Source organism: Paracoccus sp. SMMA_5_TC (assembly GCF_009696685.2).
Classification (GTDB): Bacteria; Pseudomonadota; Alphaproteobacteria; order Rhodobacterales; family Rhodobacteraceae; genus Paracoccus.
Map to the genome: position 1 here is coordinate 1,057,960 of NZ_CP102355.1, position 108,744 is coordinate 1,166,703.

Sequence of the window (108,744 nt, forward strand, 5' to 3'; positions counted from 1 at the left end):
GCCCACCAGCACCACGGCGAGGCCGGGAGTGATGCCGTGATCGGTGCGCAGCCGCGCCACCTGTTCGGCCACCCGCTGCCGCACCCCGGCCGCAAAGGCCTTGCCGTCCATGATCGCTGCGCCCATCGCCCAATCTCCCTTGGCTGTCCGCGTCGTAATGCCAGCGGCGTGCCGGCCGTCCGCCTGCGGATAGCGCAGGCGCCGGCGGGTGCAAAGCCCCCTGGCGCTGTCTGCGCTCGGGGCGTGCCCTGACCCCGGTGACTGCCTTTTTCCAATCAGAGCGACCGCCAGGCGGGGCATTTTGCGACAGCGGGGCGTCGTTTTCCGATGCTGCGCGTTTATCCAATGGCGGCGTCGCAGCCCTTGGCCTAGCCGGCCTCGGCCATGGCCCGGCACAGCAGCGCGACGGGGGGCGCAAACGGATTGCCCTTCATCGAGGAACTGGACAAGGCCGCCTCTGCCACCGCCTCGTGCCGCGATGGATCAAGCCCCAGGGCCGTGAGCCCGGGCAGCCCCGCCTGTCGTGCCCAGGCCGACAGTGCCTCGGGCGCCTCGGCCTCGGTCGTGCCCAGGGCCTCGGCGATCTGGCGGCAGACATGGCTCAGCCGCTCGGGATCGGGGGCATGGTCGCGGTTCATCCGCAGCACCGGACCCAGCAACGCGCCGCAGATTGCGCCATGCGCGGCGGGGGTTACCCCACCGATCACCCCGGCCAGCCCGTGCACCGCGCCCAGCCCGCCATTGGCCAGCGCGATCCCGCCCGACAGGCTGACCCAGGCCATGGTGTCGCGCGCGCCCGCGTCCTCGGCCTGCATCAACCGGGTGAGCGCCCGCAGCCCGGCCGGGATCGCCGGCATCGTCAGCGCGTCGGTGAAGGGGTTGGCCCGGATCGAGACATAGGGCTCGACCACCTGGGCCAGCGCATCAAGACCCGACGCCAGCGTGACAGCGCGCGGGCAATGATCGGTCAGCGCCGGATCGACGATCGCCAGCCGGGGCAGCATGCGCTCGTCGCGGATCGAGACCTTGCGGCCGTGATCGGGCAGGCCGATGACGGCGTTGCGCGTCGCCTCGGCCCCGGTGCCTGCCGTGGTCGGCAGCGCGATGAAGGGCAGGGGCGGCACCGCCAGCGGCAGGCCGCGGCCCACCACCTCAAGATGGTCCATGATCCCGCCCGGCGCCGGGATCAGCGCCGCCAGCGCCTTGCCCAGATCCAAGGCCGCGCCCCCGCCCAGGGCCGCGACCCAGTCGGCGACCCAGGGCTTTGCCTTGGCCAGGGCGGCCTGCAGCATCGGCAGGCTGGGTTCGGCCGCGCAGGGCAGGGCCAGCACCTGCGCGCCTTGCGCCCGCAACCCGTCGACCAGCCAGGCCGCGCGCCCGGCATCGGCGCCATGCACCAGCACGCCACGCCCGCCGAAGGCCACGATCTGCTGCGCTGCCGTCTGCGCCTGGCCGCGGCCAAAGACGACCCGCCCCGGCAGGGCAAAGGAAAAGCCGCTCATGCCACGGCCATGGTCGCGGCCACGGCCTGCTGCCAGCGAGCATAGCGGGCGTCGCGTTCGGCAGGCGGCATCTGCGGCTGGAAACGCCGCTCAAGCGCCCAGTCACGGGCGAAATCGGCCGGGGGCGGGCAGATGCCGGCCCGCAGCCCGGCCAGATAGCCTGCGCCCAGGGCGGTGGTTTCCGTGACCTGCGGCCGATCCACGGGGGCGCCAAGGATGTCGGACAGGAACTGCATCGACCAGTCGCTGGCCGCCATGCCGCCATCGACCCGCAGCACGCTGTCGGCTGCCATGGTCAGGTCCGCCTGCATCGCCTGCAACAGGTCGCGGGTCTGGAAACCCACGCTTTCCAGCGCCGCGCGCGCCAGTTCCGCCGGACCGGAATTGCGGGTCAGCCCATAGATCGCGCCCCGGCATTCCGGCCGCCAATAGGGCGCGCCCAGGCCGGTAAAGGCCGGCACCAGGATGACATTCTGGGCCGGGTCGGCGGCCTCGGCCAGGCCCTGGGTCTCGGCGGCGTGGCGGATGATCTTCAGCCCGTCGCGCAGCCATTGCACCACCGCGCCGGCGATGAAGATCGAACCTTCGAGCGCATAGGTCGTCTTACCGTCCAGCCGATAGGCGATGGTGCTGAGCAATCGGTGGGTCGAGGGCACCATCCGCGCCCCGGTGTTCATCAGCGCGAAGCAGCCGGTGCCATAGGTGGCCTTCATCATCCCGGGCTGGAAACAGGCCTGGCCCACGGTCGCCGCCTGCTGATCGCCCGCTACCCCCAGGATCGGGATCGGCCGGCCGAACAGGTCGGGACGGGTCATGCCGTAATCATCGGCGCAGTCGCGCACCTGCGGCAGCAGTTGCATCGGAATGTCCAGCAGCGCGCAGATATCCTCGTCCCAGCGGTTTTCGACGATGTTGAACAGCAGCGTCCGCGCGGCATTGGTGGCGTCGGTGGCATGGATCTGGCCCCCGGTCAGGTTCCAGATCAGCCAGCTGTCCACCGTGCCAAAGGCCAGCTCGCCCCGGCGGGCGCGGTCGCGAGCGCCCTCGACATTGTCCAGCAGCCATTTCAGCTTGGTGCCCGAGAAATAGGGATCCAGCAGCAGCCCGGTGCGCGCGGCGATCAGATCCGCATGGCCCGCGTCGCGCAGGCGCTGGCACAGGTCGGCGGTGCGGCGATCCTGCCAGACGATGGCGTTGTGCAGCGGCTGACCGGTCGCGCGATCCCACAGCAGGGTGGTTTCCCGCTGGTTGGTGATGCCGATGGCGGCGATCTGGTCCGGGCCGATCCCCGCCTTTTCGATCACCGCGCGCGCCGTGCCCGCCACCGTCACCCACAGATCGGAAGGGTCGTGTTCCACCCAGCCCGGGGTCGGAAAATGCTGGGGAAATTCGTGCTGGGCGCTGGCTATGACGCGCAAGCCCTGGTCGAACAGGATGGCGCGTGACGATGTGGTGCCCTGGTCGATGGCAAGAAGATGGGTCATGGCAACCTGCTGTGATCGGATGGCTTAGGCTGCATGCTGGCTTGGCACCGGTCAAGAGATTTTCGATTCTGCGCCAATTTCTGCGCATGCGAATATTTTCGCGCAGATGTTGGGCCACAAGGAACGCTTGCGCGCCGGGGTGATTTGCATAGACTGATGCGATCAGCGACAGGAGGTGCAGAGTGGCTCTCAGCATCCGGCAGAACGAAATCCTGGAACTGGCCCGCGCGGATGGGCGCGTGCTGGTCGAGGATCTGGCGCAGCGCTTCGATGTGACCCTGCAGACCATTCGCCGCGATCTGGGCGAAATGGCCGAGGCAGGGCTGCTCGAACGCGTGCATGGCGGTGCCGTGCCCCGCGCCGGCACCGTGAATCTGGGATACGAGGCCCGCCGCCGCATGAATGCCGAGGCCAAGGCCGCCATCGCTGCCGCCTGCGCCGCCGCCATTCCCGACAATTGCAGCCTGATCCTGAACCTTGGCACCACGACCGAGGCCGTGGCCCAGGCGCTGTTGAACCATTCCAACATCACCGTCGTCACCAACAACATGAACGTGGCCAATATCCTGTTGGCCAATCCGGGCTGCGAGATCATGGTGGCGGGTGGGGCGCTGCGCCGGTCCGATGGCGGCCTGGTGGGCGAGCTGACCACCCAGTTCTTCGAACAGTTCAAGGTCGATTATGCGGTCATCGGCACCTCGGCCCTGGATCATGACGGCGACCTGCTGGATTTCGACCTGGCCGAGGTCCGCGTCAGCCGCGCCATCCTGCGCCAGTCGCGCCAGGCCTTTCTGGTCACCGATCATTCCAAGCTGGATCGGCCGGCGCCCGCCCGCATCGCCAGCCTGTCCGAACTGGACGCCATTTTCATCGACCGGCCGCTGCCCGACGAACTGACCCGTCGCTGTGCGGAATGGGGCACGGCGGTGCACCTTTGTCCGGTGGCAGGCGACTGACCCGTCAGGTCACCGCCGCCTTGACCGCGTGGCGCGGATCGCGCCAGCTTTCACTGCGCAGAACCTCCTCGAGGATGCGGGCGGCGTGCCAGATGTCGGCATGGCGCAGATACAGCGGTGCAAAACCGAAGCGCAGCGTTGCCGGCGCCCGGAAATCGCCGATCACGCCGCGTTCGATCAATGCCTGCATGACCTCATAGGCATGATCGTGCAGGAAAGAAACCTGGCTGCCGCGGCGGGCGTGATCGCGCGGGGTCTGCAAGGTCAGGTCCAGCCCGGCGCAGCGGCCCTCGACCTGTTCGATGAACAGATCGGTCAACGCCAGGCTTTTCGCGCGCAGCTGCGCCATGTCGACCCCATCCCAGACCGACAGCGCCCCCTTCAAGGCCCGCAGCGACAGGATAGGCTGGGTGCCGCACTGAAAGCGGCGGATGCCGGCGCTGCCCTCGTATCGGGTTTCAAAGGCAAAGGGCCGGGCGTGGCCCCACCAGCCGCTCAATGGCTGGCTGGCCTGGGCCTGATGACGGTGGGCGACATAGACAAAGGCGGGCGCCCCCGGTCCGCCGTTCAGGTATTTGTAGCTGCATCCCACCGCCATGTCGGCGCCGCAAGCGTCCAGCTCCACCGGCAGCGCACCGGCCGAGTGGCACAGATCCCAGATGGCGATGGCCCCGGCATCCTGGATGCGGCGCGTCACCGCCGCCATGTCGCGCAGCTCGCCGGTCTTGTAATTGACCTGATTGACCAGCACCGCGGCGACGTCCCCATCCAGCAGATCCTCGATCTGCGGCGCGTCGATGCCTTCCAGGCGCAGACGCAGGCCCGGCACCGTCGCCAGCACGCCTTCGGCAATATAGATGTCGGTGGGGAAACTTTCCGATTCCGCCACGATGGTCCGCCTATCCGGCCGCAGGCCGACCGCCGCGTGCAGGGCCTTGTAGATGTTGACCGAAGTGGTGTCCGAGACCACGATCTGCCCGGCCGCGGCGCCGGTCAGCCGCCCGATGCGATCGCCCAGTTCGACGGGCAGGTCGAACCAGCCTGCGGTATTCCAGCTGCGGATCAGATCGCGCGACCATTCCTGTTCGGCGGCCTGGCGCAATTCGTCCAGTGCAGCGCGGGGCGCGGCCCCCAGCGAGTTGCCGTCCAGATAGATGAGATCGTCGGTCAGGACGAAGGCTTCGCGCAACTGCGCCAATGGATCGGCTCGATCCATCGCCTCGGCGGCGGCAAGATCGCGAATCGTGGTCATGATGTCCCCCCTGCCGACGCTGCGGCCCTGACCTTGTCTGAGAGGCAGTATAATTGGCACCGGCCTGCGGGAAAGGGGCAAGGCGCCCCATCACTGGCAATGCGGGACCGCTTCCTGCCTTGGCGATCCGGGCGAAATTTGCGTGCAAGTCCTTTGGAGTGCGTTTTGCGCTTGTTTTCCCCGGCCTTCGCCTGATAGACCGCGCGACGGAGACGTGGCCGAGTGGTCGAAGGCACACCCCTGCTAAGGGTGCAGACGGGAAACCGTCTCGAGGGTTCGAATCCCTTCGTCTCCGCCACTTGCCCTCGCGAAAGCGTTCTCCCGATTCGGTTGCGGCCGGATTTTTCGTTGTTTTCGGGGGTTGCGCGGGCGGGGCTGTTCACCGCTGTTCGCCCGGAAGGCCGAGTTCGGGCTCTCCGGCCCCGAACGCTCTGAACTGTTGACTTGACTGCAGGCGGTGCAGTGCTTGCGACCCATTTAAATCATGAGGCTGCAAGCGGCACAAAGCTGCTGACTCCGACGACAGGGCAGCCGGTCGAGATGGAATGGAAATCGAATTTTCGCCACTGCGGCGAGGTATTGCGGCTATCAGGCGGGGGCCCTTGCGACGTCCCGCCGTCATCGCGTGGCCGAATGAATGGGCCGGAGGGGCGTGCGCCTCTCCGGCATCAGGCCAGGCCTCGGTGGCCTCTGCTGCGACGTTCACCACCGTTTCGGCCAGCAAGGTCAGGATCGCGTCGGTGGCCCCTATTCCTGCAGCATCTGGTCCAGCAGACGTGCGGCATATGGCAGGCCCAGCTGCGCCGTCCAGGATTCGAGCGTGCCATAGCGGGCGATCTCGCAATGCTCGACCGTCTGCGCATTGGCCAGCAGGCCCGCATCAAGGGCGGGGCTACACTTGAACTCGACAATGAAATCCTGCCGCTCGGGGATGATGCTCTGATGGTATCGCAGGTCTTGCCTATCGCCTCGAATACCTCGGTCTGGCGCTTTGATTGGGCCTGCGTCTCCTGCTCGTGGGTCTCGAAGGCGGCCTTGAGATCGAGGTTCTGCGCGGCCCGGGCCCTCTTGCTAAGCGCGGTCGCGATCTTGCGCTCGGGGTAGCAGATGTCCTTGCGGGTCTTGTGAAACAGCTTGTCGAGAGTTCGGTCGGCCATCTGGGCTCCTCCTTGAGGTGAGTGCCGATGAGCGGGCGCGGCGGCACTTTGTTCCCGCGCGCCGCGCATGGCCGTCGTCAGGTCGAGCCGCGCGCCACGAAAAGTCCGGGCAGATGCACGTCGCTGGACAACCTGCCCTCCAGAACGTCAAGCAGGCGTTGCGTCATGGCCGTGATCGGCTGACGATAAGTGGTCAGCCCGTAGGCGGGCGATCCGGCCAGCGGGATGTCGTCGAACCCCGTGACCGCCACGTCCTGCGGCACGCGCAGCCCGAGGCGATAGCGCAGCGCGTCCATCGCGCCGATGGCGATGATGTCGTTCTCGCAAACCAGCACATCGGGGCGCGGCCCGCCCTCGGCGAAGAGGGCGGTCACGCGGTCGATTGCGGCGCCGAAATCATAGGCATCGGCATGGATCGACCGGACGCCGAAACCGGTCCGGGCTTGCCAGTATTCGGTGAATGTCGTCTTGCGGTGCAGCTTGGCCGATTGCGTGTCGGGACCGGCCAGATAGACCGGGTGCCGATAGGCGCGCGACAGCAGGTGGTCTGCGATCTCGCGCATGGCGATCACGTCGTCGCAGGCGATGGTCAGCGTGTTGGGGTTCTGGCTGTAGCGGGCGAAGATCACCAGTTTCTTCACGCGCCGCGCACCAAGGGCGGTGCCCAGGATGCGGTCGTCGAAGCGGGTGCCGATCACGACCGCCGCATCGACCCGTCGCTGGCTGGCGGCCAGCAGCGCGTCCGAGGCATCCTCGCTGTCGGACATATGCACGAGCAGCGTCCCCCAGCCGTGTGTCCACAGGATGCGGGTCAGCCGCTCCAGCACGACCAGCTTGTGGGGATTGCTGAAATCGTTGTTGATGATGGCGACAAGGTTCGACCGGTCCGAGGCCAGGGACGAGGCCAGCAGATCGGGCGCGTAGCCAAGCGCCTCGGCGGCGGCCAGCACCTTTTCGCGGCTCTTGCGCGAGATCGATGCGTCCTTTTTGAAAGCCCGCGCGACCGTCCAGCGCGACACCCCTGCCGCATTCGCCACATCGTCGGCCGTGACCGCGCCCTTGTCATGAATGTCGTCCATGCGCCCAGACTACCCCAGGCAGCCCCCTGTCGAAAGGCGTTTGCACGCGTGTGCAGATTTTTCTTGCTCGCGCGTGCAAGGCGCGGCAGATTTGCGCTAACGGATCACCGGAGGGAGTGATTCGACGGAGGAAAGACGAATGCTGAATGTGGCGCTGCTGGGCGCTGGCCGTATCGGCCAGGTCCATGCCGAATCCATGACGTCGACGCGCGACAGCCGTGTCGTGGCCGTGGCCGATGTGAACCGCGAAGCGGCCGAGGCTCTGGCCGCGCGGATCGGCGCCGCCGCGCGCAGCGTCGATCAGATCATCGCCGATCCCGCCATCGACGCGGTGCTGATTGCCACCTCGACCGACACCCATTCCGACCTGATCATCCGCGCCACGCAGGCCGGCAAGGCGGTCCTGTGCGAAAAGCCGGTGGACCTGTCGCTTGAACGCGCCCTGACCACGTTGGCCGCCGCCGAGGCCACGGGCCGCCCGGTGATGATCGGCTTCAACCGCCGCTTCGATCCGAATTTCGCGGCGCTCAAGGCCGGGTTCGATCAGGGGCGCATCGGCAAGGGCGAGCTGCTGTCGATCACCTCGTTCGATCCCGCTCCGCCTCCGGTCGAATACGTCAAGGTCTCGGGCGGGTTGTTCCGCGACATGATGATTCACGATTTCGACATGGCCTGCTGGCTGTTTGGCGGCCCGCCCGCGCGGCTGACGGCGCATGGTGCGGCGCTGGTCGATCCGGCGATAGGCGAGGCGGGCGATGTCGATACTGCCGCCGTCACGATGGTCTGGGGCGATGGCCGCATCGCCGTCATCAAGAATTCGCGCCGCGCCGCCTATGGCTATGACCAGCGGGTCGAGATCTTGGGCGAAAAGGGCCTGCTTTCGGCGCGCAACGTGCTGGAAAACACCGTCGAGGCCCTGACCGCCGACGGCGCTGTGGCCGCCAAGCCACTGCATTTCTTCCTCGAACGCTACATGCGGGCCTATCAGATCGAATGGCAGGCCTTTCTTGATGCGGTGACGCAGGGCCGGCCCATGCCGGTCACGCTGCGCGAGGGGGTGGCCGCGCTGGCCTGCGCAGAGGCCGCGACCCGGTCGCTGGCGACCGGCACCACGATTTCCCTGACGCCCGACATGCTGGGCTGAGGGGTCAGCCCGCCCCGGCATGGGCGGGCCGACCGATCCGCGCGCAATGCCGCGCAGGATGGCTGCCCACGGGAGAGGGCGGCCAGTGACAACCTGGGAGGACATACATGACCAAGCTCAAGACCGCCGTCGCCGCCGCAGCCGCCGCGCTGATGGCCTTTGCCGCGCCCGCTATGGCGCAGAACATCATCGTCGTGGCCCATGGCCAGGCGAACGACCCCTTCTGGTCGGTCGTCAAGAACGGCGCGGCGCTTGCGGGCGAACATACCGGCGCAAGCGTCGATTTCCGCGCCCCCGAGGTCTTTGACATGGTGGCGATGAGCCAGCTGATCGACGCCGCCGTGAACCAGAAGCCCGACGGGCTGGTCGTGTCGATCCCCGATGCCGATGCGCTTGGGCCGTCGATCCGTCGCGCGGTCGAGGCGGGGATACCCGTGATCTCGATGAATTCGGGCGGCGATGTGGCCGGCGAAATGGGCGTTCTGCTGCATGTCGGCCAGTCGGAACATGACGCGGGCGTGGCCGCAGGCCGGCGTCTGGCCGAGCTCGGTGGCACCAAGGGGATCTGCGTCAACCACGAGGTCGGCAACGTCTCGCTGGATCAGCGCTGCGCGGGCTTTGCCGAGGGCTTCGGCCATCCTGTGCAGGTGGTCCCGACCCAAAACGACCCGACCGAGGTGCAGTCGCGTGTCCGTGCTGCGCTGGAGGCGGACCCCGAGATTGATACGATCCTTGCCCTTGGCGCCAGCCTTGCCGGCGAGCCGACCGTCGCCGCTGTCGAGGCGCTTGGCCGCGACGACGTGCATATCGCCAGCTTCGATCTGTCGGCGGGCTTCCTTCAGGCGGTGGCCGACGGCAAGGCGACCTTTGCCATCGACCAGCAGCAATATCTGCAAGGCTACCTGCCCGTCGTCTTCCTCGCGCTGAAAGCCCGCTATGGGCTGATGCCGGCCGGCGATGTGCCCTCGGGTCCGAATCTTGTGGGCAAGGACAGCGCCGCGCAGGTGATCGAACTGTCCGCGAAGGGAATCCGCTGATCCGGCGGGGCGGGCAAGGCGCCCGCCCCCCTTACCAGATAGCAGGGGGAACAGACCCATGGCCGACAGCGCCAACCTCTCCGCCGACGAGCGGATCAAGACCGAATCCTTCGTTACGCGCCTGATGAAACGCCCCGAACTGGGCGCGGTTGGCGGCGTGATCCTTGTCACAATCTTCTTCATGGTTACGGCCAGTCCCGCCATGTTCACGCTGGCCGGGGTCATGAACTTCATGACGCCTGCCGCCCAGCTTGGCATCCTGGGGATCGCTGCCGCCATGCTGATGATCGGCGGAGAATTCGACCTGTCCATCGGCTCGATGGTGGCCTTTGCAGGCATGATCTTCGGCGTGCTTGTCGTGAGCATGGGCCTGCCGCTGATCGTCGCGATCCCGGTGACCTTCGGCTTTGCAGCGCTGGTGGGGGCTCTCAACGGGATGATCGTGCTGCGCACCGGGCTGCCCAGCTTCATCGTTACGCTGGCCTTCCTGCTCATCCTTCGCGGCGCCTCACTGGTTGGGCTCAAGGTTTTCACCGGCGGCGCGACCCAGCTGCGCGGCGTGCGCGACGCGGTGGCGGGCGATTGGCTGGCGCCGATCTTTTCGGGCCATGCCTTTGGCGGGCTGTTCCGCTGGATGGCCGAACAGGGCTGGATCGCCAAACTGGCCTCGGGGGCGCCTGCCGTGCCGGGGGTGCCGGTCTCGATCTTGTGGTTCGTGGGCTTTGCGCTTGTGGCAACCTTCGTCTTGCTGCGGACGCCTGCGGGGAACTGGATCTTCGCGACCGGAGGCGACCGCCACGCCGCCAGCAATTCCGGCGTGCCGGTGCGGCGGGTCAAGCTGTCGCTCTTCATGCTGACCGCCTGCGCGGCGGCGCTGGTCGCGATCATCACCGTGATCGACACCGGATCGACCGATGCGCGCCGTGGCTTCATGAAGGAATTCGAGGCGATCATCGCCGCCGTCATCGGGGGCTGCCTGCTGACCGGGGGTTACGGGTCCGCCATCGGGGCCTTCTTCGGGGCGATCATCTTCGGCATGGTCACGATCGGGCTGACCTATACCGGGTTCGACCAGGACTGGTTCCAGGTATTCCTGGGGGCGATGCTGCTGCTGGCCGTGGTCTTCAACAACGCCATCCGCAAGCGTGTGACGGGGGAGCGCTGAAATGTCCGAACCGATCATCCGGATGGAGAACATCAAGAAGCATTTCGGCAATGTGATCGCCCTGAACGGCGTCACCTTCGACGTGCGTCCCGGCGAGTGCCATTGCCTTCTGGGCGATAATGGCGCGGGGAAATCGACCTTCATCAAGACCATGTCGGGCGTGCACAAGCCGACCGAGGGAACGATCACCTTCGAGGGCCGCCCGATGGCCTTCAACAGCCCGCGCGAAGCGATGGAGGCGGGCATCGCCACGGTATTCCAGGACCTGGCAATGATCCCGCTGATGAGCGTCACGCGCAATTTCTTCATGGGCCGCGAGCCGACGAAAGGCCGCTTCATCAAGCGCTTCGATTTGGAGACCGCGAACCGCATCACGATGGAGAAGATGCGCCAGATGGGTATCAACCTGCGCGCCCCCGATCAGGCGGTGGGCACGCTGTCGGGCGGGGAACGCCAGACGGTGGCCATCGCGCGGGCCGTGCATTTCGGCGCCAAGGTGCTGATCCTGGACGAGCCGACCAGCGCGCTTGGCGTGCGCCAGACCGCGAACGTGCTGGCTACCATTGCGCGGGTGCGGGCGCAGGGGGTGGGGGTCGTGTTCATCAGCCACAATGTGCGCCACGCGCTGGCCGTGGGCGACCGCTTCACGGTGCTGAACCGCGGCCAGACCCTGGGCACCGCCGAGAGGGGCCAGATCGACGCCGCCGAGCTGCAGGACCTGATGGCCGGCGGGCAGGAACTGGCCGCGCTGGAAAGCAGCCTGGGGGGGACGATCTGATGTCCCTGGGCGTGGCTCTGATCGGCACAGGCTTCATGGGAAAATGCCATGCCATGGCCTGGCGCAACGTGGCGACGGCCTTCGGTGGCACGCCGCCGCGCCTGGAGATACTGGCCGATGCGGTGGCGCCGGGCGATGTGGCGCGGGCCTGGGGCTTTGCCCGGGCCACGGGCGACTGGCAGGCGGCGGTCTCTGATCCGGCCGTGGATGTGGTCAGCATCACCACGCCCAACGGTCTGCACCGCCCCATGGCCGAGGCGGCCCTGCGCGCGGGCAAGCATGTATGGCTGGAAAAGCCCATGGCGCTGACGCTGGAGGATGCGCGGGCCATGGCGGATCTGGCCGCCGCGCATCCCGGTCAGGTGACGCTGCTGGGCTATAACTATCTGCGCAGCCCTGCCTTTCAGGCGGCCCGCGCGATGGTGGCGGATGGGGTGATCGGGCGGCCCCTGGCCTTTCGCGGCGTCTATGACGAGGATTATTCGGCCGATCCATCCCTGCCCTGGTCTTGGCGCATGACGCATCAGGGGGGCGGTCTGGGCGCGCTTGGCGATCTGGGCTGCCATCTGGTCAGCGTCATGGTTGCGCTGATGGGCCCGGTGGCCGAACTGACCGCCATGACCCAGATCGCCGTCCCCACGCGCCCGTCCCCCGAAGGCCCCCGCGCGGTCGAGAATGAAGACAGCGCCCTGGCCCTGATCCGCTTTGTCAGCGGCGCGCAGGGATCGTTCGCCACGTCACGCGTAGCGCGAGGCCGCAAATGCCGCTTGCAGTGGGAGATCCATGGGTCAAACGGGACACTGGTCTTTGACCAGGAGCATATGAACGAGTTGTGGGTCCACCGGGCGGGCGATGCGGGATTCACGCGCCATGTCACCGGACCGGACCAGCCGGATTTCGCGGCCTTCTGCCCCGCGCCGGGGCATGGCTTCGGCTTCAACGAACAGAAGGTGGTGGAGTGCCGCGACCTGATCCGCGCGATTCAGGGCACAGCCCCCTGCGAACCCGATTTCGCCGCCGGTCTGCAGATCGAACGGATCATCCACGCCATGGCGACCAGCGCCGGTCGCCCCGTTTCCCTGGAGGGCGCATGAAAAGGCTTGACGTGATCACCATCGGCCGCAGCAGCGTCGATCTTTATGGCCAGCAGGTCGGCGGGCGACTGGAGGATATGGGCTCCTTCGCCAAGTATATCGGCGGCTCGCCCACCAATATCGCCTGCGGGACAGCGCGGTTGGGGTTGCGGTCGGCGGTCATCACCCGGGTGGGGGATGAGCATATGGGCCGCTTCATCCGCGAGCAGCTGATCCGCGAGGGCGTCGACGTGCGCGGCGTGACAACCGACCCCGAGCGGCTGACCGCGCTGGTGATCCTGGGCATCCGCGATCAGGACAGCTTTCCGCTGATCTTCTATCGCGAGAATTGCGCCGACATGGCCCTGTCCGAGGCCGATATCGACGAGGGGCTGATCGCGGATACGCGCTGCGTTCTGGCGACCGGCACGCATCTGAGCCATCCCCGGACCGAGGCCGCGGTGATGCGCGCGCTGACCCTGGCGCGGGCGCATGGGGCGCGGACGGCGCTGGACATCGACTATCGCCCGAACCTCTGGGGCGTGGCTGGCCATGGCGCGGGCGAGAGCCGCTTTGTCGAAAGCGCCACTGTCACCGCGCGGTTGCAGGCGACGCTGCCGCTGTTTGACCTGATCGTGGGCACCGAGGAGGAGTTTCACATCGCCGGCGGCACTACCGACACGCTGGCGGCGCTGCGCGCCGTGCGCGCGATCAGCGACGCCGTGCTGGTCTGCAAGCGGGGGGCTGCGGGGGCGGTGGCCTTCGAAGGCGCGATCGAGGGGTGGGAGAGCGGCCAGCAGGGGCCGGGCTTTCCCATCGAGGTCTTCAACGTGCTGGGCGCGGGGGACGGGTTCTTCTCGGGCCTCTTGAAGGGCTGGCTGGAGGACGCGCCATGGCCCCGCGCGCTGGAATATGCCAATGCCTGCGGCGCCTTGGCGGTCAGCCGCCATGGCTGCACGCCCGCCTATCCGTCGTTGGAGGAACTGCGCTTTTTCCTGGAGCGCGGCGTTGTGCGGGCCGATCTGCGCAACGACGCGGCGCTGGAGCAGGTGCATTGGGCCACCAACCGGCAGGGAAGGATGGGCGGCGACTGGACCACGATGCGGGTCTTTGCCTTTGACCACCGGATGCAGCTGGAGGAGATGGAGGGATATACGCCCGAGAGGGGCGGGGCCTTCAAGCGGCTGTGCCTGGAGGCGGCGCTGGCCGTGCAGGACGGGCAGGGGGGGTATGGGATCCTCTGTGACGATCGTATCGGGCGGGCGGCGCTGCATGCGGCCAGCGGGACGGGGCTGTGGATCGGGCGGCCCGCCGAATGGCCCGGATCGCGGCCCCTGGCGCTGGAGCCGCAGCTGGGCCCCGATTGCGGGGGTTTGGGCGAGTGGGCGCGTGAGAACGTGGTCAAGGTGCTGTGTTTTGCTCACCCCGACGATGATCCCGCGCTGCGCGCCGAGCAGGAGGCGACGGTGCTGCGGCTTTACACCGCCGCGCGTCGCAACGGGCTGGATTTCCTGCTGGAGATCATCCCCTCCAAGGCCGGGCCGGTCGATGAGGATACGACCGCGGTGCTGATCGCGCAGTTCTATGCGGCTGGAATTTATCCCGATTGGTGGAAGCTGGAGCCGCTGACCAGCGCGACGGCCTGGGCCAAGGCGATCGCGGCCATCGAGGCGCATGACTCCAACACACGCGGCATTGTCGTTCTGGGGCTGGACGCGCCCGAGGCCGAACTGGCGGCCAGTTTCGCGGTGGCGGCGCGGTTTCCGCTGGTGCGGGGCTTTGCGGTCGGTCGGACGATCTTTGGCGCGGTGGCGCGGGAATGGCTAGCCGGGCGGATGGATGACGCGGCGGCCGTGGCAGAGATGGCGGCGCGCTATCGTCGGCTATGCGACATCTGGGACACGGCCCGCGCGGCGGCACAGGTGGCGGCATGAGCGCGCACGATCTGGCCGGGGCAGGGGGCGCTGCCCCCCTCTCCTGCGGCGTCCCCCCGAGGGGATATCTGGACAACGAAGCAGCGGCGGAGGCGCGGATGACGGGCATGGTGCGGATGACGGCGGCGCAGGCAATGGTGCGCTGGCTCTCGGTGCAGATGACGGAAGGGGGCGAGCGCTTCATCGACGGGGTCTGGGCGATCTTTGGTCATGGCAATGTGGCGGGGCTTGGCGAGGCGCTGCACGGAATCGGCGATGCCCTGCCGACCTGGCGGGGCCAGAACGAGCAAACCATGGCCCATGCCGCCATCGCCTTTGCCAAAGGCAAGGCGCGGCGGCGGGCTCAGGCGGTGACGGCCTCGATCGGGCCGGGGTCCACGAACATGGTGACGGCGGCGGCCCTGGCGCATGTGAACCGGCTGCCGGTGCTGTTCATCGCCGGTGACGTCTTTGCCAACCGCCGCCCTGATCCGGTATTGCAGCAGGTGGAGTCCTTTGGCGATGGCACGGTCAGCGCGAATGACTGCTTTCGCCCCGTGGTGCGTTACTTCGACCGGATCACCCGGCCCGAGCATCTGCTGACCGCGCTGCCGCGCGCCATGCGGGTGATGACCGACCCTGCGGAATGCGGGCCGGTCTGCCTGGCCTTCTGTCAGGACGTGCAGGCCGAGGCCTACGATTGGCCCGAGGCGTTCTTTGCGCCGCGCGTCTGGCGCATCCGCCGGCCTGTGCCAGATGCGGCGGAACTGGCCGAGGCGGTCGCGATGATCCGGGCGGCCAGGGCGCCGATCATCGTCTGCGGCGGGGGGGTGATCTATTCCGGCGCCGAGGACGTGTTGGGCGAGTTCGCCAGCAGCCTTAACATCCCGGTAATCGAGACGCAGGCGGGCAAATCGGCCCTGGCGCAGTCGCACCCGATGAACTTCGGGGCGGCGGGGGTCGATGGTTCGGCGGCGGCGAACGCGGCGGCGCAGGCGGCCGATCTGGTGATCGCTGTGGGCACCCGGCTGCAGGACTTCACCACCGGCTCGCGGACGCTGTTTCCGAAGGCGAAGATCCTTGGCATCAATGTGGCGGCCTATGACGCGGGCAAGCACGGGGCGGTGAGCCTTGTCGCCGATGCACGCGTGGCGCTGGAGGCGCTTGGCGGCGCGCTGCAGGGCCTGCGGTTCGACGCGGCCGACCCTAAGGCGCGGACGGCCTGGCTGGCGGCGGTCGATGCTCATTGTGCCGCTGCGTCCGACGGCCTGCCGACGGATGCGCAGGTAATCGGCGCCGTGCAGCGCGCGGCCCCGGAGGGCATCGCCATGTGCGCGGCGGGCACGATGCCCGGCGCGTTGAAGCTGCTCTGGCAGGCCAGCCAGCACGGCTATCACATGGAATACGGCTATTCCTGCATGGGCTATGAGATCGCGGGTGCGATGGGGCTGAAGCTCGCCCGGCCCGACCGCGAGGTTCTGTGCTTTGTGGGCGATGGCAGCTACATGATGGCCAACAGCGAGCTGGCGACGGCGGTTATGCGGCGCATCCCCTTTACCGTGATCCTGACAGACAATCGCGGCTACGGCTGTATCAACCGCCTGCAGGCCCATTCCGGTGGGGCGCCCTTCAACAACATGTATGTAGACTGCCGCATCGAGGCGCAGCCGCAGATCGACTATGTCGCCCATGCCGCCAGCATGGGGGCGCATGCCGTGAAGGCTGCCGATCTGGCTGCGCTGCAGGCAGAGGTTGCCGCCGCGCGGGGCCGCGACATTCCCACCGTCATCGTCATCGAGACCACCGCCCGTCCCGGCCCCGGCGACGGGTTGGAGGGGGCGGGCCATTGGTGGGACGTGGCCGTTCCCGCGACCGGCGGCTCGCCGCAGGCCTATGCCCGCTATCTGGACCACGTCGCCCGGCAAATCCTGATCAACTGAAGGCACGACCATGATTCTTTACGGCACCAACCCGATTGCCTGGGCCAATGACGACGACCAGAGCATCGGCGCCCATATCCCGACCGAGCAGATCCTGCGCCAGGCCGGACGCGAGATCGGCTTTGACGGGATCGAGAACGGCCACCGCTGGCCGGATGATCCGCAGGCGCTGAAGGCGCTTCTGGCGGAATACGGGCTGCGCTTCATCTCGGGCTGGTATTCGACGCATCTGCTCGTGCGCTCGGTCGAGGACGAGATCGCGGCCGTACAGCCGCATCTGGCCAAGCTCAAGGCGAATGATTGTCGCGTCTGCATCGTCTGCGAATGCTCGAACACGGTGCATGGCGATCCGGCAAAGGCGGTCAACGACCGGCCGCGGCTGAGCGCGGACGAGATGGCCGCCTTTGGTGCGAAGATGGAGGCCTTCGCGGCCTGGCTGGCCGGACAGGGCATCACGCTAGCCTATCACCACCACATGGGCACCGTGGTCGAGAGCCCAGACGAGATCGACGCCTTCATGGCCGCGACCGGTCCTGCCACGCATCTGCTGTTCGATGCGGGGCATTGCGCCTTTGGCGGTGGCGACCCCGAGGCGGTGTTGCGCCGCCATGCGGGTCGGGTGGCGCATTTCCACGCCAAGAACATCCGCCGCCCGGTGACCGAGCGGGTGCGGGCCGAGGGGCTGTCCTTTCTGCAGGGCGTGCTGGCGGGCGCCTTTACCGTGCCGGGCGATCCGGAGGGGGCAATCGACTTCGTGCCGCTGCTGGGGATCCTGGCCGAGGTGGGCTATCAGGGCTGGCTGGTCATCGAGGCCGAGCAGGACCCAGTCCTGCGCGACCCCCTTTACTACCAGGCGATGGGGCTGAAGGCGCTGAAGGAGGCCGCGCGGGCGGCGGGGCTGGACAGGTCCGTCACCGCCTAGGCGGCCGTGCCGCCCCAGCCGGGGCAATGAGGCCGTTCCGGGGGCATCGGGTTCCCTGGATGAAGAAGAAGCCCGGATCCTGTGCGCTGCGGTTCGGGCTGGGGATGGAGGGGCATTGCCCCGACCGGCGCGCCGGCCCCTCGATGGGGCCGTCGCGACGGTTTGGTCGGAAGGAGGCAGGTATGCCGGAACTGTTGAGGCGGCCTTTCGGGGCGCATGGCGAGATGCATCGGATCACGCCCGAAAGCGCGGGCTGGCGATATGTGGGCTTTGCGCTGCACCGGTTGCGCGCGGGCGAGCGCGTCAGTGCCGCGACGGGCGCACGCGAGGTGATCCTGGTCATGGTCGAGGGCAAGGCCGCGTTCCGCGCGGCAGGGCGCGACTGGGGCGTGCTTGGCGAGCGGATGGATGTATTCGAGAAGACGCCGCCGCATTGTCTCTATGTGCCGGACGGTCAGGACTGGGCCGCCGAGGCAGTGACCGACTGCACCATCGCGGTCTGTTCCGCGCCCGGCCATGGCCGGCATGAGGCGCGGCGGATCGGCCCCGAGGGCATCACCCTGACGCAGCGCGGCGAGGGCACGAACACCCGCTGGATCAACAACATCGCCATGGAGGCCGAGGATTTCTGCGACAGCCTGCTGGTCACCGAAGTATTCACCCCGGCGGGGCATTGGTCCTCCTATCCCAGTCACCGCCATGACGAGGACGACTTCCCCCGCATCACCTATCTAGAAGAGACCTATTACCACCGCCTGAACCCCGCCGATGGCTGGGCGATCCAGCGTGTCTATACTGACGACGGCAGCCTCGACGAGGTCATGGCGGTCCGAAATCACGACGTCGTCCTGGTGCCCCGCGGCCACCACCCCTGCGGCGCACCCCACGGGATCGAACTCTACTACCTCAATGTCATGGCCGGACCCAAACGAGCATGGCGCTTTCTCAAGGCGCTGGAAATGGAGCGGATCGGCTGAAGCAGAAGCCCCGGTGATCTGTCGTTGGCCAGCCGGGCAAATGCAGGTATTCCGCTTCATGCGCGATCTCGACATCAAGGCCGTCGAATAGTTCGAGACCGTCGCCCGGACCCGCACTGTCGGCGCGGCTGCGTCTGATCGGGGGGCAGTTCGGCGTGCGCCTGTTCCGGCGCGAGCGTCGCAAGCTGGTCCTGCAGCAGGAAGGCGAGACCCAGTTCCAGACCGCCACCCAAGGCATTTTGCGCGATCCGCAATGCGCGGGGCGCGTTCACAAGTCAGCGTGATCTGCGAAATCTGATCCTCCGCGTCAGCCCCAGTTTCGGCGTGCGCTGGCTGGGGCCACGGGTCGGCGGCTTTCCTGTCTGCCAATCCCGGCTGGGCGATCCGGGGCGATGCAACGCAGGATTTCACCGCCTTTGACACCAAGGACGTGGATTTCGGCTTGCGCTATGGTCATGGCGAATGGGCTGGCTTGTCGGTCACGCGGGTCATGCATGATCTGATCATGCCGATGTGCAGCCCCGATTATCTGGCGCGCTTGCGGGCGATTTAGGACGATCCGGTCTCGCAGCTGCGTCATGCCGCGCTGATCGCCAGCGTCAAGGCGCAGTTCCGGTGGGATCTTTGGCGGTCATGACGCGGATCGACCTGCCGGCCCCGACCTATGCGATGGCCTTCGACCAATCCTCGATGTGCTGGAACTGCCGCGGCAGGGGATGGGCGTCGCGCTGCACAGCGTCAATCTGCATTTGGCCGATATCCTGCGGGGGATGTGGTGCCGCTGTCTACGGAATTCCAGGTGATCGATTTCTCTGTCTATTGGATGGTTTGCCCGCCGCGCTACATGAATTGGCGAATCGTCGCGCGCATTGCCGACTGGATCGCTGCCCGCGCCCGCCAACATGAGGCCGAGGCGCGGGCCTGTCTGACGGGGCTGGGCTGCTGCATTGGGGTGTAAAGCCCGATGAGCAGGTTCACGACCATCATCAGCCCCAGCTGCGCCGGGTCCAGCCCGATCGCCTGACCGATGCCCATGAAAAGCGGACCCAGCAGCAGGATCGCGGCCAGAGGATCCAGAAAAGCACCCATGACCAGAATCACCAGGTTCAGCGCCATGATGATCGTCCAGGGCCCGCTGATCGTCGCCGTGACCCGGATGGCCAGGTTCTGCGGCACGCGCTCGGCCGTCAGCAGCCATTGGAACGCGGACGAGGTCATGGTGATCGGCATCACCGCGCCGGTCATCACCGCCGTCTCGATCAAGGCACTCCAGATCGCCCGCAGGGTGAGGTCGCGATAGATCAGACCGCCGATCACCAATGCGTAGGCGTCCGCCATGACGCTGAACTCGGTCGGGATGGCCATGCCGAGGCACAGCGTGCCGATCACGAAGACGAGGATCAGCAGGGTCGGAATGGCCATCAGAATCTGACGGCGGAAGGCGTCAAAGCCGCTTACCAGCGGCGCGCGGGGCAGGTCGCGGCGCCGGGCCGCCCGCCAGACGCAGCCGAACAGGCCAAGCCCCGGCGGCACGCCCGGCAGGATGCCCGCCGCGACCAGTCAATGATCGAGACATTCGCCACAAGACCCTAGAGGCTCAGCGGAATGGATGGCGGGATCAGCACCGAGATGGTCGAGCACTACGGGTTCACCGCCGCCGCGAAGCCTGCCGTATAGTCCACGCCGGTGATAATCGCTGTCTTTCCGTCAAGAAGCTCCATGGGCTTTTCTGCTGTCATTGGGGTTTAGAGCCGCCCCGGATCGTCGCGACCACCCGATCCACCGAGAGGCCATGGATGTCGTGAAGCGTCGGCAGCGCGCCGGCTTCGAGGAATTCGCCGGGCAGCCCGATCCTGCGGAAGCGCGGCTTGACGCCGGCCTGTATCAGCGTGGCGGCGACCGCCTCGCCCCGACCGCCGATCATGGTGTGGTTCTCGACCGCGACCAGCAGGCGGCCCTTGGCTGCCGTGGTCAGGATCGTGTCGCGGTCCAGCGGCTTGCTCGTGGGCACGTGCAGGACCGCCACGCCGATCCCGTCCGCAGCCAGCCGCTCGGCCGCGTCCCGCGCCCGTATCGCCATGATCCCGGTCGAGACGACCGGCACGTCGCCGCCTTAGCGGATCATCTGTGCCCGGCCAACTGGAAGCGGTAATCGGGTTTGTGGCGGCGGATCACGTCGGGAGCCTTGCCGCGCAGCAGGCGCGTATGGTCGGGGCCGGTATGCACCGTCAAGGCCCGGAACATGCCCTGAATGTCCGTGGCATCGCAGGGGTCGACGATCGTCATGTTGGGCAGGCCGCGAATGATCGAGAGATCCTCGAGCGCCTGATGGCTGGGGCCGTAGCCCGTCGTCAGGCCCGCCAGGGGCAGCAGATACAGACGGGCAGGTTTTCTGCGGCGATGGCGATGAAGTCACAGGCGCGGCGGCTGGCAAAGACCGCATAGGTCGTGGCAAAGGGCATGAAGCCCCTGCATGCCAGACCGGCAGCGGCGGACATCAGAAGCTGATCGGCCATGCCCATCTTGTGAAACCGCTCGGGCATCGCCCGCGCCGATATGTGCATGTCGGTGTATTTCGCCAGATCCGCCGAAAGGCCCTGGATGCGCGGATCGCGGTGGGCCAGATCGACAAGCGCGTGTCCGCAGGGGGCCGCCACCGTATCGTAACCCTCGGCCGAAATCGAGGCGACCAAGGCCGAGGTCGCCGCGCGTGGCCCCATGCATTAGGCTCGACGCGGATGAAATGTGTGATCTCGCGCGTCTCCAGAAAGGGCAGGCCCTTGCACATCATCGTGTAGCAGATGATCGCGCTGGGCTGGGGGCCCGGATGGTCGCGGGCGGTGTCAAAGGCCGTGCGGATGGCTGCGATGTCGTTGCCGTCGATGCGCAGGACGTGCCGGCCGAAAGCTGCCCATTTGTCGGCCACCCGCTCGGCCGTCAGCATCTGGGTCGAGGGGCCATCGGCCTGTTAATCGTTGAAATCGACCAGGCAGACCAGGTTCGACAACTCCTGCGCCGAGACCGACATCGCGGCCCCCCACGTCGAACCCTTGCCCGGTTCGCCATCGGAACTGGCCCGGCGGATCGATGATCCGAAGCAGGGTGGCAGCCAGGCGGACGTCTACCAGATCAGAACAGTTTGCTCGTTCCCTCGTCGCGGATGCGCACAGGCGATCAGATCGGGCGCAGGTGGTTGCGCCCCTGGCAGCCGAGCATGTGGTGAAATCAGCATGGGGAGATGATTTACCTTCGCCAGTCTGCAGCCAGAATACGGCTCAACGATGTGGATACCGTTGTGAGGGGACGCCGGGCATCGGCAATCTGGTCAGCGGTCCGGGTCGCGTCGCGGCTGGTTGTGGCTCAAAACAATGCCTGCGCGTCAGAGCAATCGCCCGGTCCCATAACCTCGGCGCGAGCAGCCTTTCCGGCGCCGCACATGATCGCCATCGAAACCTATCGCCTTGTGCATTGCGTGAGCCAACCGCTCGGCGGTGCTGGACATGCCAAGAGATCGACGCAAAGATAAGCCGCCTGATCGCCGGTGCTGCCTGGCGCTTTCGCGCGGCAAGTTCACAGCGGCAATGGCGACCGAGGCAAGTCGTTTGTTCCACAGGCGTCGCGAGGTCCGAATGTATGGCTTTGTGCAAACTGCGGTCGCCATGGCTGCGACGGTCATCATGGCCGCGGCCCCAGTGGCCCAAGCCTGCACCCGGGCCGTCTATCTTGGCCCCGAGGGGCGCATCCTGACCGGGCGCAGCATGGACTGGAAAATGCCGATGGTCAGCAATCTCTGGGCTTTTCCGCGGGGCATGGCGCGCGATGGCGCGGCGGGCGAGCGTTCGGCAGAATGGACGGCAAAATACGGCAGCCTGGTGGTATCTGGCTATGACATCGCGACCGCCGACGGCATGAATGAAGCGGGCCTGGTCGTGAACCTGCTGTGGGAAGTCGAGGCGACCTATCCCGAGGATGATGGCGTGACGCCACGCATCTCGCTTTCGGTCTTTCCGCAGTATCTGCTTGACCGCTACGGCACCGTGGCCGAGGCGGTGGCCGACCTGCGCGCCAACCCGGTTCTGGTCCAGGGCGGCGAGGTTCCGGTCGGGCCGCCGGGCAAGGCCGCAACCGTCCATGTCTCGATGTCGGATGCGACCGGGGACAGCGCGATCATCGAATTCGTCGATGGCGAAATGGTGATCTGGCATGACCGCAGCTATCAGGTGATGACCAACGAGCCGACATATGAGCGACAGCTTGCAATCCGCGAATACTGGCAGGGGGTGAACCCGCGCGAGTTCATGCCTGGCACCGTCCGCGCCACCGACCGCTTTGTGCGTGCCAGCTTCTACATAAATGCTGTGGAGCAAAGTGCAGATCCTCGCGTGGCGGCGGCTTCGGTGTTCAGCGTGATCAGGCAGGTCTCCGTCCCCTGGGGCATCAGCATTGCCGATCAGCCGAACCTGTCTACCACCCGTTGGCGCGTCGTGGCGGACCAGCGTGATCGGCGCTATTATGTCGAGTCAGTGACATCGCCCAGCGTCTTCTGGGTCGATCTGGCAAAGCTGGACCTGTCGGAAGGCGCGCCGGTAGTGAAGCTGGATCTGGGGACCGACATGCAGCGCATCCTTGCAGGCGAATCCTCGGCCAGTTTCGAGGCTGCCTCGCCCTTTGTCTTTCAGCCCTCGGACTGATCGTCTTTCTTTGCCCGCCTGCGAGCTGCCGGGTTCCTGGTGGTCTTGAGCCCTTGTCTGGCGGGGCACAAGGCTTGGCGGGGGGCGGTCCCTGACGCCTCGGCCCAGGCGGTCCTTCCACGGGGCGCCAGGGCAAGCCATACAGGAGCATGGTGACCGGCCATGACCGGGCGGATCAGCGATTCATTGCCAGAACGCGGACCCCGCGCCGGACTATCCGAGAGAAGGCGCGCCCCAACCCTACGCCAGAACCTGCCGAGACAGAGCCGAAGCATGCTTCGGATCAGCGCAGGATCGACATGACAGCTGCACATTCTGCCAGCGGCCGGAACGGTGAAGGGCAGGGGGCAAGGTGCCGCAGGCGCGATTTCTCATGCCCGGCGCGTGTTGCGGTCATCGGTTCGGGCACCGATCAGTCGCGCGACATCGGCCAGGGTCAGCAGGGGCGGCGCGGCCGAGGGTGCGGCCAGATAGCGTGGGCGCCAGTCGGGCTGGAACTTGTCCTTGAAGGCGCGCAAACCCTGAAAATTGTAGAAATTCCCGCCGTGTCGATAGATGAGGGCGCCAAACCGATCCCACAGCCGGCGGCTGCGTTCGGGCACAAGCCCCGACAACGGCGCCATCCCCAGCGAAAACGCCCGATAACCCTGCGCCTTCAGCCGCAGCATCAGCTCGGTGAACAGGAACTCCATCGTGGGGGGCGGCGCGGTCGTCAAATGGCGCATCAGGTCGATCGAGGCCATGGCGCGGCTGTCGGTGATCAGCACGTTGGCAAAGGCAACGATGCGACCGTTCTGGCGCACCAGCGCCAATGGCCAACGCCCCAGCCATGCGGCATCGAACCGGCCGACCGAAAATCCCTTCTCGCGTGTCTGCCTGGTTTGCAGCCAGTCATCGGAAATGCTGCGCAATTGCAGGATCAGCGCAGGATCGTGGGGTGGCGCGACGATGTCCAGCGTCAGGCCGTCCCGCAACGCACGGGCATGGGCGGCGCGCAGTCGCTTGCGCCCGGGCCCGTTCAGCGAAAAATCGGCCAGATCAACAACCGCCTCTTCGCCCATCTTGTGCAGGACCATGCCAAGTTCCAGCATCAGGGGCAGGTGTTCGGCCCCGACCTCGTAAAAGACCGGACGCGCGCCGGCGCGCCAGGCCGCGTCGGTAAAGGCTTGGGCGGCCTCGCCCGCGGCATCGGCCGGCCCGACCGGGCCACCATAGGCGATCCAGGATCGACCTGCGACGCCGAACATGACAAACCCGCGACCGTCGTCCGAAAAGATCAGCGCCTTGTCGCCAGTCAGTGCAAGACCCGCGTCCGGATGATCGGTTGCGGCAATGATGTTGCCGGCCTGTGCCAGTTCGGCGGGTTGGGGCAGGCCAAGCCGGTAGCCGGGCGCACGCAGCAGCAGCCACAATGCGGCCAGGCCCACGATCAGGCTTGCCACCAGGCCGGCGCGCAATGCCCGCGGTGCGCGCTCATCCGTGGCGAACTGCCACCACAATTCGTAGGAATAGGGTGTGCCTTTGTAGGCAAAGAACAGCAGAAAGCCGAAGGCGGCGATGGTGGTGGCAACCAGCACGATCCAGCCGGGGCCCAATGCGGCGTGGGTCAGTGTGGTGCGTCGCTGGAACGCCCGCCGGAACGGCATCAGAATCGATGCGGCCAGCGCCAGCGCCCCGGCGCGTTCCCAGTCGGGGCCCTGCACCAGCGACACCGCCATGCCGCCGGCCATCGCCGCGATGCTGAGCCAGAAGGCGCCGTGGCTGCGCCGCACGATGCCGGCGGCGAGCACGATCAGCGCCGCCCCAAGGGCCGAGGACAGCAGCGCCGAACCCTCGACGAAGGCCAGCGGGAACAGGTTCTCGGCGATCTCGGCGGCTTCGGTCATCGGCGGGATCAGCGCCGAAAAGCTCATCCACAAGCCCGAGCCGAACACCATCACCGCCAGCACCAGGGGTGCCAGCGGCGCCACCGCCCCCAGCGCCGGGTCCATGGCCGTCAGGATGCGGCCGAAGCCGCTGGCGGGGCTGCTGAGGCCGACGGCGCGCCAGGCCTCGTAAAGTGCCAGAACGATCAGCGCCAGGACAAAGGGCAGCAGGTAATAGACCAGCCGGAACATCAGCAGCGCCGCCGCGACCTTGTCCACCGGCGTGCCCGCCGGCATGGCGGCGATCACCACCGTCTCGAACACGCCGATGCCGCCTGGCACATGGCTGACGATGCCGGCCATGGTCGCCGCGGCAAAGACGGCCAGGAACGTCAGAAAATCCATGCCGGACGCGGGCAGCAGCAGATAAAGCGTCAGCGATGAAAAGCCGATGTCGCCCAGGCTGAACAGGATCTGCCCGCCCAGCACCGAAAGGCTGGGCGCCTGCAGCGTGAACCGGCCCAGGGTCAGGCTGCGTCCGGAAACGGCGGCCCAGACCAGCGGCAGCGCGATGGCCAGGACGATGGCGATGGCCGCAAGGCGGATGGTCGCGGGCGCAAAGGGCAGCACTGCCGCCAGCGCGCCCGGATGCAGGGCCAATGCCCCCAGCCCCACCACGGTCGCCGCGATCCCGAAGGAAATCGCCGCGAATGTCGAGACCGCCGCGACATCATAGCCGTCGAGCCCCAGCCCGGAATAGATCCGCCAGCGCACCGCCCCGCCCGAAATCGCGGTCAGGCCGATGGTATTGCCAAAGGCATAGGCCATCAGCCCACCGGTCAGCACCACCGGCACCGGCAAGGGCTTGCCGATATGGCGCAGTGCCGACCAGTCATAGCCCGCCAGCGCCAGATAGCCCCCCAGCGTGGCCAGAAAGGCCAGCGCCAGCGTCGTCCAGGGCGTGGCGCGCACCTGCGCCGCGACATCGGCCAGATTCACCGGTGCCAGCAGCCGATAGAGCGCCCACAGCCCCAGCGCAAACAGACCGGCTGCCAGCATATAGGGCAGAACTGCCCGCAGCCGCGGCCATTGCCGGTCCCTGCTGTCCGGCAGCGCATCCTGGGCTTGGTCATGCATCGGGCGCAGTTCCTTGCAGCTGGCACTTGCCTGCTCTTATGCGGTCCAAGGGTGATCGGCAACTGCGCCGATCCGGTCGTGCAACCTGAACGGGCATGTGCCGCAGGCTGGGCGAAAGGGGCCGCGGTCTCGAAATGACCCTTTCATTCTGAAATGGAATCGCCATATAATTTCACATGAAAGGATGATCGCCATGAGTCTTGCGCCTCAAATCCCTCCGAACCCACAGGCCGGCGCGGTGCTGACCAAGGCGGCGTTGCGTGCCGCCCAGCGGCTTGGCCTGTCTGGCCGGCAGCTGGCCGAGATCATCGGCGTGTCCGAGGCCACCGTCTCGCGCTGGAGGCGCGGTGACAGCCTGCTCGAACCGGGCAGCAAGAGCTTTGAAATGGCGGCGCTGCTGGTGCGCTGCTTTCGGTCGCTGGATGCCATTACCGGCGGCGACGAGTTCGTGGCGCGCCGCTGGCTGGTCGAGCCCAATACCGCGCTGGGCGCCCGCCCGGTCGAACGGATGATGCAGGTGCAGGGGCTGGTCGATGTCACCACCTACCTGGACGCCAGACGCGCTGCGGTCTGAGGCGCGGCCCTATGCGGGCCGGGCCTGGCGCATGGTCGAGGCGCAGCACCGGGTCTCGACCCTGAAGCTGGTGGACAGCCTGGCCGAGCAACAGCTGCTCGAGGATATTCTGGAAGCGACCAAGCCGCCGCTGCCGGCCGAATGCCGGGGCCTCGATTACCTGCTGGCGACGCCCTTTCGCTATCGGCCCTATCCGGCGGGGTCGCGGTTTCGCCGCGCCGGTCTGACGCCCGGGGTCTGGTATGGGGCCGAGGCGCCCGAGACGGCGGCGGCCGAGATGGTGTTCTATCGCTTCCTGTTCCATGCCGAAAGTCCGGGCACCCCGTTTCCCGACGATGCGGCGGAATATACCGGCTTTGCGGCGGAACTGTCGGTGCCGCTGGCGCTGGACCTGACGTCGGGGGGGTTGGCGGCGGATCGAGCGGTCTGGATGCATCCGACCGAATACGCCGCCTGCCAGGATCTGGCCGAGACCGCGCGCGGGATCGGGGCAGGGCTGATCCGCTATGCCTCGGTCCGCGATCCGGCGGGGGGCGCGAATCTTGCGGTCCTGACCTGCCGCGCCTTTGCCGCGCCGCAGCCGGTCGAGCGTCAGACCTGGCGCATCCGCATCGGCCCGACCGGCGCGCAGGCGCTGCGCGAGCATCCGCCGCTGGGGCTGGAATATCCCGTCGCCCTTTTTGCCGGCGACCCGCGCCTTGCCGCGCTGACCGGGGAGCAACCCGGCCCGCGCTAGGGCGCGGGCACGCGCGATGGGCAGGTCAGGCGGCCGCCGCCACCGCCTGACGGTCCTGGCGCAGCGCCGCCTGCAGCGCTGCAAAGATGCCAAAGCGGTGGTCGTGGATGCGGCCGGCGGCGGCGTCGGGCGCATAGGTCGCACCCGGATGCGACATGCCGGCCATGGCCGCGCCCATGTCGGCGAAATGGCCCGCCGCCACCGCGCCCAGGATGGCCGCGCCCAGCAGCACCGGCTCATCGGCGCTGCTGGCCAGAACCGGCTTGCCGGTGCCGTCCGCCAGCAATTGCCGCACCAGGTCCATCTGGCCTGCCCCGCCGGAAATCACGATACGCGCGATCGAGGCGCCGGCCCGATCCTGTGCCTCGATGATCTGGCGCAGGCCATAGGCGATGCCGCACAGCCCCGCCACATACAGCGCCACCAGACTGTCCGCATCGCGCTGCATCCCCAGCCCGGCGACGATGGCGCGGGCGTGGGGATCGGCAAAGGGCGCACGATTGCCCAGAAATTCGGGCACCACATGCAGCCCGTCGGCCAGCGCCACGGTATCGGACAGGCGCGGCACCGCCGCAGCCGCCCGTGCCGCCAGCCAGGCCGGCAGCGACTGCCCGGCCGCGCGGGCGGCGGCCGCTGCCTCGGCCGCGGCGGGGTGAAAGGCCAGCAGCTGTTCGATGGCGGCGCCGGCAGCGGACTGCCCGCCCTCGTTCAGCCACATGCCCGGCACCATGGCCTGAAAATAGGGGCCCCAGACCCCGGGAACAAAGACCGGATCGCGGGTCGTGGTCATCGTGCAGGAGGATGTGCCGAAAACATAGGCCATGTTGCGTTCCGCGCTCCCGGCCATGCCCACGGTGCCGATGCCGCCGGCATGGGCGTCGATCAGCCCCGCCCCCACCGGGATGCCGGCTTGCAGACCCAGATCGGCCGCGGCCCCGGCCGACAGTCCGGCCCCCAGCGCCGTCCCCGGCGCGACGATGCGCTGGCCGATGCGGGCAAAGCCCTGATCGGCCAGGTCGCCCAGGCCGATGCTGCGGAAATAGTCGGGATCCCAGCGATCTTCATGCGCCAGATAGGTCCACTTGCAGGTCACGGTGCAGCTTGACCGCGCCAGATCGCCGGTCGCGCGCCAGCCGAGGTAATCGGCCAGGTCCATGAATTGCCAGGCCCGGTCATAGCTCTGGGGCAGGTTCTCGCGCAGCCACAGCAGCTTGGGTGTTTCCATTTCCGGCGAAATGACATTGCCGACATAGCGCAGCACACCATGGCCCTGGGCGTTGATGCGTTCGGCCTGGGCGACGGCGCGGTGATCCATCCAGACGATGATGTTGCGCGCAGGATCGCCCGAGCGGCTGACGCTGAGCGGCTGGCCGTCCGGACCCAGCACCACCAGCGAACAGGTGGCGTCAAAGCCGATGCCCGCGACATCGGTCGCGGCGACACCGGCGCAGTCCAGCGCCTCGCGCGTGGCGGCGCAGACGGCCGACCAGATGTCGTCGCTGGACTGTTCGGCGATGTCGGGCCCCTCGCGCCACATCCTGATGTCGCGCCGGGCCGCGGCCAGCATCCGGCCCGCGGCATCGAACAGGCCCGCGCGGGCGCTGCCGGTGCCCACGTCGATGCCCAGAAAGATCGGATCGCTCATTCCCGCCCCCTGCTAGAGATCGACGCTGTTGGGCAGGATCACCAGATCGCGGATCACCACGCCGCGCGGCCGCGTCAGCATGAACATCACCGCCTCGGCCACCTCGGTGGGCTGCATCAGCGACCCGTTGGCCAGGGCTTCCTCCATCTTGGCCTTGGGCCAATCGTCCAGCAGGGCGGTGACCACCGGTCCGGGCAGGACCGCGCCCATGCGGATGCCATGCGGCGCCACCTGCCGCCGGGTCGCGTGCAGGAACGCCTGTACCGCGAATTTCGAGGCGGTATAGACCGGCTCCCACACCACGGGCACAACGCCCGCCACCGACGAGGTGAAGATCACGTCGCCGGTCTTGCGTTCGATCATGCCGGGCAGCACCGCCCGGACGCTGCGAAAGGCGGCGTTGACGTTCAGGTTCAGCATGCGGTCCCAGGCATCCGGGTCGCCCTCGGCCGCCGGGCCGCCGACATAGGCGCCGGCATTGGCGTGCAGAATGTCGATCGGCCCGACCATCTCGGCGACGCGCGCGGCGATCGCATCGACCTGCGGCCCGTCCAGCAGATCGACCACCAGCGGATGCGCGTTCGGGCCGATCTCGGCGCACAGTTCCTCAAGCCGCCCTGCGGCGCGGTCGATCAGCACCACCTGCGCCCCGGCCCGGGCCATCGCCCGCGCGCATTCCAGCCCGATGCCCGATGCCGCGCCGGTGACCGCCGCGACCTTGCCGGTCAGTTCCATTGCCATGTCCTTGTCCTTTCTATGCGCGGCCGTGGCTTGCCCCGACTGGCGCGCCAGCGAATCCACGATCACCGCCACCGCCAGCACCGCGCCCGTGATCATGTAGCGCAGCGACGAGCTGAGGTTCAGCAGCGTCAGCCCGTTCGAGATTGCCTGGATCACGATCACCCCCAGCAGCGCCGACCAGGCCGAGCCGCGCCCCCCGAAGAGCGAGGTTCCCCCGATCACCGCCGCCGCGATCGCGTTCAGGTTCACATCCCCCGTGCCCGCCTGCTGGCTCGAGGAAGCCAGCCGCGATGCCGCCAGCATGCCGCCAAAGGCCGCCAGCGTCGAACACAGCATGAAGGCCGAAATGCGGATGCGATGCACATTGATGCCCGAACGACGCGCCGCCTCGCGGTTGCCGCCGACGGCAAACATCGCCCGGCCCCATTTCGTGCGCGTCAGCGCATAGTTCATCGCCACCACCAGCGCCACGAACAGCCCGAACATCCACGGAATCCCGCGGCCCTGGTTCAGGTAATGGGCCGCCGCCAGCAGCAGCAGCGTCAGGAGGCCCGCCTTGGCCAGCAGCACCGACATGCCGCCGGGGTTGGACAGGTTGACCGCGGCGCGCCGCCGCATCCGGTCGATGCCCAGCCACAACATCACCGCCCCGGGCGCAACTGCCAGCAGATAGCTGAGCCAGGCGGGCATGACGTGGATCTGGCCGAAACGGACCAGGAACGACGAATAGGGCAGGTTGATCGACCCGGTCGAGCCCAGCAGATACAGCTGCAACCCCAGCATCGCCAACAGCCCCGCCAGCGTAGAGACAAAGCTGGGCATGCCGAAACGGTTCAGCAGCGTCGCATAGACCAGCCCCATGAAGGCGCCGGTGCCCAGAGCCACCAGGATCGCCACGGGCGCGGGCAGGCCCATCTTGACCCACATCACCCCCAGGATGGCCGAGGCCAGCCCGCTCATCGAGCCGACGGACAGGTCGATCTCGCCCAGGATCAGCACGCAGACGATGCCCAGCGAGATGCAGCCCACGGCGGCGGCATCGAACAGCAGGTTGGCCAGGTTGTTCGGGGCGACAAACACCGGGTTCAGCGACCAGAACACGGTCGCGATCAGCACTAGGCCGACGATCACCGGCAACATGCCCAGATCGCCCGAGCGCACGCGGTCGACAAAGGCCCGGATCGCGCCGGGAATACCTTCGTCATGGCGGACGCGGCTGTCGGATCGGTCCAGCGCGGTGGGTTGGTTCGGATCGCTCATGTCCGGTCTCCTGCAGGTTCCAGCTTGCGGGCCTGGCGGCGCGACACCGCGTTCTCGGTCGCCCCGGTGATGGCGGCGATCAGGTCGGAATTGGAATCTTCGGCGGTAAAGACGCCATTGTTGCGCCCCAGGCGCAGCACCACGATGCGGTCGGCGACGGCGCGCACGTCCTCCATGTTGTGCGAAATCAGGATCACCCCCAGGCCGCGGTCGCGCAGCCGCTCGATCAGGTTCAGCACCTCGGCGGTCTGGGCGACCCCCAGGGCGGCGGTGGGTTCGTCAAGCATCACGATGCGCGGATCGGTCAGCAGCGAACGGGCGATGGCGACGGTCTGGCGTTGCCCACCCGACAGCGAGGCGATGGGTTCGCGCACCGAGGGGATGCGGGCCGACAGTTCGCGCAGCAGCGTCCAGGCCTTGACCTCCATCTGCACCTCGTCAAGCGCCCAGGGCGACAGTTCCTGACCAAGGAACAGGTTGGCTACCACATCGAGATTCTCGCACAGCGCCAGATCCTGGAATACGGTCGCAATGCCCAGTTCGATGGCGCGGCCGGGACTGTCCATCGTCACCGGCTGGCCCATGAATTCGATGCTGCCGCTGGTGGGCTGATGCACCCCCGCCAGCACCTTGATCAGCGTGGACTTGCCGGCGCCGTTGTCGCCGACCAGGGCCACAACCTCGCCCGCGTGCACGTCCAGTTCGATGTCCTGCAGCGCCTGCACCGCCCCGAACTGCTTGGATACCCCGCGCAGCCGCAGGATCGGCTGGGCGGCATTCTGGCTATCGACCATCGCTTGCCTCCGTCGCAAGGAACCGCACGCGCCTTGCGGCGCGTGCGGCGGGGGGGTTACTGGATGATGCCCAGCTCGCGGCAGGCGTCGGCATAATCGGCGGTGCAGACTTCTTCCGCAGTCTGGATGCCCTTGTCGAAAATCTCGGCCTTGATGTTCTCGCGGGTGACGACGGCAGGCACGAACAGCTCGGACGGGGTGTTGTAAAGCGTGGTCTTGGCCTCGGGCGTCTCGCCCTTGAGGAATTTCACCGTGACATCGGCCGCGGCGCGGGCCACGATTTCCGACGGCTTCGAGATCGTATTGTATTGATCGCCCGCAATGATCAGTTGCAGCGCGGCGATGGTGGCGTCGTTGCCGGTCACCGGCGGCAGCGGGTTCACGCCCGCGGCCTTCAGCGCCGCGATCGCGCCGCCGGCGGTGCCGTCATTGGCGGCGACGATGCCCTTGATCTCGGCGCCGAAGCGGTTGATCTGGCCGGCGGTGAATTCCTGCGCCTTGGGCGGCGCCCAGTCGGGCGTGTCGTATTCGGCCAGGGTCTTGTATTCCGAGGCATCCAGCGCCGCATCGACGCCGTCCCGGATCAGACCCGCCGCCGCATCCGTGGGCGAACCGTTGATCTGCAGCACGCCCGAACCCGCCGGCACGCCTTGCGCCTTGAGGTGATCGATCAGCGATTGCGCGATCGCCTGGCCGATGCCCTTGTTGTCGAAGGACACGTAATAATCCGCCGGCACATCCGGGATCGGGCGGTCATAGGCGATGACCTTGACCCCTTGCGACTGCGCGATCTGCACCAGCCCGGCTGCGGCCGAGGAATCGACCGGGTCCAGCACCACGATCTTGGCGCCCTGGGCGATCACCGAATTGAACTGTTGCTGTTGCAGCGACACATCCGCATTGGCGTTCTGATAGATCACCGTGCAATCGGCACAAAGCTCGGCCATCGCCGCCTTGAAGCCGGGGAAGTCGTGCTGTTCGTAGCGCGTCGATGCCTGGTCGGGCATCAGGAAGGCCACGGTCGCGGCCTCTTGCGCCATGGCCGCGCCTGCCAGCAGCGTGGTCAGGGCCAGGGGTGCCGCTGCCAGCGGGAATCTGGATGTCATCTGTGTTCTCCTCCATCGCCGGGCACAGCTGGGCCCGGGCCACTGCGCCGGGGCCGTGGCCGGCAAGCCGGACCCCGATCATGACTGCCAAGGCGCGTTCCTCCCGGATAGCGCCATCGATGCAGCATCAATGCTCAATCGATGTAGCAATGTTGTTGCAGCTTTGCTTCCATGTCAAGATACTGTCATGGCCGGTCAGGCTGCGTCCTCATCACTTGCCGGAGTCCCATGGCCGAGATCAGCGAAAACCCGGGCAGGCGCCCAACCATCTACGATATCGCGCAAATCGCCGGGGCCAGCCCCAGCGCCGTCAGCGCGATCCTGAACGGCACCTGGAAAAAGCGTCGGATCAGCGCCGCCCTGGCCGAGCGTGTCGGCCGAATCGCCCGGGAGCAGGGCTATGCCGTCAACCTGCAGGCCAGCCTGCTGCGCCGCGACCGCTCGCGCATCATCGGCATGATCATTCCGAAATACGACAACCGCTATTTCGGCGCCATTGCCGAAGGCTTCGAGATTCGCGCGCGGCAGCGCGGATTGTTTCCTGTCATCACCTGCACCCAGCGCGACCCGGCGCTGGAAGTCGAGGCGGCACGCGAGATGATGTCCTATCAGGCGGAATGCCTGATCGCCACCGGCGCCACCGACCCTGACCGAATCGCCGAGGTCTGCGCGCAATCGGGGGTGCGCACCATCAATCTGGACCTGCCCGGGCAGATGATGCCTTCGGTGGTTTCCGACAATTTCGGCGGGGCGCGCGATCTGGCGGCGCGGATCCTGGACCGGGTGCAGCAGGATTTCGGGCGGGCGGCGCCGCTGCATTTCATCGGCGGACGGGCGCAGGATCACAACACCCGCGAACGTTTGCGCGGGTTTCTGGCGGCGCATGCCGAACGCGGGCTGGCGGTGCCCGAGTCGCAGCGCATCATGCACGGCTATTCCGCCACCAGGACCGAGGCAGCGCTTGCCGGCCTGGCTCTTGCCGATGGCAGCGGGGTATTCGTCAATTCCACCATCGCGCTCGAAGGCTTCATCCGCTGGCTTTACGGGCCGGGGGGACGGCCTGATCTGCGTTTCGGCTGCTTCGACTGGGATCCCTTTGCCGGTTTCCTGCCGCAGAATGTCGGCATGATGCGGCAGGATGTCGAAACCATGCTGGCACGGGTATTCGAGCTGGTGGACCGTCCGCCCGATGTGGTCAGGCGCATGGACATTCCCTGCATCTTCACGCCCGCGCTGCCCGCGCAGGATTGCTGAGGCCACGCGCCGCGCAAGGTCCGGCCAAGGTGCGGTCTTTCTGTGGCAATCCGTTTTGCCAGGCCAGCGCGGCGACAAATTATCAGGCCGCCGCGAGGTTGCGGCGACCCGGAATGACCGGATCTGGTCCCGTTCAGGCCGGAACCGGTTCGGGGGCAGGCGCGCGGATCCCCGCCTTGGCCAGGATCGGCAGGACGTTGTCGCGGAAATAGGGGAACTCTTCGGCATAATCGACAAACGACAGCGTCGTGCCGTTGAACCCGGCCGCGTGCAGCGCCAGCAGGCCTTCGGCCACCTGTTCGGGCGTGCCGACCAGCGGATATCCGCCATGTCCCGCCGCCATGCGGTCGCGGATCAATGCCAGCAGATCATGCGGAAAGGAATGCGCATGGGCAAATTGCAGCCGGACAAGGTTGTCGACCGCTTCCCAGTCGGCGTTGGTCTTGCCGGTATGTTCCAGATAATCGCGCGCTTCTTTTTCCGTTGGCCGGCAGACCACATGCGAAAAGGTCATCACCCCGACCTTGCGCCCGACGTTGCTGCCCATCGCCTTCAGCTCGGCGATTTCATCCCTGGACCTGCCCAGATCTATGGCGGGCGTGAACAGGAAGTTGGCGTTCTGCACCGCGAAACCGCGGCCCTGAGCAGAGCCGGCCGCATTCAGGATGGGAATTTCCGCAGCAGGCCGCGGGTCGCCCAGCACGTTGCGCAGCTTGAAATATTTCCCGTCCCAATCGAAGGCCTCGGTTCGGGTCCAGAGCGCCTTGACGATGTCGAACCATTCCTGCGCGTAACCGTAGCGGGTCTCATGATCGTCCGGCAGGGTCAGTCCAAGGGCGTCGTATTCGGGCTTGTTCCAGCCTGCGACGATGTTCAGGCCGGCGCGACCATTCCCGATCTGGTCCAGCGTGGCGAGTTGCTTGGCCACCACGACCGGATGATTGGCCACCGTGTGGATGGTCGAGAACACGGTCAGGTTGCGTGTCTGGGCCAGAAGCCCGGCGGCCCAGGTCATGGTTTCCAGGACGCTGCCATGAAAATTGGTTTCGCCACCATAGCCGATCCAGCGGGCAATCGGCAGCATGAAGTCGATACCGGCGGCATCCAGCATCTTTGCCAGTCGCAGGTTGTTCGCGAAGGAGTTGTTCCAGCGTTCCGGAACCTTGGTCACGGTCATGCCGCCCGAGCAGTTGGTGGCAAAAGTTCCCAGCAGGAAAGTGTCACGGTCCAGCAGTCGTTCTGCAGCGTTCATCGGGGTTCCCTGTCGAATTTGTAATTGAAGTTATAATAAATAATCTATCATAAAATCGACATGGACGCAAGCGCAGCATCCGGGCATATTCCTGTGCAAGGACAAGATGATGAGCGATCCCGACCAGAGCGAAAAAAGGAATCAGCCGCAGGCGCTTGATCGCAGCTGGCATCTGGCTGCCAGCCGGTCCGAGCAGAAAGTGGCCGATCTGGAATATGCGCTGATGCGCTGTCATGAGGCCTTTGGCCGCTGGCAGACGGAATGTCTGGCCGCTGTGGGCGATTTCAACCACAGCGGGCCTGAAAACGCGCTGCTGCACATCATCCGCATGAATGATCGCCCAAAGACCATTCATGATCTGGCCCATATGGCAAATCGCAACGACATTCCCAATATCCAGTACAGCCTGCGCAAGCTGATCGCCGCCGGGCTGGTCGCGCGCAGCGGCTCGGGCCGCGCGGGGGTCATCTATCAGGTGACCGAGCTGGGGCGTTCCGTCACCGACCGCTATGCGAGGATTCGCGCCGAGCTTCTGGTGGCGGGGGTCGATGGCGTGCCTGGGCTGATGGATCGTCTTGCCGATGCTGCCCGCTGTCTGGAATTGCTGACCGGCATCTATGAACAGGCGGCACGCAATGCTGCCAGCCTGCGGCGCAGGCCCGGCCATGTCGCGCCCGGCGGTGACGGGGGGTCATGAAACTTTCCTTTGCCTTATGCGTCCGCAGGGCGCATAAGGGGGCCGCGACGTTGATTCCTTCTGCATCCTGTCTCCTTCCCGGCTTCAGTCTGCTTCCGAACTGACCGAGCCGGGTCGCTGCATTCCGCGAGCGACATTCCATCCAGGAGACATCACATGGCCAATGGCACCGTGAAATGGTTCAACGCCACCAAAGGCTTCGGCTTCATCGCCCCGGAAAACGGCGGCAAGGACGTGTTCGTCCACATCTCGGCTCTCGAGCGTGCCGGCATCCGTCAACTGAATGACGGCCAGCCCGTGACCTTTGAAATCGAAACCGGCCGCGATGGCCGTCAGTCGGCGCGCGACCTGGCTCTGGCCTGATCGCCTGTTGGCGGCGCGGCCAGCCGTTCGCGCGGCCGCGCGCATGAACATCCGCGGCAACCCGGCCTGACGGTCGGGCTGCCCGATAGACGCAGGGGTCAGCCCCAGCGCATTTCCCCGGTGGCGACCTTGCTGCCAATGTCCAGCGCCACCCCCATCTCAAGCTGCGGATAGCGCGCCAGCATCGCTGCCCGCAGCGCCGCGGCGTCACTGGCGCGGGCAAGTTCTTCCTCGAATGCGCGCAGATAGTTCCGGGTATGATCGATCGCGGCCAGACCGGTGGCGGCATCGCGCGTCATGTGCCCGGGAATCACCACCTGCGGTTGGCGCGCCGCGATCCGGTCCAGATTGTCGATCCAGGCCGCCCGGCTTTCGGCACTGGGTGTATCGGCGGTCCAGACATGCACTCCCGAAAAGATCATCACCCCGCCCAGCACCGCCTGCAGATCCGGCGACCAGATATAGCGCCGGTTTGGCAGACCGGTGGCGGCGACGATTTCCAGTGGCCGGCCGTCGACCAGCAGCGCCGGCCCGTCGAACGGCTGCGGCATCACGATGTCGTCCAGGGTCTGTGGGCCATTGTCCTGCAGTTGCGGACCCCAGGTTTCCAGCTTCTTGACCACATTGGCCTGGATCGCGGCGATGGTCTCGCTGGCGGCCAGGACCTGGGCCTCGGGGAAGGTCTGCTGAATCGGCTTCAGGCTGAAATAATAGTCGGGGTCGGACTGGCTGACATAGATGGTGGTCAGCTTCCGGCCGCTGGCCCGGATCGCATCGGCCAGCGCCCGGCCATCGCCATAGGTGAAGCCGGCATCGATCAACACCGCCTCGGTCGGGCCGCTGACCAGAACCGGCGCGCGGAAGAAACCATTGGCGCCGGCGGGAAAATGGGTCCAGTTCAGCTCTGGCGTGCTTGCACGGGCGGCGGCACCTAGTGCGGTTGCGGCCCCCAGCGCCAGCGAGGCGCCCATCAGATCGCGGCGGGTCATCATCATCTTCTCCTGTTGCGAAAGGCGGGGCGGCAAACCGGCCCCGATTGCGTCATGGCGTCCAGATAGGCCTTGGCGAATGATCGATAAATCCGGCATGATGCGACACACTGTTTGATGTTGGCAAACAATCATGGGGGCTGACGTGGGGCCGGTGAACCTGAACCGTCTGGCTTATTTCGTCGCCGTGGCCGAAACCGGCTCCTTTACCCGCGCCGCCCAGCGTCTGGGGATCGGCAAGGCGGTGGTCAGCCAGCAGGTCAGCCGGCTCGAGGACGAATTGCGCGTGACGCTGCTGTTGCGCAGCACCCGCAAGGTGCAGCTGACCGAGGCCGGCCGCGCCCTGCAGACGCGCTGCGCGGCGATCTTTGCCGAAGCCGGCAGCGCGATCGAGGAAATCGCCCGCCTCAAGGCCGAGCCGCAGGGCTTCTTGCGGGTTGCTGCCTCGGACGATTACGGCAGCCATCGCGTGGCGGCGGTGGCGGCGCGGTTCTGCCGCACCCATCCCGCCTGCAGGGTGGAACTGCTGCTGTCGGATCGGCAAAGCGATCTGATCGGGGATCAGGTCGATGTGGCCATCCGCGTCGGCTGGCTCGAGGATTCCAGCCATCAGGCGCGGCGGATCGGCGGTTTCCGGCAGCTGGCAGTGCTGGCGCCGGATCTTTCCGCCGATGTGATGGTGCCCGCCGATCTGGCGGGTCTGCCCTTCATCGCCAATGCGGCGTTGAAGGAACCGCTGCACTGGCGCTTTCAGCGCGCCGACGGTGCGGTGGCGGCGGTGCGGCTGACGCCGGTGATGACCACCAATTCGACGCCGGCGGCGCTGGCCGCGGCGCTCGCCGGCGGCGGGCTGACGGTGCTGCCCGATTTCCTGGTGGCCGACGACCTGGCCCGGGGCCGGCTGCGGCAGGTGCTGCCCGACTGGCATCTGCCGGCCGGCGGTGTCTTTGCCGTCTATCCGGCGGCGCGCTATCGCGCGCCCAAGGTGACGGCCTTTGTCGACATGCTGGCCGCCGCCCATCGCACACTGGGCGGCGGCCGATGATGTCGGGGCTGCTGTCCGCGCTCAGAAATCCATGCGCACGCCCAGCGTCACCGTGCGCCCCGGCGCATAAAGCGGGTCGATCTGCCGGCTGCCGCGCTGGCGCTGGACATAGCTTGAACGCTCGTAATAGGCGCGGTCGAACAGGTTATCGACACCCAGGTGCACGGCGATGTTGTCATAGGACGCCGGCCGCCATTCGCCATACAGGTTGACCACCGTATAGCTGGTGTGATCGGCAAACCCGGCCGCTGTCATTTCCGGGCTGGACAGCTTGCCCGCCCATTCGACGGTGCCGCCGAACTTCAGGTTGTGCTGCGGGATTTCCTGATCGAGATACAGCGTCGCGATCTCGCCCACAGGCACGGCAGCGCCACCTGCGGGCAGCACCTCGACCCCGTCCTGGGTGACCTTGGCCTTGGTGAAGCTGCCGCCGATGCGGCCGCTGCCCCAGCTGTAGGCACCCTGCAGCGTGAACCCGCGCGAGCGGTATTCGGCCTCGTTGCCCAGATAGGGGGCAGCGCCTTCGGGGAACTGGAACTCGCCCATGTCCTTCAGACGGGTATCGAACAGCGTCAAGTTGCCGGTCCAGTTCGCCTGATCGACGTTGAGCCCCAGTTTCAGGTTCCGGGCCGACGATGGTTCGTAATCGCTGGCGACGTAAAGATCGGAGCCGCGTGCATGCAGCAAGGCATATTCGCCGAAGGTATAGCCCAGCCAGGTATGCGAGGCGCCGGCGAAAACCTCGTAGCCCTCGGCGAACTCATAGGACAGGGTGCCGTTCACGCTGGCGCCGGTATCGGCATGGCGGCCGCCGTTGAAATCGGTGTAGCGGTGGTGATCCAGGCGCAGGCCGGTGGACAGGTCGATGCCGTTGTCGAATTCGAAACGCCCCTGCACAAAGGCGCCGACCTGCATGGTCTGCATGGTCCAGTAACGCACATCGGTGTCGCCGTAATTGTCGACATCGTAATCATCATAGGCCCAGTCCACCCCGGCGGTAATGCGGCCCTGACCCAGGGTATAGGTGTTTTGCAGCTTGCCGCCGATGGTGCGATTCTTCAGGTTCATGTCGCCATTGACCGCGCCGACCAGATAGTTCGGACGCTCATAGCGATTGTCGCTGACAAAGATCATCGCTTCGGGATCCCAGGCGTCGCTGGGGGCGGTCGAACTGTATTTCAGCGTCAGCGTGTCGCGGGTGATCTGCAGCGGATAGACGGCGCGGTCGATGCCCGGACCCGACAGGTCCATGTTCATCTTGATCGTGCGGTCGCCGTCGTCACGGCTGCGATCATAGGAAAGCTCCAGGCGGTGGGCGTCGAATTCGTAACCCAGCTTGACCAGGCCGCCCAGCACCGACGGGGCGGTGCCGTCCATCTTCAATCCGTTGCCGGCCTTGTAATCCTTGCCATCGGTGGCATGCAGCATGGCGAACCAGTCGAAACCGCCATAAAGTCCGTAACCGGCCAGCGATGCCGACAACCCGCGCCCGTTCGAGCCATAGGACAGGGCGGCACGACCGCCCTGATTGCGGCCTTCGCTCAACAGATCGCGGGCGCCTACGGTTTCATAACGCACGGCCCCCGCGGCCGCGCCGAAGCCGGCATCTGCAGCGGCTGCGCCGGCCTCGACCTCGACCGATTTCAGAAAGGCAGGGTCAACCACATTCGATCCGGTGTGATGCCAGCTGGTCGGCCCCTGCGGCACGCCATCCACGCTAACGGCGAGGTTCGACTGCTCGAGGCCAAAGACATGGATGCGCTTGGCCGAGGCCGCGCCGCCGGAAACCGTCACGGCCGAGCTGCGGGCAAAAAGCTCCGACACATCGGCCGGTTGGAGCGCCTCGAGATCCTCGGCGGTGATGCTGACGCCGCCGGTGGCTTCGACGTTTTCCTGGCCTTGGGCAATCAGGGTGATCGGGTTCAGGACCACGGCCTTGTCTTGACCCTGCACTGTCGCCTGCTGCGCCAGCAATGCTGTCGAGAGCGCAAGCAGGGACACGCCCGCAAGCGGGATAATATATTGATATCGCATTGTTATTACCTTGAGGTCGGTGATTGCCGGCCTATCTAGAAAATGCCGTTGCCGATTCACAAGTGTTTTAATCAGGAATAACGGCAATAGATGACAATTTTTATATGATATGTGGCCGATGGGCCGCACCTGTTATCGATGCGGAACAGGTTCCGGCCCGCATCGCGGGGCTGGCGCAACCGGGGGCAAAAGGTCTAAGGCGGGACGATACCCATTCCGGAAAGCGCAAGATGACCATTCACCTTTATCGCAACGATCTGCCGGACGATCTGGACCTTGGCCCGGTGGTGGCCATCGATACCGAAACCATGGGCCTGGACCCGCGCCGCGACCGGCTGTGCCTGGTGCAGATGTCGTCGGGCGACGGCCATGCCCATCTGGTGCAGATCGCGCGCGGCCAGCGCCAGGCACCCAATCTGACGCGGATGCTGGCCGATCCCAAGGTGCTGAAGCTGTTCCATTTCGGCCGCTTCGACATCGCCGCGCTCGAGGCCTGTTTCGGCGTCGTCACCCGCCCCGTCTGGTGCACCAAGATCGCGTCGAAGATGGTGCGGACCTTCACCGACCGGCATGGGCTGAAATATCTTCTGGCCGAACTGGTCGGCGTCGATATTTCCAAGCAGCAGCAGACCAGCGACTGGGGCGCCGAGGAGCTGACCGAGGCGCAGCTGGAATATGCCGCCTCGGACGTGCTGCATCTGCATCAGCTGAAGGCCGAACTGGAACGTCGGCTGGAGCGCGAGGGCCGGCTGGGCCTGGCGCAGGCCTGTTTCGACTTCCTTCCCGCCCGCGCCCACCTGGACCTGCTGGGGTGGGGGGATGAAAACGACATCTTCCATCACTAGATAGCCCGCCATGAGCGCATATCTCGATACAGCCGTGCGAGTCATCCGCACCGAAGCCGAAGGGCTGAACCGCCTTGCCGACACGCTGGGCGACAGCTTCGACCGGGCGGTGGCCCTGATCCTGTCCGCCCGTGGCCGGGTCATCGTCTCGGGCATGGGCAAATCCGGCCATGTCGGGCGCAAGATCGCGGCCACGCTGGCCTCGACCGGCACGCCGGCGCAATTCGTCCACCCGGCCGAGGCCAGCCACGGCGACCTGGGCATGGTGACACAGGGCGATGTGGCGCTGGTGCTGTCGAACTCCGGCGAAACCCCCGAACTGGCCGATCTGATCGCGCATACCCGCCGGTTCCAGATCCCGCTGATCGGGGTGGCCAGCCGGCCCGGCTCTACCCTGCTGCGGCAGGCGGATGTGGCGCTGGACCTGCCCGCCGCGGCCGAGGCCTGCGGCACCGGAATCGTGCCCACGACATCAACCACCATGACCATGGCGCTGGGCGATGCCCTGGCCGTGGCGCTGATGGAACATCGCAAGTTCACCCCCGACCATTTCCGCACCTTTCACCCCGGCGGCAAGCTGGGCGCGCGGCTGTCGCGCGTCGGCGACATGATGCATCAGGACATGCCGCTGGTGCCGGAAACCGCGCCCATGGCCGAGGCGCTGCTGACCATCAGCCAGAAAAGCTTTGGCGTGACCGGGGTGGTCGACGCCCAGGGCCGGCTGGTCGGCATCATCACCGATGGCGACCTGCGCCGCCATATGCAGGGGCTGCTGGATCACGCCGCGGCCGAGGTGATGACCCGCAATCCCCGCACCATCGCCGCCGATCAGCTGGCCGAGGCCGCGCTGGCCGAGATGCAGTCCCGCCGCATCACCAGCCTGTTCGTTGTCGATGACGAGGGCCGGCCGCAGGGGCTGATCCACATTCACGACTTCCTGCGCAGCGGCATGGTCTAGGCGATGACACGTTCGCGCATCGTGGCCTGGCTGCGCGTGATCCTGCCGCTGTCGGCGCTGGCACTGTTGTCGGTGCTGTTTCTGCTGGGCCGCAGCCCGAACCCCGAGGCCGCCATCCCCTATGCCGATGTCGATCCGCGCGATCTGGCAGAACGCCAGGCGATGACCCGGCCCAGCTATGCCGGCGTCACCACCGACGGCGCGCAATTGTCGATCACCGCGACCGAGGCCCGCCCCGGTCAGGGCGCGGGCGGTGCCAGCGCCGACCGGGTGCATGTGACGCTGCGGGCCGCCGATGGCCGCGCCGCCGATGTCAGCGCCGGTCAGGCCCGGATGCAGGGGGATATTGTCGAGCTGGACCAAGGGGTGCGCATGACCACGGCCGACGGCTGGGTGCTGACCGGTCCGCGGTTTCAGGCCTCGACCAGCCAGGGCAGCGTGGTGGCCCCAGACCGGGTGGACGTGCGCGCGCCCTTCGGCGATCTGACCGCCGGTCGGGCGGAACTGCGTCCGCAGGGACAGGGCCGCGGCGATCATGTGCTTGATTTGAGCGGCGGCGTGCGGTTGATATACCAGCCATGACCGGCCGGCGAGCCTTAGCCGCACGGGCATGTCCCTCTGATGTCAGAAAGGAAATCGCATGACCCGGTCCGGCCTGTTTGCGCCCGCATTGCTGACGCTGATGCTGCTGGCGGGTGCCGCAGCCGGCCAGACGAGCGGCTTCGGCTCGGCCCAGGATACCCGCCAGCCCGTCGAGGTCACGGCCGACAATCTCAGCGTCGATCAACGCACCGGCAAGGCGGTGTTCAGCGGCAATGTGCTGATCGGGCAGGGCCAGATGCGTCTGGCCGCCGATCGCGTGACCGTGACCTATGCCCAGGGCAGCCAGCAACGCATCAGTGCCCTGCGCGCCGAAGGTAACGTCACCCTGTCCAGCGGTCAGGACGCGGCCGAGGCCAGGACTGCCGACTACGATGTCGAATCAGGGAATGTGGTGCTGACCGGCGACGTGCTGCTGACCCAGGGCGGCAATGTCCTGGCCGGCGACAAGGTCACCGTGAACCTTGCCACAGGCACCGCGACCGCCGCCGGTCGCGTGCGCAGCGTGCTGCAACCGGGGAACTGAGATGAGCCAGGAACTCGGGCTGCGGGTCAGCGGCCTGCGCAAATCCTATCGCAACCGCCCGGTGATCCGCGATGTCGCCATGCGGCTGGACCGGGGCGAGGTGGTGGCGCTGCTGGGGCCCAATGGCTCGGGCAAGACCACCTGCTTTTACTGCGTCGCCGGTCTGGTCGTGCCCGATTCGGGCCAGGTCAGCATCGACGGACAGGATGCGACCGCGCTGCCGATGTATCGCCGCGCACAGATGGGCATCGGCTATCTGCCGCAGGAGATGTCGATCTTTCGCGGGTTGACGGTCGAGCAGAACATCATGGCGGTGCTGGAACTGGCCTGCCCGCAGCCGCATCACCGCCGCGAGCGGCTCGAGGAGCTGCTGGGCGATTTTTCCATCGGCCATCTGCGCAAGGCCTCGGCCATGGCGCTGTCGGGGGGCGAAAGGCGCCGGGTCGAGATCGCGCGCTGTCTGGCCGCCGATCCCGCCTATCTGCTTCTGGACGAACCCTTTGCCGGGGTAGATCCCATCGCCGTGGGCGAGATTCGCACCCTGGTTCACGACCTGAAAAGCCGCGGCATCGGCGTGCTGATCACCGACCACAACGTGCGCGAAACGCTCGAGATCGTGGACCGCGCCTATATCCTGCACGACGGCCATGTGCTGAAATCCGGTACCACCGCCGAAATCGTCGCCGACCCGCAGGTGCGGCGCGTCTATCTGGGCGAAGGTTTCCGGATGGACTAGCCCGCGCGGCACACTGACTTCGCTGCGAGCAGCCGTTGACAGACTGCGGGCACTGTCACCAAATGGATGGATGGGGCGGCAAGACCGTCGCCCCTGACAAACCCGGCCGGCGCCTGCGCAAGGTGCCGCGACGACGCCGGGCAACCGAAAGGACGGATAACCATGCGCTACCAGATCAGCGGAAAACAGATCGACGTCGGCGAGGCTCTTTCCACACATGTCAAGACGGAACTGGGTGAAACCATCGGCAAGTATTCCCAGCGACCCACCGATGCCACGGTGATTTTTTCCCGCAATGCGCATGAATTCATCTGCGATGCCGTGGTGCATCTTTCCACTGGTCTCAATGTGCAGGCCAAGGGCGCCTCGACCGAAATCTACGCCGCATTCGAGCAGTGCCGCGAGCGCATGGACAAGCAGTTGCGCCGCTACAAGCGCCGGCTGAAGGACCATCACAAGGACCGGGTCGAGCCGGTTGCCTTTGAACAGGCCGGCATGTATGTCCTGGCGGCCGACGAGGATGAATGGGAAACGCAGGACGACGGCCTGCAACCCATGATCATCGCCGAGATGGAAACCCGCGTGCCGACCCTTTCCGTAGGCGAGGCCGTGATGCAGATGGAATTGGCCGGCAGCCCGCTGCTGGTGTTCCGCAACGAGAAACACGGGGGTGTGAATGTCGTTCACCGCCGCGAGGACGGCAACGTCGGCTGGATCGACCCCCGCAATCTGGCCTAGGTCTCCGCAGGGACGACCTGGCTGAACCTGAAAATCCCGGCCGCCTCGCCGCGGCCGGGATCAGAACAATTTGGGCGCCATGCAAATCAGCGATATTCTTTCCCCCGCCGCAGTCCGGACGATGAGCCAGACCACCAGCAAGAAACGTCTGTTTCAGGAAATCGCGGAACAGGCGCGGGCGGTTTACGGTGTGGATGCCGTGCAGACCCTGGATGCCCTGCAGGAGCGCGAGACGCTGGGTCCGACCGGAGTCGGCCATGGCGTGGCGTTGCCCCACGCGCGGCTGCACGGCCTGGATCGGGTGGTCGGTCTGTTCCTGCGGCTTGAGAAACCGCTGGATTTCGATGCGGTGGACCGTCAGCCGGTCGATCTGATATTTGCGCTGCTGGCGCCCAAGAATTCCGGTGTCGATCATCTGAAGGCGCTGGCGCTGGTGTCACGCACGTTGCGCGACCCGGATCTGCGCAGCAAGCTGCGGGCCAATGACGATCCGGTGGCGCTGCACGCGATGCTGGCCGCTGCCCCCGGTATCAAGGCGGCCTGATTGTCGCAGCCCCCTTTCGGGGGATGAAATCTGCATGCCGTTGCGCTATCCTGCCCGCAGGAGGACATGACCATGACCAGGCATCTTGCAGATCACGGCCATGCTGTGGCCAACGGTCGGGTGCGGAATTTTACCCGTCACGAACGCGAATCCGGCCTGCATCCCGCCGTGGCGACGCTGCATCGTCGACCGCACGGCCGCGATGAGGACGTGAACCGGCGCACCGCCGAATACCTGCGCATTGCGCGCGGCCACAGCGCCTGACCACGGCGCGCGGCACCGCGGCTTGCACGAAAAGGCCCGGCAGGGAATGCCGGGCCTTGTTCATGGTGTCGGCAGGTGACGCTCAGGCGTGCACCAGCTTTTCGTAATCCTCGGCGATCTTGCGGGTCATCGGGCCCACCTGGAAATGCCAATCCTCGCCGATCTGGGCCACGGGCGTGACCTCGGCCGCCGTGCCGGTCAGGAAGCATTCCTGGAAATCCGCGACCTCTTCGGGCAGGATGTGGCGTTCATGCACGGGCACGCCCTGTTGCTTCAGCATCGCGATGATCGTCTGCCGGGTGATGCCGTTCAGGAAGGCATCGGCCAGGGGTGTGTGAACTTCGCCATCCTTGATGAAGAACACATTGGCGCCGGTCGCCTCGGCGACATAGCCGCGATAGTCCATGAACAGAGCATCCGAACAGCCCTTGGCCTCGGCCGCATGTTTGGACATGGTGCAGATCATGTAAAGCCCGGCGGCCTTGGCGGCAGTGGGGATGGTTTCGGGGCTGGGACGCTTCCACTTGGCGATGTCCAGCTTGGCCCCCTGCCATTTCGCATCGCCATAATAGCTGCCCCATTCCCAGGCGGCGATGGCCATGCGCACCGGGTTGCGCCGTGCCGAAACGCCCATGTCCTCGCCCGAGCCGCGCCACATGACAGCGCGCAGATAGGCATCCTTGAAGCCGTTGGCATCCAGAACCTGCTGCTTGGCGGCGTCGATTTCCTCGGCCGTATAGGGGGATGCCATGTCCAGCAGCCGCGCCGATTCGATCAGCCGCAGCGAATGTTCGTGCCCCTTGAAGATCTTGCCGCTATAGCAGCGCTCGCCCTCGAACACCGAACTGGCATAATGCAGCGCATGGGTCAGGATGTGCACATTGGCCTGGCGCCAGTCCACCAGCTTGCCATCCATCCAGATTTTGCCGTCACGATCGTCATATGCGCCTGCCATTTCACCCTCCGGCCGGTCTGTTTTTCGTAATGTTGCGCAGCGACTGCCACAAAGGCACGTAAAATTGCGCAACTTGACCCTAGGGCTATCCATTTGTGGTTGGAAAGTCAACAAGCCTGACGTAAATAAGACCCATGCAACCAGAGGAAGCCATGCAGAACAAGGTGAACGTTGCCACGGCAGGTGGCGAAAACCTGCTGTTCCTGACCGACGACCAGCTGCGCCGGGGGATAGAGGCGATGTTCTTTGCCTATCGCGCCTTTACCTCGGATCCCGACATGATCCTGGCGGAACTGGACTATGGGCGTGCCCATCATCGCGCGATGCATTTCATCAATCGCGAACCGGGGCTGACTGTGACCGCCTTGCTGGATGTGCTTGGTGTGACCAAGCAGTCGCTGAACCGGGTGCTGCGCACCCTGATCGACGACGGGCTGGTCGAAAGCCGCATCGGCCGCCGCGACCGCCGCGAACGCCAGCTGTATCTGACCGAAAAGGGCGCGGCGCTGGAACGTCAGCTGTCCGAGGCGCAGCGGGCGCGCATGCGTGCGGCCTATCGCGCCGCCGGGCCGCAGGCGGTCGCCGGTTTTCGGCAAGTGCTCGAGGCGATGATGGACCGCGACACCCTGCGGCAGTATCGTGCGCTGAGAGATGTGCAAGACAGCCCGTGACAATCCCCGATGACCTTCCTGGACCCGCAACCCGCCGCCCATATCCTGGTTGTCGATGACGATGAGCGCATTCGCAGCCTGCTGCGGCGCTTTCTGCTGAAGAACGGCTTTCTGGTCACCACCGCCCGCGACGCCGCCCAGGCGCGCCGCCTGCTGGGGGGGCTGGATTTCGACATGATCGTTCTGGACGTGATGATGCCGGGCGAGGATGGCATTGCCCTGACCCGCGACCTGCGCCGCAGCCTGACCACGCCCATCCTGCTTCTGACCGCCAAGGGGGAAACCCAGGACCGGATCGCCGGGCTGGAAAGCGGCGCCGACGATTATCTGCCGAAACCTTTCGAGCCGCGCGAACTGCTGCTGCGCATCGCCGCCATCCTGCGTCGCGTGCCGGTGACCGAACCCAAGGGGCCCAAGTTCCTGTCGCTGGGCTTTCTGCGCTATGACGCGGACAAGGGTGAATTATGGCAGGGCGATACCCCGCTGCGTCTCACCGGGACCGAACAGGCGCTGCTACGGCGACTGGCCGATACGCCGCGACAGCCGGTCAGCCGCGCCGAACTGATCGAGGATCTGGGCCGCAATCCGGGCGACGAGGCCGGCGACAACTCCGAACGCGCCATCGACGTGCAGATGACACGCCTGCGTCGCAAGATCGAACCCGATCCGAAAGAGCCGCGCTATCTGCAGACCGTGCGCGGCACCGGCTACATGCTGGTGCCGGACTAGGTCGCGAACGCTGCCTGCACACCGGTAAAAGGGGCCGCGCGGGCCCCTTTCGCTGATGCCGATTGCCAGAGGGCGTCAGACGAAGGCGCCGTGGCAGTGCTTGAACTTCTTGCCCGAGCCGCAGGGGCAGGGGTCGTTGCGCGACGGCTCGCCCCAGGTGGTGGGGTCGTTTTCATCGAAGCCGGCGGCGCGGGTCGCGACCTGGCCGCCTTCGGCCTCTTCGTGATGGGGTTGCAGCCGCGCCTGGGTTTCGGCCTGCTGCTGCTGGTATTCGCGCAGCATCTGTTCGCGTTCGGCATCGGTCAGCGGCCGGATGCGCGCCAGCTGCTGGGTAACGTCGAAGCGCAGCCCATCCAGCATGTTCTGGAACAGCTGGAATGCCTCGGTCTTGTATTCCGACAGCGGGTCGCGCTGGGCATAACCGCGGAAGCCCACGACCGAGCGCAGATGTTCCAGCGTCACCAGATGGTCGCGCCACTTGCTGTCGATCTGTTGCAGCAGCACCTGCTTTTCGATCTGGCGCATGTTCTCGGCGCCGAACTGTTCGGTCTTTTGCGCCATGTAGGCATCGGTGGCCTGTTGCAGCCTTTCGCGGATCTGTTCCTGGTCCACGCCATCCTCGGCCGCCCATTCCGCCAGCGGCAGGTCCATGTTCAACTGCTCGATCACCGCGCGATGCAGGCCCTCGACATCCCATTGCTCGGCATAGGCGCGCGGTGGCAGATACTGGTTGACCAGATCGTCGATGACCTGGCTGCGCATGTCTGCGGCCACTTCCTCGACCTCGTCGGTCTGCATGATCTCGAGCCGCTGGCCGAAGATCGCCTTGCGCTGATCGTTCATCACGTCGTCGAACTTCAGCAGCTGCTTGCGGATGTCGAAGTTGCGACCCTCGACCTTGGCCTGGGCGCGTTCCAGCGACTTGTTGACCCAGGGGTGAACGATGGCCTCGCCTTCCTTCATGCCCAGGGTGGACAGAACCTTGTCCAGCCGTTCCGAACCGAAGATCCGCATCAGGTCGTCTTCCAGAGACAGGAAGAACAGCGAGCGGCCCGGGTCGCCCTGCCGGCCCGAACGGCCGCGCAGCTGGTTGTCGATGCGGCGGCTTTCATGACGCTCGGTCGCCAGTACGAACAGCCCGCCGGCATCCAGAACCGCCTGCTTTTCGGCGGCGTGTTCGGCCTCGATGCGGGCGCGCACTTCGTCGGGATGTGCCGACGGATCGGCGGCCAGTGCCTCGAGCACCTTCATTTCCACGTTGCCGCCCAGCTGGATGTCGGTGCCGCGCCCGGCCATGTTGGTGGCGATAGTCACCGCGCCCAGCTTGCCCGCCTCGGCCACGATCTGGGCCTCTTGCTCGTGCTGGCGCGCATTCAGCACATTGTGCGGGATGCCGGCCCGGGTCAGCATCTGCGACAGCATCTCGGACTTCTCGATCGAGGTGGTGCCCACCAGGATCGGCTGGCCCTTGGCATGGGCTTGCTGGATCGCCTCCAGCACGGCGGCGTATTTTTCGGCCGCGGTGCGATAGACGCGGTCATGTTCGTCGATGCGCTGCACGGGGCGGTTGGTCGGCACCTCGACCACGCCCAGCTTGTAGATTTCGGCGAATTCTTCGGCCTCGGTGGCGGCGGTGCCGGTCATGCCCGACAGCTTTTCGTAAAGCCGGAAATAGTTCTGGAAGGTGACGCTGGCCAGGGTGACGTTTTCGGGCTGGATGGTGACGCCTTCCTTGGCCTCGATGGCCTGGTGCAGCCCGTCCGACAGCCGCCGGCCCTTCATCATCCGGCCGGTGAATTCATCGATCAGCACCACTTCGCCGTCGCGGACGATGTAGTGCTGATCGCGATGGAACAGCTTGTGGGCGCGCATCGCCTGGTTGGCGTGATGCACCAATGTGGTCGATTCCGGGTCGTAAAGCGTCTGGTCGGCCGGCAGGATGCCGGCAGCCTGAAGGCGCTTTTCCAGAAACTCGTTGCCTTCCTCGGTAAAGGTGGCGTTGCGCGATTTCTCGTCCAGCTTGTAATGTTCGGGCGTCAATTCGGGCATGAAGGCGTCCAGCGTGCGGTAAAGCTCGCTGCGGTCCTGGCTGGGCCCCGAGATGATCAGCGGCGTCCGCGCCTCGTCGATCAGGATGCTGTCGACCTCGTCCACGATGGCGAAGAAATGGCCGCGCTGGACCATCTGCTCGATCGAGCCCTTCATGTTGTCGCGCAGATAGTCGAAGCCCAGTTCGTTGTTGGTCGCATAGGTGACATCGGCGCGATAGGCCTGGCGCTTTTCCTCGTCGGGCTGGAAGGGATAGACCACGCCGGTGGTCATGCCCAGCTGGGCAAAGACCTTGCCCATCCAATGCGCGTCGCGCTTGGCCAGATAGTCGTTGACCGTGACGACATGCACGCCCTTGCCGGCCAGCGCGTTCAGATAGGCCGGGAAGGTGGCGACCAGGGTCTTGCCTTCGCCGGTCTTCATCTCGGCGATATTGCCCTGATGCAGGAAGATGCCGCCCATCAGCTGGGTATCGAAGGCCCGCAGCCCCAGGGCGCGGCGGGCGGCCTCGCGGCAATTGGCGAAGGCCTCGACCAGAAGCCGGTCCAGATCCTCGCCCGACTGGGCGCGACCCTGCAATTCGCGGGTCTTGCCGATCAGTTCGGCATCGGACAGGGCGCGAAAGGTCTCCTCTTGCGCATTGATCTGCGCCACCAGGGGGCGGACCGATTTCACCTTGCGGTCGTTGGGCGTGCCAAAGACCAGTTTCGCCAAGTTTCCGATGCCGAGCATGTGAGCCTTCAAAATCGCGTATCTGGGGGTGCGCGGGACGTTCCGCCCACTTGCCGCCACCGCTTGCCTTGCCCTATCACGGGGCGGGAAAAGTCGGCGACGGGCGCGCATTTTCGGTTGGGCCGGATGTATGCCTCGGGCGCCCAAGTGTCAATGTTTGCGCCCGTTCACCTGTCCGTGGAGGCGCCCGCCCATGAAAGGGAATGTCATGCTGAAACCGCTTCTTGCCGCCACGACGCTGATCGCGGCCTGGGGGCTGGCGCTGCCGGCGTCGGCGCAGGATGCCCAGACCGTTGTCGCCACCGTGAACGGCGAGGCGATCACCCTGGGCCAGATGATCGCCATGCGGCAAAGCCTGTCGCCCGAGATGACGCAGAACCTGCCGGATTCGGCGCTATGGGATCTGATGCTGGACCAGATGATCCGCCAGACCGCGGTGGCCCAGCAGGCCGGCGACCCGCTGAGCAAGCGCGACGCGGCGGCGCTGGAAATCGAACGGCGCGCCTATCTGGCTGGCTCGGTCCTGGAAAAGGTCGCGGCCCCCGATCCCAGCGAGGCCGAGCTGAAGGCTGCCTATGACGCCGCCTTTGGCGCCAGCGCCCCAGCCACCGAATACCATGCCGCGCATATCCTGGTGAAAACCCGCGACGAGGCCGAGGCGATCGCCGCCCAGATCAAGGATGGCGCCGATTTCGGCAAGCTGGCGGCCGAGAAATCGACCGACAATTCCGGCCCGAACCAGGGCGATCTGGGCTGGTTCCAGCCCGAACAGATGGTCGAACCCTTTGCCGAGGCGGTAAAGGCGCTGAAAAAGGGCGAGGTCTCGGCCCCGGTCGAAACCCAGTTCGGCTGGCATATCATCCGCCTGATCGACAGCCGCGAGGTGACGCCGCCCGCCTTCGACGAGGTCAAGGAGGAGCTGGCCGTGCAAGTGCGCCGCGACCGCGTGCAGGCCGAAATCGACAAGCGTCTGGCCGAGGCCAAGGTCGAAAAGACCCCCGATCTGGCGCCCGAACTGCTGAACAAGACCGATATCCTGGGGGAGTGATCCATGGCCAAGGCCGAGGACAAGAAGCCGGCGCTGTCTGACGCCGAAAAGCTCAAGGCGCTGAAAAAGAAGCTCAAGAAGCTCAAGACCGCCATGCGCGAGGCCGCGGCCAGCATCGAAGCACGCGCTCAGCCGGCGGCGCCCGCCGCCCCGGTCAAGCCCGCCAATCCGGTCTCGCCGCTTGCGCCCGCCGCCTTTCCGCGCCTGCCGGTGATCGAGGGCGTGGAATTCGCCGCCGGCGCGGCCGGGGTGAAATATCGCGACCGCACCGATGTGATGCTGGTGCGCCTGGCGCCAGGCACGTCGATCGCCGGCGCCTTCACCCGTTCATCGACCCGCGCGGCAAGCATTCTCGACTGTCAGGCCAAGCTGGCGCTGGCGCAGGACACCAGTGCCGGCGCCGCGATCATCGTCAATTCCGGAAACGCCAATGCCTTTACGGGCCAGCTGGGGCAGCAGGCCGTCGATCAGGTCACCGGCGGCGTCGCCAAGGCGCTGGGGGTTCCGACAGAGCGGGTGTTTTCCTCGTCGACAGGGGTCATCGGCGAACCGCTGCCGGCGGATCGCATTACCGCGATCATCGGCGATCTGACAAAGCGTCTGGATGCCCGGGCTGCGGCCGAGGCGGCGCGCGCGATCATGACCACCGACACCTTTCCCAAGGGCGCGACCGCGACCGTGCAGGGCGACGGCGGGCCAATCCGCATCGTCGGCATCGCCAAGGGTTCGGGCATGATCGCGCCCGACATGGCCACGATGCTGGTTTACATCTTCACCGATGCCCGTATCGCGCCCGATCTGCTGCAAAAGCTGCTGTCAACGCATCTGACCAACAGCTTCAACGCCATTACGGTGGACAGCGATACCTCGACCTCGGACGCGCTGATCCTGGCGGCCACCGGCACCTCGCCGGCAGCACCGATCACCGATCTGCGTGCGCCGGCGGCGCGCCGGTTTTCCCGCGGGCTGGGCCAGGTCATGCTGGATCTTGCGCAGCAGGTGGTGCGCGACGGAGAGGGGGCGACAAAATTCGTCGAGGTGCAGGTCACCGGCGCCGCCACCCAGCTGGATGCGCATCGCGTTGCCATGGCGATTGCCAATTCGCCGCTGGTCAAGACCGCCATCGCGGGCGAGGATGCGAACTGGGGCCGGGTGGTGATGGCTGTTGGCAAATCCGGCGCCAAGGCCGATCGCGACCGGCTGACGATCCGCTTCGGAGATCTGGTCCTGGCCGAAAACGGCTGGCGCGCCCCCGATTACGACGAGGCCGCGGCCAGCGCCTACATGAAGCGCGATCATCTGGTGATCGGCGTTGACCTGGGACTGGGCAAATGCCGGCGCACGGTCTGGACCTGCGACCTCACCCATCGCTACATCGACATCAACGCCGATTACCGCTCATGAAAACGGTTCTGGTCGCGGCGGTGGCGTTGATCGACGCCGATGGCCGGGTTCTGCTGGCGCAGCGCCCGCCGGGGAAATCTCTGGCGGGGCTGTGGGAATTTCCCGGCGGCAAGGTTGAACCCGGCGAAACCCCCGAAGCGGCGCTGATCCGCGAATTGCACGAGGAACTGGGCATCGACACCTGGGCGTCCTGCCTGGCGCCGCTGACCTTTGCCAGCCATACCTATGACGACTTTCACCTGCTGATGCCGCTGTTCGCCTGTCGGCGCTGGCAGGGGGTGCCGCAGCCGCGCGAAGGGCAGGCTCTGGCCTGGGCGCGGGCCGCTGACCTGTCGCGCTATCCGATGCCGCCCGCGGATATCCCGCTGATCCCGATCCTCCGCGACTGGCTGTAATGCATTTTCGCCACAGGCGGCGCGATTTTGCCAAGCCGCGCCCGCCGGAAGAACAAATTCTGGTTAACATCCTGTCTTTTTGTGCAAGCCTGAAGGTCTGTAGAGGAGGAGATCGGGACGTGATTCGCACCATCACCATTGGTAGCTGCATTTCTGTCCAGGGGATCTTTGAGCGCGCGGCCGAGAACGGCAGGATCGTGGTCCGCGTCGGAAGCAAGACCTATGAGGGCAAGCCCGTCCGGGCTTGAGCCAAACGGAAATGTGCCAGAGACCGGACGGGGCCTTGCGGGGCCCCGTTTTCCGTCGCGGCGTCGGGTGGTGACCCATCAAGATCAAGACCCATGCCAGCAGCGGCCGAAATCACTCAGCCGTAATGCGACGATCCAGGCGGCCACCGGCTGATTTCCTTGGCCACCAGGCGCTTGATCCGTCTAAGGTAGGGGTCGTGGATCTGGTGCACAATCCGGCCGGTGATGGTGAGGTAAAGATACTCTGCGCCCGACCCCAGATAGCCGCGCGCATGGACAAGATTGCAAGCGATCTGTTGTTCTGAGTGGTCAAGAGCATCCAGGGCGGCAAAGCGTCCCCCCCCAGAAGGCAAGGGCGGGCACCGCGCCGCCGGATGTGGCGACCCGGACGCGGCGCGTCTGCGACAGGAATCCATGGCACGGGTATTCGCGGCGCAGAAGGGGTGACAGCACGTCGCGACGGGCGTCCTCGGCCACTCCAAGCATCATGCCCCGGCACCGCCCCCCCGGGCGCCAGCGTCAGCATGTGACCGGGCTGTTCGAGCGAGCCGCGGGCCCGCAGCATCGCGATGCCGAAGGCACGGCGCCCGCCGAGCGCGGTGCGGGTGCTTCGCGCGACCACCTCGAAGCCGGGGTTCCAGATCAGCGAGCCATAGGCAAAAATTCGAAGCGGGCCGCCTATGTGAGCTGCAAATGCTGTTCAAGCGCGGCGTCGAATTCCGCCTCCGCGGCGCGGGTAAAGCGATTCGACGGCTCTTGCGGCACGCGGGGCCGCAACGGGCGACGCGTTCCGGCGTCAGGGCCGAGGGGGCGACTGCCCTGGGCGTTGACGCTGTTGCATGACCGCTAACCCGCATGGCGGCCTGATCTGCCGGGCAGGTTGACACAGGTTGCCGGTGGCTCGAAGCCGGGGCTTCACGGCCATAGGATCGTGACGATATCGCCAACCGCCACGCCACAGTCCTGGCGCGGGCGATTCCCTGGCTGCGGGACGGGCAGGCGGGCCGGGCGCGTTGTCCGGCATTTCGCCGGCTGATGCCGCGACGGCGCGCGGCCGCGGCCCGGTCAGCCGTCCCGCATGACGGGCCTGCCCTCAGGAAACCCCGGGGGGGCATTCTCGCGCCTCGCTGGCGATCGGACCGCGTGATGCCCGCAACCGGGGCTTCCCATGGGGCGAAGCAGCACCGCGTCCCCCGGCCGCCAGCAAGACGACCGGCAGCCATCGCTTTCGGCACAGCTGCTCTGCGCGCAGACGAAATCGCCCGCCTGCGCCAGGGGCGGCATGCGGGCGATTTGCCGGGCGGGGTCTTGCGCGACCCGCCCGGTCTGTTGTCACTGGCGGCTTACAGCTTGCGCTGCACCTCTTCGCGCTCGAAGATCTCGATGACATCGCCCTTGCGGATGTCGTCATAGTTTTCAAAGGCCATGCCGCATTCCTGGCCGGACTGCACTTCCTTGACCTCGTCCTTGAAGCGCTTGAGCGTTTTCAGCGTGCCTTCGTGGATCACCACGTTGTCGCGCAGCAGACGCACCCCGGCGGAACGCCGCGCCACGCCTTCGGTGACCAGGCAGCCGGCGACATTGCCCACGCCGGTGACACGGAATACCTCGCGGATTTCCGCATAGCCGATGAAATTCTCGCGCACTTCGGCCGACAGCAGGCCCGAGGCCGCCGCCTTGATGTCATCCACCAGGTCGTAGATGATCGAGTAATAGCGGATCTCGACACCTTTCTGGTTCGCGGCATTGCGCGCGGGCGCATTGGCGCGGACGTTGAAGCCGATGACCGGGGCGCGGCTGGCTTCCGCCAGGCCGACATCCGATTCGGTGATCGCGCCCACGCCGTAATGCAGCACGCGCACCCGAACCTCGTCGTTGCCGATCTTTTCCAGCGCCTGCACGATCGCCTCGGCCGAACCCTGCACGTCGGCCTTGACCACCACCGGCAGCTCGGCAACGTTCTCGTCCGCCTTGGCCTTTGCAAGCATCTGGTCCAGCGTGATGGCCGCACCGGCGGCTGCGCGCTTGTCCTTGGCGGCCTGGATCCGGTAATCGGCGATCTCGCGCGCCTGGGCCTCGGTTTCGACCACGTTCAGCACGTCACCGGCTTCGGGCGTGCCGTTGAGCCCCAGCACCTCGACCGGAACCGAGGGGCCGGCTTCGTCCACGCGCTCGCCCTTGTCGTTGATCAAGGCGCGCACCTTGCCCCACTGTTCGCCGACGACGAAGATGTCACCGCGCTTCAGCGTGCCGTTCTGAACCAGCACGGTGGCGACCGGGCCGCGGCCCACGTCCAGCTTGGCCTCGATCACCGCGCCCGAAGCCGGGCGGTCCGGATTGGCCTTCAGTTCGAGAATCTCGGCCTGCAGCGCGATCGCTTCCAGCAATTCGTCCAGGCCCTTGCCGGTCTTGGCCGAAACCTCGACATCCTGCACGTCGCCCGACAATGCCTCGACGACCACCTCATGCTGCAACAGATCGGTGCGCACCTTCTGCGGGTTGGCATCCGGCTTGTCGACCTTGTTGATGGCGACGATCATCGGCACCTTGGCGGCCTTGGCGTGATTGATCGCCTCGACCGTCTGCGGCATCACGGCATCATCGGCGGCAACCACCAGCACCACGATGTCCGTGACCTGCGCGCCCCGGGCCCGCATCGAGGTGAAGGCCGCATGGCCCGGCGTGTCGAGGAAGGTCAGCACGGCCCCGTTCGAGGCCTTGACCTGATAGGCGCCGATATGCTGGGTGATGCCCCCGGCTTCGCCCGACACCACATTGGTGTGCCGGATCGCATCCAGAAGCGATGTCTTGCCGTGGTCGACATGGCCCATGATGGTGATGATCGGTGCGCGGGGGCGCAGATCCTCGGGCCGGTCCTCGACCTGGTCGATCACCTGTTCGACATCGGCATCGCTGACGCGCACGGCGCGATGGCCGAATTCGTCGATGACCAGTTCGGCCGTGTCGGCGTCGATGGACTGGTTGGCCGTGACCATCATGCCCATTTTCATCAGCGACTTGACGACATCGGCGGCGCGTTCGGCCATGCGGTTGGCCAGTTCCGACACGACGATGGTCTCGGGCAGCTGCACGTCGCGGACCTGCTTTTCGGCGCGTTGGTGGCCACCCATCGCCTTCTGGCGGGCCTTTTCCTGCTTGCGCTTCATCGCCGCCAGACTGCGCTGGCGCCCGCCTTCACCGTCCAGCGCCTGGCTCAGCGACAGCTTGCCGGTGCGGCGATTGTCGTCGCGCGCCTTGGCGCGGCTGTCGCGATCATCGGCGCCTGCTGTCCGGGTATCGCGGTCGCGATCGGTCTTGCGCGGGCCGGCGGCGCTGACACCCTTGGTCTCGGCGCGCACGGCAGCGGCTTCGACCGCGGCACGGTCGGCAGGGCTGGCTGGACGGGCCTCGGCCTTGGGCTTGGTAACCTCGGCCTTCTTGCGCTCGCGCAATTCGGCCTCGCGCGCGCGGCGCTCGTCCTCTTCGGCTTTCAGCCGCAGCGCCTCTTCGCGCTCGCGCTCTTCGCGCTCCTTGGCTTCCAGTTCCTGCCTGCGGCGCTCGCGTTCTTCCTCGCGCGCCTTTTCTTCGGCGGCGCGCTGGGCGGCCTCTTCGGCTTCGCGGGCCTTCGCTGCCTTCAGCGCGGCCAGGCGGCGCTCCATTTCGGCATCCGAGATCCCTGCGGGGCGTTTGGAAGGATCGCCGGCCACCGCCGCGGGCGTGCCCGAGCGCGAACCGGCCGCCGCCGCACCGGCCTTGCCCGGCACGACCACGCGCTTGCGCTTGGTCTCGACCACCACATTATGGGTCCGCCCGTGGCTGAAGCTTTGCTTCACATGGCCCGAACGGCCGCCACCAAGACCCAGGGGTTTCTTTCCGTCGTTGTCGCTCATCCGATCTTCATTCCTTCCCGGCGGCCGAATCGCCGCCGTCATGCCCGCGCAGACCCGTCAGTCTGCTGGCGTCCCTGATCAATTTGTCCGTCAGGCCCCCCGGCGCAAGCGCGCTGTGTATGACATGATCGCGCCCAAAGGACAAACCCAATTCTGAGGCGGTCAGGCAGCCGAACCACCGCCCGCCCGGCGGTGTCCACAGCTTGCCCTTGCCCCGGTCGGAACCGTCGCTGGCCTGCAACAGCACCTTGGCCTTGCCGCTGGCCAGCCAGTCCTTGACCTTTTCAAAACCGGCGACGGCCAGACCGGCCTTGCGCGCGAGCGACAGCGTATCGGTCACGCGCCGCGCCAGCCCGGATTCGATCATCGCCAGCAGCTCTGGCGGTGCGGTGACGCGCGCCTTGGCGCCACGCGAAAACAAACCCTTGCTGGCGGCGCGATCCAGGGCCGCCCGATCGGCCAGCACCCAGAATCCGCGCCCAGGCAGCTTTTCGGCCAGATCCGGAACCACCTGCCCATCCGGTCCGGCGACAAAGCGGATCAGCCCGGCCCGAGGCTGAACCTCGCCCGTGACGATGCAGCGCCGTTCGGGCGTTTCGCGGTCCTTGATGCGGCCCCCGCGCGTCATGAGCGATCCGGGGCGTTACACCCCGGCCCCCTGTTCATCATCGGTGCCTTCGGCCGAATCGGCTTCCAGCTCGGTCGGATCGACCCAGCCCAGCATGACGCGGGCGGTCATCACCATGTTCTGCGCATCTTCCAGCGTCACGCCAAAAGGTTCCAGGATTCCGTCATCCTTCACGCGCTGACCTTTCTGGGTCGTCCAGCCGCCGGCCAGTTCCCAATCGGCGCAGGTGGCGAAATCCTCAAGGGTCTTGACGCCGTCCTTGGCCAGGGCTTCGGCCATCTGCGGGGTAATGCCCTCGAACTCGATCAGGCTGTCCTCGGCCCCCAGGGCACGGGCATTTTCCAGCGCCGCCTTGCTTGCGGCCTCGAGATGCTCGCGCGCCCGGGTCTGCAGTTCCTCGGCGGTCGATTCGTCGACGCCGTCGATCGACAACAGCTCGTCCAGGTCGACATAGGCGACCTCTTCCAGATTGGTGAAGCCTTCCGCGACCAGCAGCTGGGCGAAGAATTCGTCCAGATCCAGCGTGTCCATGAACAGCTTGGTGCGGGCATTGAACTCGGCCTGACGGCGTTTGGATTCCTCTTCCTCGGTCAGGATGTCGATGTCGAGCCCGGTCAGCTGGCTGGCCAGACGCACGTTCTGGCCGCGCCGGCCGATGGCCAGGCTCAGCTGTTCGTCCGGCACCACCACCTCGATGCGGGTCGCATCCTCGTCAAAAACGACCTTGGCGACCTCGGCCGGTTGCAGGGCATTGACAAGGAAGGTGGCCTGATCCTCGGACCAGGGGATGATGTCGATCTTTTCGCCCTGAAGTTCCCCGACCACCGCCTGCACGCGGCTGCCCCGCATGCCGACGCAGGCGCCTACCGGATCGATCGAATTGTCATAGCTGATGACGGCGATCTTGGCGCGCGAGCCCGGGTCGCGGGCGACGGCCTTGATCTCGATCACGCCGTCGTAGATTTCGGGAACCTCCATCTTGAACAGTTCGGCCATGAACTGCGGATCGGTGCGCGACAGGAAGATCTGGGGCCCGCGGGCCTCGCGGCGCACATCCTTGACATAGGCGCGGATGCGGTCGTTCGGGCGATAGCTTTCGCGGCCGATCTTTTCGTTGCGGCGCAGGATCGCCTCGCCCCGGCCGACATCGACGATGATGTTGCCGTATTCCTCGCGCTTGACCACACCGTTGATGATGGTGCCGACGCGGTCCTTGAATTCCTCATATTGACGATCACGCTCGGCCTCGCGGACCTTTTGCAGGATCACCTGCTTGGCCGATTGCGCGGCGATACGGCCCAGGTCGACCGGCGGCACCTGTTCCTCGAACACGTCGCCGGGCTGCGGCAGGCCGCTGAAATCGGTCAGCGGCTGACCGTCGCGCAACCAGGTCGAACGACCATCCTTTGCCGGGGCGAAATAGACGCGCGCCTGCTCTGCGGTGAACTCGGCCTGATAGTTTTCGACGGCGTCATCCGCCACCACCGTGCGGGCCCGGGTGAAGGTGGCGTTTCCGGTCTTGCGGTCGATATGGACACGGATGTCCATTTCCGATCCGTAGCGCGACTTGGCGGCGCGGGCCAGGCTGTCCTCCATCGCCTCGATCACCAGATCGGGGTCGATCATCTTTTCGCGCGCGACCGCCTCGGCGGTCTGGAGCAGCTCAAGCTGGTTGGCAGAGGTGATGGCCATTCCTCACTCCTTCAGGCCGGCATCGCCGGCTTCCGTTTCGATCTCGTCAAAGGCGGCCTCGTCCAGGTGGTCGATCGGCACGCCAGCGTCCTTTTTCTGCCGCAGCATCTCGGCAATCAGTTCGTCGGTCAGCACCAGCTTGGCATCCGACAGCCAGTCGAAATTCAGGCCGATGGTATGGGTTTCGCCGCCCTCGTCGATGTTGATCAGCACCTCGTCGCCCTCGACCCCGGCCAGCACGCCCTTGAAGCGCTTGCGCCCGTCGATGGGCTGATTGGTCTCGACGCGGGCCTCATAGCCCTCGAAGGCGGCAAAGTCCTTCAGCCGGGTCAGTGGCCGATCGATGCCGGGGCTGCTGACCTCGAGGTGGTAATTGTCCTCGATCGGATCCTCGACATCCAGAACCGCGCTGACGGCGGTGGAGATATCGGCGCAATCATCGACATTGATCCCGCCTTCGGGACGGTCGGCCATGATCTGCAGCGTTGCGGTCTTGCCCCCCTGCAGACGGATCCGCACCAGTTCAAACCCCAGATCCTCGATCACCGGGGCGATGATTTCGGCCAGGCGCCGGTCGATGGCGGTCTTGGCGATGAGGTCCGTCATGATGATCCCCCAAATACGAAAAACGGGCCAAGCGGCCCGTGCGTCTTACCGGTGGGCAGATTTTGGACACCTGCGCCGCTGTCGAGGCCCATATAGGCCCGTTGCGCTGCAATTGCAAGGTAAACCGTGCAATCCGCGGCCGACCCTCAGAAGCCTTGCGGATTGTCGCGCCAGACGCGGAAATTCAGCGCCCCGGCAAGCGTCAGCCAGGCCAGGTAGGGCAACAGCAGCGCACCGGCCACCCAGTCCATCCGGAAGGCCACGACGATCAAAGCCGCCACCACCAGCCATAGCAGCGACAGGATGGCCATCCCAGCGCCCAGCCGTCGCGCCCCGAAGAATACCGGCGTCCACAGCGTGTTCAGCGCGATCTGCGCGGACCACAGCGCCAGTGCCAGACCCGCGCCGGGCAGGGCCGCCAGCCGTGTGGCCGACCAGGCCATCAACAGATAAAGCGTCGTCCAGGCAAGTGGAAACACCCAGTTGGGCGGCGTGAATGAAGGCTTGCGCAATCCCGAATACCAGGCGCCGGGTTGAAAGATCAGACCGGTGGCCGCGGCGGCGGCACAGGCCAGCAGGAATACGGCGAAAGTCATGCGTCAGCGTCCCGGATTGCATCTGCCCGTTCGCGGGCCATGTCGCGTAAACCGTCCATCACCCGCACAAGTTCCGCAGCGATTCGCGGCTCGCTCAGCGCATGTCCCGATGCGGGGACCATGCGCAGCTCGGCCCGGTCCCAGCCGCGCGCCAGCGCCCAGGCCGAGGCCGGAGGGCAGACCATGTCATAGCGGCCCTGCACGATCACCGCCGGGATATGTTCGATGCGGTGGCGGTCCCGCAGAATCTGGCCCTCGTCCAGAAAGCAGCCGTTGGCGAAATAATGGTTCTCAAGCCGGGCAAAGGCGCGGGCATAATCGGGCGGGGCATAGCCCGGGCCTGTGATTTCCAGCCCCGCCAGCGCGTTTTCCCAGATCAGCCAGGGCAGGGCAAAGCGCGCCTCTTGCCCGCGGTCGCCGCTGAACAGGCGCCGGTGATAGGCGCCGATCATGTCGTCGCGCTCGGCCTCGGGGATCGGGGCCTGGAATTCGGCCCAGCGGTCGGGAAAGAAACGGGCCACGCCGCCGCCATAGAACCAGTCCAGTTCGTTGCGCTGCCCAAGGAACACGCCACGCAGGATCAGCCCGGAAACCGCGTGCGGATGCGCCTGGGCATAGGCCAGCGCCAGCGTCGAGCCCCAGCTGCCCCCGAACAGGATCGCCCGTTCGATGCCAAGTTGGCGGCGGATCAGGTCGATGTCGGCGATCAGATGCGCGGTGGTATTGGCGGCAACCTCGGCATAGGGGCGCGACCGGCCGCAGCCCCGCTGATCGAACAGGATCGCACGGTAATGCGAGGGGTCGAAAAAGCGGCGCATGAACGGGCTGCAGCCGCCGCCCGGGCCGCCGTGCAGCACGATCACCGGTTCGCCATCTGCTGCGCCGCTTTGTTCGACATGCAGTTGGTGGCCGTCGCCGACGGCGATCACGCGCCGGTCGAAGGGTTCTACCGCCGGATGCAGCCTTCCCGGCGACGCTGCCGCGCCGATTTGCCCTGCCAATCTGTCCATGGGGCCACTATATAACGCTCTGCGCGCGCCCGCCACACGAAGGACGGCCTGATGACCCGAACACCCACCCCCAGCAGCATCGACCCGGCCGAGATCGCCAAGTTCCAGGCCATGGCCCGTGACTGGTGGGATCCGACCGGCAAGTTCAAGCCGCTGCACATGCTGAACCCGACCCGGCTTGATTATGTGACCGGCCAGATCGCTGCCCAGTTCGGGCGCGACCTGACCGACGCGGCGCCATTTCAGGGGCTGCGCATCCTGGACATCGGCTGCGGCGGCGGGTTGATGTCGGAGCCGATGGCCCGGCTGGGCGCGCAGGTGACCGGCGCCGACGCGGCCGAGCGCAACATCGCCGTGGCCAGCCTGCACGCGCAGGAGCAAGGTTTGGCGATCGATTACCGCGCCAGCACGGCCGAGGATCTGCTGGCCGAAGGGCAGGTCTATGACGTGGTGCTGGCGCTGGAGATCGTCGAACATGTTGCCGATCCCGCGGCCTTCGTCGCCACCTGCCACGATCTGCTGCGTCCTGGCGGCCTGGCGATCCAGTCGACGCTGAACCGCACCGCGCGCAGCTTTGCCGCCGCCATTATCGGCGCCGAATGGGTCATGCGCTGGCTGCCCAGGGGCACGCATGACTGGCGCCGCTTCATCACCCCCGATGAGCTGGCGCGCATGAACCAGGATGCCGGCCTGCGGGTGCTGGACCGCTGCGGCATGGTGTTCAACCCGCTGGGGTGGAGCTGGTCGCTGTCGCATCGCGACCTGTCGGTGAACTATGCCCTGACCGCCCTGCGCCCCGCGTAAGGCTGGCTCAGCGCAAAGCACTTCCCCTGGGCTCGCGCCGCGACGCGCCGGGCTGGGATTCGTGGCGCAGGGTTTCTTCCAGCTGGCGGCGCAGCAGCCGCAGCACCGGCAGGGCAGCCCGGACCCGATCGGCGCCGATGTCGCGCACCACATCGGCAATCCTGGGCATGAAGGCCGCCAGCGCCGCGTCGCGTGCGGCGCGCCCGGCCGGGCTGATGGCCACGAACTTGCGCCGGGCATCGTCCCAATCCGGGCGAATGTGGATATGGCCCGCCCATTCCAGCCGCGACAGCGTGTTGGTCATGGCGCCGCGGGTGACGTGGAACGCCTCGGCCAGTTCGGCGGGCGTGCGTTCGACATTCAGATGCGCCAGCAGGTTCAGCACCGAAAAATGCGAGATCTGCATCCCTTTGGGCAGGGCCTTGCCGATCAGGTCGCGCGCCAGCTGGTCGGCGATGAACACCTCGGAAAACAGGCTGGCAGCCAGCGCATCGGCAGAGGCCTCTCCGGGCCCGTTCTGGCCTTCGGTAGCTTTGTCGATCATGGGCCTGTGAACTTCCGGTCATGGGTCAGCGAAGGGATGCGGGAACGTGCCCCGAGAACCGCGGCCGGGTCAAGCGTCACCAGGGTGACGCCGGGTTCGCTGCCGCCATCGGCCAGAACCTCGCCCCAGGGGCTGACGGCCAGCGAATGGCCATAGCTGCGGCGCGCCCGGCGGTCGGGATCCAAGGTGCTGACATGGGTGCCGCATTGGGCCGGGGCCAGGACGAAGCAGCCGGTCTCGATGGCGCGGGCGCGCAGCAGCACGTGCCAATGCGCCGCGCCGGTGGTGTCGTTGAAGGCGGCGGGCACGGTCAGCACCTGCGCGCCGGCCTGCGCCAGGGCGCGATACAGATAGGCAAAGCGCAAATCATAGCACACGCTCATCCCCACCGGCAGCGGCCCCTGCGCCAGCACCGCCCGGTCGCCCGGCCGGAACGCCGCCGATTCGCAATAGCTTTCGCTGTCCGAGATGGTGACGTCGAACATGTGCAGCTTGTCGTATTGCGCGCGGATGCTGCCATCGGGCGCGATCAGGAAGCTGCGATTGACAAAGCGGTCGTCTGTCCTGTCCTCACCCAGCAGCGACAGCGACCCGATCAGCAGCCAGATGCCCAGTTCGCGCGCATCTGCCCGCAGCGCCGCCAGGGTCGGGTCGCGGTCCTGTGGTTGCAGCAGTCGGCGCTGGCTGTCGCGGTCGGCGCCAAGCAGGTTGGTCGCCTCGGGCGTCAGAACCCAGGTGGCGCCGCCGGCAGCGGCCTGGCGCAGCAGATCGCGCGTGACGGGCAGGTTGCGCTGCGGATCGTCCGAGACGCAAAGCTGCACCAGTCCCACGGTCAGCGGCTGTGTCATGCCCGCAGCCCCAGCAGGCGATCCAATCCACCCTGACGGTCCAGCGCATGCAGATCGTCGCTGCCGCCGACATGCTGGCCGTCGATGAAGATCTGCGGCACGGTGCGGCGACCACCGGCGCGCTGGGTCATGGCGACGCGCAGCTGCGGATCGCGGCTGACATCGGTTTCCTGATAGGCCACGCCCTTGCGCGCCAGCAACGCCTTCGCCGCCAGGCAATAGGGGCAGGTGGGGGTGGTATAGATCTCGACCTTGGCCATGGGGCTGTCCTGTTGTGGTGTCCGCCCCCTATCTAGGCATCCTTGACCGCCCGCGCCAGAACCACCACCGAAACCGGCCCCGATCCGGCCGCGATCAGCGCCTGCGCCGCCGCCGTCAGCGTCGCCCCCGAGGTCATCACGTCATCGACCAGCAGCACCGGCCGGCCCGCCAGCCGCACCCGCGTTGCGGCGCGCGCGGCAAAGGCGTCGGCGACATTGGCGAATCGATCGGCGACCGAACCGTGATCCTGCATCGGCGTATGCCGTCGCCGCCGCAGCGCCTGCACCAGATGCGTCAGCCCATGCGCCTGTGCCACGCCGCGCGCCAGCAGTTCGGCCTGGTTGAACTTGCGCCGCAGCAGCCTGCGCGGATGCACGGGCACCGCGACGACCAGCATGTCCGGCTGCACCAGCGGCGCCGCCGCCTGCGCCACCCAGCGCCCCAGGGCTGGCGCCAGATCCAGCCTGTCGCCATGTTTCAGCATCAGGCTGAGCTTGCGCCCAGTGCCGCGATAGGCCACCGCCGCGCGGCCCTGCCGCCAGGGCCGGGGATGGCGGCGGCAATCGTCGCAACACAGCAACCCCGCCTGCGCATCCGCGCTGGCGCTGTCCTCGTCGCCCGGCAGGGGCGCGCCGCATTGCGCGCAGCCCAGACCGTGCAGGAAGTCGGTCTCGCGCCAGCACTGCGCGCACAGCCCGCCCTCTTCGGCCACCGGGGCGTCGCAGGACAGGCATTGCGGCGGATAGACCAGCCGCAATGCGCCTTTCATCAGCTCGAAAACGCCCCTATGTTGCGCCATCATGACGGCTGATCCCCTTTCTTCCCCGACGCTGCCGCGCCTGACCGACCGCAAGGCGCTGGATCGTGCCCGTGACCGTGCCCGACGCATTGGCCCGGTGGATTTCCTGCACCGTCTGGTTGTCGACGAGATGCAGCTTAGATGCGCCGAGGTTAACAGAAGGTTTACCGATGTGGCCGTGGTCACCGGCTGGCCCGAACTCTGGCGGCAGGCCTGGCCCGGGGCGCGCATCGTTGCCGACACCCCGGTGCTGGATCTGGCTCCGGGCAGCCACGACTTGATCCTGCATGCCATGGCCCTGCACTGGGCCGAGGATCCGGTGGGGCAGCTGGCCCAATGCGCCCGTGCGTTGCGCCCCGACGGGTTGCTGATCGCGGCCTGTCCGGGCGGACGCAGCCTGCACCAGTTGCGCGACGTGCTGACCCGGGCCGAGGCCGAGGTCAGCGGCGGGCTGTCGCCGCGGGTGCTGCCCATGGGCGAAATCCGCGATCTGGGCGCGCTGCTTGCGCGCGCCGGCCTGGCCTTGCCGGTCGCCGACCAGGTGACACAGCATGTCAGCTATCGCGACCTGTTCCACCTGGCGCGGGATCTGCGCGCCATGGGCGAGGGCAATGCGCTGGCTGAGCGCCTGCGCCATCCGACCCGGCGCGAGGTGCTGCTGCGCGCCGCCGCGCTTTATGCCCAGGATCACCCCGATCCGCAGAACCCCGGTCGCATCCGCGCCACCTTCGATCTGGTCTTTCTGACCGGATGGGCGCCCGACGACAGCCAGCAGAAACCGCTTCGTCCCGGAACCGCCCGGATGCCGCTGGCCGAAGCCCTTGCCAGAACGAGAGACCAGCAATGACCCGTCCCCCGTATGCCGACGCCAGCCATCCGTCGATCCCGCCGCGCCGCATCGGCGTGCTGATCGCCAATCTGGGCACGCCGGACGGCACCGATTACTGGTCGATGCGACGCTATCTGAACGAATTTCTGTCCGACAAGCGGGTGATCGACCTGCCGTCCTGGAAATGGCAGCCGATCCTGCAGGGAATCGTGCTGACCAAGCGGCCCTTCACCTCGGGTGCCAATTACCGGTCGATCTGGAACACCGAGGCAAACGAGTCCCCGCTGATGACCATTACCCGCAAGCAGACCCAGGCCCTGCGCGATCTTGCACAGGCACAGTGGGGTGATCGGGTCATGGTCGATTTCTGCATGCGCTATGGCAACCCTTCGACCGAATCAGTGGTGTCGCGCATGGTTGCCGAAGGCTGCGACCGCATCCTGTTCCTGCCGCTATATCCGCAATATGCCGGGGCCACCTGGGCCACCGCCAACGACCAGTTCTTTCGGGCGCTGATGAAACAGACCTGGCAGCCGGCCGTGCGCACGGTGGCGCCCTATTTCGACCGGCCCGAGTATATCGAGGCGCTGGCCGGTTCGGTGCTGGCGGGGCTGGGGGGACGGCAGCCGCAGCGGCTGGTGGCCAGCTATCACGGCATGCCGCGGCGCTATCTGATGCAGGGCGACCCCTACCATTGCCAGTGCCAGAAAACCACCCGCCTGCTGCGCGAGCATCTGGGTTGGCCCGAAGGCAGCATCGACACCACCTTCCAGTCGGTGTTCGGTCGCGAGGAATGGCTGCGCCCCTATACGGTCGAGCATGTGGCCGATCTGGCGCGGCAGGGCGTGACCGACATCGCCGTGGTCTCGCCCGCCTTCGCCGCCGATTGCATCGAAACGCTCGAAGAGATCCAGGGCGAGATCCGCGAGGCATTCCTGCACGCTGGCGGCAAGGAATTCACCTATATCCCCTGCCTGAACGACGACCCCGCCCATATCCGGGTGCTGGGCAATATCATCGCCGAGAACCTGGGCGGCTGGGTCTGACGACCCATCCCCATGCATGCCAAGGGGCCCCGCAGGGCCCCTTTCCGGTCAGATCAGCAGAACCTGGGTGCCGATCTTGGTCAGGTCGTAGAGCTGCTTGATGTGTTCATTGTAAAGACCGATGCAGCCGTTCGAGGATTTCCGGCCGATCTTGCGCGTGTCATGGGTGCCGTGGATGCGGTAGTACTGCCAGCTCAGCCACAGCGCATGGGTGCCCAGCGGGTTGTCGGGCCCCGGCGGCACGAAGTCGGGCCATTCGGGATTGCGCTTCTTCATTTCCGGGGTGGGCGCCCAGCTGGGGCCTTCGACCTTCTTGATGATTTCGGTGCGGCCGGTGCGGGTCAGGTCCGGGCTGACCGGGACCGAGGTCGGGAACAGCTTGTAAACGCTCTGATCCTCGGACCAGAAATGTAACGCACGCGAGGTCAGGTCGACCAGGATCGCGCCATTCGTCAGATTGCTGAAATAGGGCTGCCAATCCTGCATGCGAAAGCTGGAAATGTTGCGCCGCGAATCCTGGCTCTGGTCGTATTGCACCATGCCGGCATCAGGGGTCGCGCCGCCGGCGCCGGTGTTCTGCAAGGGTTGTCCGGTATAGGGGTCGATGGCCTGCGCCAGGGCCGGCGCGGCCAGCCCGGCAGCCGCACCCATCGCCACCGAGGCGGTCAGGAACTTCCGGCGCGAAACCGGCTTTTTCGGCGTGATCATGTGTCGCTCCTATATGTGGCGGACCGCTTGCTGCGGTCTTCGTCTGCCCGAATGTGCGAAAAAGGTCGTGCTGATCCTGCGCTTTAGGCCCGGATCGCGCCCGGTGCAAATCAAACGCGCGTCATTGCCGCAACACACTGCACAGCTGTTGCGCTCACGCAATCTTGGGTTTGAAGCGGGCAGGGGGGTTTTGTATGGCTGACGCAAAATTTTCGTGGGACAGACAACATGCTGAAACTTCCGACCTTGGCGCTGGTCTCGGTGCTGGCGCTGGCTGCCTGCCAGCAGCCACAACCACAGCTCGGCCCCGATGGCAAGCCGCTGCCGGTGGCCTATCGCATCACTCCGCGGGACGAGGCGCAGATCCCCGGTCGGGTGCTGGCGCAGATCAACAGCCTGCGCGCCAATATCGCCGCGCCCGGGATGGTGCAGAACCCGATGCTGGATGCCGCCGCGCGTGCCCATGCCCGCGACATGGCCGCGCAGAACCGCGCCTGGCATTTCGGTTCGGACGGGTCGTCGCCGCTGGACCGGGTGCGGCGCAACGGCTACATGGGCCAGCTGATCGGCGAAAACATCTCGGAAACCTACGAGAACGAGATCACCACCCTGAACGCCTGGATGCAGACCCGCGATACGCGCGACGTCATCATGGACCCGCGCGCGCGTGAATTCGGCATCGGCTGGTTCCAGGAGCCTTCGGGCAAGATCTGGTGGGTGCTGATCACCGGCGGGGCCGGGGTGATGGCTGCGCCTGCCGGAGGTTATACGGCCGCCTTTGCCCCGGGCTCGGCGGCGGTCGGCTCGGTGGCTGGGCCGACGGTGGGTGGCACCGGGCCCGACGTGCCGCTGTAAGGCTGTTGCACAGCTGTCGGCACGGATGACGTGATGCCAACAGAAGCGGCCTCTGCCGGGCGGGCAGAGGCCGTGATTTCTTTCGGGTCTCGGGGTTGCGGCCGGGTTGACCCGGGCCGCTCCCTGGTCCTTAGAGTTTTGCGGTCAGTTCGGGGACGGTTGTGAACAGGTCCCCGACGAGTCCGTAGTCTGCGATCTGGAAGATTGGGGCTTCCTCGTCCTTGTTGATGGCGACGATGACCTTGCTGTCCTTCATGCCGGCCAGGTGCTGGATCGCGCCCGAGATGCCGACGGCGATATACAGTTCCGGCGCCACCACCTTGCCGGTCTGGCCGACCTGCCAGTCGTTCGGGGCATAGCCCGAATCGACCGCCGCGCGCGAGGCGCCGACCGCGGCGCCCAGCTTGTCGGCCAGGGCCTCGATCAGGTCGAAGCTTTCCTTCGAGCCGACGCCGCGCCCGCCCGAGACCACGCGCCGGGCCGAGGTCAGTTCCGGCCGGTCGCTTTGCGCCACCTCGTCGGCGATCCAGGACGACAGGCCCGGATCGGCCGCCGGGGCCGCATCGGCCAGCGTTGCCGAACCGCCCTCGCCGGCCGCGTCGAAGCTGGCGGTGCGGATGGTGAACACCTTCTTCGCATCGCGCGATTTCACCACCTGGATGGCGTTGCCGGCATAGATCGGCCGCTCGAAGGTGTCGGCATCGACCACCTTCGACACGTCCGACAGCACCATCACGTCCAGGAGTGCCGCCACCCGCGGCATGATGTTCTTGGCATCCGTGGTCGCCGGTGCCGCGATATGGCTGTAATCGCCGGCCAGCGACACGATCAGCGCCGCCGTCGGTTCCGCCAGCCGGTGGCCGTAAAGCGGGTTTTCCGCCACCAGCACCTTCGAGACCCCGGCGATCTTCGCCGCCGCTTCGGCCGCGCCGCGCGCCGAGGCGCCGGCGCACAGCACCGTCACCTCGCCCAGGCCCGCGACCGCCTGCACCGCCTTGGCCGTGGCGTCGCGGTTCAGTTCGCCATTGGTGACTTCGCCCAGAATCAGCACCGCCATCAGATCACCCCCGCTTCCTTCAGTTTCGACACCAGCTCGTCGACCGAGCCGACCTTGATGCCGGCCTTGCGCCCCTCGGGCTCGCGCACCGAGACCACCTCGAGCCGCGGGCTGACATCGACGCCGTAATCGGCGGCGGTCTTTTCATCGAGCGGCTTCTTCTTGGCCTTCATGATGTTGGGCAGGCTGGCATAGCGCGGCTCGTTCAGGCGCAGGTCGGCGGTGATCACCGCCGGCAGCGCCACCTCGATGGTCTGCAGCCCGCCATCCACCTCGCGGGTGACGCGCGCCCGGGCGCCGTCGATCTCGACCTTGCTGGCAAAGGCCGCCTGCGCCCAGCCCAGGAGCGCCGCCAGCATCTGGCCGGTGGCGTTCATGTCGTTGTCGATCGCCTGCTTGCCGGCGATGATCAGCTGCGCGCCTTCGTCCTGCGCCACCCGGGCCAGGATCTTGGCCACCGCCAGCGGCTCGATGTCCTGATGCACGTCATCGGCCGCCACCACCAGGATCGCCCGGTCCGCGCCCATCGCCAGCGCCGTGCGCAGCGTCTCGGAGGCCTGCTTGACCCCGATCGACACCGCAACGACCTCATCGGCCTTGCCCGCCTCCTTCAGACGGATCGCTTCCTCGACCGCAATCTCGTCGAATGGGTTCATCGACATCTTGACGTTCGCAAGATCGACACCAGATCCGTCACCCTTGACCCGGGCCTTCACGTTGTAGTCGATCACGCGCTTGACTGGCACGAGAACCTTCATCGGCTTCTCCCCCTTGGTTGCGTCTCCCGTTCGGAACGTGTGTTAGCGACAGCTCGCCCGCCCGAACAGAGAAAAAACGACGTGCAGGCGGCGTTACGCAACGATCCTGCGCTGTTGTCGCTAACGGCCGTCACCCGGAACCCACAGGATGTCGGCCCTGCCCTGATCGTTGGCGACGCGGCCGGCCACGAACAGCCAGTCCGACAGCCGGTTCAGATAGCGGATGGCCGCCGGATTGGCGTCCTGATCGGCGCTGAGGGCGACAGCGGCGCGTTCGGCGCGTCGCGCCACCGTGCGCGACAGATGCAGCGCCGCCGCCAGCGGCGTGCCGCCGGGCAGGATAAAGCTGCGCAGGGGTTGCAGCCCCGCATTCATCGCGTCGATTTCGCGTTCCAGCCGCGCGACCTGCGAATCGACGATGCGCAGCACCGGATATGGGGCCTGGTCGTCCTGATCCATGCGCGGCCGCGACAGGTCGGCGCCCAGGTCGAACAGGTCGTTCTGGATCACCGCGATCTGGCGGGCCAGATCGCCCTCGGCCTGCAGCCGCGCCAGGCCCAACGTGGCGTTCAATTCGTCCACGGCGCCATAGGCCTCGACCCGCGGATCGTCCTTGCGCACGCGGTCGCCGTTCGACAGCGCGGTATCGCCCTGGTCGCCGGTGCGGGTATAGATGCGGTTCAGCACAACCATCAGCGGCTCCGCATCCACAGATACAGCATGAACACGGCAATCGCGATCGCCTGGGCGATGATGCGCCAGCGCATCATGCGGTTGCCGTGCTTGCGGTTGAACTCGCCGCCGCGGGCGAAACCGCCGATGCCGGTGGCCAGGATCGCCACCACCGCAAGGCAGCAGATCACCAACAGGTAGAACAGCGGTTCATTGCGCATGGCCGGCCCCTTTTGCCCCGCACCCTAACGCCGGCGCGCGACCCAGTCCAGTGCGCGCGTGGGCAGCAGCCGCCGGCCCAGACCGGCGATATGCGTGGGCGTGGTCACATAATAGCGCGGCCGCGGATTGGTGCTTTCCAGCGCCTGGGCAATGCGCTGGCTGACGGCGCGCGGCGGCAGTTCGAACCGGTCCTTGCGCGGCTGCGGCTGATACAGGCGCTTCAGCAGGCTGTCGCGGTATTCCTGGGCGCGCGGGCTGGCCTGCCAGTCGATCCAGCGTTCGAAATGGGGGATCGAATTCTGACGGATGCGGGTGCCGATGGGGCCGGGTTCGATCAGCACCACCTTGACCCCGGTATCGGCCATCTCGATGCGCAGCACGTCGCTAAGGCCCTCAAGCGCGAACTTGCTGGCCACATAGGCGCCGCGCCAGCGGATGCCAACCAGCCCCAGCACAGAAGAGATGTTGACCACCCGCCCGCCCTGCTGGCGAAAGCGCGGCAGCAGTCGCACGGTCAGGTCATGGGTGCCGAACAGGTTGGCCTCGAAGATGGCGCGCAGGGCGCCGCGCGGCAAATCCTCGGCCGCGCCGGGAATGGCAAAGGCGGCATTGTTGACCAGCGCGGTGACCCCCAGATCCAGCGCCGCCCGGGCACAGCGCGCCACGCTGTCGTCATCGGCCAGTTCCAGATGCAGCGTCTCGAACCCCTCGGCGCGGCGGGCGGCCAGGTCGGCCTCGGCCCGGCAGGTGGCGATCACCCGCCAGCCGCGGTCGCGCAGGTAATGGGCGGCATCAAGGCCGATGCCCGACGAACAGCCGGTGATCAGAACGGTCTTCATGCGTGGCCCCCGGTCCTTTCCTGTCCCTGCCGCCGGGTTCTGCGCCATGCCTGCCCCCGGCGCAAGCCGCGCATTTCCGTCTGGACCGGCGCCGCCCGCCGGCCTATGCAATCGCCCATGTCCGACGATCCGAACCTTCCCGATCCGACCCCGGATCAGACCCATTCCGAACCGCTGTCGCGCGCCATCGGCGAGCGTTACCTGACCTATGCGCTGTCCACGATCATGCACCGGGCGCTGCCCGACGCCCGCGACGGGCTGAAGCCGGTGCATCGCCGCATCCTTTATGCGATGCGGGAACTGCGCCTGGCCTCGACCGGGGCATTCCGCAAATCGGCCAAGATCAGCGGCGATGTCATGGGCAATTACCACCCCCATGGCGATGCGGCGATCTATGACGCGATGGCGCGGCTGGCCCAACCCTTTGCCATGCGCTACCCGCTGGTCGATGGCCAGGGCAACTTCGGCAATATCGACGGCGACAACCCCGCCGCCAGCCGCTACACCGAGGCGCGGCTGACCGCCGCCGCCGAGGCGCTGATGGAGGGGCTGGCCGAGGATGCGGTCGATTTCCGCCCCAATTACGATGGCACGCTGAGCGAACCCGTGGTGCTGCCGGCGGCCTTTCCGAACCTGCTGTGCAACGGCGCCAGCGGCATTGCCGTCGGCATGGCGACCAACATACCGCCCCATAACCTGCACGAGGTCATCGACGCTTGCCTGCATCTGATCAAGGCGCCCGATGCCCGCGACGACACGCTGGTGTCGATCATCCCGGGCCCGGATTTCCCCACGGGCGGCGTGCTGGTCGAAAGCCGCGAAACCATCGCCGAGGCCTATCGCACCGGCCGGGGCAGCCTGCGGTTGCGCGCGCGTTGGGCGGTCGAGGACCTGGGCCGCGGCAGCTGGCAGGTGGTCGTCACCGAAATCCCCTATCAGGTGCAGAAATCCAAGCTGATCGAGCGCCTGGCCGAGGTGATCCAGCAAAAGAAGGTGCCGATCCTGGCCGATGTGCGCGACGAATCGGCCGAGGACGTGCGCATCGTGCTGGAACCGCGCGCCCGCAGCGTCGATCCCGACCAGCTGATGGCCGCGCTGTTTCGCGTCAGCGATCTCGAGGTGCGCTTTGGCCTGAACATGAACGTGCTGATCGACGGCCGAGTGCCGAAGGTCTGTTCGCTGAAAGAGGTGCTGCGCGCCTTTCTGGACCACCGGCGCGAGGTGCTGTTGCGCCGTTCGCGTCATCGGCTGGACAGGATCGCGGCCCGGCTCGAGGTTCTGGAAGGCTACATGATCGCCTTTCTGAACCTCGATAGGGTCATCGAGATCATCCGCCACGAGGACGACCCCAAGGCGGTGATGATCGCCGAATTCGGCCTGTCCGAGGTTCAGGTCGAGGCGATCCTGAACATGCGCCTGCGCGCGCTGCGCAAGCTCGAGGAAATCGAGCTGCGGCGCGAACACGAAAACCTGAGCAAGGAACGCGAGGCGCTGCTGGCCATGCTGGCCGATCCGGCCGAGCAATGGGGCCGCATCGCCGACGAACTGCGCGAAACGCGCGCCAGGTTCGGCAAATCCGCGCCGGGTGGTCAGCGCCGCACCGAAATCGGCGAGGCGGGCGAACTGGCACCCATCGACATGGAAGCGATGATCGAACGCGAACCGATCACCGTCATCCTGTCGAAAATGGGCTGGATCCGGGCGTTGAAGGGGCACCAGCCGCTGGATGCCGAGGTCAAGTTCAAGGATGGCGACGGGCCCTTCCTGGCACTGCACGCCGAAACCACCGACAAGCTGATGGTCTTTGCCGCCAATGGCCGCTTCTATACCTTGCCGGCCGCAAATCTGCCTGGCGGTCGCGGCATGGGCGAGCCGCTGCGGCTGATGATCGACCTGCCCAATGATGCGGCCGTGATCGATATGTTCCCCTGGCGCGAGGGCGGGCGCTACCTGGTCGCCTCGACCGCGGGCGATGGCTTCGTGGTGGCGGCGGCCGACATTCTGGCCCAGACCCGCGCCGGCAAGCAGGTGCTGAACGGCGAGGCGTTGCTGTGCCGTCCGGTCAGCGGCGATCACCTGGCCGTGGTCGGTCAGAATCGCAAGCTGCTGGTATTTCCGCTGTCGGAACTGCCGGAAATGGCGCGCGGCAAGGGGGTCAGGTTGCAGAAATACAAGGACGGCGGCCTGTCCGACGCCATCTGCATCACCTTGGCCGAGGGGCTGCGCTGGCAGGAAAGCGGCGGCCGCACCCGGACAGAACCCGACCTGTCGGCCTGGCTGGGCAAGCGCGCGGGCACAGGCTATATGGCGCCGCGCGGCTTTCCACGCGACAACAGGTTCACCTGAGCGCCGGCGGGCGGTGCGGCCCGCAGGCCTAGCTGTTGGTGGCCGGCAGCACCACCGGCTGCGGCGCCGGTTTCGAGGTGGTGGCGGCGGTCTGGTCAGGTTTCATCTGATGGCCGCTGCATTCGGCCATGGCAGGCAGGGCCCCCAGGGTCAGAACAGTGGCCAGCGCGACGACATGGGCGATCATGGCGTGGTCTCCTTGCAGGATGGGATCCGGGTTCAGCATGGCAGCTGCAGCGCTGCCATGCAAATCACATCTCGGGATCGTCGCGCACGACCTTGCGACCGTGCAGCATCGGCCGGATCAGATCCTCGCCCTTCCAGAAGCGGTAATACAGAATCGCTGCCAGATGCAGCAGCACCAGCAGCAGGATGATATTCGCCCCCAGCTCGTGCCAGCCGACGGCCTTGCTGCGCGTGGCGCTGCTGACGTAATGCGCCAGCGGGCCGACGTTGATGAAATCGTCGGGGTCGGCGATCAGCCCGGTGCTGACCTGCGCCGCCAGGGCCGCAAGCAGGGCGATGACCGACAGCGCGCCGACCGGATTATGTCCGGGCCAGTAACTTGGTTCACGCAGGAAGAAGCCGCGCAGATAGGCGCGCAGCGCCGAAGGTCCGCGCAGGAAATGCGAGAACCGCGCCGGCCGTGGACCGACAAAGCCCCAGATCAGCCGGAACAGCAACAGCCCCGCGACTACATAGCCGCACCAGAAATGCAGCGTCATCCGGTCGGGCCCGAACTTGCCCAGGCCCCAGGCCAAGATGACGAACAAGGCCAGAAGCCAGTGGAACCCGCGCAACAGCGGATCCCACAGCCGGACTTCGCGCAGATTTCCGCGCCCTGCCATCAGCTCTTTTCGCGGAAGGAATCGTGGCAGGCCTTGCAGGCGCCGCCCAGCTTGCCGACGACCGGCCCCACGTTTTCCTGCCCGCCCTTGACGGCCTCGGACGCGCCGGCGGCCGCTTCGGCCAGCCCTGCGAACTTTGCCTTGAAGTCATCCATGTTGGTCCAGATGTCGGGCTTGGCCTGGCTGTTCTTGACCGCGCCGGAATCGCTGCCTTCCACGAACAGGCCGGGCAGGTCGTATTTGGTCAGAGCCTCGATATTGGCGGCGGCCTGGCTGGCCTTGGCCTCGTCATAGGCGACATCGCCCTTGGCCATGCCGGCCAGCGTCGTCATGTTGATGTTCAGCATCTGGAAAAAGCCGTGGCGGGCCTCGATCGCCTGCTTGACCGGATCGTCCGCGGCAAGGGCGGTCATCGGCAGCAGGGCAAGGGTCGCAGTCAATAGCAGGCGCATGCAGAATATCCTTTCATGTGGCGTCAGGCTGCAGTCCAAGGACTGTGCGCGCGGTCAGGTTTGCACAGTTCCGCGCCCCTGCCAACGTGGCTGACAGCGGCAAGTTCATGAATTTTTCGTGGGCATCGGCGGGGTTTCGCCCGGATCAGTGGCCGGCAGGCGCAGCCACAGGCAATGGCGCAGCCGGCCGCAGGGCCGGGCGTCGCTGATCCAGCCCCCGGGGGCTGCGCGCCACAGCGCCAGTGTCGCCAGGATATCGTCCAGATCCGCTGCGCGCAGGCCGTGGAAAACATAGCTGGCTCGCCCCGGCGCCTGCATTGTCATCAGCAGCGGCCGAGATGCGGGCGCGCGCAGGGCTGCGCGGCGCAGCGCGACCTCTGCCGGCAGCCGCGCCGCCAGCAGCTCCGCCAGCTTGTCGGCGCCGGCGCCTGCGGGCAGGGTCAGGACGGCGGGCATCGGTCCAGCAGATAGATGTCCATGATCCAGCCGTGTTCTGCGCGCGCCCGGGCGCGACGGTCAAGGATCGCCGGCCCGACCTCGGCCAGCGGTCCCGACAGGCGGATTTCCTGCGCCATACCCAGATAGGCCCCCCACCAGACATGCACCCCCGCCGGGTCCAGGTGGCGAAAGGAACCTTCGCCATCCAGCATCACCACCAGCCGGTCCACCGCCGGCGGCCAGCCCTTCTCGCGCAGCTGTCGGCCGGTGGTGACCGTCACCGGCGCCGCCAGCCTGTTCAGCGGGATGCAATGGGCCGCGCACAGCGCCTGGATGGCGGTGATGCCGGGAATGACCCGCAGGCGCAGCGGCAGCCGGCGAGCCACCCGTTCGGCGATGCGCAGGGTGCTGTCGTAAAGCGACGGATCGCCCCAGACCAGCAGCGCCGGGCGCAGGGCGCGGTGACGGCGGATCTCGGCCTCCCAGCACGCGGCGATGGCGTCGTGCCAGCGTTCGACCCCCTGACGATAGCCCTGGGCGCTGTCGCGCTGTGGCATGGCAAAATCGGCGATCGCCGGGGCGCGGTGCAGCAGGCGGGCGACCAGGGCGCGGCGCAGATCGGCCAGCTCGGCCTTCTCCGCGCCCTTGTCGGGGATCAGGATCAGGTCGGCATCGGCCATTGCGGCCTCGGCCGCGCGGGTCAGGTGGCCAGGGCTGCCGCAGCCGATGCCGATCAGCGTCAGTTCGATCATGGCGCCGCCCCGATCAGGTGAAAGAAGCTGCCGCTGGCCAGGCCGCGCACCGAGCCGGTTTCGGCCACCGTCGCGCCATTGGCATCGCAGACCCGCGCCAGCGGCGCGTCGGGCTGGGTCAGGATGGTGGCATAGTGGAATTCGTGCCCGGACAGCGGCTGCCGATAGGGGCCGGCCAGCGGTTCCGCCCGGCGATAGCCCAGGTGCATCCGCCGCTGCTGATAGCTGGTTTCCAGCCCCAGCAGCCCGGCCATCTGGTGCCGCTGCCCCTGGGCATCGACCAGGCCCGCGCCCATGACCATATAGCCGCCGCATTCGCCATGCACCGGGCGCGTGCGGGCAAAACGGCGCAGGCCGTCACGAAAATTCTGCGCCGCGCCCAGCCGGCCGGCGTGCAGCTCGGGATAGCCGCCCGGCAGCCAGCAGGCCCCGGCACTGTCGTCGGGGGCCTGATCGGCCAGCGGCGAGAACGGCAGGATGGTGGCGCCCGCGGCGCGCCAGCCGGCGATCAGATGCGGATAGACAAAGGAAAACGCCTCGTCCATCGCCATGGCGATGCGCTCGGCCGGGGGCGGCAGCGGCCGGAAGGGCGCGGGTGCCAGCCCGCCGGCCGCGGCGGCCAAGATGGCGTCGAGGTCCAGATGCAGGGCGGCGGCCTGGCCCGCACGGGCCAGCAATGCATCCAGCGCCGCATGTTCCCGGGCCTGCACCAGCCCCAGATGGCGTTCGGGCAGCTCGATCCCGGCGCTGCGCGGCAGCACGCCCAGCACGGCGATGTCCAGCTGCGCGAAGGCCTGCCGCAGCAGCGCCTGGTGCCGGTCCGAGGCGACGCGATTCAGCACCACCCCGGCCAGGCGGACATCGGCGCGCATCTGGCGAAAGCCCAGCGCCACGGCGGCGGCCGATTGCGCCTGTCCCTGGCAATCCAGCACCAGCAGCACCGGCCAGCCGGTCAGGGCGGCGATGTCGGCGCTGGCGCCATTGCCCAGCCCGCCGCGGCTGGCCACCCCGTCGAAAAGGCCCATCGAGCCTTCGGCCAGCGCCAGATCGGCCCCGCCTGCCGCGGCTGTCACCAGATGCGCGATCTGCCCGGGCCCCATCGCCCAGCTGTCGAGGTTATATGACGCCCGCCCCGCCGCCGCCTGGTGAAAGGCCGGGTCGATATAGTCCGGCCCGCTTTTGAACGGTTGCACCACAACGCCGCGCGCCCGCAGCGCCGCGATCAGCCCCAGCGTCACCGTGGTCTTGCCGCTGCCCGATGCCGGGGCGCTGATCACCAGCCCCTTCATTCGGCGAACCGCGGTGCCGCCCCCACCGGGCGAAAGCGGCGGTCGTAATCGCTGGCATAAAGGCGGCTTTCGGCGAAATCCTCGGCCGCAAGGGCCGGGCCCACCAGGATCAGCGCCGTGCGCTCGCGCAGGCCGATCGCGGGGTCCAGGCTGGCCAGCGTGGCCCGGTGGATGACCTGGTCGGGCCAGCTGGCGCGGAACACCACCGCCACCGGGCAATCGGGCCCGTAATGCGGGGTCAGTTCCTGACGGACGCGGTCCAGCACATGCACCGACAGATGGATGGCCAGCGTGGCGCCGGTGGCGGCAAAGGCGGCCAGCGTTTCCCCCGCCGGCATCGCCGAGGCCCGCCCCGAGGTGCGCGTCAGCACCACCGATTGCGCCACCCCGGGCAGCGTCAGTTCGGCCCCCAGTGCGGCGGCGGCGGCGGCAAAGGACGGCACGCCCGGCGTCACGTCATAGGGGATGCCCAACGCCCGCAGCCGCCGCAGCTGTTCGCCCATCGCCGACCACACCGACAGGTCGCCCGAATGCAGCCGCGCGACATCCTGTCCCTGGGCATGGGCGCGGGCGATTTCGGCGATGATCTGGTCGAGATCCAGCGGCGCGGTGTTGACGATGCGCGCCCCCGGCGGGCAATGCGCCAGCAGCGCCTGCGGCACCAGGCTGCCGGCGTAAAGACAGACCGGACAGGCCGCGATCAGGTCGCGCCCGCGCAGGGTGATCAGATCGGCAGCGCCCGGCCCGGCGCCGATGAAATGGACGGTCATGACGGCTCTCCTTCGGCGATGGCGCAGCAGGCCATGCGGTCTGGTGACAGGATGCGGGTGGTCAGCAGCCGCGCGCCCGGGGCCAGCGCTGCCAGCGCCGCGGCCTCGGCGACCGAGCCGGTGGCGTGGCTGGCCTGAACCCGCGGCGATTGCGTGGGGGTGGCGATGCCCGCGACGGCGACCGCCAGGATCGGCAATCCACGCTCTCGGGCCAGTTCGCGCAGCGCCGGCGCCGCCGCCTTGTCGGGCGGTGCCGCCAGGGCCTGCGGCGGGCCGGCAAGGGCGCAGGCGCGATCCAGCGCCGCGGCCAGTGCGGCGGGGGCGGCGGCGGCGCGAAAACCCAGGCCCGCCACCTTCACGGCCAGCTCCATTGGGTGATGGCGCGGGCCGGGGTCCAGCCGCGCAGCCCGCCCAGGGGGCCGGCCTCTTCCACCGCCAGGCGCAGCAGCCGGCCCCCGCGCCGCGAGTGCAGCTCCAGCAGCAGGGCCTCGGTTTCCAGGGTCACGGCATTCACCACCAGTCGCGCCGGCGGCAGGGCCGCGATCAGCGCCGCATCGGCGCCGCCGCCGACAAAGATCGCGTCCGGGGGCGGCAGGCCGGCCAGCACCTGCGGCGCGCGGCCCTCTACCGGCTGCATTTGCCCCGACAGCCCGAAGGCGTCGATATTGGCGCGGATATGGTCGAGCCGGTCGGCCCGTGGCTCGACCGTGACCGCCCAGCCGCCGTTCAGGCACCATTCCACGCTGACCGAGCCCGAGCCGCCGCCGATGTCCCACAGCATCTCGCCGGTCCGCGGCGCCAGCGCGGCCAGCGTCACCGCCCGGATCGCGCGCCGGGTGATCTGGCCGTCATGGGCGAAATGGGCATCCGGCAGGCCGAAGCCGCGCGGCAGGCCGCTGCCCGCAGGCAGGTGGCGACCGTCCAGCGCCACCGCCACCGGCGCGGCGCAATCGGTCAGGTCAAAGCCCGAGGCCCGGGTGCGCCGCAGCCGCTCGCGCGGGCCGCCCAGCGATTCCAGAACCACCATCGACGTGGCACCCAGCCCCTGCGCCACCAGCCATTCCGCCAGCGCCCGCGGGCTGTCGCCGTCGCGCAGCAGGCAGATCGCGCGCGCCCCCCGCGTCATTATCGGCAACAGCCGCGCAAAGGGGGCCGCGTGCAGCCCCAGGCAGACGGTCTGGTCCAGCGCCCAGCCCAGCCGCGCCGCCGCCAGCGAAAATGTCCCCGGCACCGGAAAGGCGCGCCATTCCGCCGCCGGCAGCGCCTGCGCCAGCAGGCTGCCGGCGCCGTGCCAGAACGGATCGCCCGACACCAGTGCCGCCACCGGCCGACCGCGCAGCGCCAGCAGCGGCGCGATGTCGAAGGGCACGGGCCAAGGCCGCCCGTCGCAGCCGGCCAGCGCCAGGTGACGGGGGGCGCCAAAGACGATTTCGGCCCCGGCCAGGGCCTGACGGCTTGCAGGCGGCAGGCCGGCCAGTCCATCCTCGCCCAGACCGATGATCGATAGCCAGGGTTCAGACATGACGCGCATCCTCTTGCTGGGCGGCACGACCGAGGCGGCGGCCCTGGCGCGCGCGCTGGCGGCGGCGGGGATCGCGGCGATCTATTCCTATGCCGGGCGCACCGCCCAGCCGCTGGCGCAGCCCTTGCCCACGCGGGTCGGCGGCTTTGGCGGGGTCGAGGGGCTGGCCGGCTTTCTGCGCGAACAGCAGATCAGCCATGTCGTCGATGCCACCCATCCCTTTGCCGCTGAAATCAGCCGCAACGCCGTGGCGGCCTGCGCGGCCACCGGCACGGCGCTGATCGCGCTGGAACGGCCCGCCTGGCAGCCGCAGCCGGGCGACCGCTGGCATGGGGTGCCCGATTTCGCCGCCGCCGCCCGGGCGCTGCCGGGCGATGGCTCGGCGGTGTTTCTGGCCATCGGCCGACAGAATCTGGCGCCCTTTGTCGGGCTGCATCACCGCTGGACGCTGCGCTTTGCCGAGGTGGCCGCCCATCCCCTGCGCGACGCCACGCTGATCGTGTCGCGCGGCCCCTATACCGTGGCGGGCGACCGCGAACTGCTGCGCCGCCATGGCATCGCCCATCTGGTGGCCAAGAATGCCGGCGGCCGCGCGGCCGAGGCCAAGCTGATCGCCGCGCGCGAACTGGGTCTGCCGGTGGTGATGATCGCCCGCCCGGCATTGCCGCCGCGCCGGCTGGCCGGATCGGTCGATGAGGTGCTGGACTGGATTCATGTCGCCGACCGCGGGCTGTAGACCCAGTTGCCGACGCGGCGGGTGGCGCTGTTGCCGACGATGACCAGCGTGCGCATGTCGGCCATTTCGGGCCGGGCCTCGGCCAGGGTGGTGGTGAGGATGGTTTCATCGGGGGTGGAAACGGCGCGGGCAAAGCTGATCAACCGACCGGGGCCGCAGCTTTCGCGCAGGATCTCCAGCGCGCTGGCAAAGCCCTCCGGCCGCGCGCGCGATCGCGGATTGTAAAGCGCCATGGCGAAATCGGCGCTGGCCGCCAGCCGCAGCCGCCGTTCGATCAGCGCCCATGGCTTCAGATTGTCCGACAGGTTGATGGCGCAGAAGTCATGGCCCAGCGGCGCGCCCAGCCGCGCGGCCGCCGCCAGCATGGCGGTGATGCCGGGCAGGATGCGGATATCGGGCGCGACAGATGGGGTGGGGCCGGCCTCCAGCGCCTCGAACAGGGCGGCGGCCATGGCGAACACCCCCGGATCGCCCGAGGATACCACCACCACCCGCCGTCCCGCCCGGGCCATATCCAGCGCCTGGGCGGCGCGGGCCAGCTCGACCCGGTTGTCCGAGCCGTGCAGCATCAGTCCCGGCCGCGGCGCGATGCGCGCGACATAGGGGAAATATCCGACCACATCGGTGGCCTCTTGCAGGGTGCGCTGCACCTCGGGGGTAATCAGATCGGCCGCGCCGGGCCCCAGGCCGGCGACGGCGACCCAGCCGCTCATTGCGCGGCCTCGCTCAGGGGGCGGCGGCCGTGGCCATGGACCAGCACCGTGGCGAAATAGGGGCAGGAATGCAGATCGGCCTGCGACAGCCGCAGCAGGCGCTGGTTCGGCATGGTGCCACGCTCGACCAGCCAGGCGTCGCCCAGCCGGCCGGCGGCGGCCAGCGCGCGGGCGATCTTGGGCAGGTTGCGGCCGGTCTTCATCACCACCACCGCATCGGCGGCGGCGATATGGCGGGTCAGGTCGGCCTCGGGCAGGGTGCCCATCAGCACGGTCATGGCATCGTCGCCCCAGGTCATCGGCTGGCCCAGCGCGTTCCAGCAGCCGGTCATGCCGGGGATGCCGGGGATCACCTCGACCCGGGCGCGGCCCTGCAGCCGGCTGTGCAGATGCATGAACGAGCCATAGAACAGCGGGTCGCCCTCGCACAGCACCACGATGTCGCCGGCTTGGGCCAGGTCGATCAGACGCGCGCTCCAGTCGTCGTAAAAAGCCGACAGCAGGCGGTTGTATTCGGGGCTGGCAAAGGGGATTTCCACCGTGACGGGGTATTCCATCGCATGTTCGATCACATCCGGCGCCAGCAGTGGCGCGACGATGCGCCGGGCCTGGCCGGGGCGGCCGCGCTTGCGGAAATAGGCGATCTGGCGGGCGGCGCGAATGGCGCGATCGGCCCGGACCGAGATCAGGTCCGGATCGCCGGGGCCAAGACCCGCGCAGATGATCGTGCCGGGGGGCTGGGGCATGCTTACTCCTTGCGGCTGGCCAGGGCGTTGACGGCGGCGACGGTGACGGCCGATCCGCCCAGCCGTCCCCGCACGATCAGCGCGGGCGCGGGCAGGTCGTCCATCAGCGCCTGTTTCGATTCGGCTGCGCCGACAAAGCCGACCGGGCAGCCGATGATGGCGGCGGGGCGCGGGCAGCCGGGGTCGCGCAGCATGTTCAGCAGGTGAAACAGCGCCGTCGGCGCATTGCCGATGGCGACCACCGCCCCTTGCAGATGCGGCCGCCACAGTTCCAGCGCGGCGGCGCTGCGGGTGTTGCCCATGCGCGCCGCCAGATCTGGGACGCGCGGATCGTGCAGGGTGCAGATCACAGGGTTGTCGGCCGGCAGCCGGGCGCGGGTGATGCCCTCGCTGACCATGCGCGCGTCGCACAGGATCGGCGCGCCACCCTGCAGCGCCGCGCGCGCCGTCGCCGCCATGCCGGGGGAAAAGCGGATGTCGCGTTCCAGCCCCACCAGGCCGGCGGCGTGGATCATCCGCACCGCCACCGGTTCCTCATCCGCGTCAAAGCCGGCCAGCGCGGCCTCGGCCCGGATGATGGCAAAGGATTGCGCATAGATCGCCGCGCCGTCGGTTTCATAGTGATGCATCATCTGCGCTCTGCTGTCGGATCAGATTGGTCAGGGCGGCCGGGTCCAGATCCCGGCGGCAAGGTGGATCGCCGGCGCGGCCGCGGCGGATCAGGTCATAGCGGCCGGGCGCGGTCGCCACCAGCGTCAGGTCGCAGGCGGCGGGCTGGGCGCAACCCTTGGCGCAACCGCTGACATGCAGGCTGCCAGGTGCCAGTGGCGCCAGCGCCCGCGCAAGGTCGCGGGTGGTGCCCCTGGCCTGCGGGCAGCCGGGCGCACCGGTGCAGGCATGGCTGCGCAGCAGCGGATCGCCGGGGGCCTCGATGGCCCCCAATATCCGGGCCCCCGCCTCGGCACCGCCCTCGATCAGCAGCATCCGCCACGGGGTCAGGCGCAGCGGCGCGGCGATCGCCGCCAGCTGTGCGGCGGTGATCTGACCGAAGGCAAAGCCCAGCAACCGGCCCTGCGGCAGCGCCCCGGGCTGGGGTCTGGGTCCGGCCTGCGGCGGAGGGCCGGGCCGCGCACCGGGCGGGCGGGGGGCGCGCGCGGCCAGATCGCGCATCCTGCCCCGACGCGTCCCGTTGCGGGTGATGAACCAGCGCGCCAGTGCCAGCGCCTCGGCCACCGGGTCGGCGCCGGCCAGATGCCAGTCGGCGCCGTCGGGGTGAACGGTCCAGCCCAGGTCCCGGGGGATCAGCCGGATGTCGGCCGGCGCCTCGGCCAGCAGCGGTGGTGCCAGATCGACGGCAAAGCCGAATTTCCCCGGCAGATCGGGGGCGTCGCCGGCGGCCAGCCGCCGCGACAGCTCCGCCGCCAGCCGCCAGGCCGGACCACCCGGGGCGGCGAAAGGGTTCAGCAGCACATTGCGCCGCGCCTCGGCGGCGGGGCTGTCGTCCAGCAGTCCCAGCCCGCCCAGGGTGGCGATGGCCAGGGCATGGCCTTGGGCGTCCAGGCCGCGCAGCTGCAGATGCGCCCGCTGGGTCAGGTCGATCAGCCCATTGCCCAGCCGCGCCGAAACCTCGGCAATGGCCCGGACCTGCGCCGGCAGCAGCCGGCCGTTCGGCGGCCGGATGCGCAGGATCAGCCCGTCGCCCGATTGCATCGGCCGCAGCGCGCCGGGACACCAGCCCTTGATCTCGAAGCTCATGCGCCCACCTCGGCCAGGATCGAGTTTCGCCGCGACACCCACAGGCCGCTGTCCAGCAGCCGCGCGAAGAGGTTCCGCATCGCCGCCAGCGCGGCGGGGTTTTCCCGGGCCATGAAATCGACCAGATCGGGCCGGCCCAGGGTGGCGTCGTGGTAAAGATCGAACAGATGTCCCGGCACCACCCCGGCCAGTTGTGCAAAGGCCGCCAGATGCTCAAGCGTCGCCGCGATTTCCGCCGCGCCGCGATAGCCATGGCGCATCATGCCGTCGGCCCAGGCCGGGTTGGCGGCGCGGGCGCGCAGGACGCGGGCGATTTCCTCGGTCAGGCTGCGGGCACGCGGGGCCTCGGGGCGGGTGGCGTCCAGATGATACAGCGCCGGGACGGGGGCACCGATCCGGGCCATGGCGGCGGCGAATCCGGCCTCGTGCCCGGCATAATCGGCGGCCAGCAGCAGATCGCTTTCCGGCAGGTCCTGGGCGTGGACAAAGGCATCCGCCGCCGCCAGCCTGGCTTGCAGCGCCTGCGGACGATGGCGGATGACGCCGTCTGCGCCGATGGCATGGGCCGATGCCGCCAGCCAAGCCTCGCCCGCGGCTAGCCGCGCCTCGGCCGTCAGCTCGGCACAGGGATCGGCCATCGCCAGGCCGAAGCGGCCCGGCGCCGGGCCAAAGACCCGCGGCGCCAGCGTCAGATAGGGGTTGTCGGCCGGGGTTTCCGCGCGCCGGGCCAGCATCGCTGCGCCCATTTCAAACAGCTGCGCAAGGCCGGGGAACACATCCCTAAACAGCCCCGAGACCCGCAGCGTGACGTCGATGCGCGGCCGGCCCAGTTCCGCCAGCGGCAGGATTTCCACCCCGGTCACGCGCCCGGTCGCCTCATCCCAGCGCGGCGCCATCCCGGCGAGGTGCAGCGCCATCGCGAAATCCTCGGCCGCGGTGCGCATGGTGGCGCTGCCCCACAGATCGACGACAAGGCCGCGCGGCCAGTCGCCGTGGTCCTGCAGATGCCGGCGCAGAAGTTCCTCGGCCAGGCGGATGCCCTGGGCATGGGCGTTGCGGGTGGGCACGGCGCGCGGATCGACGGTATAAAGGTTGCGCCCCGTGGGCAGGACATCGAGCCGCCCCCGCGCCGGCGAGCCCGAGGGCCCGGGCGCCACCCGCCGCCCGGTCAGCGCCCGATCCAGCCCCTCGGCCTCGCCCGGGGCCGTGCCATAGACATGCAGCCCGTCGCCGAAGCGGCTGTCCTTGAGATCGCACAGGAAGCGATCGATCCGCGGGATCGCCTCGGCCGGGGCGGCATCGGCGGGCAGGCCCAGATCGGCCTCGACCCCGGCGGCGCGGGCCTCGTCGCGGATGGCCAGCACCAGCCGGTCGCGCCGCCGCGGGTCCAGCCCGTCGGCGGTCGAATATTCGTCTAGCAGCCGTTCCAGATGCGCCAGGTTGGCGGGCAGCGCGCTGGTCCGCAGCGGCGGCGGCAGATGGCCCAGTGTCACCGCCGACAGCCGGCGCTTGGCCTGGGCGGCCTCGCCGGGGTCGTTGACGATGAAGGGATAGACCATCGGCAGATCGCCCAGCAGCGCCTGTGGCCAGCACTGCTCCGACAGTGCCACCGACTTGCCCGGCAGCCATTCCAGCGTGCCATGCGCGCCCATATGCACGATGACATCGGCCTGCCGGCGCAGCCACAGGTAAAAGGCCACATAACCGTGGCACGGCACCCGCGTCAGGTCGTGATAATCCTGGGCCCGGCGGTCGGCCTGCCCGCGTTCGGGTTGCAGCGCCACCAGGGCGTCGCCACAGGCGATTGCTGCAAAGCCGAAGCCCGCCGGGTCGGGCTCGCCCCAGGCCGCGAACAGCTGCGCCCGCAGCGCCGCCGGCAGATCCTCCAGCGCCGCGAGGTAATCGGCCAGCGGCCAGTGCAGCCGCGCGCTTTCCAGCTGTCGGCCCAGGCCCTGGTGGTCGATCCCCAGCATCGCCCCGGCCGAGGCCAGCGCATCGAGGCCGACGGCATGGGCCAGTTGATGGCTTTTCCCCGGATAGGTCGACAGCACCACCGCCCGCCGCAAGGGTGCCTCGCCCGCTTCGGTTGCCGCCCGGGCCAGCCGGTGCCAGGCGCGGATGCGGCCGACGGCGCGGGTAATGGCGGCATGGTCGGGGGCGTGGATCTGGCGGGCGAATTGCAGCGCCGGGTCGCGATCCTGCGCGGCCTTGAAGCTGATCGCGCCCAGAAAGATGCGGCCATCGACCTCGGGCAAGACCACATGCATGGCCAGATCGGCGGCAGAGAGGCCGCGCTCCTCTGCCTGCCACAGCGCGCGGGGCGCGGTGGCCATCGCCATCTGGAACACCGGGCAATCGGCGCCGTCAAAGGGGGTGGCCCCGGCATCGTCGCGGGCCGAAAAGGCGGTCAGGTTGACCACCGCCGCCAGACCCGGCAAATGCGGTGCCAGCCACCGGCCCAACCCCGGCTGGCGCAGCGAGGGCGCGAACGCCCCGGTCGCGGCAAAGCCCGCCGCCCGCAGCGCCGCGATCAGCGCATCGACCGGCGCCATGTCGGCCGCCGCCAGATAGCTGCGGTAGAAGCTGACCAGCACCGGACGCGCTCCCGGCAGTGGCGCCGCGATCACCCCCCGTTCGGGGTCGTAAAAACCATGCGACGGCAGTTCGGCCTGCCCGATCACCTCGGGCGCCTGCAACCCTGCGGCGCGGGCCAGTTCCGTCAGCGCCATCTGCGCGGCCACGGCGCCGCCCTGATCGCACAGCTGCGTCAGCCGCCTCAGCTGCGCGACCGGCAGCGTCGACAGCCGGTCCAGCGCCGGGTCGGGGCGGCCGTCGCCCGGCAGCAGCGCCAGCGCGATGCCGCGACGGCGGGCCAGATCCTGCAGACTGGCGACGCCATAGGGCCAATAGCTTTCGCCGCCGATCAATCGCACCAGCACCGCCCGCGCGCCGGCCAGCGTGGTGTCGCAATACTGATCCACCGAAACCGGGTGCCGCAGCGCCGCCAGATTGCACAGCCGCAGCGCGGGCAGCTGGCCCCCGGCGCGATGCCAGCCGGCGGCAAAGGCGCCAAGGTCGCTGTCGGAAAATGACAGCACCACCAGATCGGCCGGATCCTGGCCGGGGTCGGTCGGCACCTCCAGCTCTTCCAGACCCTGGGTGTCGCGGAACACCACATGCATGATGGAACGGCCCCGCCCGCTCAGCCGGTCAGCGCGGCGCGGATCGCGACCGGGTCGATCGCGTCATGTTCGGCGATCACCACCAGCCGCGAGCGGCGCGGTTGGTCGCCCCATGGACGGTCGTATTGATGGCGCACCCTTTCCCCCACCGCCTGCACCAGAAGCCGCAGCGGCTTGCCGGCCACCGCCACATGGCCCTTGACCCGCAGGATGTCGCGTTCGCGCGCCAGCCGCTGCAGGCGTGCGGCCAGATCGGCCGGATCGGCGATTTCGGGCAGGTCGATCACCACGCTGTCGAAATCCTCGTGTTCGTGATCGTCGGCGCCGTCGTGATGGCTGGGGCGCGCGTCCAGGTCATCCTCGGCCGCGGCGCCCAGACCCAGGATCAGCCGCGGATCGATGACGCCATCGGTCATCGCCAGCATCGGCAGCGCCCGCGGCGCCTCGGCGGCGATGGCGGCACGGGCGGCGGCCAGCCCCTCGGGGCCTGCCAGATCGGCCTTGGACAGCAACACGATGTCGGCGCAGGCGATCTGATCCTCGAACACCTCGGCCAGCGGGGTGTCGTGGTCCAGCCCCGGATCGGCGGCGCGCTGGCGGGCGACGGCCTCGGGGTCGGGGGCAAAGCGGCCGGCCGCCACCGCCTCGGCATCGGCCAGGGCGACGACGCCGTCCACGGTGATGCGCGAGCGGATCGCCGGCCAGTCGAAGGCCTTGAGCAGCGGCTTGGGCAGCGCCAGCCCCGAGGTCTCGATCAGGATGTGATCGGGCCGCACCGGCAGCGCCATCAGCTTTTCAAGTGTGGGGATGAAGTCGTCGGCGACCGTGCAGCAGATGCAGCCGTTCGACAGCTCGACGATGTTTTCCTGCGGGCAGTTTTCATCGGCGCAGGACTTCAGGATCTCGCCATCGACGCCCATGGTGCCGAATTCGTTGACCAGCACCGCCAACCGCCTGCCCTGGGGCTGCGACATCAGGTGGCGGATCAGCGTGGTCTTGCCGGCACCCAGAAAGCCGGTGATGACTGTAACGGGGATCTTGGTCAGGTCGGACATGCGGTCATCCTATCGGGGGAATACGGGCAAGGCTGCGCTTGCGAAAGATTTCGACGCGCTGGCGCCAGGGCACGATGCCATCGGCGGCATTGGCATAGGCCGCGGCGCCGGTCAGGATCTGATCGGCATCGGCCGGGCTCATGTGACCATAGACATAGGTCCAGCGCCCCGGCGCGCTCAGCGCGATGGCGGCGCCGCGCGCGCAGGCCGACATGCATTCGACGGGCTGGATGCGCAGGTCCGGCGGCAGCGGCCGCGCCCGCAGCGCCGCAAGCAGTTGCGCACCCGGCGGAGGCTGATCCGGCTGTGGGGCCACGCCGGCGCGGCAGGTGATGCAGACATGCAAGGTAATCGTCATCCGCCTGTCATTCCAAATGGCGGCACGAGGCAGGGCACAGCGGCCCAAGCCCCAGCAGGAACACCCCGTCCGCCGGTTGCATTCACGCGCTGGCAGGTCTCCCGGCTTGCGGATTCAGGCTTTCGCCAGCGGTCGGCCCACCTTCCCGGCGCTGTGGCCAGTGGCATCGGGCGACCTTTCCGGTCACGGTCGCGGGGGCGGCTGCTTTTGGGTCTTGACCCGTCGCATTCCCTCTTGGCCTGTCATGGACAGGAACCAGCGCATGAAAGCTGTGCGCGCCCGCTTCGCGCTTGTCAAGCAAAGGACACCCGATGACCACCAATTCCGCCCCGCCCTCGCCGCCTGTCACGTCCGCCCCCGGGCCGATTGCTGATGACGATGCCCGGCGCCACGCCGAAAAGATGGCGCGCATCAAGGCCGCGCGCGACCGGATGATGCAGGACAAGCAGGGCGAAAAGGGGTTGATCATCGTCCACACCGGCAAGGGCAAGGGCAAGTCCTCGGCCGGTTTCGGCATGATCCTGCGCTGTGTGGCCCATGGCATGCCCTGCGCGGTGGTGCAGTTCATCAAGGGGGCCTGGGACACGGGCGAGCGGCGGCTGCTGACCGGCCATTTCGGCCATCTGTGCCAGTTCCATGCCATGGGCGAGGGCTTTACCTGGGAAACCCAGGACAAGGCCCGCGACATTGCCGCCGCACGCGCCGGCTGGGACAAGGCCCGGACGCTGATTCGCGATCCGGCGATCCGCATGGTGCTGCTTGATGAAATCAACATCGCCCTGCGCTACGGCTATCTGGACACCGACGAGGTTCTGGCGGTGCTGCGCGACGAACGCCCGCCGATGACCCATGTCGTGCTGACCGGGCGCAATGCCCCGCCGGCGCTGATCGAGGCTGCCGATCTGGTCACCGAAATGACCCAGATCCGACACCCGTTCCGCGATGGTATCAAGGCGCAGCCGGGGGTCGAATTCTAGCCGATGGGCCCCCGGGGGCCACGGCCCCCGCGCCCTTGCCGGCCCTCGATGGGGCGGCAAGGGCGTGCCCTGCCGTCGATGGCGGCGACTTCACCGGATCAGCCAGGGCCGGGCATGGTTCTCCTGCCAGCCTTTGCGATGCAGCAGCGGCAGCACGTCATGCGTCTCGGGCCAGCCCAGGCACAGAAGGGCGCTGAACTCCCATCCGGTCGGGGTTTCCAGCAGCGCGCAGATCCGTTCGGGCGTCAGGATCGACACCATGCCCATGCCAAGGTTGTGCGCTCGCGCCGTCAGCCACAGGCTGTGGATCGCCATGGCGGTGGACTGGCGCAGGGTCTGCGGCATGGTGGCACGACCCAGCCCGTGGCCTTCGGGCGGGTCGATCTCGGTAAAGACCGCCAGCCAGACCGGCGCCCGGTCCAGCCCCGCCAGGCGCAGCGCGCGGTAATCGCGCTGGCGCTGCCCGTGATAACCGGCCGCGGCCGCCGCATTGCAGCGCGAAAAATCGTCCCGGATGGCTGCGCGGAGGCCCGGATCCTCGATCCGGATCACCCGCCAGGGCCGGGCATTGCCGACCGAAGGCGCCAGCTCCATGGCCCGGGCCAGTTCGGCCAGCAGCGCCTCGGGGATCGGGTCCGGGCGGAAATGGCGGATGTCGCGGCGCCAGCGCAGCAGATCGGCCAGGGCCCGGCGCTGGTCGGCGCCGAACTGCATCAGGACGGTGCGCAGATCGCGGCGGCCGGCAGGTTCGGCGTGCCGGCCGCGACCGCCGTGGCGCCGTCCGGCACCCGCAGTTCCACCGCCAACGGCTGCCCCGCGACCGCGAGCGGGCGATGGTCATTGCCGTTCAGCTCGACCCGCAGCCGGTCGCCCGGACGCAATTGCGGCAAATGCTGGGCGGGCCCGTAAAGCCGGGCGATCTTGTCGCCGTTCAGATACAGATGTGCGTGCCCTTGGCCTGGGGCATGGGCCAGCCCGGCCCGGTCGGGGGCAAGGCACATGCCGCGCAGCTGCACAAACAGGTTCCAGCCCGACACCGGATCGGGGGTCAGGCCGATGCCCAGATCGGCACTGCCGGCGGGCAGCTGGTGCGGCGGGCCGTGGTGATGGGCGGTCTGGGCAGTCCCGGCGGTGTGGGCCGGGCCATGGCCGTGGCTGCCGTGGTCGTGGCCATCCAGCGTGACCCCGTTGGCCGCCGCTAGGACAAAGCCCAGCCCGCCGCCAAAGACCAGCCCGATGACCAGCATCGCGATTGCGCGATCCATGTGAAGTCCTGTCGCAAGGGAAATGGGATCGAACCCGCCGGGGGCGGCGGGTCCGGCGGCTCAGGCCGGTTGGCCCAGCGGCACGCGCTCGGCTTCGCGCTGCCACATCCAGCCGCAGAGCGCGCCCAGCACCAGCCAGGCCATCAGCCCGGCGCCCAGCGCGCGGCCGGCGAATTCGGCCGACAGTTCCGGCGGCACGGTGCCGGCATAGGCGTCGGGTTGCGGCGCGCCGATCAGATGCGGCGCCAGCGCCAGCAGGATCGCCGGCGCCCAGGCCGCCCAGCCGCGGCCAAAGGCGATCAGCCACAGCGCCAGGCCGGTGGCCAGCGTGGTTGCCAGCCACCACGCGGCACGCGCCGCGATGTCGGCGGCCGCCACTCCCGGCACCTCGGGCGCCAGACCAAAGGCCGGGGCCAGTTGCAGGGCCACAAAGCCGGCCGCGCCCCAGATCAGCCCATGGCGGGCCGAGATCGGCGCCCCCCGACCCTGCGCCAGCACCATCAGCGCGGTCAGCATCAGGCCATAGCCGGCATGGACCAGCATGTTGAACAGCACCGTCAACCCGTTGCGCTGCCAGTCGAACGGGCCCAGATCGGGCGCAGTGCCTGGCGCGGGCACGGCGCCATGGACCAGCTGCCCCGATTCATACAGTTCGGCATGCAGCAACACCGGCTGCACGAAGCTCAGCTGCACCAGGGCGGCAATCAGCCCGGTGACAGCACCAGCGATCAGACCGCTGGTCAGAATGCGTGCGAACATGGTCAGTGGCAGGGAAAGCCGGTGGCGTGGCGCATGTCATGGGCGGCATCGTGCAGGGTTTCGGCCTGCACCAACCCGGCCACGAACATCAGCCCGAAACCCAGCACAAACACTGCCAATGCGGGCACCAGAACGGAGCGAACAGCCGGCGCAGCAGCCGGCGCGATGGTCTTTGCGGTCATCTTCGACCCTTTCCTTAAGTCGTCCAACCCGACGACATTGCGGTTTCCGGCATCGGCAGGTCTCCTGGCTCGCGGGTCGTGGCTGGCGCCCGCCTTCCCGGCCCGCAGGCCAGTGGCGTAATGGGCGCCCGCTCTCCGCTGACAGTCGCGGGGGCGGCTGCGGACTTGACCCGTTCCGGGTCGCACCGCATTCCCTATCAAGCCCCGAAGGGCACCGATACCGGCGCGATCCTAGGGCGGGTCGCGCCAGACTTGCAAGGGGAAATCCGGGTCAGCGCCCGGGGGGCCAATCCAGATCGACCCAGACCAGCCGATGCGCCGAGGCCGTCTGCGCCGCCCGGGCCAAAGGGCCGTCGGTCGGCCAGATCACCCCGGCGTCCAGAACCCGCAGGCCGTGCGCGGGCAGGACGTAATCGACCCGCAGGTTGCCGGGGGCGCGGTCGTCGGGCCAGTCGGCGGTGTCCAGCGCCGGATCGCCCTTGTGGCCCGCATTGATCCCCCCGGCGGCGGCGGCGCCTCCGGGGCTGCGGGGCTGTGGGTCGGTCACATGTTCAAGCATGCGCGCCAGCGCCTGGGGCCGGCCCTCGCCATCCTGGGGATCCAGGTTCAGATTGCCCGCCAGCACGAAGGGCCCCTGCGGCAGGTGATGCAGCCAGAAGGCCAGCTCGTCGTGGTTGCGCCGGCCGTTCAGATCCTCGGGGCCGTCAAAGACCGGGGGCGTGGCCGACATCGCCAGCACATGCAAGGGCTGTCCGTCGATGGAAACTACCGCATCCCAATGCGCGGTCGAGGACAGCCGCCGCGCCGCCGCCACCTCGGGCGGCATGTCGGGCATCAGATGGCCGGGCAGGTCGCGCCACAGGAAGGCGCTGTGGTCGCTGACCGGGCCGATCGGGTGGCGCGACAGGATCGCCATGCCGCCCTGACCGGGAAAGCGGCCAAAGCCCTGGGCATCGTCGGCCTCGGCCAGGCGGCCGTCGCCGTCGAGGTCCAGACCGCTGGCCATGCCGGAATTGGGCTGGCCGGCATGATGATGCGGATAGTCCAGCCCCGCCGCCCGAAGCCGGTCCAGGAAAGCCTGGAAGGCGCGGCCGTCGAAATCCCAGTCGAAATTGGTCAGCACCAGCACGTCGGGCCGGGCGGCGGCGATCACCTCGATCACGGCGGCGATCTGCGGATCGGCCTTTGCGCCCTGCCGTTGCAGATCGCGCAGCAAAAGCCCCGGCCCGTCGCGCGACAGGTCCGGGGAATAGGTGGCGATGCGCAGCGGCCCGGCCATGGTCGGCAGGACCGCCGCCGCAAGGCCCAGAGCGGCCAGCGCCGCCGCCGCGAGAGACGTTGTTACACCCAAGGCCGCGACTGGGCCATCTGTGCCTCGAAACTGTCGATGGCACTGGCTTTCTCCAGGGTCAGGCCGATGTCGTCCAGACCGTTCAGCAGGCAGTGGCGCCGGAACGGGTCCAGCTCGAAGCCGAAGCTCTGCCCGTCCGAGGTGGTGACGGTCATGTTTTCCAGATCGACGGTCATGCGGGCGTTGGCACCCTTGCGCGCATCCTCCATCAGCACATCGACCACCTCTTGCGGCATCACGATCGGCAGGATGCCGTTCTTGAAGCAGTTGTTGTAGAAGATGTCGGCAAAACTGGTCGAGATCACGCAACGGATGCCGAAATCCAGCAGCGCCCAGGGCGCGTGTTCGCGCGAACTGCCGCAGCCGAAGTTGTCGCCGGCGACGATTATCTGGGCGTTGCGCCAGGCCGGCTGGTTCAGCACGAAATCGGGAATTTCGTTGCCCTGGGCGTCATAGCGCATTTCGTCGAACAGGTTCTTGCCCAGCCCCGAACGGTGAATGGTCTTGAGAAACTGCTTGGGGATGATCATGTCGGTGTCGATATTGACCAGCGGCATCGGGGCCGCGACGCCGGTCAGGGTGGTGAACTTTTCCATCTTGTGATCCTTGTGCAATTGACTGGGGCTCGGCGGCCCCGTTAACCCGGAAGCAGGCGGCGCCGGGCGCCGCGTGGCAGCAGGTCGTGACGATGGTTTTCGGGTTTTCCAGCATGGCCGCCCTGCGCGCCTGCATCGCCCGCGACTGGACGCCATCGATCGGCGATCCGCAGGTCACGGGCTGGCTGACGGTGGCGGCCTATGTCGGCTGCCTGTGGCTGGCAATTCGGGTGCTGCGTCGCCGCCCGGCGGGGGCCGCGCGGGGGTTGTGGCTCGCCATCGCGGTGCTGATGGCGTTTCTGGCGCTGAACAAGCAGCTGGACCTGCAGACGGCACTGACCGCGACCGGGCGCTGCATGGCGCGCGCCCAGGGCTGGTATGACAATCGATATGCCGTGCAGCTGGCCTTTATCGCCGGTCTGGTCCTGGGCGTGATCGCCGCCATGGCCTGGGCGACGAAATCCCTGCGCGGACAGATGCGCGGCAACGGCCTGGCCCTGCTGGGCCTGGGGGTGCTGTGCGGGTTCGTTCTGGTGCGCGCGGTGGGGTTTCATCATGTCGACAGGCTGATCAGCATGGATTTCGCCAGGGTCAGGTTCAACTTCTGGTTCGAGAACGCGGGCTTGCTGCTGATCGCGATCAACGCCCTGATGCTGCTGCGGCGGGGCCGCTAGGGCCCCAACCGCAACCGCTCAGACGGTTTCCGCCAGCAGTTCGCGCACATCGGTCAGATGACCGCGGATGCCGGCCGCGGCCGCCATCACCGGCGACATCAGATGCGTGCGGCCACCGCGGCCCATCCGCCCCTCGAAGTTGCGGTTCGAGGTGGCGGCGCAGCGTTCGCCCGGTGCCAGCTGGTCGGGGTTCATGCCCAGGCACATCGAACAGCCCGCCAGGCGCCATTCAAAGCCCGCATCGATAAAGATCTTGTCCAGACCCTCTTCCTCGGCCTGCAACCGCACCAGACCGGACCCGGGCACCACCATGCCGCGCACGCCTGGCGCAAGGTGCCGGCCCTTGAGGATATCGGCCGCTGCGCGCAGATCCTCGATCCGGCCGTTGGTGCAGGAACCGATGAACACCGCGTCGATCTTGATCTGGTTCAGCGGCGTGCCAGGTTTCAGGCCCATGTAATCAAGGCTGCGGCGCGCCGCCTCGACCTTGCCGCCCTCGAAATCCTCGGGGGCGGGGACGGTGCCGGTGATCGGCAGCACGTCCTCGGGCGAGGTGCCCCAGGTCACGACCGGGGCGATGTCCTCGGCCCGCAGGGTCACGACCTTGTCCCAATGCGCGCCCTCGTCGGAATAGAGGGTTTTCCACCAGGCCACGGCGGCCTCCCATGCGGCGCCCTTGGGCGCGTGCGGACGGCCCTTGCAGTATTCGAAGGTCTTTTCGTCCGGCGCGATCAGCCCGGCGCGGGCACCGCCCTCGATCGCCATGTTGCAGACGGTCATGCGCCCTTCCATTGACAGCTCGCGAATCGCCTCGCCGCAATATTCGATGACATAACCGGTGCCGCCGGCGGTGCCGGTCTTGCCGATCACCGCTAGGGTAATGTCCTTGGCGGTGACACCCGGCCGCAGGCGGCCGGTGATTTCCACCTTCATGTTCTTGGATTTCTTCTGGATCAGCGTCTGCGTGGCCAGGACATGCTCCACCTCGGAGGTGCCGATGCCATGCGCCAGCGCGCCGAAGGCGCCATGGGTGGCGGTATGGCTGTCACCGCACACGACGGTCATGCCGGGCAGGGTCCAGCCCTGTTCCGGGCCGACGATATGGACGATGCCCTGGCGGATGTCCGACATCGGGTAATAGTTCAGCCCGAATTCACGCGCGTTCTTGTCCAGTTCGGCGACCTGGATGCGGCCTTCGGGGTTTTCGATGCCGTTCACGCGGTCGGGCGTGGTGGGCACGTTGTGGTCAGGCACGGCGATGGTCTGGTCGGGCCGGCGCACCTTGCGCCCGGCCATGCGCAGCCCCTCGAACGCCTGGGGCGAGGTGACTTCGTGCACCAGATGGCGGTCGATATACAGGATGCAGGTGCCATCTTCCTTGCGGTCGACCACATGCGCGTCGAAAATCTTGTCGTAAAGGGTGCGGGGGGTGCCCGCAGGGGTAGTGCCGGTCATGGCTGTCTCTTTCAGAAGGACTGGCTGAAGGGTCGTGGCTGGGCCGGCCGGACGCATATGGCGCGTGGGCAGGCGGGGCGCAGCATCAGGCGCCCGAACCGTCACAGTCGGGCGGTGACGGACAGGCTTTCGCCGTAGAACCGGCCCGGCAGGCGGGCGCGATCATGGATGTCGAAATAGACGAATCCTTGCATGAGCGTTGTTTTACGCGGGAATCGCCCGTCAGGCAATAACCGCCGATGCTGCTGCGACCCGCTTTGCGGCGCGGGATCAGCAGCGCCGATCGGGGCAATCCGCGTTTCGCAACGGACCGAGATGACAGTTTTCGCGCCCCGGAGCATTGAGCGGGCGCGATTCCATGCTACATTGAAAAGGCCCCTGCGCCGGGGGAGATCGGCGCGATGACTGGAGGATGAACCCCTGTCCACTACCGTCCCGTCGGCCCCCGTGCCGGCCGCGACCACCGCGGAAACCAGGCTGACCAGCGATCAGCTGCTGGACCGTATTCTTGCCTCGCTTGACGACGACAAGGCCGAGGATGTCGTGACCATCGACCTTCGCGGCCGTTCGGCCATGGCCGATCACATGGTGATCGCCTCGGGCCGCAACGCCCGTCAGGTCGCCGCCATTGCCGAAAAGCTGGTCGAGCGTATCAAGCAGCTTACCGGGCGCTCTGCCCGCGTCGAGGGCAAGGAAACCGGCGACTGGGTGCTGATCGACACCGACGATGTCGTCGTGCATGTGTTCCGCCCGGAAGTGCGCGAATTCTATCAGCTGGAAAAGATGTGGATGCCGGCGGATGCGCTGCGCTCGGCCACGCTGGACCGGTTGCGCGCCGAACACGCCGCGGCCGAGCTGCGCCCGCCGCAGAACTGATCGCGGCGGCGCCCGGCCATGCGCATGGTCATTGCCGCCGTCGGGCGGCTGCGGCAGGGCCCCGAGTCCAGCCTGATCGCCGATTATCTCGACCGTCATGCCAAGGCGGGGAGGGCGCTTGGCCTGCCGCCGGTGCAGGTGGTCGAGGTCGAGGACCGGCGCGGCGGCGGCATGGCGGCAGAGGCGGCATTGCTGGCGCGTGCCATTCCCGAAGGCGCGGCGCTGGTGGTGCTGGATGAACGCGGCCAGCAGCTGACCTCGCCCGAATTTGCCGCGCGGATCGGGGCCTGGCGTGACCAGGCCCGCGACATCGCCTTTGTGATCGGGGGCGCCGATGGCATCGAGCCCGCGCTGCGCGGCCGCGCAGACCTGGCGATCAGCTTCGGACGCATGGTCTGGCCGCATATGCTTGTGCGGGTGATGCTGGCCGAACAGATCTATCGCGCCACCACCATCCTGTCCGGCAGCCCCTATCACCGCCTCTGACGCCGAACCGTTAAGTCTTTAGACACTATTGGCGCGGTCGTTTACCCTTTCTTGACTATCATGGTGGCATCCGAACGATGGGGGCCACGATGATCCCGCAACAACCTGCCGCAACCCCGCGCCCGGGCCTGGCGCCCGCTGGCCGCGTGACCGCCCCTGTGGCGCCGGTAACGGTGCCGGAACCGGGTGCCCTGCCGCCGGTGGCACAGCCGCCCGCAGCCGAACGCGCCGCCGGGGCCGATGGCGATATTTCCGCTGCGCGCCGCGTCTATGATACCCGCGGGCCGGGCGACGCTTCGGGGGCGGTGCCCGCTGACGGCAGGTCAGGCGAACCCGGCACCCCGCAGGACCGGGCAGAGTTTCGCGCCCAGGCCATCGCCCTGCTGCGCCAGGCCTATGGCGAGGATCCCGGATTTCAGCGCGCCATGCGGCTGGGCACGCTGGTCATCCGCACCCTGGCCGATCAGCCCGCCCCCGAGATGCGGCCCGAACTGAGCTATGCGGTGTATCGCGCCGGCGCGATGCAGTCGGCGCCGGATGGCACCTGGCACGGCGTCGCGCCGCCGCCCCGCGCCCCGGTGACTGTGCGGGTCGCCGCGCCGCAGGACTTCATCGCCTGGTGGCCGCGACCGGCCCCCGAGCGCCCCTAGGGGCAGGGGATGATCCAGTCGTCGATGATGCGCACCGCGTCCTCGGCGGTTTCGGCATAGCTGATCAGGTCCAGATCCTCGGGGCTGATGGTGCCGGCCTCGGCCAGGGCGGGCCAGTTGATGACCCTGCGCCAGAATTCCTCGCCGAACAGGATGAAGGGGATGCGCCGCATGCGCCCGGTCTGGATCAGGGTCAGGGTCTCGAACATCTCGTCCAGCGTGCCGAAACCGCCAGGAAAGATCGTGATCGCCTTGGCCCGCATCAGGAAATGCATCTTGCGGATGGCGAAATAGTGGAAGTTGAAGCACAGGTCGGGCGTCACATAGGCATTGGGCGCCTGTTCGTGCGGCAAGACGATCGACAGCCCGATCGAGGCTCCCCCGGCCTCATGCGCGCCCAGGTTGCCCGCCTCCATCACACCGGGGCCGCCGCCGGTGCAGATGACGTTTTCCGCGCCATAGCTTTCCAGGCTGCGTTCGGTCATCAGCCGGGCAAAGCGCCGCGCCTCGTCATAGTAATGCGACAGTTCGGCCAGCATCGGCGTGCGGGCGCTGTCGCGGTCCTGGGGGGCGGGGATGCGGGCGCCCCCGAACATCACCACGGTCGAGCGGATGCCGCGCGCGTCCATGATCATCTGCGGCTTCAGCAGTTCCAGCTGCAGCCGCACCGGGCGCAATTCCTCGCGCAGCAGGAATTCGGTATCGGTGAAGGCCAGGCGATAGGCCGGGGCGCGGGTCTGCGGCGTGTCGGGGGTGGTGCGCGCGGCGGCCACGTCCTGATGGCTGTCGCGGAAGGGGTGGTTACGCTCGTCTAGCTCGTTCATCCAAACCTCGGGCAGGGTTTGCCGCGCATTGCGCGGCCGCACCCACGGGCTTATAGCCCTTGGGTGACAGTTTCCACCCACGAGAGGCCAGACCAATGTCGAATGACGCCCTTGAAGCCGCCATCGAAGCCGCATGGGAGATCCGCGACCAGATCACCCCGGCCAGCAAGGGCGAGGCGCGCGATGCCATCGAAGCCACGCTGGAGGCGCTGGACAAGGGCGCGTTGCGCGTGGCCGAAAAGCGCGGCAACGACTGGCATGTCAACCAATGGGCGAAAAAGGCCGTGCTGCTGGGCTTTCGCCTGAAGGACATGGAAATGCACGCCGGCGGGCCGCAGAACGGCGGCTGGTGGGACAAGGTGGACAGCAAGTTCGCCGGCTGGGGCGAGGCCGACTGGCGGGCGGCGGGCTTTCGGGCGGTGCCCAACTGCGTGGTGCGCCGTTCGGCCTATATCGCCAGGGGCGTGGTGCTGATGCCCAGTTTCGTCAACCTGGGCGCCTATGTCGATGAAGGCACCATGGTAGATACCTGGGCCACCGTCGGATCCTGCGCCCAGATCGGCAAGAACGTGCATCTGTCGGGCGGTGTCGGCATCGGCGGCGTGCTGGAGCCGATGCAGGCCGGCCCCACCATCATCGAGGACAACTGTTTCATCGGCGCCCGTTCCGAGGTGGTCGAGGGCTGCATCGTGCGCGAAGGCTCGGTGCTGGGCATGGGCGTGTTCATCGGCAAGTCGACCAAGATCGTCGATCGCGAGACCGGCGAGGTCATGTATGGCGAAGTGCCGGCGGGTTCGGTGGTGGTCGCCGGGTCGATGCCGTCCAAGAATGGTGTGAACCTTTACTGCGCCGTCATCGTCAAGCGTGTCGATGCGCAGACCCGGTCGAAAACCTCGATCAACGAACTGCTGCGCGACTGATCGCGCGCCATGCTGTTGCGCGCCTGCATCGCTGCGGGCGCGCCGGCCCTTCCCTGCGCAAAAAATCGTGAACCCGGCGCGCGGCTGCGGCGTTGACGGCCCGGGAACTCGGTTCACAGGAGATTGCACATGGAAGGCTTGGGTTGGATCGCGGCGATCATCGTGGGCGGCCTGGCGGGATGGATCGCCAGCAGCATCATGAAGGCCGATACGGGGATTTTCCTCAACATCATCCTTGGTATCGTCGGCGCGGTGATCGGCAACGCGCTGTTGGGCATGGTCGGGCTCAGCGCCCAGCCGGGCAGCTGGCTGGCGCAGGGCGTGGTCGGGCTGGTCGGCGCTGTGATCCTGATCTGGCTATACCGCGCGGTCGCGCGCTAGCAGCTGCAAGGTCGCGGCCTGGGTCGCGGATCGGATCGGGGCGGGACATCCCGCCCCTTTTTCATGCGGTAAAGGCCGCGGGCTGCGCCCCGGTCAGCGGCAACAGATCCTGCGGGTTGATCGCAAACAGGTGGCGCGGGGTGCCGGCGGCGGCCCAGACGGTGGCGAATTCCAGCAGGCGCGGATCGACAAAGGCCCGGACCGGACGCAAATGACCCACCGGCGCAACCCCGCCGATGGCAAAACCGGTTTCGGCGCGCACCTGTTCGGCGTCGGCCCGCGTCAGCGGCTGGCCGGCCACCTGCGCCGCGCGGGCGGGATCGACGCGATTGCCGCCGGCAGTCAGAAACAGCAGCACCTGACCGCTGTCGGCGCCGCGAAAGATGATCGACTTGGCGATCTGATCGACCGCGCAGCCCACCACCTCGGCCGCGCCTTGTGCGGTGCGGGCGCGGTCGTCGGTTTCGCGGATGTCGACGGCCAGTCCGGCGGCCTCCAGCGCGGATTGCACGCGGCGCAAGCTCTTGCTCATCATCGTCCCCTTCGGTTACGGGCTAGGGATAGCCGTCATGCAGACAAAGGAAAAGCCATGGCCCAGCAGGTCTATACTCTTCTGGTCGAGGTCGGGCGCAGCGCCGATGACGGCCTGCCGCCGGATGCGACCGGTGCGGCGCTGATCTGCTATGCCTCGGGCGTGGACGAGGCCGAGGCGGTGCGCGAAACCGTCGCCATCCTGAAACAGGCCGGGCTGGCACCGCTGGAGGTCACTGGTCATGGCAGCATCGACGAACGCCTGGCCGAGGGGCACGACATCCCGGCCGAGGAACGCGCGCTGATGGATCGCGCCCTGGCCGAGAACGCGGTGATCGTCGCCCAGATGGAACCCATATTCGCCGAGGACTGATCCGCCCTACCCAGCCGCACCGGGCTGGGCTAGAGTAAGCGCAAACAGCACAAGAACAGGGACAGGCAGGATGATGACAGGCATTTCCCGCGCGGCGATCGTGGCGCTTCTGATCGGCAGTCTGGCGGGATGCGGGGTGTCCATACCCTCGGCCGGGGGCGGGACGGGGGGCAATTTCGCCGGCCTGCCGACCGCGAACGGTCAGGGCTCCGAGGCGGGCTTTCGCAACTGGGTGGCCAGTTTCCGCCCGCGGGCGCTGGCAGCGGGCGTCGCGCCGCAGGTGTTCGACAGCGCCATGGCCGAGGCGCATTTCATGCCCAGCCTGATCCAGCTGGACCGGCGGCAGAGCGAATTCACCAAGCCGATCTGGGCCTATCTGGACGATGCCATCGGCAGCCGCGGCGCCACCGGTCGCGCCAGGGCCGGCCAGCACGCCGCCACCCTGGCCGCGATCGAGGCGCGCTACGGCGTCCCGCGCGAGGTGGTGCTGGCGATCTGGGGGATGGAATCGAATTTCGGGGCCAATCGCGGCAATACCCGCATCGTCCCGGCGCTGGCCACGCTCGCCTATGACGGGCGGCGCGGCGAGTTCTTCGCCGGCGAGCTGGTGGCGGCGCTGCGCATCCTGCAGGCGGGCGACATCGACAACGCGCGCCTGGTGGGCAGCTGGGCGGGGGCGATGGGGCACACCCAGTTCATGCCGTCGTCCTTCCTGGCGCATGCGGTCGATTTCAACGGCGACGGGCGGCGCGACATCTGGTCGGACGATCCGACCGACGCGCTGGCCTCGACCGCGCTGTATCTGCGCCAGAACGGCTGGCGGCCGGGTCAGCCCTGGGGGGCCGAGGTGGTCCTGCCGCCGGGTTTCGACTACAACGCCACCGGCAAGGGGGTGCAGCGCTCGGGCAGCGACTGGACGGCGATGGGGGTGCGCACGCGCAGCGGCGCGCCGGTGCCCTCGGGCTCGATCCTGGTGCCGGCAGGCGCGCGCGGTCCGGCCTTTGTCATCACCGACAATTTCCGCGCCATCCTGAAATACAACGCCTCGGACAGCTATGCGCTGGCGGTCAGCTACCTGTCCGAAGCCATCGCCGGCCGGCCCGGAATCCAGGGCGCCTGGCCGCGCGGCGACCGGCCGCTGTCCAGCAGCGAAAAATCCGAAATCCAGCGGCTGCTGATGGCCCGGGGCTTTGACACCGGCGGCGTGGACGGCAAGCTGGGCAGCCAGTCGACCGAGGCGATCAAGGCGTTCCAGCGGTCGCGCGGGCTGACGCCGGATGGCTATGCCGACACCCGGCTGCTGGCGTTGCTGCGCGGCTGACGGCGGGCAGGATTCCCGCGCCACCGGCGCCTGCGGGCGCCGGTTCAGGCCAGAAATTCGGCGAAATCGGCCAGCACCCTTGCATAGACCTGGCGCTTGAACGGGACGATGCTGTCGATCAGCTCGGCCGCCGGCATCCAGCGCCAGCGATCGAATTCCGGATGCGCGGTCTGGATGCGCACGGCGCTGTCGGGGCCCAGAAAGCGCATGGCGAACCATTTCTGTTTCTGCCCGCCGTATCGCCCCTTCCAGACCTTGCCCAGCAGTTCGGGCGGCAAATCATAGGTGATCCAGTCCGGGCTTTCGGCCAGAACCTGCACCAGTTCGGGGGAAACGCCTGTTTCCTCGACCAGTTCGCGCAGCGCCGCCTGACGCGGGGTTTCGCCCTGGTCGATCCCGCCCTGCGGCATCTGCCAGGCCGGGCCGGGGTTGTCGATGCGCTGGCCGGCAAAGATCAGCCCTTGCGGGTTGATCAGCACGACGCCGGCACAAGGCCGATAGGGCAGGCCCGACGGCCCCAGAGGTTCCGGCGCGCTCATTGCCGGGCGGCCCCGCCATCGGCCGCGCCTTCGCCGGTCACCGCCGGCTTGGCAGCGTCCGGCACGGCATCGGCCTGAAAGCTGACCGCCGCCAGCCCCTTGAGGATATCGACCGCATAGGCCAGCTGGTAATCTTCCTTGCGCAGCTTGGCGGTGGCCTCGACCTGCTTGGCCTCTTCCTCGATCTGGCGCTTTTCCTCGTCGGAAACGGCGTCATTGTTCAGCGCCCCGCGCAGATCGGCCTCGGAGCTGAGGAATTTCGATTCGCTGCGCGGCTTGTCGGCATCCTCGTCTTCGGGCGTGACCGGATCGGGCTGTTCCACGATGATGTCGGGCTGGATCCCCAGCGCCTGGATGGAACGACCCGAAGGCGTGTAATAGCGCGCCGTGGTCAGGCGGATGGCGCTGTCGGAGGTGACCGGCATCACCGTCTGGACCGAGCCTTTGCCGAAGGATTTCGTGCCCACCACGATGGCGCGGCGATGATCCTGCAAGGCGCCGGTCACGATTTCCGAGGCCGAGGCCGAGCCGCCGTTGATCAGCACCACCATCGGCTTGCCTTGTGCCAGATCGCCGGGCTTGGCATTCCAGCGTTCGCTTTCCTCGGGCTTGCGGCCGCGGGTGGAAACGATCTCGCCCTTGTCGAGGAAGGCGTCCGACACGTCGATGGCCTGGTTCAGCAAGCCGCCGGGGTTGTTGCGCAGGTCCAGCACGAAGCCGGTGACCTTTTCGATGCCGCCGGCATCCTTGACCGCCTTGGCCAGTTCGCTGCGCAGCGTGTCGAAGGTTTCGTCGTTGAAGGTGGTGACGCGCAGCACCACGGCATGGCCCTCGATACGGGTCTTGACCACGGTCAGCTTGATGACATCGCGGGTGATGGTCAGGTCGAAGGGTTCCTTTTCCCCCTCGCGCAGGATGGTGATCTTGATTTCCGAGCCGACCGGGCCGCGCATTTTCTCGACCGCTTCGTCCAGGGTCAGACCCATCAGCGATTCACCGTTCACATGGGTGATGAAATCGCCGGCCTTGACCCCGGCCTGGGCGGCGGGCGTGTCGTCGATGGGCGAGATGACCTTGACCAGCCCGTCCTCTTGCCCGACCTCGATCCCCAGCCCGCCGAAACTGCCGCGGGTCTGGGTCTGCATGTCCTGGTAATCCTTGGCCGACAGGAAGGATGAATGCGGATCCAGCGAGGTCAGCATGCCGTTGATCGCGGCCTCGATCAGCTTCTTGTCGTCCACCTGTTCGACGTAATCGGCGCGCACCCGTTCAAAGACATTCCCGAACAGGTCAAGCTGTTCATAGACCGATGCATTCCTGCCGGTTTCCTGTGCGATCAGGGGGCCGGCGACCTGTGTGGCGACAGTGATGCCCGCAATCGTGCCGATCGCCCCTGCCAGAAGATAATGTTTCATTCCGTTTCGTCCTGCCCGGTTGCATTGCGGCCGATGATATCCTGACCCGTCCGGTCCGGCGTGATCTCTCCGACTATGGGATTCATCACGAACCATTCGGCCGGGTCCAGTGTTTCCTTGCCCTTGCGCAGTTCAAGATACAGTGTTTCGCTTTGTCCGGCCCGACCGCCGGCGGCGGCGCTGGCGACGAATTCGACGCCGAACTCCTCGGCCTCGGGCAGGGTGCCGCCCATCAGGCCCAGGGGCTCACCGGCGGCCAGCACATCGCCGGTTTCGCCGAACACCTGGGCCAGGCCGGCCAGAATCAGCAGATAGCCGCGCGCGGGCTCGACGATCATCACGTTGCCATAATCCAGCAGCGGCCCGCGATAGCGGATCGTGGCGGGCCAGGGGGTGGTGACCAGGGCCGCAGGGGTGGTGGCGATGACCAGTCCCGGGCGGCGCACGCCGGCGGCGTCGGGCTCGCCATAGCCATGCAGGACGCTGCCCACCACCGGCAGCGGCAGGCTGCCCTGGGCGCCCTCGAAATCGGCCATCGGCGGGCCCACGTCCTGTTCCAGCCCGGCGATCCCCGAGGCAAAGGCGTCCAGCGTATCGGCCGATTGCACCAGGGCCGTCAGTTCCTTGGGATCCTGGCCGAAGCGCACCGGCAGGCTCGAGCGGTCGGTGATGGCCGAGGCCAGCAGCAACCGCGCCTCCTGCACCTGCGCCAGCCCCTGGGCCAGCGTATTGGCCGCATTCAGCTGGATGGCGCGCACGGCCCGGATATCCTCGAGCTGTCTCTGGATCTGTTGCGCCTCGGCTTTCAGACCCGGGGCGACGGCATCCAGGATCATGCCGGCGCGGGCGGAATCCTCGGCCCCCGCGGGATGCAGCAGCAACATGGTCTCGGGCGATTTCTGCATCGCCGTCATCGCCCCCAGCACCCGGCCCAGGTCGGCGCCGCGGGCGTCGAACTGCGCGCGGATCTGCTGTTCGCGCAGACCGGCGCGGCGCAAGCCCTCGCGCAGCGCCGCCAGCCCCTGTTCATAGGCCCGGATCATCCGCGTCAGCGAGGCGACCTGATCGTCCTCGGTCAGGGCCTGATCCAGCTGGTCGACCGCGGCGCGCAGCTGGCTGGCGGCCTCGGCCGCTTCGCGCGCGGCCTGCGACAGCTGTGCGTCGCCCTGGGTCGGCGTGGCCGGTTGTGCCGGCGCCATCGAGCCCAGCGCGAAAGCCAGCAGCAGGGGCGGCAGCAGGCGCAATCTCATGCCCGGACGATCAGGCTGTGGCCGGTCATCTCGGGCGGCGGTTCCAGCCCCATCAGATCCAGCACCGTGGGGGCGACATCGGCCAGTCGGCCGTCGCGCAGGCTGGCCCCAGACGGGCCGTTATAGACGATGACGGGCACCGGGTTCAGCGTATGGGCCGTGTGCGGGCCGCCGGTTTCGGGGTCGATCATGGTTTCGCAATTGCCGTGATCGGCAATGACCACGGCCGCACCGCCGGCGCGATCCAGCGCCGCCAGCATCTGCCCCAGCCCCTGATCCACCGCCTCGCAGGCGCGGATGGCGGCGGGCAGGCTGCCGGTGTGACCGACCATGTCGGGGTTGGCGTAATTCACCACGATCAGGTCATAGCCGGCCTCGATCGCCGCGACCAGTCGGGCGCTGACCTCGGGGGCGGCCATTTCCGGGGCCAGGTCATAGGTGGCGACCTTGGGGCTGGCGGGCATGAAGCGGTCCTCGCCGAGTTCCGGGGTCTCCTTGCCGCCATTCAGGAAGAAGGTGACATGGGGGTATTTTTCCGTCTCGGCCAGGCGGAACTGGCGCAGGCCCTTGGCCGCGACCCAGGCGCCAAGGGTGTTGACCACCTGCCGCTTGGGATAGGCGGCCTGCATGTATTCGTCATGTCGTGCCGAATAGTCGACCATGCCCAGAAGCGCCGCCCATTCCGGGCGGCGGCCGGTGTCGAAGGCGTCGAAATCGGGCTGGCCGATGGCGGCCAGGATCTCGCGCGCGCGATCGGCGCGGAAGTTCAGGCAGAAGAAGCCGTCGCCGTCCCGCGCGCCCTGATAGCCCTCGATCACCGTGGGCTGGATGAACTCGTCGGTTTCGCCGCGGGCATAGGCGGCGCTGACCGCATGGGCGGCATCGGGCGCAGCTTCGCCATGGCCGCCGATCATGGCGGCATAGGCGCGGGCGACCCGATCCCAGCGATTGTCGCGATCCATGGCGAAATAGCGCCCGATCACCGTGCCGATGCGCACCCCGGCGGGCAGGTTGCCCATCAGTTCGGTGACGAAACCCAGTGCCGAACTGGGCGGCACGTCGCGCCCGTCGGTGATCGCGTGGATGACCACCGGCACGCCGCCTTCGGCGATGCTGCGGGCGGCGGCGATCACATGCTGGATATGGCCATGGACCCCCCCGTCCGAGACCACCCCCATCAGATGCGCCGTCCCGCCCGAGGCGCGCAGCCGGTCGATGAAACCGACCAGCGCCGGATTATGGGGAAAGCTGCCGTCCTCGATCGCCAGGTCGATCTGTCCCAGATCCATCGCCACCACGCGACCGGCGCCGATATTGGTGTGCCCGACCTCGGAATTGCCCATCTGGCCGCGCGGCAGGCCGACATCCGGGCCGTGGGTGACCAGGGTGGCATGGGGACAGTCGCGCATCAGCCGGTCGAAATTCGGGGTCTGCGCCTGATCGGGGGCACTGGTCTGGGGCCGGTCGGCGATGCCCCAGCCATCGAGGATGCACAGGACAACGGGTTTGGGTGGGGTCACGGTCATGCGATGCCTTCTGCTGGGTCGCTGACGCTTCTACGTCCCCGCGTCGCGCAGGGCAAGTTCGCCGCAGCGCGCGAATGGCCGCCGGTATCAGCCAGCGGTTGCGCCTGCTGCCCCGGCAACACTGGCCGCGCCCTGGGCCTCGGCCGCGATCTGTGCGGCCGATTTGCGCCCGCGTTCGGTGGCGGATTTCAGCTGGCCACAGGCCGCCATGATATCCTCGCCCCGCGGGGTGCGGATCGGGCTGGCATAGCCGGCCTTGTGGATGATGTCAGCGAAAGCCTCGATCCGGTCCCAGCCCGAGCGGCGGTAGGGTGCGCCGGGCCATTCGTTGAACGGGATCAGGTTGATCTTGGCCGGGATGCCGCGGATCAGCCGCACCAGGCGATGGGCGTCCTCGTCGCTGTCGTTCACCCCGTCCAGCATCACGTATTCAAAGGTGATGCGTTCCGAATTGGACAGCCGCGGATATTCGCGCAGCGCCGCCAGCAGCGTCTGGATGTTCCATTTGCGGTTCACCGGCACCAGGCGGTCGCGGACCTCGTCGGTGGTGGCATGAAAACTGACCGCCAGCAGGCAGCCGATTTCCTCGGCCGTCTTGGCGATTTCGGGCACGATGCCGCTGGTCGACAGGGTGATGCGCCGGCGCGACAGGCTGATGCCTTCGCCATCCATCACCACCTTCATCGCGTCGCGCACATTGTCGAAATTGTAAAGCGGCTCGCCCATGCCCATCAGCACGATGTTGCTGACCAGCCGGGTTTCG

General features: G+C 67.6%; 112 protein-coding genes, 1 tRNA gene, 3 pseudogenes and 2 riboswitches (2 of these 118 cut by a window edge). Of the genes and pseudogenes, 47 read left to right on the plus strand and 69 right to left on the minus strand.

The genetic code is table 11. The features are described from left to right. The 3 genes from folD to glpK form a co-directional block, all read right to left on the minus strand. Nucleotides 1–126, minus strand: partial view of a bifunctional methylenetetrahydrofolate dehydrogenase/methenyltetrahydrofolate cyclohydrolase FolD gene (gene folD, locus GB880_RS05275; RefSeq protein ID WP_154494621.1) — the beginning only. It extends 765 nt beyond the left edge of the window; only the first 126 of its 891 coding nucleotides appear in the window; the start codon lies at nucleotides 124–126; its stop codon lies beyond the left edge, outside the window. Between the two features lie 242 nt (nucleotides 127–368). Continuing rightward, nucleotides 369–1,502 carry an iron-containing alcohol dehydrogenase gene (locus GB880_RS05280; RefSeq protein ID WP_263467336.1) on the minus strand — a complete coding sequence of 378 codons (1,134 nt, stop codon included), beginning with the start codon at nucleotides 1,500–1,502 and terminating at the stop codon, nucleotides 369–371. Further along, a complete protein-coding gene (glpK, locus tag GB880_RS05285; protein WP_154493263.1) occupies nucleotides 1,499–2,986 on the minus strand; it encodes a glycerol kinase GlpK in 1,488 nt (495 codons plus the stop codon). The genes GB880_RS05280 and glpK overlap by 4 nt, the downstream gene beginning before the upstream one ends. A gap of 182 nt (nucleotides 2,987–3,168) precedes the next feature. Here glpK and GB880_RS05290 point away from each other — a divergent pair, with 182 nt between their 5' ends. After that, nucleotides 3,169–3,942 carry a DeoR/GlpR family DNA-binding transcription regulator gene (locus GB880_RS05290; protein WP_263467337.1) on the plus strand — a complete coding sequence of 258 codons (774 nt, stop codon included), beginning with the start codon at nucleotides 3,169–3,171 and terminating at the stop codon, nucleotides 3,940–3,942. Between the two features lie 4 nt (nucleotides 3,943–3,946). Here the strand turns inward: GB880_RS05290 and kynU are convergent, their stop codons facing one another. After that, a complete protein-coding gene (gene kynU / locus GB880_RS05295) occupies nucleotides 3,947–5,194 on the minus strand; it encodes a kynureninase (protein WP_154493265.1) in 1,248 nt (415 codons plus the stop codon). A 208-nt stretch (nucleotides 5,195–5,402) separates the two neighbouring features. Here kynU and GB880_RS05300 point away from each other — a divergent pair. Then, nucleotides 5,403–5,492: transfer RNA gene (locus tag GB880_RS05300), tRNA-Ser, on the plus strand. A gap of 449 nt (nucleotides 5,493–5,941) precedes the next feature. On the opposite strand, the pseudogene GB880_RS05305 reads toward GB880_RS05300, so the two are convergent. Together GB880_RS05305 and GB880_RS05310 are read right to left on the minus strand one after the other, a co-directional pair. After that, nucleotides 5,942–6,420: pseudogene (locus GB880_RS05305) on the minus strand (YciE/YciF ferroxidase family protein). A gap of 8 nt (nucleotides 6,421–6,428) precedes the next feature. Continuing rightward, entirely contained in the window at nucleotides 6,429–7,430 is a 1,002-nt protein-coding gene (locus GB880_RS05310) for a LacI family DNA-binding transcriptional regulator (protein WP_154493267.1), read from the minus strand. Nucleotides 7,431–7,569: 139 nt separating this feature from the next. On the opposite strand from GB880_RS05310, the gene iolG reads away from it, so the two are divergent. The 9 genes from iolG (at nucleotide 7,570) to iolB (ending at nucleotide 18,379) form a co-directional block, all read left to right on the plus strand. Continuing rightward, nucleotides 7,570–8,574: an inositol 2-dehydrogenase gene (gene iolG, locus GB880_RS05315; RefSeq protein WP_154493269.1), complete on the plus strand. Its 1,005-nt coding sequence runs from the start codon at nucleotides 7,570–7,572 to the stop codon at nucleotides 8,572–8,574. Nucleotides 8,575–8,681: 107 nt separating this feature from the next. Further along, nucleotides 8,682–9,611, plus strand: a complete 930-nt coding sequence (locus GB880_RS05320) for a sugar ABC transporter substrate-binding protein (protein WP_154493271.1) — start codon at nucleotides 8,682–8,684, stop codon at nucleotides 9,609–9,611. A 58-nt stretch (nucleotides 9,612–9,669) separates the two neighbouring features. After that, nucleotides 9,670–10,776, plus strand: coding sequence for an ABC transporter permease (locus tag GB880_RS05325; RefSeq protein WP_154493274.1), 1,107 nt, complete (start codon nucleotides 9,670–9,672; stop codon nucleotides 10,774–10,776). A gap of 1 nt (nucleotide 10,777) precedes the next feature. Beyond that, complete coding sequence (locus GB880_RS05330) at nucleotides 10,778–11,554, plus strand: ATP-binding cassette domain-containing protein (protein ID WP_154493276.1); 777 nt, start codon at nucleotides 10,778–10,780, stop codon at nucleotides 11,552–11,554. Continuing rightward, nucleotides 11,554–12,648, plus strand: coding sequence for a Gfo/Idh/MocA family protein (locus tag GB880_RS05335; RefSeq protein WP_154493278.1), 1,095 nt, complete (start codon nucleotides 11,554–11,556; stop codon nucleotides 12,646–12,648). The genes GB880_RS05330 and GB880_RS05335 overlap by 1 nt, the downstream gene beginning before the upstream one ends. Next, entirely contained in the window at nucleotides 12,645–14,561 is a 1,917-nt protein-coding gene (locus GB880_RS05340; protein WP_154493280.1) for a bifunctional 5-dehydro-2-deoxygluconokinase/5-dehydro-2-deoxyphosphogluconate aldolase, read from the plus strand. Before GB880_RS05335 ends, GB880_RS05340 begins: the two co-directional genes overlap by 4 nt. Nucleotides 14,562–14,659: 98 nt before the next feature. Next, nucleotides 14,660–16,480 (plus strand): 3D-(3,5/4)-trihydroxycyclohexane-1,2-dione acylhydrolase (decyclizing), encoded by a 1,821-nt coding sequence (gene iolD / locus GB880_RS05345; protein WP_154493294.1) that lies wholly within the window; start codon nucleotides 14,660–14,662, stop codon nucleotides 16,478–16,480. Between the two features lie 10 nt (nucleotides 16,481–16,490). Beyond that, on the plus strand, nucleotides 16,491–17,402 hold the full coding sequence (gene iolE / locus GB880_RS05350) for a myo-inosose-2 dehydratase (RefSeq protein ID WP_154493282.1): 912 nt from the start codon (nucleotides 16,491–16,493) through the stop codon (nucleotides 17,400–17,402). Nucleotides 17,403–17,584: 182 nt separating this feature from the next. Further along, on the plus strand, nucleotides 17,585–18,379 hold the full coding sequence (gene iolB / locus GB880_RS05355) for a 5-deoxy-glucuronate isomerase (RefSeq protein WP_154493284.1): 795 nt from the start codon (nucleotides 17,585–17,587) through the stop codon (nucleotides 18,377–18,379). Nucleotides 18,380–19,219: 840 nt separating this feature from the next. On the opposite strand, the gene GB880_RS05360 is transcribed toward iolB, so the two are convergent. The 5 genes and pseudogenes from GB880_RS05360 to GB880_RS15855 all read right to left on the minus strand — a co-directional run. Beyond that, entirely contained in the window at nucleotides 19,220–19,912 is a 693-nt protein-coding gene (locus GB880_RS05360; protein ID WP_263467338.1) for a TRAP transporter large permease subunit, read from the minus strand. A 202-nt stretch (nucleotides 19,913–20,114) separates the two neighbouring features. Then, nucleotides 20,115–20,483, minus strand: a complete 369-nt coding sequence (locus tag GB880_RS05365) for a transketolase C-terminal domain-containing protein (RefSeq protein ID WP_263467339.1) — start codon at nucleotides 20,481–20,483, stop codon at nucleotides 20,115–20,117. A 17-nt stretch (nucleotides 20,484–20,500) separates the two neighbouring features. Further along, complete coding sequence (locus GB880_RS05370; protein WP_327077758.1) at nucleotides 20,501–20,758, minus strand: hypothetical protein; 258 nt, start codon at nucleotides 20,756–20,758, stop codon at nucleotides 20,501–20,503. Then, a complete protein-coding gene (locus tag GB880_RS05375) occupies nucleotides 20,731–21,099 on the minus strand; it encodes a hypothetical protein (RefSeq protein WP_253033939.1) in 369 nt (122 codons plus the stop codon). The genes GB880_RS05370 and GB880_RS05375 overlap by 28 nt, the downstream gene beginning before the upstream one ends. An 83-nt stretch (nucleotides 21,100–21,182) precedes the next feature. Further along, nucleotides 21,183–21,323: pseudogene (locus GB880_RS15855) on the minus strand (transketolase); the annotation flags it as partial. A 685-nt stretch (nucleotides 21,324–22,008) separates the two neighbouring features. Here GB880_RS15855 and GB880_RS05380 point away from each other — a divergent pair. Further along, nucleotides 22,009–23,070 (plus strand): linear amide C-N hydrolase, encoded by a 1,062-nt coding sequence (locus GB880_RS05380; RefSeq protein WP_154493286.1) that lies wholly within the window; start codon nucleotides 22,009–22,011, stop codon nucleotides 23,068–23,070. A gap of 371 nt (nucleotides 23,071–23,441) precedes the next feature. On the opposite strand, the gene mprF is transcribed toward GB880_RS05380, so the two are convergent. Next, nucleotides 23,442–26,072, minus strand: coding sequence for a bifunctional lysylphosphatidylglycerol flippase/synthetase MprF (gene mprF / locus GB880_RS05385; RefSeq protein ID WP_154493288.1), 2,631 nt, complete (start codon nucleotides 26,070–26,072; stop codon nucleotides 23,442–23,444). A gap of 193 nt (nucleotides 26,073–26,265) precedes the next feature. Between mprF and GB880_RS05390 the strand changes: the two genes are divergently transcribed. Together GB880_RS05390 and GB880_RS05395 are read left to right on the plus strand one after the other, a co-directional pair. Beyond that, nucleotides 26,266–26,646 (plus strand): antitoxin Xre/MbcA/ParS toxin-binding domain-containing protein, encoded by a 381-nt coding sequence (locus GB880_RS05390; RefSeq protein ID WP_154493290.1) that lies wholly within the window; start codon nucleotides 26,266–26,268, stop codon nucleotides 26,644–26,646. Then, entirely contained in the window at nucleotides 26,606–27,382 is a 777-nt protein-coding gene (locus GB880_RS05395; RefSeq protein WP_263467340.1) for an RES family NAD+ phosphorylase, read from the plus strand. Before GB880_RS05390 ends, GB880_RS05395 begins: the two co-directional genes overlap by 41 nt. Nucleotides 27,383–27,407: 25 nt before the next feature. Here the strand turns inward: GB880_RS05395 and GB880_RS05400 are convergent, their stop codons facing one another. The 5 genes and pseudogenes from GB880_RS05400 to GB880_RS05420 form a co-directional block, all read right to left on the minus strand. Then, nucleotides 27,408–29,027 (minus strand): FGGY-family carbohydrate kinase, encoded by a 1,620-nt coding sequence (locus tag GB880_RS05400; RefSeq protein WP_263467341.1) that lies wholly within the window; start codon nucleotides 29,025–29,027, stop codon nucleotides 27,408–27,410. 12 nt (nucleotides 29,028–29,039) lie between these two features. Beyond that, nucleotides 29,040–29,768, minus strand: a complete 729-nt coding sequence (locus tag GB880_RS05405; RefSeq protein ID WP_154492270.1) for an SDR family oxidoreductase — start codon at nucleotides 29,766–29,768, stop codon at nucleotides 29,040–29,042. Between the two features lie 13 nt (nucleotides 29,769–29,781). Next, a pseudogene (locus tag GB880_RS05410) lies at nucleotides 29,782–31,028 on the minus strand (sugar ABC transporter permease). After that, on the minus strand, nucleotides 31,025–31,822 hold the full coding sequence (locus GB880_RS05415; protein WP_154492200.1) for an ATP-binding cassette domain-containing protein: 798 nt from the start codon (nucleotides 31,820–31,822) through the stop codon (nucleotides 31,025–31,027). The pseudogene GB880_RS05410 and the gene GB880_RS05415 overlap by 4 nt, the downstream one beginning before the upstream one ends. Before the next feature lie 56 nt (nucleotides 31,823–31,878). After that, the gene (locus tag GB880_RS05420; protein ID WP_154492202.1) at nucleotides 31,879–32,928 is read right to left on the minus strand and encodes an ABC transporter substrate-binding protein; all 1,050 of its coding nucleotides are present in this window, start codon (nucleotides 32,926–32,928) and stop codon (nucleotides 31,879–31,881) included. Nucleotides 32,929–33,156: 228 nt separating this feature from the next. Here GB880_RS05420 and GB880_RS05425 point away from each other — a divergent pair, with 228 nt between their 5' ends. Continuing rightward, a complete protein-coding gene (locus tag GB880_RS05425) occupies nucleotides 33,157–34,182 on the plus strand; it encodes a LacI family DNA-binding transcriptional regulator (protein WP_154492204.1) in 1,026 nt (341 codons plus the stop codon). Between the two features lie 133 nt (nucleotides 34,183–34,315). Here the strand turns inward: GB880_RS05425 and GB880_RS05430 are convergent, their stop codons facing one another. Next, nucleotides 34,316–35,434, minus strand: coding sequence for an LLM class flavin-dependent oxidoreductase (locus GB880_RS05430; protein WP_154492206.1), 1,119 nt, complete (start codon nucleotides 35,432–35,434; stop codon nucleotides 34,316–34,318). Nucleotides 35,435–35,543: 109 nt separating this feature from the next. On the opposite strand from GB880_RS05430, the gene GB880_RS05435 reads away from it, so the two are divergent. Beyond that, complete coding sequence (locus GB880_RS05435) at nucleotides 35,544–36,131, plus strand: winged helix DNA-binding protein (protein ID WP_154492208.1); 588 nt, start codon at nucleotides 35,544–35,546, stop codon at nucleotides 36,129–36,131. Nucleotides 36,132–36,287: 156 nt separating this feature from the next. Further along, nucleotides 36,288–36,494, plus strand: coding sequence for a cold-shock protein (locus GB880_RS05440; protein WP_154492210.1), 207 nt, complete (start codon nucleotides 36,288–36,290; stop codon nucleotides 36,492–36,494). A gap of 98 nt (nucleotides 36,495–36,592) precedes the next feature. On the opposite strand, the gene GB880_RS05445 is transcribed toward GB880_RS05440, so the two are convergent. Then, nucleotides 36,593–37,489: an MBL fold metallo-hydrolase gene (locus tag GB880_RS05445; protein WP_229774320.1), complete on the minus strand. Its 897-nt coding sequence runs from the start codon at nucleotides 37,487–37,489 to the stop codon at nucleotides 36,593–36,595. A gap of 127 nt (nucleotides 37,490–37,616) precedes the next feature. On the opposite strand from GB880_RS05445, the gene GB880_RS05450 reads away from it, so the two are divergent. Next, nucleotides 37,617–38,528, plus strand: a complete 912-nt coding sequence (locus GB880_RS05450) for a LysR family transcriptional regulator (protein ID WP_154550553.1) — start codon at nucleotides 37,617–37,619, stop codon at nucleotides 38,526–38,528. Nucleotides 38,529–38,549: 21 nt separating this feature from the next. On the opposite strand, the gene GB880_RS05455 is transcribed toward GB880_RS05450, so the two are convergent. Then, a complete protein-coding gene (locus tag GB880_RS05455) occupies nucleotides 38,550–40,562 on the minus strand; it encodes a TonB-dependent receptor domain-containing protein (RefSeq protein ID WP_154492212.1) in 2,013 nt (670 codons plus the stop codon). A gap of 230 nt (nucleotides 40,563–40,792) precedes the next feature. On the opposite strand from GB880_RS05455, the gene GB880_RS05460 reads away from it, so the two are divergent. From GB880_RS05460 to GB880_RS05495, 8 genes are all read left to right on the plus strand, one after another. Continuing rightward, nucleotides 40,793–41,407 (plus strand): ribonuclease D, encoded by a 615-nt coding sequence (locus GB880_RS05460; RefSeq protein WP_154492214.1) that lies wholly within the window; start codon nucleotides 40,793–40,795, stop codon nucleotides 41,405–41,407. A 10-nt stretch (nucleotides 41,408–41,417) separates the two neighbouring features. Continuing rightward, nucleotides 41,418–42,365 (plus strand): KpsF/GutQ family sugar-phosphate isomerase, encoded by a 948-nt coding sequence (locus tag GB880_RS05465; protein WP_154492216.1) that lies wholly within the window; start codon nucleotides 41,418–41,420, stop codon nucleotides 42,363–42,365. 3 nt (nucleotides 42,366–42,368) lie between these two features. Next, nucleotides 42,369–42,947, plus strand: a complete 579-nt coding sequence (locus GB880_RS05470; RefSeq protein WP_154492218.1) for a hypothetical protein — start codon at nucleotides 42,369–42,371, stop codon at nucleotides 42,945–42,947. Nucleotides 42,948–43,005: 58 nt separating this feature from the next. Beyond that, entirely contained in the window at nucleotides 43,006–43,491 is a 486-nt protein-coding gene (lptA, locus tag GB880_RS05475; RefSeq protein WP_154492220.1) for a lipopolysaccharide transport periplasmic protein LptA, read from the plus strand. 1 nt (nucleotide 43,492) lies between these two features. After that, complete coding sequence (gene lptB, locus GB880_RS05480; protein WP_154492222.1) at nucleotides 43,493–44,227, plus strand: LPS export ABC transporter ATP-binding protein; 735 nt, start codon at nucleotides 43,493–43,495, stop codon at nucleotides 44,225–44,227. Between the two features lie 162 nt (nucleotides 44,228–44,389). Continuing rightward, the gene (hpf, locus tag GB880_RS05485) at nucleotides 44,390–44,965 is read left to right on the plus strand and encodes a ribosome hibernation-promoting factor, HPF/YfiA family (protein WP_154492224.1); all 576 of its coding nucleotides are present in this window, start codon (nucleotides 44,390–44,392) and stop codon (nucleotides 44,963–44,965) included. A 79-nt stretch (nucleotides 44,966–45,044) separates the two neighbouring features. Then, complete coding sequence (locus GB880_RS05490) at nucleotides 45,045–45,509, plus strand: PTS sugar transporter subunit IIA (RefSeq protein WP_154492226.1); 465 nt, start codon at nucleotides 45,045–45,047, stop codon at nucleotides 45,507–45,509. A 66-nt stretch (nucleotides 45,510–45,575) separates the two neighbouring features. Then, entirely contained in the window at nucleotides 45,576–45,773 is a 198-nt protein-coding gene (locus tag GB880_RS05495; protein WP_229774321.1) for a hypothetical protein, read from the plus strand. Nucleotides 45,774–45,855: 82 nt separating this feature from the next. Here GB880_RS05495 and GB880_RS05500 read toward each other — a convergent pair whose 3' ends face one another. After that, nucleotides 45,856–46,728, minus strand: coding sequence for a branched-chain amino acid aminotransferase (locus GB880_RS05500; RefSeq protein ID WP_154492230.1), 873 nt, complete (start codon nucleotides 46,726–46,728; stop codon nucleotides 45,856–45,858). Nucleotides 46,729–46,880: 152 nt separating this feature from the next. Here GB880_RS05500 and GB880_RS05505 point away from each other — a divergent pair, with 152 nt between their 5' ends. Both GB880_RS05505 and GB880_RS05510 read left to right on the plus strand, forming a co-directional pair. Next, on the plus strand, nucleotides 46,881–47,399 hold the full coding sequence (locus GB880_RS05505) for a MarR family winged helix-turn-helix transcriptional regulator (RefSeq protein ID WP_154492232.1): 519 nt from the start codon (nucleotides 46,881–46,883) through the stop codon (nucleotides 47,397–47,399). A 9-nt stretch (nucleotides 47,400–47,408) separates the two neighbouring features. Continuing rightward, nucleotides 47,409–48,128, plus strand: a complete 720-nt coding sequence (locus GB880_RS05510; RefSeq protein ID WP_154492234.1) for a response regulator — start codon at nucleotides 47,409–47,411, stop codon at nucleotides 48,126–48,128. Between the two features lie 75 nt (nucleotides 48,129–48,203). Here GB880_RS05510 and secA read toward each other — a convergent pair whose 3' ends face one another. Next, entirely contained in the window at nucleotides 48,204–50,909 is a 2,706-nt protein-coding gene (secA, locus tag GB880_RS05515) for a preprotein translocase subunit SecA (RefSeq protein ID WP_154492236.1), read from the minus strand. A 208-nt stretch (nucleotides 50,910–51,117) separates the two neighbouring features. On the opposite strand from secA, the gene GB880_RS05520 reads away from it, so the two are divergent. The 4 genes from GB880_RS05520 to GB880_RS05535 are packed head-to-tail and all read left to right on the plus strand — an operon-like array spanning nucleotide 51,118 to nucleotide 54,004. Continuing rightward, complete coding sequence (locus GB880_RS05520; RefSeq protein WP_154492238.1) at nucleotides 51,118–51,957, plus strand: peptidylprolyl isomerase; 840 nt, start codon at nucleotides 51,118–51,120, stop codon at nucleotides 51,955–51,957. A gap of 3 nt (nucleotides 51,958–51,960) precedes the next feature. Further along, the gene (argJ, locus tag GB880_RS05525; RefSeq protein ID WP_154492240.1) at nucleotides 51,961–53,361 is read left to right on the plus strand and encodes a bifunctional glutamate N-acetyltransferase/amino-acid acetyltransferase ArgJ; all 1,401 of its coding nucleotides are present in this window, start codon (nucleotides 51,961–51,963) and stop codon (nucleotides 53,359–53,361) included. Beyond that, nucleotides 53,358–53,756 carry a (deoxy)nucleoside triphosphate pyrophosphohydrolase gene (locus GB880_RS05530; protein ID WP_154492242.1) on the plus strand — a complete coding sequence of 133 codons (399 nt, stop codon included), beginning with the start codon at nucleotides 53,358–53,360 and terminating at the stop codon, nucleotides 53,754–53,756. Before argJ ends, GB880_RS05530 begins: the two co-directional genes overlap by 4 nt. Then, the gene (locus tag GB880_RS05535) at nucleotides 53,756–54,004 is read left to right on the plus strand and encodes a hypothetical protein (protein ID WP_154492244.1); all 249 of its coding nucleotides are present in this window, start codon (nucleotides 53,756–53,758) and stop codon (nucleotides 54,002–54,004) included. Before GB880_RS05530 ends, GB880_RS05535 begins: the two co-directional genes overlap by 1 nt. Nucleotides 54,005–54,116: 112 nt before the next feature. Here GB880_RS05535 and GB880_RS15860 read toward each other — a convergent pair whose 3' ends face one another. The 7 genes from GB880_RS15860 to pip form a co-directional block, all read right to left on the minus strand. Then, entirely contained in the window at nucleotides 54,117–54,626 is a 510-nt protein-coding gene (locus GB880_RS15860; protein ID WP_442793771.1) for a hypothetical protein, read from the minus strand. Between the two features lie 721 nt (nucleotides 54,627–55,347). Continuing rightward, on the minus strand, nucleotides 55,348–57,894 hold the full coding sequence (gene infB, locus GB880_RS05540; RefSeq protein WP_263467342.1) for a translation initiation factor IF-2: 2,547 nt from the start codon (nucleotides 57,892–57,894) through the stop codon (nucleotides 55,348–55,350). Between the two features lie 7 nt (nucleotides 57,895–57,901). Further along, entirely contained in the window at nucleotides 57,902–58,522 is a 621-nt protein-coding gene (locus GB880_RS05545) for an RNA-binding protein (RefSeq protein WP_154492246.1), read from the minus strand. 15 nt (nucleotides 58,523–58,537) lie between these two features. After that, nucleotides 58,538–60,214: a transcription termination factor NusA gene (nusA, locus tag GB880_RS05550; protein ID WP_154492248.1), complete on the minus strand. Its 1,677-nt coding sequence runs from the start codon at nucleotides 60,212–60,214 to the stop codon at nucleotides 58,538–58,540. 3 nt (nucleotides 60,215–60,217) lie between these two features. Next, nucleotides 60,218–60,820: a ribosome maturation factor RimP gene (gene rimP / locus GB880_RS05555; RefSeq protein WP_154492250.1), complete on the minus strand. Its 603-nt coding sequence runs from the start codon at nucleotides 60,818–60,820 to the stop codon at nucleotides 60,218–60,220. A gap of 146 nt (nucleotides 60,821–60,966) precedes the next feature. Then, the gene (gene tspO, locus GB880_RS05560) at nucleotides 60,967–61,416 is read right to left on the minus strand and encodes a tryptophan-rich sensory protein TspO (RefSeq protein ID WP_154492252.1); all 450 of its coding nucleotides are present in this window, start codon (nucleotides 61,414–61,416) and stop codon (nucleotides 60,967–60,969) included. After that, complete coding sequence (gene pip, locus GB880_RS05565) at nucleotides 61,413–62,426, minus strand: prolyl aminopeptidase (protein ID WP_154492254.1); 1,014 nt, start codon at nucleotides 62,424–62,426, stop codon at nucleotides 61,413–61,415. Before pip ends, tspO begins: the two co-directional genes overlap by 4 nt. Nucleotides 62,427–62,477: 51 nt before the next feature. On the opposite strand from pip, the gene ubiG reads away from it, so the two are divergent. Next, a complete protein-coding gene (gene ubiG / locus GB880_RS05570) occupies nucleotides 62,478–63,230 on the plus strand; it encodes a bifunctional 2-polyprenyl-6-hydroxyphenol methylase/3-demethylubiquinol 3-O-methyltransferase UbiG (RefSeq protein ID WP_154492256.1) in 753 nt (250 codons plus the stop codon). A 7-nt stretch (nucleotides 63,231–63,237) separates the two neighbouring features. On the opposite strand, the gene GB880_RS05575 is transcribed toward ubiG, so the two are convergent. The 4 genes from GB880_RS05575 to GB880_RS05590 are packed head-to-tail and all read right to left on the minus strand — an operon-like array spanning nucleotide 63,238 to nucleotide 65,685. Beyond that, the gene (locus tag GB880_RS05575) at nucleotides 63,238–63,774 is read right to left on the minus strand and encodes a MarR family winged helix-turn-helix transcriptional regulator (RefSeq protein WP_154492258.1); all 537 of its coding nucleotides are present in this window, start codon (nucleotides 63,772–63,774) and stop codon (nucleotides 63,238–63,240) included. After that, nucleotides 63,771–64,622 carry a carbon-nitrogen hydrolase family protein gene (locus GB880_RS05580; RefSeq protein WP_195840767.1) on the minus strand — a complete coding sequence of 284 codons (852 nt, stop codon included), beginning with the start codon at nucleotides 64,620–64,622 and terminating at the stop codon, nucleotides 63,771–63,773. The genes GB880_RS05575 and GB880_RS05580 overlap by 4 nt, the downstream gene beginning before the upstream one ends. Further along, nucleotides 64,619–64,882, minus strand: a complete 264-nt coding sequence (gene grxC / locus GB880_RS05585; protein WP_154492260.1) for a glutaredoxin 3 — start codon at nucleotides 64,880–64,882, stop codon at nucleotides 64,619–64,621. The genes GB880_RS05580 and grxC overlap by 4 nt, the downstream gene beginning before the upstream one ends. 32 nt (nucleotides 64,883–64,914) lie before the next feature. Next, nucleotides 64,915–65,685: a double zinc ribbon domain-containing protein gene (locus GB880_RS05590; RefSeq protein ID WP_263467343.1), complete on the minus strand. Its 771-nt coding sequence runs from the start codon at nucleotides 65,683–65,685 to the stop codon at nucleotides 64,915–64,917. On the opposite strand from GB880_RS05590, the gene GB880_RS05595 reads away from it, so the two are divergent. Together GB880_RS05595 and hemH are read left to right on the plus strand one after the other, a co-directional pair. Continuing rightward, nucleotides 65,684–66,529 (plus strand): methyltransferase domain-containing protein, encoded by an 846-nt coding sequence (locus GB880_RS05595; protein WP_154492262.1) that lies wholly within the window; start codon nucleotides 65,684–65,686, stop codon nucleotides 66,527–66,529. The two genes, GB880_RS05590 and GB880_RS05595, sit on opposite strands and share 2 nt — an antisense overlap. Beyond that, nucleotides 66,526–67,557, plus strand: coding sequence for a ferrochelatase (gene hemH, locus GB880_RS05600; protein WP_154492264.1), 1,032 nt, complete (start codon nucleotides 66,526–66,528; stop codon nucleotides 67,555–67,557). The genes GB880_RS05595 and hemH overlap by 4 nt, the downstream gene beginning before the upstream one ends. A 48-nt stretch (nucleotides 67,558–67,605) precedes the next feature. Here hemH and GB880_RS05605 read toward each other — a convergent pair whose 3' ends face one another. Further along, the gene (locus GB880_RS05605) at nucleotides 67,606–68,265 is read right to left on the minus strand and encodes a L,D-transpeptidase (RefSeq protein ID WP_154492266.1); all 660 of its coding nucleotides are present in this window, start codon (nucleotides 68,263–68,265) and stop codon (nucleotides 67,606–67,608) included. 228 nt (nucleotides 68,266–68,493) lie between these two features. Here GB880_RS05605 and GB880_RS05610 point away from each other — a divergent pair, with 228 nt between their 5' ends. Then, a complete protein-coding gene (locus tag GB880_RS05610; protein WP_154492268.1) occupies nucleotides 68,494–69,120 on the plus strand; it encodes a CAP domain-containing protein in 627 nt (208 codons plus the stop codon). A gap of 130 nt (nucleotides 69,121–69,250) precedes the next feature. Here GB880_RS05610 and GB880_RS05615 read toward each other — a convergent pair whose 3' ends face one another. From GB880_RS05615 to GB880_RS05635, 5 genes are all read right to left on the minus strand, one after another. Next, on the minus strand, nucleotides 69,251–70,177 hold the full coding sequence (locus GB880_RS05615; RefSeq protein ID WP_263467344.1) for an electron transfer flavoprotein subunit alpha/FixB family protein: 927 nt from the start codon (nucleotides 70,175–70,177) through the stop codon (nucleotides 69,251–69,253). Then, complete coding sequence (locus GB880_RS05620) at nucleotides 70,177–70,935, minus strand: electron transfer flavoprotein subunit beta/FixA family protein (RefSeq protein ID WP_154494294.1); 759 nt, start codon at nucleotides 70,933–70,935, stop codon at nucleotides 70,177–70,179. Before GB880_RS05620 ends, GB880_RS05615 begins: the two co-directional genes overlap by 1 nt. Nucleotides 70,936–71,055: 120 nt before the next feature. Beyond that, a complete protein-coding gene (locus GB880_RS05625) occupies nucleotides 71,056–71,628 on the minus strand; it encodes a cob(I)yrinic acid a,c-diamide adenosyltransferase (protein WP_154494295.1) in 573 nt (190 codons plus the stop codon). Then, nucleotides 71,628–71,828, minus strand: coding sequence for a twin transmembrane helix small protein (locus tag GB880_RS05630; protein ID WP_154494296.1), 201 nt, complete (start codon nucleotides 71,826–71,828; stop codon nucleotides 71,628–71,630). The genes GB880_RS05625 and GB880_RS05630 overlap by 1 nt, the downstream gene beginning before the upstream one ends. A gap of 24 nt (nucleotides 71,829–71,852) precedes the next feature. Next, nucleotides 71,853–72,668 (minus strand): SDR family NAD(P)-dependent oxidoreductase, encoded by an 816-nt coding sequence (locus GB880_RS05635; protein WP_154494297.1) that lies wholly within the window; start codon nucleotides 72,666–72,668, stop codon nucleotides 71,853–71,855. Between the two features lie 117 nt (nucleotides 72,669–72,785). Between GB880_RS05635 and parC the strand changes: the two genes are divergently transcribed. Continuing rightward, entirely contained in the window at nucleotides 72,786–75,014 is a 2,229-nt protein-coding gene (parC, locus tag GB880_RS05640) for a DNA topoisomerase IV subunit A (RefSeq protein ID WP_154494298.1), read from the plus strand. Between the two features lie 28 nt (nucleotides 75,015–75,042). Here parC and GB880_RS05645 read toward each other — a convergent pair whose 3' ends face one another. The 9 genes from GB880_RS05645 to cbiE all read right to left on the minus strand — a co-directional run bounded on the left by GB880_RS05645 (nucleotide 75,043) and on the right by cbiE (nucleotide 81,085). Then, complete coding sequence (locus tag GB880_RS05645) at nucleotides 75,043–75,240, minus strand: hypothetical protein (RefSeq protein ID WP_154494299.1); 198 nt, start codon at nucleotides 75,238–75,240, stop codon at nucleotides 75,043–75,045. Nucleotides 75,241–75,265: 25 nt separating this feature from the next. After that, nucleotides 75,266–75,862, minus strand: a complete 597-nt coding sequence (locus tag GB880_RS05650; RefSeq protein WP_154494300.1) for a cytochrome b/b6 domain-containing protein — start codon at nucleotides 75,860–75,862, stop codon at nucleotides 75,266–75,268. Beyond that, a complete protein-coding gene (locus tag GB880_RS05655; protein ID WP_154494301.1) occupies nucleotides 75,862–76,314 on the minus strand; it encodes a c-type cytochrome in 453 nt (150 codons plus the stop codon). Before GB880_RS05655 ends, GB880_RS05650 begins: the two co-directional genes overlap by 1 nt. A 105-nt stretch (nucleotides 76,315–76,419) precedes the next feature. Beyond that, nucleotides 76,420–76,770 carry a DUF1636 family protein gene (locus tag GB880_RS05660; protein ID WP_154494302.1) on the minus strand — a complete coding sequence of 117 codons (351 nt, stop codon included), beginning with the start codon at nucleotides 76,768–76,770 and terminating at the stop codon, nucleotides 76,420–76,422. Beyond that, nucleotides 76,755–77,504 carry a precorrin-6A synthase (deacetylating) gene (cobF, locus tag GB880_RS05665; RefSeq protein WP_154494303.1) on the minus strand — a complete coding sequence of 250 codons (750 nt, stop codon included), beginning with the start codon at nucleotides 77,502–77,504 and terminating at the stop codon, nucleotides 76,755–76,757. Before cobF ends, GB880_RS05660 begins: the two co-directional genes overlap by 16 nt. Next, on the minus strand, nucleotides 77,501–78,793 hold the full coding sequence (locus GB880_RS05670) for a cobyrinate a,c-diamide synthase (RefSeq protein ID WP_154550693.1): 1,293 nt from the start codon (nucleotides 78,791–78,793) through the stop codon (nucleotides 77,501–77,503). Before GB880_RS05670 ends, cobF begins: the two co-directional genes overlap by 4 nt. Further along, nucleotides 78,790–79,563 (minus strand): precorrin-4 C(11)-methyltransferase, encoded by a 774-nt coding sequence (cobM, locus tag GB880_RS05675; RefSeq protein WP_154494634.1) that lies wholly within the window; start codon nucleotides 79,561–79,563, stop codon nucleotides 78,790–78,792. The genes GB880_RS05670 and cobM overlap by 4 nt, the downstream gene beginning before the upstream one ends. Next, nucleotides 79,560–79,922 (minus strand): cobalamin biosynthesis protein, encoded by a 363-nt coding sequence (locus GB880_RS05680; protein ID WP_263467345.1) that lies wholly within the window; start codon nucleotides 79,920–79,922, stop codon nucleotides 79,560–79,562. Before GB880_RS05680 ends, cobM begins: the two co-directional genes overlap by 4 nt. Then, the gene (gene cbiE / locus GB880_RS05685) at nucleotides 79,919–81,085 is read right to left on the minus strand and encodes a precorrin-6y C5,15-methyltransferase (decarboxylating) subunit CbiE (RefSeq protein WP_263467346.1); all 1,167 of its coding nucleotides are present in this window, start codon (nucleotides 81,083–81,085) and stop codon (nucleotides 79,919–79,921) included. The genes GB880_RS05680 and cbiE overlap by 4 nt, the downstream gene beginning before the upstream one ends. Between cbiE and GB880_RS05690 the strand changes: the two genes are divergently transcribed. Next, nucleotides 81,084–81,821, plus strand: a complete 738-nt coding sequence (locus GB880_RS05690; RefSeq protein WP_154550763.1) for a cobalt-precorrin-6A reductase — start codon at nucleotides 81,084–81,086, stop codon at nucleotides 81,819–81,821. The two genes, cbiE and GB880_RS05690, sit on opposite strands and share 2 nt — an antisense overlap. Here GB880_RS05690 and cobJ read toward each other — a convergent pair. The 7 genes from cobJ to GB880_RS05725 are packed head-to-tail and all read right to left on the minus strand — an operon-like array spanning nucleotide 81,797 to nucleotide 89,630. Continuing rightward, the gene (cobJ, locus tag GB880_RS05695) at nucleotides 81,797–82,534 is read right to left on the minus strand and encodes a precorrin-3B C(17)-methyltransferase (protein WP_154494567.1); all 738 of its coding nucleotides are present in this window, start codon (nucleotides 82,532–82,534) and stop codon (nucleotides 81,797–81,799) included. The genes GB880_RS05690 and cobJ overlap by 25 nt on opposite strands. Then, nucleotides 82,531–83,280, minus strand: a complete 750-nt coding sequence (gene cobI / locus GB880_RS05700) for a precorrin-2 C(20)-methyltransferase (RefSeq protein WP_154494566.1) — start codon at nucleotides 83,278–83,280, stop codon at nucleotides 82,531–82,533. Before cobI ends, cobJ begins: the two co-directional genes overlap by 4 nt. A 2-nt stretch (nucleotides 83,281–83,282) precedes the next feature. Next, nucleotides 83,283–83,912, minus strand: a complete 630-nt coding sequence (locus GB880_RS05705) for a precorrin-8X methylmutase (protein WP_154550764.1) — start codon at nucleotides 83,910–83,912, stop codon at nucleotides 83,283–83,285. Continuing rightward, nucleotides 83,896–85,035, minus strand: coding sequence for a precorrin-3B synthase (locus tag GB880_RS05710; RefSeq protein WP_263467347.1), 1,140 nt, complete (start codon nucleotides 85,033–85,035; stop codon nucleotides 83,896–83,898). The genes GB880_RS05705 and GB880_RS05710 overlap by 17 nt, the downstream gene beginning before the upstream one ends. Continuing rightward, nucleotides 85,032–88,217: a cobaltochelatase subunit CobN gene (gene cobN / locus GB880_RS05715; RefSeq protein ID WP_263467348.1), complete on the minus strand. Its 3,186-nt coding sequence runs from the start codon at nucleotides 88,215–88,217 to the stop codon at nucleotides 85,032–85,034. The genes GB880_RS05710 and cobN overlap by 4 nt, the downstream gene beginning before the upstream one ends. A 20-nt stretch (nucleotides 88,218–88,237) precedes the next feature. Continuing rightward, nucleotides 88,238–89,272 carry a cobalamin biosynthesis protein CobW gene (gene cobW, locus GB880_RS05720; RefSeq protein WP_154550756.1) on the minus strand — a complete coding sequence of 345 codons (1,035 nt, stop codon included), beginning with the start codon at nucleotides 89,270–89,272 and terminating at the stop codon, nucleotides 88,238–88,240. Between the two features lie 4 nt (nucleotides 89,273–89,276). Then, complete coding sequence (locus tag GB880_RS05725; protein WP_154494604.1) at nucleotides 89,277–89,630, minus strand: DUF1636 domain-containing protein; 354 nt, start codon at nucleotides 89,628–89,630, stop codon at nucleotides 89,277–89,279. A 74-nt stretch (nucleotides 89,631–89,704) separates the two neighbouring features. Next, nucleotides 89,705–89,905: riboswitch (cobalamin riboswitch) on the minus strand. Between the two features lie 126 nt (nucleotides 89,906–90,031). Here GB880_RS05725 and cobO point away from each other — a divergent pair. Further along, complete coding sequence (gene cobO / locus GB880_RS05730; RefSeq protein WP_229774507.1) at nucleotides 90,032–90,607, plus strand: cob(I)yrinic acid a,c-diamide adenosyltransferase; 576 nt, start codon at nucleotides 90,032–90,034, stop codon at nucleotides 90,605–90,607. 90 nt (nucleotides 90,608–90,697) lie between these two features. On the opposite strand, the gene bluB is transcribed toward cobO, so the two are convergent. The 6 genes from bluB to leuD all read right to left on the minus strand — a co-directional run bounded on the left by bluB (nucleotide 90,698) and on the right by leuD (nucleotide 94,760). Further along, a complete protein-coding gene (bluB, locus tag GB880_RS05735; RefSeq protein ID WP_154494605.1) occupies nucleotides 90,698–91,321 on the minus strand; it encodes a 5,6-dimethylbenzimidazole synthase in 624 nt (207 codons plus the stop codon). Continuing rightward, on the minus strand, nucleotides 91,321–91,872 hold the full coding sequence (locus GB880_RS05740; protein WP_154550755.1) for a hypothetical protein: 552 nt from the start codon (nucleotides 91,870–91,872) through the stop codon (nucleotides 91,321–91,323). Before GB880_RS05740 ends, bluB begins: the two co-directional genes overlap by 1 nt. A 60-nt stretch (nucleotides 91,873–91,932) precedes the next feature. Continuing rightward, on the minus strand, nucleotides 91,933–92,631 hold the full coding sequence (locus GB880_RS05745; protein ID WP_263467349.1) for a CbtA family protein: 699 nt from the start codon (nucleotides 92,629–92,631) through the stop codon (nucleotides 91,933–91,935). 2 nt (nucleotides 92,632–92,633) lie between these two features. Beyond that, nucleotides 92,634–92,813: a CbtB domain-containing protein gene (locus tag GB880_RS05750; RefSeq protein WP_154493763.1), complete on the minus strand. Its 180-nt coding sequence runs from the start codon at nucleotides 92,811–92,813 to the stop codon at nucleotides 92,634–92,636. A 37-nt stretch (nucleotides 92,814–92,850) separates the two neighbouring features. Next, a riboswitch (cobalamin riboswitch) is annotated at nucleotides 92,851–93,047 on the minus strand. A gap of 37 nt (nucleotides 93,048–93,084) precedes the next feature. Next, on the minus strand, nucleotides 93,085–94,092 hold the full coding sequence (locus GB880_RS05755) for an endonuclease/exonuclease/phosphatase family protein (RefSeq protein WP_154493765.1): 1,008 nt from the start codon (nucleotides 94,090–94,092) through the stop codon (nucleotides 93,085–93,087). 62 nt (nucleotides 94,093–94,154) lie between these two features. Continuing rightward, nucleotides 94,155–94,760, minus strand: a complete 606-nt coding sequence (gene leuD, locus GB880_RS05760) for a 3-isopropylmalate dehydratase small subunit (protein ID WP_154493762.1) — start codon at nucleotides 94,758–94,760, stop codon at nucleotides 94,155–94,157. Between the two features lie 92 nt (nucleotides 94,761–94,852). On the opposite strand from leuD, the gene GB880_RS05765 reads away from it, so the two are divergent. Then, complete coding sequence (locus tag GB880_RS05765; RefSeq protein WP_154493764.1) at nucleotides 94,853–95,434, plus strand: hypothetical protein; 582 nt, start codon at nucleotides 94,853–94,855, stop codon at nucleotides 95,432–95,434. An 18-nt stretch (nucleotides 95,435–95,452) separates the two neighbouring features. On the opposite strand, the gene leuC is transcribed toward GB880_RS05765, so the two are convergent. Then, the gene (leuC, locus tag GB880_RS05770; RefSeq protein WP_154493761.1) at nucleotides 95,453–96,889 is read right to left on the minus strand and encodes a 3-isopropylmalate dehydratase large subunit; all 1,437 of its coding nucleotides are present in this window, start codon (nucleotides 96,887–96,889) and stop codon (nucleotides 95,453–95,455) included. A 447-nt stretch (nucleotides 96,890–97,336) separates the two neighbouring features. On the opposite strand from leuC, the gene rsfS reads away from it, so the two are divergent. The 3 genes from rsfS (at nucleotide 97,337) to GB880_RS05785 (ending at nucleotide 98,901) form a co-directional block, all read left to right on the plus strand. Next, complete coding sequence (gene rsfS, locus GB880_RS05775) at nucleotides 97,337–97,765, plus strand: ribosome silencing factor (protein ID WP_263467350.1); 429 nt, start codon at nucleotides 97,337–97,339, stop codon at nucleotides 97,763–97,765. An 18-nt stretch (nucleotides 97,766–97,783) separates the two neighbouring features. Next, entirely contained in the window at nucleotides 97,784–98,251 is a 468-nt protein-coding gene (gene rlmH, locus GB880_RS05780; RefSeq protein WP_154493759.1) for a 23S rRNA (pseudouridine(1915)-N(3))-methyltransferase RlmH, read from the plus strand. A gap of 89 nt (nucleotides 98,252–98,340) precedes the next feature. Continuing rightward, entirely contained in the window at nucleotides 98,341–98,901 is a 561-nt protein-coding gene (locus GB880_RS05785; protein WP_154493758.1) for a hypothetical protein, read from the plus strand. Here the strand turns inward: GB880_RS05785 and GB880_RS05790 are convergent. Further along, nucleotides 98,898–99,725 carry an LOG family protein gene (locus tag GB880_RS05790; protein ID WP_154493757.1) on the minus strand — a complete coding sequence of 276 codons (828 nt, stop codon included), beginning with the start codon at nucleotides 99,723–99,725 and terminating at the stop codon, nucleotides 98,898–98,900. The two genes, GB880_RS05785 and GB880_RS05790, sit on opposite strands and share 4 nt — an antisense overlap. Nucleotides 99,726–99,820: 95 nt before the next feature. On the opposite strand from GB880_RS05790, the gene dapD reads away from it, so the two are divergent. Next, nucleotides 99,821–100,645, plus strand: a complete 825-nt coding sequence (gene dapD, locus GB880_RS05795; protein WP_154493756.1) for a 2,3,4,5-tetrahydropyridine-2,6-dicarboxylate N-succinyltransferase — start codon at nucleotides 99,821–99,823, stop codon at nucleotides 100,643–100,645. A gap of 129 nt (nucleotides 100,646–100,774) precedes the next feature. Next, entirely contained in the window at nucleotides 100,775–101,026 is a 252-nt protein-coding gene (locus GB880_RS05800; RefSeq protein ID WP_154493755.1) for a GlsB/YeaQ/YmgE family stress response membrane protein, read from the plus strand. Nucleotides 101,027–101,087: 61 nt separating this feature from the next. Here GB880_RS05800 and GB880_RS05805 read toward each other — a convergent pair whose 3' ends face one another. After that, nucleotides 101,088–101,558, minus strand: a complete 471-nt coding sequence (locus GB880_RS05805; protein ID WP_154493754.1) for a YbaK/EbsC family protein — start codon at nucleotides 101,556–101,558, stop codon at nucleotides 101,088–101,090. A gap of 57 nt (nucleotides 101,559–101,615) precedes the next feature. On the opposite strand from GB880_RS05805, the gene GB880_RS05810 reads away from it, so the two are divergent. Both GB880_RS05810 and GB880_RS05815 read left to right on the plus strand, forming a co-directional pair. Then, a complete protein-coding gene (locus tag GB880_RS05810; protein ID WP_154493753.1) occupies nucleotides 101,616–101,930 on the plus strand; it encodes a hypothetical protein in 315 nt (104 codons plus the stop codon). Between the two features lie 70 nt (nucleotides 101,931–102,000). Next, on the plus strand, nucleotides 102,001–103,251 hold the full coding sequence (locus GB880_RS05815) for a lytic murein transglycosylase (RefSeq protein WP_154550671.1): 1,251 nt from the start codon (nucleotides 102,001–102,003) through the stop codon (nucleotides 103,249–103,251). Nucleotides 103,252–103,295: 44 nt separating this feature from the next. Here the strand turns inward: GB880_RS05815 and GB880_RS05820 are convergent, their stop codons facing one another. From GB880_RS05820 to rlmN, 5 genes are all read right to left on the minus strand, one after another. Next, nucleotides 103,296–103,790: an RNA pyrophosphohydrolase gene (locus GB880_RS05820; RefSeq protein WP_154493752.1), complete on the minus strand. Its 495-nt coding sequence runs from the start codon at nucleotides 103,788–103,790 to the stop codon at nucleotides 103,296–103,298. Continuing rightward, nucleotides 103,787–105,205 (minus strand): S41 family peptidase, encoded by a 1,419-nt coding sequence (locus tag GB880_RS05825; RefSeq protein WP_154493751.1) that lies wholly within the window; start codon nucleotides 105,203–105,205, stop codon nucleotides 103,787–103,789. Before GB880_RS05825 ends, GB880_RS05820 begins: the two co-directional genes overlap by 4 nt. Next, the gene (locus tag GB880_RS05830) at nucleotides 105,202–106,455 is read right to left on the minus strand and encodes a murein hydrolase activator EnvC family protein (protein ID WP_263467351.1); all 1,254 of its coding nucleotides are present in this window, start codon (nucleotides 106,453–106,455) and stop codon (nucleotides 105,202–105,204) included. Before GB880_RS05830 ends, GB880_RS05825 begins: the two co-directional genes overlap by 4 nt. Then, nucleotides 106,452–107,975, minus strand: a complete 1,524-nt coding sequence (gpmI, locus tag GB880_RS05835; protein WP_263467373.1) for a 2,3-bisphosphoglycerate-independent phosphoglycerate mutase — start codon at nucleotides 107,973–107,975, stop codon at nucleotides 106,452–106,454. Before gpmI ends, GB880_RS05830 begins: the two co-directional genes overlap by 4 nt. Before the next feature lie 93 nt (nucleotides 107,976–108,068). Further along, nucleotides 108,069–108,744, minus strand: the 3' portion of a protein-coding gene (gene rlmN / locus GB880_RS05840; protein ID WP_154493749.1) for a 23S rRNA (adenine(2503)-C(2))-methyltransferase RlmN. It continues 551 nt past the right edge of the window; the window shows 676 of its 1,227 coding nt (coding positions 552–1,227); its start codon lies beyond the right edge, outside the window; it ends in the stop codon at nucleotides 108,069–108,071.

Excerpts from the sequence above, each read along its gene's own strand:
- GB880_RS05670 (WP_154550693.1), bottom strand. The coding sequence starts at position 78,793 with ATGAAGGGGCTGGTGATCAGCGCCCCGGCATCGGGCAGCGGCAAGACC.
- GB880_RS05405 (WP_154492270.1), bottom strand. The coding sequence starts at position 29,768 with ATGGCAATGGAACTGACCGGCAAGGTCGCGGCGGTCACCGGCGCGGCA.
- iolB (WP_154493284.1), top strand. The coding sequence starts at position 17,585 with ATGCCGGAACTGTTGAGGCGGCCTTTCGGGGCGCATGGCGAGATGCAT.
- leuD (WP_154493762.1), bottom strand. The coding sequence starts at position 94,760 with ATGGAAAAGTTCACCACCCTGACCGGCGTCGCGGCCCCGATGCCGCTG.
- GB880_RS05400 (WP_263467341.1), bottom strand. The coding sequence starts at position 29,027 with ATGAGCGATCCGATCTTTCTGGGCATCGACGTGGGCACCGGCAGCGCC.
- iolD (WP_154493294.1), top strand. The coding sequence starts at position 14,660 with ATGACGGGCATGGTGCGGATGACGGCGGCGCAGGCAATGGTGCGCTGG.
- mprF (WP_154493288.1), bottom strand. The coding sequence starts at position 26,072 with ATGCATGACCAAGCCCAGGATGCGCTGCCGGACAGCAGGGACCGGCAA.
- GB880_RS05820 (WP_154493752.1), bottom strand. The coding sequence starts at position 103,790 with ATGAGCGCGCCGGAACCTCTGGGGCCGTCGGGCCTGCCCTATCGGCCT.
- GB880_RS05615 (WP_263467344.1), bottom strand. The coding sequence starts at position 70,177 with ATGGCGGTGCTGATTCTGGGCGAAGTCACCAATGGCGAACTGAACCGC.
- parC (WP_154494298.1), top strand. The coding sequence starts at position 72,786 with ATGTCCGACGATCCGAACCTTCCCGATCCGACCCCGGATCAGACCCAT.
- nusA (WP_154492248.1), bottom strand. The coding sequence starts at position 60,214 with ATGGCCATCACCTCTGCCAACCAGCTTGAGCTGCTCCAGACCGCCGAG.
- GB880_RS05810 (WP_154493753.1), top strand. The coding sequence starts at position 101,616 with ATGGCCCAGCAGGTCTATACTCTTCTGGTCGAGGTCGGGCGCAGCGCC.
- infB (WP_263467342.1), bottom strand. The coding sequence starts at position 57,894 with ATGAGCGACAACGACGGAAAGAAACCCCTGGGTCTTGGTGGCGGCCGT.
- GB880_RS05645 (WP_154494299.1), bottom strand. The coding sequence starts at position 75,240 with ATGCTGAACCCGGATCCCATCCTGCAAGGAGACCACGCCATGATCGCC.
- GB880_RS05545 (WP_154492246.1), bottom strand. The coding sequence starts at position 58,522 with ATGACGCGCGGGGGCCGCATCAAGGACCGCGAAACGCCCGAACGGCGC.
- GB880_RS05620 (WP_154494294.1), bottom strand. The coding sequence starts at position 70,935 with ATGAAGGTTCTCGTGCCAGTCAAGCGCGTGATCGACTACAACGTGAAG.
- GB880_RS05815 (WP_154550671.1), top strand. The coding sequence starts at position 102,001 with ATGATGACAGGCATTTCCCGCGCGGCGATCGTGGCGCTTCTGATCGGC.
- argJ (WP_154492240.1), top strand. The coding sequence starts at position 51,961 with ATGGCCAAGGCCGAGGACAAGAAGCCGGCGCTGTCTGACGCCGAAAAG.
- GB880_RS05580 (WP_195840767.1), bottom strand. The coding sequence starts at position 64,622 with ATGACACAGCCGCTGACCGTGGGACTGGTGCAGCTTTGCGTCTCGGAC.
- GB880_RS05635 (WP_154494297.1), bottom strand. The coding sequence starts at position 72,668 with ATGAAGACCGTTCTGATCACCGGCTGTTCGTCGGGCATCGGCCTTGAT.
- GB880_RS05650 (WP_154494300.1), bottom strand. The coding sequence starts at position 75,862 with ATGGCAGGGCGCGGAAATCTGCGCGAAGTCCGGCTGTGGGATCCGCTG.
- GB880_RS05490 (WP_154492226.1), top strand. The coding sequence starts at position 45,045 with ATGCAAATCAGCGATATTCTTTCCCCCGCCGCAGTCCGGACGATGAGC.
- tspO (WP_154492252.1), bottom strand. The coding sequence starts at position 61,416 with ATGACTTTCGCCGTATTCCTGCTGGCCTGTGCCGCCGCCGCGGCCACC.
- GB880_RS05520 (WP_154492238.1), top strand. The coding sequence starts at position 51,118 with ATGCTGAAACCGCTTCTTGCCGCCACGACGCTGATCGCGGCCTGGGGG.
- GB880_RS05325 (WP_154493274.1), top strand. The coding sequence starts at position 9,670 with ATGGCCGACAGCGCCAACCTCTCCGCCGACGAGCGGATCAAGACCGAA.
- GB880_RS05710 (WP_263467347.1), bottom strand. The coding sequence starts at position 85,035 with ATGAGCTTCGAGATCAAGGGCTGGTGTCCCGGCGCGCTGCGGCCGATG.
- GB880_RS05280 (WP_263467336.1), bottom strand. The coding sequence starts at position 1,502 with ATGAGCGGCTTTTCCTTTGCCCTGCCGGGGCGGGTCGTCTTTGGCCGC.
- GB880_RS05805 (WP_154493754.1), bottom strand. The coding sequence starts at position 101,558 with ATGAGCAAGAGCTTGCGCCGCGTGCAATCCGCGCTGGAGGCCGCCGGA.
- grxC (WP_154492260.1), bottom strand. The coding sequence starts at position 64,882 with ATGGCCAAGGTCGAGATCTATACCACCCCCACCTGCCCCTATTGCCTG.
- rlmH (WP_154493759.1), top strand. The coding sequence starts at position 97,784 with ATGCGCATGGTCATTGCCGCCGTCGGGCGGCTGCGGCAGGGCCCCGAG.
- kynU (WP_154493265.1), bottom strand. The coding sequence starts at position 5,194 with ATGACCACGATTCGCGATCTTGCCGCCGCCGAGGCGATGGATCGAGCC.
- GB880_RS05380 (WP_154493286.1), top strand. The coding sequence starts at position 22,009 with ATGTATGGCTTTGTGCAAACTGCGGTCGCCATGGCTGCGACGGTCATC.
- cobI (WP_154494566.1), bottom strand. The coding sequence starts at position 83,280 with ATGCCCCAGCCCCCCGGCACGATCATCTGCGCGGGTCTTGGCCCCGGC.
- bluB (WP_154494605.1), bottom strand. The coding sequence starts at position 91,321 with ATGCAGTTCGGCGCCGACCAGCGCCGGGCCCTGGCCGATCTGCTGCGC.
- GB880_RS05595 (WP_154492262.1), top strand. The coding sequence starts at position 65,684 with ATGACGGCTGATCCCCTTTCTTCCCCGACGCTGCCGCGCCTGACCGAC.
- GB880_RS05530 (WP_154492242.1), top strand. The coding sequence starts at position 53,358 with ATGAAAACGGTTCTGGTCGCGGCGGTGGCGTTGATCGACGCCGATGGC.
- GB880_RS05605 (WP_154492266.1), bottom strand. The coding sequence starts at position 68,265 with ATGATCACGCCGAAAAAGCCGGTTTCGCGCCGGAAGTTCCTGACCGCC.
- cobO (WP_229774507.1), top strand. The coding sequence starts at position 90,032 with ATGGCGCGCATCAAGGCCGCGCGCGACCGGATGATGCAGGACAAGCAG.
- GB880_RS05505 (WP_154492232.1), top strand. The coding sequence starts at position 46,881 with ATGCAGAACAAGGTGAACGTTGCCACGGCAGGTGGCGAAAACCTGCTG.
- GB880_RS05745 (WP_263467349.1), bottom strand. The coding sequence starts at position 92,631 with ATGTTCGCACGCATTCTGACCAGCGGTCTGATCGCTGGTGCTGTCACC.
- GB880_RS05535 (WP_154492244.1), top strand. The coding sequence starts at position 53,756 with ATGCATTTTCGCCACAGGCGGCGCGATTTTGCCAAGCCGCGCCCGCCG.
- GB880_RS05575 (WP_154492258.1), bottom strand. The coding sequence starts at position 63,774 with ATGATCGACAAAGCTACCGAAGGCCAGAACGGGCCCGGAGAGGCCTCT.
- GB880_RS05330 (WP_154493276.1), top strand. The coding sequence starts at position 10,778 with ATGTCCGAACCGATCATCCGGATGGAGAACATCAAGAAGCATTTCGGC.
- lptB (WP_154492222.1), top strand. The coding sequence starts at position 43,493 with ATGAGCCAGGAACTCGGGCTGCGGGTCAGCGGCCTGCGCAAATCCTAT.
- hpf (WP_154492224.1), top strand. The coding sequence starts at position 44,390 with ATGCGCTACCAGATCAGCGGAAAACAGATCGACGTCGGCGAGGCTCTT.
- GB880_RS05740 (WP_154550755.1), bottom strand. The coding sequence starts at position 91,872 with ATGGATCGCGCAATCGCGATGCTGGTCATCGGGCTGGTCTTTGGCGGC.
- pip (WP_154492254.1), bottom strand. The coding sequence starts at position 62,426 with ATGGACAGATTGGCAGGGCAAATCGGCGCGGCAGCGTCGCCGGGAAGG.
- cobM (WP_154494634.1), bottom strand. The coding sequence starts at position 79,563 with ATGACCGTCCATTTCATCGGCGCCGGGCCGGGCGCTGCCGATCTGATC.
- leuC (WP_154493761.1), bottom strand. The coding sequence starts at position 96,889 with ATGACCGGCACTACCCCTGCGGGCACCCCCCGCACCCTTTACGACAAG.
- GB880_RS05335 (WP_154493278.1), top strand. The coding sequence starts at position 11,554 with ATGTCCCTGGGCGTGGCTCTGATCGGCACAGGCTTCATGGGAAAATGC.
- GB880_RS05725 (WP_154494604.1), bottom strand. The coding sequence starts at position 89,630 with ATGACGATTACCTTGCATGTCTGCATCACCTGCCGCGCCGGCGTGGCC.
- GB880_RS05625 (WP_154494295.1), bottom strand. The coding sequence starts at position 71,628 with ATGGTTGTGCTGAACCGCATCTATACCCGCACCGGCGACCAGGGCGAT.
- GB880_RS05430 (WP_154492206.1), bottom strand. The coding sequence starts at position 35,434 with ATGAACGCTGCAGAACGACTGCTGGACCGTGACACTTTCCTGCTGGGA.
- GB880_RS05830 (WP_263467351.1), bottom strand. The coding sequence starts at position 106,455 with ATGAGATTGCGCCTGCTGCCGCCCCTGCTGCTGGCTTTCGCGCTGGGC.
- rimP (WP_154492250.1), bottom strand. The coding sequence starts at position 60,820 with ATGACGGACCTCATCGCCAAGACCGCCATCGACCGGCGCCTGGCCGAA.
- cobF (WP_154494303.1), bottom strand. The coding sequence starts at position 77,504 with ATGATCGAACTGACGCTGATCGGCATCGGCTGCGGCAGCCCTGGCCAC.
- dapD (WP_154493756.1), top strand. The coding sequence starts at position 99,821 with ATGTCGAATGACGCCCTTGAAGCCGCCATCGAAGCCGCATGGGAGATC.
- GB880_RS05395 (WP_263467340.1), top strand. The coding sequence starts at position 26,606 with ATGTCACCACCTACCTGGACGCCAGACGCGCTGCGGTCTGAGGCGCGG.
- GB880_RS05800 (WP_154493755.1), top strand. The coding sequence starts at position 100,775 with ATGGAAGGCTTGGGTTGGATCGCGGCGATCATCGTGGGCGGCCTGGCG.
- GB880_RS05660 (WP_154494302.1), bottom strand. The coding sequence starts at position 76,770 with ATGCCCGCCGTCCTGACCCTGCCCGCAGGCGCCGGCGCCGACAAGCTG.
- GB880_RS05750 (WP_154493763.1), bottom strand. The coding sequence starts at position 92,813 with ATGACCGCAAAGACCATCGCGCCGGCTGCTGCGCCGGCTGTTCGCTCC.
- GB880_RS05375 (WP_253033939.1), bottom strand. The coding sequence starts at position 21,099 with ATGGGGCCACGCGCGGCGACCTCGGCCTTGGTCGCCTCGATTTCGGCC.
- GB880_RS05495 (WP_229774321.1), top strand. The coding sequence starts at position 45,576 with ATGACCATGACCAGGCATCTTGCAGATCACGGCCATGCTGTGGCCAAC.
- GB880_RS05425 (WP_154492204.1), top strand. The coding sequence starts at position 33,157 with ATGGCCGAGATCAGCGAAAACCCGGGCAGGCGCCCAACCATCTACGAT.
- GB880_RS05470 (WP_154492218.1), top strand. The coding sequence starts at position 42,369 with ATGACACGTTCGCGCATCGTGGCCTGGCTGCGCGTGATCCTGCCGCTG.
- GB880_RS05825 (WP_154493751.1), bottom strand. The coding sequence starts at position 105,205 with ATGAAACATTATCTTCTGGCAGGGGCGATCGGCACGATTGCGGGCATC.
- GB880_RS05510 (WP_154492234.1), top strand. The coding sequence starts at position 47,409 with ATGACCTTCCTGGACCCGCAACCCGCCGCCCATATCCTGGTTGTCGAT.
- GB880_RS05630 (WP_154494296.1), bottom strand. The coding sequence starts at position 71,828 with ATGCGCAATGAACCGCTGTTCTACCTGTTGGTGATCTGCTGCCTTGCG.
- iolG (WP_154493269.1), top strand. The coding sequence starts at position 7,570 with ATGCTGAATGTGGCGCTGCTGGGCGCTGGCCGTATCGGCCAGGTCCAT.
- GB880_RS05455 (WP_154492212.1), bottom strand. The coding sequence starts at position 40,562 with ATGCGATATCAATATATTATCCCGCTTGCGGGCGTGTCCCTGCTTGCG.
- GB880_RS05655 (WP_154494301.1), bottom strand. The coding sequence starts at position 76,314 with ATGCGCCTGCTATTGACTGCGACCCTTGCCCTGCTGCCGATGACCGCC.
- iolE (WP_154493282.1), top strand. The coding sequence starts at position 16,491 with ATGATTCTTTACGGCACCAACCCGATTGCCTGGGCCAATGACGACGAC.
- GB880_RS05765 (WP_154493764.1), top strand. The coding sequence starts at position 94,853 with ATGGTTTTCGGGTTTTCCAGCATGGCCGCCCTGCGCGCCTGCATCGCC.
- ubiG (WP_154492256.1), top strand. The coding sequence starts at position 62,478 with ATGACCCGAACACCCACCCCCAGCAGCATCGACCCGGCCGAGATCGCC.
- GB880_RS05465 (WP_154492216.1), top strand. The coding sequence starts at position 41,418 with ATGAGCGCATATCTCGATACAGCCGTGCGAGTCATCCGCACCGAAGCC.
- cobJ (WP_154494567.1), bottom strand. The coding sequence starts at position 82,534 with ATGAGCGGCTGGGTCGCCGTCGCCGGCCTGGGGCCCGGCGCGGCCGAT.
- GB880_RS05755 (WP_154493765.1), bottom strand. The coding sequence starts at position 94,092 with ATGGCCGGGCCGCTGCGCATCGCCACCTATTCCCCGGACCTGTCGCGC.
- GB880_RS05420 (WP_154492202.1), bottom strand. The coding sequence starts at position 32,928 with ATGACATCCAGATTCCCGCTGGCAGCGGCACCCCTGGCCCTGACCACG.
- GB880_RS05450 (WP_154550553.1), top strand. The coding sequence starts at position 37,617 with ATGGGGGCTGACGTGGGGCCGGTGAACCTGAACCGTCTGGCTTATTTC.
- glpK (WP_154493263.1), bottom strand. The coding sequence starts at position 2,986 with ATGACCCATCTTCTTGCCATCGACCAGGGCACCACATCGTCACGCGCC.
- cobW (WP_154550756.1), bottom strand. The coding sequence starts at position 89,272 with ATGTCCGACCTGACCAAGATCCCCGTTACAGTCATCACCGGCTTTCTG.
- hemH (WP_154492264.1), top strand. The coding sequence starts at position 66,526 with ATGACCCGTCCCCCGTATGCCGACGCCAGCCATCCGTCGATCCCGCCG.
- GB880_RS05705 (WP_154550764.1), bottom strand. The coding sequence starts at position 83,912 with ATGATGCATCACTATGAAACCGACGGCGCGGCGATCTATGCGCAATCC.
- lptA (WP_154492220.1), top strand. The coding sequence starts at position 43,006 with ATGACCCGGTCCGGCCTGTTTGCGCCCGCATTGCTGACGCTGATGCTG.
- GB880_RS05500 (WP_154492230.1), bottom strand. The coding sequence starts at position 46,728 with ATGGCAGGCGCATATGACGATCGTGACGGCAAAATCTGGATGGATGGC.
- GB880_RS05690 (WP_154550763.1), top strand. The coding sequence starts at position 81,084 with ATGACGCGCATCCTCTTGCTGGGCGGCACGACCGAGGCGGCGGCCCTG.
- cobN (WP_263467348.1), bottom strand. The coding sequence starts at position 88,217 with ATGCATGTGGTGTTCCGCGACACCCAGGGTCTGGAAGAGCTGGAGGTG.
- cbiE (WP_263467346.1), bottom strand. The coding sequence starts at position 81,085 with ATGTCTGAACCCTGGCTATCGATCATCGGTCTGGGCGAGGATGGACTG.
- GB880_RS05435 (WP_154492208.1), top strand. The coding sequence starts at position 35,544 with ATGAGCGATCCCGACCAGAGCGAAAAAAGGAATCAGCCGCAGGCGCTT.
- GB880_RS05785 (WP_154493758.1), top strand. The coding sequence starts at position 98,341 with ATGATCCCGCAACAACCTGCCGCAACCCCGCGCCCGGGCCTGGCGCCC.
- GB880_RS05590 (WP_263467343.1), bottom strand. The coding sequence starts at position 65,685 with ATGATGGCGCAACATAGGGGCGTTTTCGAGCTGATGAAAGGCGCATTG.
- GB880_RS05390 (WP_154493290.1), top strand. The coding sequence starts at position 26,266 with ATGAGTCTTGCGCCTCAAATCCCTCCGAACCCACAGGCCGGCGCGGTG.
- GB880_RS05440 (WP_154492210.1), top strand. The coding sequence starts at position 36,288 with ATGGCCAATGGCACCGTGAAATGGTTCAACGCCACCAAAGGCTTCGGC.
- GB880_RS05415 (WP_154492200.1), bottom strand. The coding sequence starts at position 31,822 with ATGGTCGATAGCCAGAATGCCGCCCAGCCGATCCTGCGGCTGCGCGGG.
- GB880_RS05790 (WP_154493757.1), bottom strand. The coding sequence starts at position 99,725 with ATGAACGAGCTAGACGAGCGTAACCACCCCTTCCGCGACAGCCATCAG.
- GB880_RS05320 (WP_154493271.1), top strand. The coding sequence starts at position 8,682 with ATGACCAAGCTCAAGACCGCCGTCGCCGCCGCAGCCGCCGCGCTGATG.
- GB880_RS05460 (WP_154492214.1), top strand. The coding sequence starts at position 40,793 with ATGACCATTCACCTTTATCGCAACGATCTGCCGGACGATCTGGACCTT.
- GB880_RS05445 (WP_229774320.1), bottom strand. The coding sequence starts at position 37,489 with ATGATGATGACCCGCCGCGATCTGATGGGCGCCTCGCTGGCGCTGGGG.
- GB880_RS05310 (WP_154493267.1), bottom strand. The coding sequence starts at position 7,430 with ATGGACGACATTCATGACAAGGGCGCGGTCACGGCCGACGATGTGGCG.
- secA (WP_154492236.1), bottom strand. The coding sequence starts at position 50,909 with ATGCTCGGCATCGGAAACTTGGCGAAACTGGTCTTTGGCACGCCCAAC.
- GB880_RS05610 (WP_154492268.1), top strand. The coding sequence starts at position 68,494 with ATGCTGAAACTTCCGACCTTGGCGCTGGTCTCGGTGCTGGCGCTGGCT.
- GB880_RS05340 (WP_154493280.1), top strand. The coding sequence starts at position 12,645 with ATGAAAAGGCTTGACGTGATCACCATCGGCCGCAGCAGCGTCGATCTT.